75 protein-coding genes, 1 tRNA gene and 1 rRNA gene (1 of these 77 cut by a window edge) are annotated in these 85,935 nt (G+C 72.3%); 43 read left to right on the forward strand and 34 right to left on the reverse strand.

The features are described 5' to 3' along the window. A protein-coding gene (locus AB0F77_RS06330; RefSeq protein ID WP_361942333.1) for an NAD(P)/FAD-dependent oxidoreductase crosses the window boundary here: on the forward strand, positions 1-938 show its 3' portion. It extends 445 nt beyond the left edge of the window; only the last 938 of its 1,383 coding nucleotides appear in the window; the start codon falls outside the window, past its left edge; its stop codon occupies positions 936-938. Between the two features lie 204 nt (positions 939-1,142). Here AB0F77_RS06330 and AB0F77_RS06335 read toward each other — a convergent pair. Beyond that, positions 1,143-1,225: transfer RNA gene (locus tag AB0F77_RS06335), tRNA-Leu, on the reverse strand. A 429-nt stretch (positions 1,226-1,654) separates the two neighbouring features. On the opposite strand from AB0F77_RS06335, the gene AB0F77_RS06340 reads away from it, so the two are divergent. Further along, positions 1,655-2,425, forward strand: coding sequence for an ABC transporter ATP-binding protein (locus AB0F77_RS06340; RefSeq protein WP_361942337.1), 771 nt, complete (start codon positions 1,655-1,657; stop codon positions 2,423-2,425). A 32-nt stretch (positions 2,426-2,457) separates the two neighbouring features. Continuing rightward, positions 2,458-4,986 carry an FtsX-like permease family protein gene (locus AB0F77_RS06345; RefSeq protein ID WP_361942340.1) on the forward strand — a complete coding sequence of 843 codons (2,529 nt, stop codon included), beginning with the start codon at positions 2,458-2,460 and terminating at the stop codon, positions 4,984-4,986. Between the two features lie 76 nt (positions 4,987-5,062). Here AB0F77_RS06345 and AB0F77_RS06350 read toward each other — a convergent pair whose 3' ends face one another. Then, a complete protein-coding gene (locus AB0F77_RS06350; protein WP_361942343.1) occupies positions 5,063-6,349 on the reverse strand; it encodes a cyclopropane-fatty-acyl-phospholipid synthase family protein in 1,287 nt (428 codons plus the stop codon). 311 nt (positions 6,350-6,660) lie between these two features. On the opposite strand from AB0F77_RS06350, the gene AB0F77_RS06355 reads away from it, so the two are divergent. From AB0F77_RS06355 to AB0F77_RS06365, 3 genes are all read left to right on the forward strand, one after another. After that, positions 6,661-7,464: an aminoglycoside phosphotransferase gene (locus AB0F77_RS06355; protein ID WP_361942346.1), complete on the forward strand. Its 804-nt coding sequence runs from the start codon at positions 6,661-6,663 to the stop codon at positions 7,462-7,464. Between the two features lie 48 nt (positions 7,465-7,512). After that, the gene (locus tag AB0F77_RS06360; RefSeq protein ID WP_361942349.1) at positions 7,513-8,703 is read left to right on the forward strand and encodes a 4-hydroxybenzoate 3-monooxygenase; all 1,191 of its coding nucleotides are present in this window, start codon (positions 7,513-7,515) and stop codon (positions 8,701-8,703) included. 164 nt (positions 8,704-8,867) lie between these two features. Next, positions 8,868-9,725 carry a Bax inhibitor-1/YccA family protein gene (locus AB0F77_RS06365; protein ID WP_361942352.1) on the forward strand — a complete coding sequence of 286 codons (858 nt, stop codon included), beginning with the start codon at positions 8,868-8,870 and terminating at the stop codon, positions 9,723-9,725. A gap of 93 nt (positions 9,726-9,818) precedes the next feature. Here AB0F77_RS06365 and AB0F77_RS06370 read toward each other — a convergent pair whose 3' ends face one another. Beyond that, a complete protein-coding gene (locus tag AB0F77_RS06370) occupies positions 9,819-10,049 on the reverse strand; it encodes a DUF4287 domain-containing protein (protein WP_361942355.1) in 231 nt (76 codons plus the stop codon). 99 nt (positions 10,050-10,148) lie between these two features. Here AB0F77_RS06370 and AB0F77_RS06375 point away from each other — a divergent pair, with 99 nt between their 5' ends. Further along, positions 10,149-10,460, forward strand: coding sequence for a hypothetical protein (locus tag AB0F77_RS06375; RefSeq protein WP_361942358.1), 312 nt, complete (start codon positions 10,149-10,151; stop codon positions 10,458-10,460). A gap of 79 nt (positions 10,461-10,539) precedes the next feature. Here the strand turns inward: AB0F77_RS06375 and AB0F77_RS06380 are convergent, their stop codons facing one another. The 3 genes from AB0F77_RS06380 to AB0F77_RS06390 form a co-directional block, all read right to left on the reverse strand. Next, positions 10,540-11,319 (reverse strand): hypothetical protein, encoded by a 780-nt coding sequence (locus AB0F77_RS06380; RefSeq protein ID WP_361942360.1) that lies wholly within the window; start codon positions 11,317-11,319, stop codon positions 10,540-10,542. A gap of 282 nt (positions 11,320-11,601) precedes the next feature. Next, complete coding sequence (locus AB0F77_RS06385) at positions 11,602-12,822, reverse strand: acetyl-CoA C-acetyltransferase (protein ID WP_361942363.1); 1,221 nt, start codon at positions 12,820-12,822, stop codon at positions 11,602-11,604. A gap of 150 nt (positions 12,823-12,972) precedes the next feature. Continuing rightward, positions 12,973-14,016, reverse strand: a complete 1,044-nt coding sequence (locus AB0F77_RS06390) for an SGNH/GDSL hydrolase family protein (protein ID WP_361942366.1) — start codon at positions 14,014-14,016, stop codon at positions 12,973-12,975. A 160-nt stretch (positions 14,017-14,176) separates the two neighbouring features. Here AB0F77_RS06390 and AB0F77_RS06395 point away from each other — a divergent pair, with 160 nt between their 5' ends. After that, positions 14,177-15,568: a cystathionine beta-synthase gene (locus AB0F77_RS06395; protein WP_361942369.1), complete on the forward strand. Its 1,392-nt coding sequence runs from the start codon at positions 14,177-14,179 to the stop codon at positions 15,566-15,568. 440 nt (positions 15,569-16,008) lie between these two features. Here the strand turns inward: AB0F77_RS06395 and AB0F77_RS06400 are convergent, their stop codons facing one another. The 5 genes from AB0F77_RS06400 to AB0F77_RS06420 all read right to left on the reverse strand — a co-directional run bounded on the left by AB0F77_RS06400 (position 16,009) and on the right by AB0F77_RS06420 (position 19,924). Then, complete coding sequence (locus AB0F77_RS06400; RefSeq protein ID WP_361942372.1) at positions 16,009-16,446, reverse strand: hypothetical protein; 438 nt, start codon at positions 16,444-16,446, stop codon at positions 16,009-16,011. Between the two features lie 107 nt (positions 16,447-16,553). Beyond that, positions 16,554-17,486 carry an ABC transporter substrate-binding protein gene (locus AB0F77_RS06405; RefSeq protein ID WP_361942375.1) on the reverse strand — a complete coding sequence of 311 codons (933 nt, stop codon included), beginning with the start codon at positions 17,484-17,486 and terminating at the stop codon, positions 16,554-16,556. Between the two features lie 13 nt (positions 17,487-17,499). Beyond that, positions 17,500-18,162 carry an ABC transporter permease gene (locus AB0F77_RS06410; RefSeq protein WP_361942378.1) on the reverse strand — a complete coding sequence of 221 codons (663 nt, stop codon included), beginning with the start codon at positions 18,160-18,162 and terminating at the stop codon, positions 17,500-17,502. After that, positions 18,162-18,803, reverse strand: a complete 642-nt coding sequence (locus tag AB0F77_RS06415) for an ABC transporter permease (RefSeq protein WP_361942381.1) — start codon at positions 18,801-18,803, stop codon at positions 18,162-18,164. The genes AB0F77_RS06410 and AB0F77_RS06415 overlap by 1 nt, the downstream gene beginning before the upstream one ends. Continuing rightward, entirely contained in the window at positions 18,800-19,924 is a 1,125-nt protein-coding gene (locus tag AB0F77_RS06420; protein ID WP_361942384.1) for an ABC transporter ATP-binding protein, read from the reverse strand. The genes AB0F77_RS06415 and AB0F77_RS06420 overlap by 4 nt, the downstream gene beginning before the upstream one ends. A 141-nt stretch (positions 19,925-20,065) precedes the next feature. Between AB0F77_RS06420 and AB0F77_RS06425 the strand changes: the two genes are divergently transcribed. From AB0F77_RS06425 to AB0F77_RS06435, 3 genes are all read left to right on the forward strand, one after another. After that, positions 20,066-21,574 (forward strand): aromatic amino acid ammonia-lyase, encoded by a 1,509-nt coding sequence (locus AB0F77_RS06425; protein WP_361942387.1) that lies wholly within the window; start codon positions 20,066-20,068, stop codon positions 21,572-21,574. Further along, the gene (locus AB0F77_RS06430) at positions 21,571-22,413 is read left to right on the forward strand and encodes a MurR/RpiR family transcriptional regulator (RefSeq protein ID WP_361942390.1); all 843 of its coding nucleotides are present in this window, start codon (positions 21,571-21,573) and stop codon (positions 22,411-22,413) included. Before AB0F77_RS06425 ends, AB0F77_RS06430 begins: the two co-directional genes overlap by 4 nt. A gap of 90 nt (positions 22,414-22,503) precedes the next feature. Then, entirely contained in the window at positions 22,504-23,088 is a 585-nt protein-coding gene (locus tag AB0F77_RS06435; RefSeq protein WP_361942393.1) for a hypothetical protein, read from the forward strand. Between the two features lie 2 nt (positions 23,089-23,090). Here the strand turns inward: AB0F77_RS06435 and AB0F77_RS06440 are convergent, their stop codons facing one another. The 5 genes from AB0F77_RS06440 to AB0F77_RS06460 all read right to left on the reverse strand — a co-directional run bounded on the left by AB0F77_RS06440 (position 23,091) and on the right by AB0F77_RS06460 (position 26,852). Then, a complete protein-coding gene (locus tag AB0F77_RS06440; RefSeq protein WP_361942396.1) occupies positions 23,091-23,465 on the reverse strand; it encodes a hypothetical protein in 375 nt (124 codons plus the stop codon). 23 nt (positions 23,466-23,488) lie between these two features. Then, positions 23,489-23,986 carry a roadblock/LC7 domain-containing protein gene (locus AB0F77_RS06445; protein WP_361942399.1) on the reverse strand — a complete coding sequence of 166 codons (498 nt, stop codon included), beginning with the start codon at positions 23,984-23,986 and terminating at the stop codon, positions 23,489-23,491. A 31-nt stretch (positions 23,987-24,017) separates the two neighbouring features. Then, positions 24,018-24,917, reverse strand: a complete 900-nt coding sequence (locus AB0F77_RS06450) for a transcriptional regulator (RefSeq protein WP_361942402.1) — start codon at positions 24,915-24,917, stop codon at positions 24,018-24,020. Further along, the gene (locus tag AB0F77_RS06455; RefSeq protein ID WP_361942405.1) at positions 24,914-25,300 is read right to left on the reverse strand and encodes a hypothetical protein; all 387 of its coding nucleotides are present in this window, start codon (positions 25,298-25,300) and stop codon (positions 24,914-24,916) included. The genes AB0F77_RS06450 and AB0F77_RS06455 overlap by 4 nt, the downstream gene beginning before the upstream one ends. A 136-nt stretch (positions 25,301-25,436) precedes the next feature. Further along, on the reverse strand, positions 25,437-26,852 hold the full coding sequence (locus tag AB0F77_RS06460; RefSeq protein WP_361942408.1) for a diaminopimelate decarboxylase: 1,416 nt from the start codon (positions 26,850-26,852) through the stop codon (positions 25,437-25,439). Positions 26,853-26,982: 130 nt separating this feature from the next. Here AB0F77_RS06460 and hutU point away from each other — a divergent pair, with 130 nt between their 5' ends. From hutU to hutI, 4 genes are all read left to right on the forward strand, one after another. Next, the gene (gene hutU, locus AB0F77_RS06465; protein ID WP_361942411.1) at positions 26,983-28,647 is read left to right on the forward strand and encodes a urocanate hydratase; all 1,665 of its coding nucleotides are present in this window, start codon (positions 26,983-26,985) and stop codon (positions 28,645-28,647) included. Positions 28,648-28,727: 80 nt separating this feature from the next. Further along, positions 28,728-29,927, forward strand: a complete 1,200-nt coding sequence (locus AB0F77_RS06470) for an allantoate amidohydrolase (protein ID WP_361942554.1) — start codon at positions 28,728-28,730, stop codon at positions 29,925-29,927. After that, positions 29,924-31,261, forward strand: a complete 1,338-nt coding sequence (locus AB0F77_RS06475; RefSeq protein ID WP_361942414.1) for a formimidoylglutamate deiminase — start codon at positions 29,924-29,926, stop codon at positions 31,259-31,261. Before AB0F77_RS06470 ends, AB0F77_RS06475 begins: the two co-directional genes overlap by 4 nt. Before the next feature lie 26 nt (positions 31,262-31,287). Further along, a complete protein-coding gene (gene hutI, locus AB0F77_RS06480) occupies positions 31,288-32,463 on the forward strand; it encodes an imidazolonepropionase (RefSeq protein WP_361942417.1) in 1,176 nt (391 codons plus the stop codon). 111 nt (positions 32,464-32,574) lie between these two features. Here the strand turns inward: hutI and AB0F77_RS06485 are convergent, their stop codons facing one another. After that, on the reverse strand, positions 32,575-33,450 hold the full coding sequence (locus AB0F77_RS06485) for an RNA polymerase sigma factor SigF (RefSeq protein WP_361942557.1): 876 nt from the start codon (positions 33,448-33,450) through the stop codon (positions 32,575-32,577). Positions 33,451-33,699: 249 nt separating this feature from the next. Here AB0F77_RS06485 and AB0F77_RS06490 point away from each other — a divergent pair, with 249 nt between their 5' ends. Both AB0F77_RS06490 and AB0F77_RS06495 read left to right on the forward strand, forming a co-directional pair. Further along, a complete protein-coding gene (locus AB0F77_RS06490; protein WP_361942420.1) occupies positions 33,700-34,077 on the forward strand; it encodes an STAS domain-containing protein in 378 nt (125 codons plus the stop codon). 182 nt (positions 34,078-34,259) lie between these two features. After that, positions 34,260-34,706 carry an ATP-binding protein gene (locus AB0F77_RS06495; protein WP_361942423.1) on the forward strand — a complete coding sequence of 149 codons (447 nt, stop codon included), beginning with the start codon at positions 34,260-34,262 and terminating at the stop codon, positions 34,704-34,706. 79 nt (positions 34,707-34,785) lie between these two features. Here AB0F77_RS06495 and AB0F77_RS06500 read toward each other — a convergent pair whose 3' ends face one another. Next, positions 34,786-36,282, reverse strand: coding sequence for an oligopeptide:H+ symporter (locus AB0F77_RS06500; RefSeq protein ID WP_361942426.1), 1,497 nt, complete (start codon positions 36,280-36,282; stop codon positions 34,786-34,788). 329 nt (positions 36,283-36,611) lie between these two features. On the opposite strand from AB0F77_RS06500, the gene AB0F77_RS06505 reads away from it, so the two are divergent. Together AB0F77_RS06505 and AB0F77_RS06510 are read left to right on the forward strand one after the other, a co-directional pair. Next, positions 36,612-37,289 carry a response regulator transcription factor gene (locus AB0F77_RS06505; protein WP_235457590.1) on the forward strand — a complete coding sequence of 226 codons (678 nt, stop codon included), beginning with the start codon at positions 36,612-36,614 and terminating at the stop codon, positions 37,287-37,289. A gap of 31 nt (positions 37,290-37,320) precedes the next feature. Beyond that, a complete protein-coding gene (locus tag AB0F77_RS06510) occupies positions 37,321-38,595 on the forward strand; it encodes an ATP-binding protein (RefSeq protein WP_361942429.1) in 1,275 nt (424 codons plus the stop codon). A gap of 59 nt (positions 38,596-38,654) precedes the next feature. Here AB0F77_RS06510 and AB0F77_RS06515 read toward each other — a convergent pair whose 3' ends face one another. Beyond that, positions 38,655-39,161 carry a GtrA family protein gene (locus AB0F77_RS06515; RefSeq protein WP_361942431.1) on the reverse strand — a complete coding sequence of 169 codons (507 nt, stop codon included), beginning with the start codon at positions 39,159-39,161 and terminating at the stop codon, positions 38,655-38,657. 225 nt (positions 39,162-39,386) lie between these two features. Between AB0F77_RS06515 and AB0F77_RS06520 the strand changes: the two genes are divergently transcribed. From AB0F77_RS06520 to AB0F77_RS06530, 3 genes are read left to right on the forward strand one after another with little or no spacing between them, the layout of a single operon-like run. Next, on the forward strand, positions 39,387-40,526 hold the full coding sequence (locus AB0F77_RS06520; RefSeq protein WP_361942434.1) for a 5-(carboxyamino)imidazole ribonucleotide synthase: 1,140 nt from the start codon (positions 39,387-39,389) through the stop codon (positions 40,524-40,526). Between the two features lie 20 nt (positions 40,527-40,546). Then, complete coding sequence (gene purE / locus AB0F77_RS06525; protein ID WP_361942560.1) at positions 40,547-41,044, forward strand: 5-(carboxyamino)imidazole ribonucleotide mutase; 498 nt, start codon at positions 40,547-40,549, stop codon at positions 41,042-41,044. 5 nt (positions 41,045-41,049) lie between these two features. Then, positions 41,050-42,285, forward strand: coding sequence for a dipeptidase (locus AB0F77_RS06530; RefSeq protein WP_361942436.1), 1,236 nt, complete (start codon positions 41,050-41,052; stop codon positions 42,283-42,285). A gap of 6 nt (positions 42,286-42,291) precedes the next feature. Here AB0F77_RS06530 and AB0F77_RS06535 read toward each other — a convergent pair whose 3' ends face one another. Next, a complete protein-coding gene (locus tag AB0F77_RS06535) occupies positions 42,292-42,660 on the reverse strand; it encodes a VOC family protein (protein WP_361942439.1) in 369 nt (122 codons plus the stop codon). A 106-nt stretch (positions 42,661-42,766) separates the two neighbouring features. Between AB0F77_RS06535 and AB0F77_RS06540 the strand changes: the two genes are divergently transcribed. Beyond that, the gene (locus AB0F77_RS06540; RefSeq protein WP_361942442.1) at positions 42,767-43,273 is read left to right on the forward strand and encodes a CGNR zinc finger domain-containing protein; all 507 of its coding nucleotides are present in this window, start codon (positions 42,767-42,769) and stop codon (positions 43,271-43,273) included. Positions 43,274-43,371: 98 nt separating this feature from the next. Here the strand turns inward: AB0F77_RS06540 and AB0F77_RS06545 are convergent, their stop codons facing one another. Then, the gene (locus tag AB0F77_RS06545; RefSeq protein ID WP_361942445.1) at positions 43,372-44,715 is read right to left on the reverse strand and encodes a UDP-glucose/GDP-mannose dehydrogenase family protein; all 1,344 of its coding nucleotides are present in this window, start codon (positions 44,713-44,715) and stop codon (positions 43,372-43,374) included. Between the two features lie 199 nt (positions 44,716-44,914). Between AB0F77_RS06545 and AB0F77_RS06550 the strand changes: the two genes are divergently transcribed. After that, positions 44,915-46,072: an acyl-CoA dehydrogenase gene (locus tag AB0F77_RS06550; protein WP_361942448.1), complete on the forward strand. Its 1,158-nt coding sequence runs from the start codon at positions 44,915-44,917 to the stop codon at positions 46,070-46,072. 136 nt (positions 46,073-46,208) lie between these two features. Further along, positions 46,209-46,571, forward strand: a complete 363-nt coding sequence (locus AB0F77_RS06555; protein ID WP_361942451.1) for a four-helix bundle copper-binding protein — start codon at positions 46,209-46,211, stop codon at positions 46,569-46,571. Positions 46,572-46,652: 81 nt separating this feature from the next. Here AB0F77_RS06555 and AB0F77_RS06560 read toward each other — a convergent pair whose 3' ends face one another. Beyond that, positions 46,653-47,954, reverse strand: a complete 1,302-nt coding sequence (locus AB0F77_RS06560) for an LCP family protein (RefSeq protein WP_361942454.1) — start codon at positions 47,952-47,954, stop codon at positions 46,653-46,655. A gap of 92 nt (positions 47,955-48,046) precedes the next feature. Here AB0F77_RS06560 and AB0F77_RS06565 point away from each other — a divergent pair, with 92 nt between their 5' ends. Beyond that, positions 48,047-48,622 (forward strand): acyl-CoA thioesterase, encoded by a 576-nt coding sequence (locus AB0F77_RS06565; protein WP_361942457.1) that lies wholly within the window; start codon positions 48,047-48,049, stop codon positions 48,620-48,622. Between the two features lie 177 nt (positions 48,623-48,799). Here the strand turns inward: AB0F77_RS06565 and AB0F77_RS06570 are convergent, their stop codons facing one another. Then, positions 48,800-50,293 carry an LCP family protein gene (locus AB0F77_RS06570; RefSeq protein ID WP_361942460.1) on the reverse strand — a complete coding sequence of 498 codons (1,494 nt, stop codon included), beginning with the start codon at positions 50,291-50,293 and terminating at the stop codon, positions 48,800-48,802. A 136-nt stretch (positions 50,294-50,429) separates the two neighbouring features. Here AB0F77_RS06570 and AB0F77_RS06575 point away from each other — a divergent pair, with 136 nt between their 5' ends. Beyond that, entirely contained in the window at positions 50,430-51,458 is a 1,029-nt protein-coding gene (locus AB0F77_RS06575) for a glycosyltransferase family 2 protein (protein ID WP_361942463.1), read from the forward strand. A 72-nt stretch (positions 51,459-51,530) separates the two neighbouring features. Here the strand turns inward: AB0F77_RS06575 and AB0F77_RS06580 are convergent, their stop codons facing one another. From AB0F77_RS06580 to AB0F77_RS06595, 4 genes are all read right to left on the reverse strand, one after another. Continuing rightward, positions 51,531-53,198: an LCP family protein gene (locus AB0F77_RS06580; RefSeq protein WP_361942466.1), complete on the reverse strand. Its 1,668-nt coding sequence runs from the start codon at positions 53,196-53,198 to the stop codon at positions 51,531-51,533. Positions 53,199-53,317: 119 nt separating this feature from the next. Then, positions 53,318-55,099 carry an LCP family protein gene (locus AB0F77_RS06585; protein WP_361942469.1) on the reverse strand — a complete coding sequence of 594 codons (1,782 nt, stop codon included), beginning with the start codon at positions 55,097-55,099 and terminating at the stop codon, positions 53,318-53,320. 230 nt (positions 55,100-55,329) lie between these two features. Beyond that, on the reverse strand, positions 55,330-56,523 hold the full coding sequence (locus tag AB0F77_RS06590) for an LCP family protein (protein ID WP_361942472.1): 1,194 nt from the start codon (positions 56,521-56,523) through the stop codon (positions 55,330-55,332). A 137-nt stretch (positions 56,524-56,660) separates the two neighbouring features. Beyond that, the gene (locus AB0F77_RS06595) at positions 56,661-57,416 is read right to left on the reverse strand and encodes a TIGR03089 family protein (RefSeq protein WP_361942475.1); all 756 of its coding nucleotides are present in this window, start codon (positions 57,414-57,416) and stop codon (positions 56,661-56,663) included. Positions 57,417-57,527: 111 nt separating this feature from the next. On the opposite strand from AB0F77_RS06595, the gene AB0F77_RS06600 reads away from it, so the two are divergent. Next, on the forward strand, positions 57,528-58,844 hold the full coding sequence (locus AB0F77_RS06600) for a peptidoglycan recognition protein (RefSeq protein WP_361942478.1): 1,317 nt from the start codon (positions 57,528-57,530) through the stop codon (positions 58,842-58,844). A 171-nt stretch (positions 58,845-59,015) separates the two neighbouring features. Beyond that, entirely contained in the window at positions 59,016-60,098 is a 1,083-nt protein-coding gene (locus tag AB0F77_RS06605; RefSeq protein ID WP_361942480.1) for an NDP-sugar synthase, read from the forward strand. Between the two features lie 77 nt (positions 60,099-60,175). On the opposite strand, the gene AB0F77_RS06610 is transcribed toward AB0F77_RS06605, so the two are convergent. The 4 genes from AB0F77_RS06610 to AB0F77_RS06625 form a co-directional block, all read right to left on the reverse strand. Then, positions 60,176-61,183, reverse strand: a complete 1,008-nt coding sequence (locus AB0F77_RS06610) for a DNA-3-methyladenine glycosylase 2 family protein (RefSeq protein ID WP_361942483.1) — start codon at positions 61,181-61,183, stop codon at positions 60,176-60,178. A 246-nt stretch (positions 61,184-61,429) separates the two neighbouring features. Continuing rightward, positions 61,430-62,773, reverse strand: coding sequence for a coenzyme F420-0:L-glutamate ligase (locus tag AB0F77_RS06615; RefSeq protein WP_361942486.1), 1,344 nt, complete (start codon positions 62,771-62,773; stop codon positions 61,430-61,432). Then, the gene (gene cofD / locus AB0F77_RS06620) at positions 62,770-63,729 is read right to left on the reverse strand and encodes a 2-phospho-L-lactate transferase (RefSeq protein WP_361942489.1); all 960 of its coding nucleotides are present in this window, start codon (positions 63,727-63,729) and stop codon (positions 62,770-62,772) included. The genes AB0F77_RS06615 and cofD overlap by 4 nt, the downstream gene beginning before the upstream one ends. Positions 63,730-63,764: 35 nt before the next feature. After that, the gene (locus AB0F77_RS06625; protein ID WP_361942491.1) at positions 63,765-64,283 is read right to left on the reverse strand and encodes a cysteine dioxygenase; all 519 of its coding nucleotides are present in this window, start codon (positions 64,281-64,283) and stop codon (positions 63,765-63,767) included. 683 nt (positions 64,284-64,966) lie between these two features. On the opposite strand from AB0F77_RS06625, the gene AB0F77_RS06630 reads away from it, so the two are divergent. From AB0F77_RS06630 to AB0F77_RS06640, 3 genes are all read left to right on the forward strand, one after another. Then, entirely contained in the window at positions 64,967-65,230 is a 264-nt protein-coding gene (locus AB0F77_RS06630) for a WhiB family transcriptional regulator (RefSeq protein WP_003975777.1), read from the forward strand. Positions 65,231-65,428: 198 nt separating this feature from the next. Next, positions 65,429-69,217 carry a glycosyltransferase gene (locus AB0F77_RS06635; RefSeq protein WP_361942494.1) on the forward strand — a complete coding sequence of 1,263 codons (3,789 nt, stop codon included), beginning with the start codon at positions 65,429-65,431 and terminating at the stop codon, positions 69,215-69,217. Beyond that, positions 69,214-70,752 (forward strand): DUF5719 family protein, encoded by a 1,539-nt coding sequence (locus tag AB0F77_RS06640; RefSeq protein ID WP_361942497.1) that lies wholly within the window; start codon positions 69,214-69,216, stop codon positions 70,750-70,752. Before AB0F77_RS06635 ends, AB0F77_RS06640 begins: the two co-directional genes overlap by 4 nt. Before the next feature lie 90 nt (positions 70,753-70,842). Here the strand turns inward: AB0F77_RS06640 and AB0F77_RS06645 are convergent, their stop codons facing one another. Next, on the reverse strand, positions 70,843-71,295 hold the full coding sequence (locus AB0F77_RS06645; protein WP_361942563.1) for a metallopeptidase family protein: 453 nt from the start codon (positions 71,293-71,295) through the stop codon (positions 70,843-70,845). Positions 71,296-71,611: 316 nt separating this feature from the next. On the opposite strand from AB0F77_RS06645, the gene AB0F77_RS06650 reads away from it, so the two are divergent. From AB0F77_RS06650 to AB0F77_RS06680, 7 genes are all read left to right on the forward strand, one after another. Further along, a complete protein-coding gene (locus tag AB0F77_RS06650) occupies positions 71,612-72,034 on the forward strand; it encodes a DUF3499 domain-containing protein (protein WP_361942500.1) in 423 nt (140 codons plus the stop codon). Positions 72,035-72,228: 194 nt separating this feature from the next. Continuing rightward, entirely contained in the window at positions 72,229-73,845 is a 1,617-nt protein-coding gene (locus AB0F77_RS06655) for an L-lactate permease (protein ID WP_361942566.1), read from the forward strand. Positions 73,846-73,984: 139 nt separating this feature from the next. Continuing rightward, on the forward strand, positions 73,985-75,349 hold the full coding sequence (locus AB0F77_RS06660) for a phosphomannomutase/phosphoglucomutase (protein ID WP_361942503.1): 1,365 nt from the start codon (positions 73,985-73,987) through the stop codon (positions 75,347-75,349). 671 nt (positions 75,350-76,020) lie between these two features. Continuing rightward, a complete protein-coding gene (locus AB0F77_RS06665) occupies positions 76,021-76,191 on the forward strand; it encodes a Trm112 family protein (RefSeq protein ID WP_361942506.1) in 171 nt (56 codons plus the stop codon). 86 nt (positions 76,192-76,277) lie between these two features. Further along, a complete protein-coding gene (locus tag AB0F77_RS06670) occupies positions 76,278-77,405 on the forward strand; it encodes an SIS domain-containing protein (protein WP_361942509.1) in 1,128 nt (375 codons plus the stop codon). A gap of 100 nt (positions 77,406-77,505) precedes the next feature. Further along, positions 77,506-78,657 carry a mannose-6-phosphate isomerase, class I gene (gene manA / locus AB0F77_RS06675; RefSeq protein WP_361942512.1) on the forward strand — a complete coding sequence of 384 codons (1,152 nt, stop codon included), beginning with the start codon at positions 77,506-77,508 and terminating at the stop codon, positions 78,655-78,657. 153 nt (positions 78,658-78,810) lie between these two features. Continuing rightward, positions 78,811-79,791 carry a cation diffusion facilitator family transporter gene (locus AB0F77_RS06680; protein WP_361942515.1) on the forward strand — a complete coding sequence of 327 codons (981 nt, stop codon included), beginning with the start codon at positions 78,811-78,813 and terminating at the stop codon, positions 79,789-79,791. 100 nt (positions 79,792-79,891) lie between these two features. Here the strand turns inward: AB0F77_RS06680 and lepB are convergent, their stop codons facing one another. Beyond that, positions 79,892-80,578, reverse strand: a complete 687-nt coding sequence (gene lepB / locus AB0F77_RS06685; protein WP_361942518.1) for a signal peptidase I — start codon at positions 80,576-80,578, stop codon at positions 79,892-79,894. A 364-nt stretch (positions 80,579-80,942) separates the two neighbouring features. Here lepB and ahcY point away from each other — a divergent pair, with 364 nt between their 5' ends. Continuing rightward, on the forward strand, positions 80,943-82,400 hold the full coding sequence (gene ahcY / locus AB0F77_RS06690) for an adenosylhomocysteinase (protein ID WP_361942521.1): 1,458 nt from the start codon (positions 80,943-80,945) through the stop codon (positions 82,398-82,400). A 190-nt stretch (positions 82,401-82,590) separates the two neighbouring features. Next, on the forward strand, positions 82,591-83,205 hold the full coding sequence (locus AB0F77_RS06695; protein ID WP_361942524.1) for a hypothetical protein: 615 nt from the start codon (positions 82,591-82,593) through the stop codon (positions 83,203-83,205). A gap of 19 nt (positions 83,206-83,224) precedes the next feature. On the opposite strand, the gene AB0F77_RS06700 is transcribed toward AB0F77_RS06695, so the two are convergent. Beyond that, positions 83,225-84,169: an RDD family protein gene (locus AB0F77_RS06700; protein WP_361942527.1), complete on the reverse strand. Its 945-nt coding sequence runs from the start codon at positions 84,167-84,169 to the stop codon at positions 83,225-83,227. A gap of 131 nt (positions 84,170-84,300) precedes the next feature. Here AB0F77_RS06700 and AB0F77_RS06705 point away from each other — a divergent pair, with 131 nt between their 5' ends. After that, positions 84,301-85,308, forward strand: a complete 1,008-nt coding sequence (locus AB0F77_RS06705) for a stage II sporulation protein M (RefSeq protein WP_361942530.1) — start codon at positions 84,301-84,303, stop codon at positions 85,306-85,308. Positions 85,309-85,844: 536 nt separating this feature from the next. Beyond that, positions 85,845-85,935 (forward strand): 16S ribosomal RNA (locus AB0F77_RS06710); the annotation flags it as partial.

An 85,935-nucleotide genomic window follows, 5' to 3' on the forward strand; every position in this document is an offset into this window, starting at 1 on the left:
TCGACAAGGCCGACTCCACGACCGACGAGGAGATCCGCCGCAAGGCGCTGACCTTCGTCTTCATCGGTGGTGGCTTCGCGGGTGCGGAGACCATCGGCGAGGTCGAGGACATGGCCCGCGACGCGGCCAAGTACTACAAGAACGTGTCGCGCGAGGACATGCGGTTCGTCCTCGTCGACGCCGCCGACAAGATCCTCCCCGAGGTCGGCCCCAAGCTCGGCCAGTACGGCAAGGAGCACCTGGAGAGCCGGGGCGTGGAGATCTACCTCTCCACCTCCATGGACTCCTGCGTCGGCGGCCACGTGGTGCTGAAGAACGGCCTCGAGGTCGACTCCAACACCATCGTGTGGACCGCGGGCGTCAAGCCGAACCCGGCCCTCGCGCGCTACGGTCTCCCGCTCGGCCCCCGCGGCCACGTGGACACCGCGGCCACCCTTCAGGTCCAGGGCACCGATTACATCTGGGCCGCCGGCGACAACGCCCAGGTCCCGGACGTCATCGGCCGCAAGGCGGGCAACGAGAACGCCTGGTGCCCGCCGAACGCCCAGCACGCGCTGCGCCAGGCCAGGGTGCTCGGCGACAACGTGGTCTCCGGCATGCGGGGCTTCCCGCAGAAGGAGTACGCGCACGCCAACAAGGGCGCGGTGGCCGGCCTCGGCCTCCACAAGGGCGTCGCGATGATCGTCATGGGCAAGATGAAGATCAAGCTCAAGGGACGCCTCGCCTGGTACATGCACCGTGGTTACCACGGTCTGGCCATGCCGACCTGGAACCGCAAGATCCGCATCTTCGCCGACTGGACCCTCGGCATGTTCCTCAAGCGCGAGGTCGTGTCCCTGGGCGCCATGGAGAACCCCCGCGAGGAGTTCTACGAGGCGGCCAAGCCCGCCCCCGTGGCCGCGGCCCCGAAGACCGAGGAGCGGGCCAAGGCCTCCTGACCTCCGGTCCCCGTACGACCTGAAGGACCTCCCGCCATCCGTGGTGCGGGAGGTCCTTCGGCGTTCACACCCCCACCACACCCCTCCGGCCGACGCCACGTCAGACCCGCTGCGGCGCGCGCCGGGGGAGGGGCGGGAGCGGTGTGCGGGGAACAGCGGCGGCGCCTGCCAGGTGACTTCCTGTCAGACGCCGTGTGGCGGTTGTGCCCGGAACCGGACTTGAACCGGTACGCCCGCGAGGGGCAGCGAGGTTTAAGCTCGCCGTGTCTGCATTCCACCATCCGGGCAGGCCATGGGCTCCGCTTTCGAGGCCACGAGCCTATCGGGATACATCTCCCGAACAGCGGGCGGGCGGACCGATGTTGTCTTATTTTATTGATGTCTGAGGGTGCATCAGCCACTGGTACGGGCCATCAGCACTTGCCAATAGCGTTACCTGCGGTGGGCGTCCGCGTACGCGGAATGACGGAATTTCACCGTCCGAACGAGGTGGCTCCACCCGTTCTCGGCCGGGGCGCGAGCGGCGGGGCCGTCATGCCACAGCCGGTCCCTGCTGTCATCCCCAGGTATGACAGCCCGGCTCCCGGTCCGACCGCAGTCGCCCCCGGGAACCGGAACAGCGGCTGACTACACGACCCCGGGCGGCCGGGACGATGGATTCGTCCGGTCCCCTCCAGGACCCACGAACGCCGTCGTCCCGACAGGAGCGCCCTCCCGTGACCACCACACCCACCGTCGACCGGACCACCGCCGTGGCCGCCCGAGCCACGGAACTGTCGAAGATCTACGGGCAGGGAGAGACCCGGGTGGTCGCCCTGGACCAGGTGTCCGTCGACTTCCGGCAGGCCGAGTTCACCGCGATCATGGGCCCCTCCGGGTCCGGCAAGTCCACCCTGATGCACTGCGTCGCCGGCCTCGACACGTTCACCTCGGGATCGGTGCGGATCGGCGACACCGAGCTGGGCTCCCTGAAGGACAAGCAGCTCACCAAGTTGCGCCGGGACAAGATCGGCTTCATCTTCCAGGCGTACAACCTGCTGCCCACGCTGACCGCCCTGGAGAACATCACGCTCCCCATGGACATAGCCGGCCGCAAGGCGGACAAGGAGTGGCTGGACTCCGTGATCCGGATGGTCGGGCTCGCCGACCGGCTCGGCCACCGTCCCGCACAGCTCTCCGGCGGCCAGCAGCAGCGCGTCGCCGTGGCCCGGGCGCTCGCCTCCCGGCCGGAGATCATCTTCGGTGACGAGCCCACCGGCAACCTCGACTCCCGCTCCGGCGCCGAGGTGCTGGGCTTCCTGCGCAACTCCGTGCGCGAACTGGGCCAGACGGTGGTCATGGTGACCCACGACCCGGTGGCCGCGGCCTACGCGGACCGGGTGGTCTTCCTCGCGGACGGCCGGATCGTCGACGAGGTGCACGCCCCCACGGCGGACACGGTGCTCGATCGCATGAAGCGATTCGACGCCAAGGGCCGCACGAGCTGACCGCCGTTCACTCCCGGACCCGAGGCATCCCCATGTTCCGTACCGCACTGCGCACCGTACTCGCGCACAAGGCCCGGCTGCTGATGACCGTGCTCGCCGTGATGCTCGGCGTCGCGTTCGTGTCGGGCACCCTGGTCTTCACCAACAGCATCTCCGAGGCGTACCAGAGGAGTTCGGCGAAGGGCTTCGACCACGTCGACGTCGCCGTACGGCCCAAGTCCCAGAAGTCCGAGGGCGACCGGCTCGGCAGCACACCCGAGCTGACGAGCGCGATGCTCGACACCAGCTCCCGGGTGCCCGGCGCCGAGTCCGCCGTAGGAGTCGTCCAGGGCTTCACCGCGATCGCCGGCAAGGACGGCAAGCTGATCGGCGGTGGCTTCCAGTCCGTCGGCGGCAACTACTCCGGCGACAAGGACCCCCGGTACCCGCTGACGGAGGGCACCGCCCCGCACGGCGAGGGCCAGGTCGCCATCGACTCCGAGACCGCGCGCCGCACCGGGTACGAGGTCGGCGACACCGTCCGCGTCTCCGTCGACGGCCCGGTCCTCACCCCCACCGTCAGCGGGATCTTCACCACCGACGACGGCAATGTCGCCGCGGGCGGCAGCCTCGCCCTGTTCGACACCGCCACCGCGCAGAAGCTGTTCGGCAAGCCGGGCACGTTCGACGAGATCGACGTGACGGCGAAGCCCGGCACCAGCCAGACCGCGCTGCGCGCGCAGCTCGACCGGGCGCTGCCCCGGGGCCTCACCGAGACCACCACGGGCCGGAAACTCGCCGACGACCAGGCCGAGATGATCGCCGCCTCGATGAGCGGCCTCAAGCAGGGGCTGCTGGTCTTCGCCGGCATCGCGCTGTTCGTCGGCACGTTCATCATCGCCAACACCTTCACCATGCTGGTCGCCCAGCGCACCAAGGAACTCGCGCTGCTGCGCGCGGTCGGCGCCACCCGCCGGCAGGTCACCCGCTCGGTGCTGATCGAGGCGTTTGTGGTCGGTGCGGTGGCCGCGGTGACCGGACTGGTCGCAGGCATCGGCATCGGAGCCGGACTCATCTCGCTGATGGGGTCGCTGGGCGCCCGGGTGCCGGACGGCCCGCTGATCGTGTCGCCGGGCACGGTGCTCGCGGCCCTCGTGGTCGGTGTCCTCGTGACGGTGCTCGCCGCCTGGCTGCCGGGCCGCCGGGCCGCGAAGATCCCGCCGGTCGCCGCGATGAGCAGCGTGCACGCCAAGGCGACCACCAGGTCCCTGGTGCTGCGCAACACGCTGGGCGCGCTGTTCTCGGCGGCCGGTGTCGCCGTGATCCTCGCGGCCACCACCATGAGCGGCTCCGACGGCCAGGCCCCCATGGGCTTCGGCGCGGTCCTGCTGATCATCGGCGTGTTCATCCTGACCCCGCTGCTGTCCCGCCCGCTGATCGCGGCCGCCGCCCCGCTGCTGCGCGTGTTCGGTGTCTCGGGCAAGCTGGCCCGCCAGAACTCGGTGCGCAACCCGCGCCGCACGGCCGCGACGGCGTCCGCGCTGATGATCGGCCTGACCCTGATCACCGGCATGACGGTGACGGCGGGCAGCCTCCAGCACTCGATCGACCGGATGGCGTCCGCCGCGCTCCGGGCCGACTACGTGGTGGCGATGGCGAACCGCAACCCGCTCTCCCCGGACGTCGACGCGAAGCTGAAGGACACGCGCGGCGTCACCGCCAGCAGCCCGCTGCGCAACGCCCCCTCCCGCATCGACGGCGAGACGGAGTTCCTGACCGGCGTAGACGGCGCGAGCATCGGTGAGCTGACCGACCTCAAGGTGGACGACGGGTCGTTCACGGTCGCGGGCGACCGGGTCGTGGTGGACCGGGACACCGCCGACTCCCACCACTGGAAGGCCGGTTCGGACTTCACGGTCGCCTACGAGGACGGCCGCAAGCAGACCCTGACGGTCGCCGGGGTCTACGAGGGCAACCAGATGATCCGCGGGATCATGCTCGACAACGCCACCCTCGCCCCGCACCAGAGCGATCCGGCCGACATGCAGGTCATGGTGAAGACGGCCGACGGCGCCTCCGCCGCCACCAAGGACAGGCTGGAGAAGGCGCTCGGCTCCAACCCGGCGATCCTGGTCCAGAGCAAGAAGGACATCTCCGACGCCATCGCGCAGGTGTTCACGCTGATGCTGAACATGCTCTACGGCCTGCTCGCCATGGCGGTGATCGTCGCGGTCCTCGGTGTCGTCAACACCCTGGCCATGTCGGTGTTCGAGCGCTCCCAGGAGATCGGCATGCTCCGCGCGATCGGCCTGGACCGCAAGGCCGTCAAGCGGATGGTCCGGCTGGAGTCCCTGGTGATCTCCCTGTTCGGCGGGGTCCTCGGCATCGGTCTCGGCGTGTTCTTCGGCTGGGCGGCCGGCCGGCTGCTCGGCACCCGGATGGCGACCTACGAACTGGTCGTGCCCTGGGACCGCATGGTGGTCTTCCTCCTCCTGGCGGCGGTGGTCGGCGTCCTCGCGGCGCTGTGGCCGGCCCGCCGCGCGGCCCGGCTGAACATGCTGTCGGCGATCAAGTCCCAGTAGCCGGGGGCGCACCGCGGACCGTACGGCGGAAGGGCCCCGCTCCGATCTCGGAGCGGGGCCCTTTCCGGTGCGCGCCTCAGTGCCAGGTGCGCGGGCGCAGCGGCAGCCCGGAGTCGCCGGAGACCGGCGTGCGGACCGCCAGCACCTGGTTGACGCCGATCCGGTTGTGCTCGAAGGCCAGCGCGGAGGCCGCCATGTACAGGCGCCAGACGCGGGCCCGGCCGGGGCTGGTGAGCCGTACCGCGCGGCCCCAGTCGGCCTCCAGGCGCTCCACCCACCGGCGGAGCGTGAGGGCGTAGTGCTCGCGGATCGACTCCACGTCACGGACCTCGAAGCCGGCCCGTTCCAGCTGGTTGACGGTGGTGCCGACGGGGGCCAGCTCGCCGTCCGGGAAGACGTAGGCGTCGATGAACTCGTCCACGTCGTACGCCGATTCGTCCCGCTGCGGGCGGCGGGCGATCTGGTGGTTGAGCAGCCGTCCGCCGGGCTTCAGCAGGGCGTGCAGATCGCTCGCGTACTCCAGGTACCGCTCGGCGCCGACGTGCTCGGCCATGCCGATCGAGGAGATGGCGTCGTAGGGCCCGTCGACGACGTCCCGGTAGTCCTGGACGCGGATCTCCACCTTGTCCGTCAGACCCTCGTCGGCGACCCGCTTGCGGGCGTAGGCCGCCTGCTCGTGGGAGAGGGTGACACCGACGACGTGCGCCCCGTGCTCGCGGGCGGCGTGGATCGCCATGGAGCCCCAGCCGCAGCCGACGTCGAGCAGCCGCTGCCCGGGGGCCAGGGCCAGCTTGCGGCAGACGAGTTCGAGCTTGTCGCGCTGGGCGGACTCCAGGGTGCCGCCGTCCTCCCAGTAGGCGCAGGAGTACACCATCGACGGGCCGAGGACGATCTCGTAGAAGTCGTTGCCCACGTCGTAGTGGTGGCTGATGGCCTGCTTGTCGCTGCGGCGGGTGTGCAGATGGCGGTGTCTGCGGACCTCCTCGCGGGGCGGGGGCGGCGGGACGGGCGGGCCGGCGAGCTTCAGCAGTTCCCGGCCGGCGGCGCGCACGTCCGGGTCGCGCAGGGCCTGGGCGAGCGTACGGGCGTCCTCGCCGCGCTCCCAGATGTATCCGGAGAGCAGGTCGAGGGCGGTGTAGAGGTCGCCGTCGACGTCGAGCTCGCCGGCGACCCACGCGCGGGCCAGGCCCAGTTCGCCGGGCTTCCACAGCAGCCGGCGCAGGGCCCGCCGGTGCCGTACGACCAGGGCGGGGGCCTCGGGCGGGCCCGCCTGTGAACCGTCCCAGGCGCGGATGCGCACCGGGAGCGGTGCCCCCACCAACTGTTCGAAGAGGCTCTTCAGCCGCAGCGCGGCGTCGGCCATGGCGCACACCTCCGTGACGAGGATTCCGGGTGACACCACGTAAACACGCGCGGGGCCCGGCCACAGTCCCCCATCCGCGTCACAGCTCAGCAAAATAGATGTACGCACCACTCGCCCCATGACTCCCATGGAAGTGCGACAGACCGCCCCACCGACCCGTCCGCGGGTGGCCGGAACTGGTCGGTCCGGGGGCCGACGACCCCTCCGACTAGGGAAAACGCCCTCGCGCCCATGGGGCCGCGACCTACCCTGGGCGCAGGGGCGCGCCCCTGTCGTGACCGACGCTGACTGAGGAACCACGTTTCGTGTCCATGCCGGCCGTACCCTTCGACGAGTTGCCCGCCCCCGTCCGGGAGGCGGTCGAGGCATGTGCGGGGGCCTTCGGGCCGACCCGCGCGGTGGGCGTGGGGGGCGACGGCGGTGCCGTCCTCGTGCTCGGCGCGGACCGCGGGGACGTCCTCGTCAGGGCCGTGCCCGGCCCGGCCGCGACGGCCGCGGACGAGGCCGTCGCGGACCTGCTGCCCGGGGTCTGCCCCCGGGTGTCGTGGCGGGCGCACGCCGACGGGTGGACCGTGCTCGGGTACGCCGGGGTCGGCGGCCGGTGCGCCGACTACTCCTCCGCCGCCGACCTGGTGCTCGTCCTGCGCGCGCTCGCCGAGGTGCAGGGGGCCGCGGCCCCGGGGGCGAACGGCCTCGCCACGGCCGAGGAACACTGGGGTGCGTACGCCGAGCCGGGGGAGGCCGAGCTGTTCCGCGGCGACACGCTGCTGCACGCCGGCTGGGACCCCGGCGACGTGCTGATCGACGACGGGCGGGTCCGCCTCGTCGGATGGGGGCGGGCGCTGCGCGGCGCGGCCTGGATCGACCCCTTCCTGCTCGCCCTGCGGATCATGGCCGCGGGCGAGACCGCGCCGCGCGCGGTGTCCTGGGTGCAGCGCGCCGCCTCCTGGCGGGCCTCCGAGCCCGAGGCCGTCGGCGCGTTCGCGACCGCCGTGGACCGCTACTGGCGGGAGACCGCGGCCGCCGACCCGGCGCCCTGGCGGGCCGCGGCGGCCGTCCACGCCGAGCAGCTGAAGAAGTTCCTCGTCAGTACCCCGTGGGCCGTCCGGCCGTGAGCGGACGACGCCGTTGACAGGCGCCGGGCCCGGTCGGAGACTCGGGCGATGCGTACCACGGTCGGGATCGTCGGAGCGGGCCCCGCGGGGCTGCTGCTCGCGCGGCTGCTGCACCGCGCCGGGATCGAGTCGGTCGTCCTGGAGAGCCGGGACCGCCCCTACGTCGAACAGCGCCAGCGCGCCGGAATCCTGGAACAGGGCACCGTCGACGTGCTGCGCGCGGCCGGGGCGGCCGACCGCCTGGACCGGGAGGGGCTGCGGCACGACGGGATCGAGCTGCGCTTCGACCGCAGGCGCCACCGCGTCGACTTCCCCGGCCGCACCGGCGGCCGGTCCGTCACGGTGTACGCCCAGACGGAGGTGTGCAAGGACCTCATCGCCCTCCAGCTGAAGGAGGGCGGCCCGCTGCTGTTCGGCGCGGAGGCGCTCGCGATCGAGGGCGTCGAGGGCGACCGGCCGCGCGTCCGTTTCCGGCACGAGGGCCGGGAGGACGTCCTGGAGTGCGCGTACGTCGCCGGGTGCGACGGCTTCCACGGGGTCGCCCGCGCCACCGTGCCCGACAGCGTCTCCCAGGTCTTCGAACGCTCGTACCCCTACGCCTGGCTCGGTGTCCTCGCCGACGTCGCCCCCTCCCACGACGAGCTGGTCTACGCCCGCCACGACCGCGGCTTCGCCCTGCTGTCCATGCGCTCGTCCGAGGTCTCCCGCCTCTACCTCCAGGTGCCCGCGGAGACCGACGCGCGGGAGTGGAGCGACACCGCCGTCTGGGACGAGCTGGAACGCCGCTTCGAGACGGCCGACGGCTGGCGGCTGCGGCGCGGGCCCCTCACCCAGAAGTCGGTCACGCCGATGCGCTCGTACGTCCACGAGCCCATGCGGCACGGCCGGCTGTTCCTCGCCGGGGACGCCGCCCACATCGTGCCGCCCACCGGAGCCAAGGGCCTCAACCTGGCCGTCGGCGACGTCGTCACCCTCGCCCGCGCGCTGGTCCACGCCGAGCGGACCGGCTCGCCGGAACTGCTCGATGCCTACTCGGCGACCTGTCTGCGCCGGGTCTGGCAGGCCGAGCGGTTCTCGTACGACATGACGACGATGCTGCACCGCGCGCCCGACGCCACCCCCTTCGACGACCGCCTCCAGCTCGCCCGCCTGGAGCGCATCGCCACCACCCGATCGGCCGAGACCGACCTCGCCGAGGCGTACACCGGATTCCGGTTCGACCAGGTTCCGGATGTGTAGCGGATCGGTCATGGAATGGGGCCGTCCATGGCTGGGAATGAGGCTTCCGCGTAGCGTGTTGCGCACCAGGGCGGGAAAGATCCTCCCCAGGTACTAGGGTCAATCCTTTGCCAGCCCATTACCCTTGAGGCCAAGGCCACGCACGGTGGCCATGGAGGAGTGAAATGAGGAGCAGCAACCCGGTCTTCTCGCGACGGGGGTTCAGCCGCGACAACGGCTACGCGGGCTTCAACACCGCGCCGCAGGCCGGGTACGCACAGGGCAACCCCTACGCGCAGAACCCGTACGCGACGAACCCGTACGCCCAGGACCAGCAGTACGGCGCCCCGCCGCAGGCCCCGGTCACCACCGACCGGATGACGATGGACGACGTCGTCATGCGCTCGGCCACCACGCTCGGTGTGGTCGCCCTCGGCGCGGTCCTCGCCTGGGCCCTGCTTCCGGTCTCGTCCGGCAGCTTCGGGCTGGCGATCGGCTCGGCGCTGGTCGCGATGGTCCTGGCGATCGTGCAGAGCGTCAAGCGCACCCCGTCCCCCGCGCTGATCCTGGGATACGCCGCCTTCGAGGGCATCTTCCTCGGCGTGATCAGCGAGATGTACAACAGCGCGTGGAGCGGCGCCCCGTTCCAGGCCGTGCTCGGCACGATGGCCGTCTCCGGCGCGACCCTCCTGGTCTACCGGGCCGGCTGGATCCGCGTCACCGCGCGGTACGCCCGCATCGGTCTCGCCATCGCGATGGCGTTCATCGTGGTCATGGCGGTCAACCTGCTGCTCGTGGCCTTCGGTGTCGCCGAGGACGGCGGTCTGCGCAGCTTCGGTCCGCTCGGCGCGATCGTGGGCATCATCGCGATCCTGCTCGGCGCCTTCTTCCTGACCCTCGACTTCAAGCAGATCGAGGACGGCATCGCCTACGGCGCTCCCCGCAACGAGGCGTGGCTGGCCGCGTTCGGCCTCACCATGACCCTGGTGTGGATCTACGTGGAGATGCTGCGGCTGGTGGCGATCTTCAGCAGCAGCGACTAGCGGCCGGCGGCCACCGCGGCCGTCGTACGCCCTGTGACGTGGAAGGGCCCCGGGATCCGTCCCGGGGCCCTTTCGTGTTCCGGATGTGCGCGCCTAGAGCAGTTTGCGCGCGGCCCTCCTCAGGTCGTACTCGTGGACGATCGCCTTGGCGTGGCCGTACGCCAGGTTGTACTCGTGGCGCAGCCAGGTGACCTTCTCCTCGAAGCGGAAGAGAGCGGGTCCTTCGTCGACCTCGCGAAGCCAGTCGGAGACTTCACGACCGGTGCAGTGGGGGATGCGGGCGAGCAGGTTGCGATGGGTCTCCTCGGAGAAGACTTGGGACATCGGCGCCTCCGGACGCATTCGAAGCCGGTCCTTCACGTCACCGTGCCTGAGCGTTGGCGTGTTGGCAACAGTCCTGCGGCGACGCGTTACGCTCGCGGCGTGGTTGATACGACGCCCCTGACCCGTGCCGTGGATCACTTCGCCGACCGGTTGCGGGCCGCTCCGCAGAGCCGGCTCCAGCGCAGCGGGGCCGCCGCGGCGCTGGCCCTGGCCAGGGAGATGGCGGTGCGTGCCCAGCGCATCGAGGACCCCTCGGGCGAGCCCCGTGAGATGCCGGAGGCGGGGATGTTCGCCGTGGCGGACCAGATCACGGTCGCCGGGCATGACCTGGCGGTGGTGCTGCGCAGCGAGGCCGAGGTGTTCGATGCCGTCCGTCTCGTCGAGGAGGCGCAGAAGAGGGCGGGGGTCTAGGCGCCGTTCGCGGCCCGCGGTGCGTCGTGGCCGGGCGCGCGGTTCCCCGCGCTCCTTCGGGGGCGCTGTCCCACAGGTCCTACAGGGACGCTATGACGCGGTCCGCCAGGATGTAGACCGTCTCCTCGCCGCACGTGAAGGTGAGGGTGTAGGCGCCCGAGACTCCGGAGCCGCCGAGCAGGACCGGGGTCTCGCCCGCGCGGAGGGCCGCGGCCAGGCGTTCCGCCGTCTCGCGGTGGCCCGGGGTCATGCACAGGGTGGTGCCGTCGGCGAAGACGTAGACGTCGAGGGTGCCGAGCGGGCCCGGCCGCACGTCCGTCAACTCGACGGCGTCGTCGGCCAGTTGCTCCAGCACGGACACGGTACGCTCATGGTCGTTCACGACCGGCGACTGCACCGGTACGAAGTCCGGGTGCGAGGGGTGGCGGCGGCGGGCCGCGGCCAGTTCGGGGGAGTCCCCGGCGAACTCGTCGGCCTCGGTCGCGGCCTCGGCCACCGGCTCCAGCGGCTCGAAGCCCGCGAAGTCGGTCTGGCGGGGCAGGAACGGCTCGTTGTCGAGACCGAGCGGCGTGGGGGCGTCGGAGGCGTCCCGCGCCTCCTGGGCGGCCCAGAACGCGCGGGCCTCGGCCAGTTCACGCTCCCGCTCCTCGGCCAGGGCCTCGGCCACGGCGGCGCGTATCCCCTCCGCATCGGCCGTGGAGCGGGCCGCGGGCAGCAGCGCCCGCATGGTGGCCGCCTGGCTCTCGGCGAGCTGGGTGTGCAGAGCGGCGACCTGTCGGCGCAGCAGCAGGACGGTGCGCAGGACGGCGACGCCCACGGCGCCCGTGGCGGCCGTGGTGAGCAGCAAGGCGATCGGCATGGCGCTCACTGACGTACTCCCGGTTCAAAGTCGACCCCCGACTTCCTACATCAGCTTGAAGGGTGGACTAACCAGCTGTCAGTGCGTAACGTCACGAAACGGACGGGACTTTGGCCCTGGGGATTACCTGTACAACCGCGCTGACCTGCGTAGATATCTCCCGGAAGGGAGATAGGTCACATCCTGGGGGAGATTGGATCACAAATCGGCCCGGCGTTCGAGGATCGCTCGAACGCCGGGCCACCGCATCACGTTGGGTCCCGCGACGGTCACCGAGCGGGCTCAGCTGAGGCGTTCGAGCACCATGGCCATGCCCTGGCCGCCGCCGACGCACATGGTCTCCAGGCCGAACTGCTTGTCATGCCACTGGAGGGAGTTGATCAGTGTGCCGGTGATGCGGGCGCCGGTCATGCCGAAGGGGTGGCCGACCGCGATGGCGCCGCCGTTGACGTTGAGCTTCTCCAGCGGGATGCCCAGCTCGCGGTAGGAGGGGATCACCTGGGCGGCGAACGCCTCGTTGATCTCGACCAGGTCGATGTCGTCGATCGTCAGGCCGGCGCGGCGCAGGGCCTGCCGGGACGCCTCGACCGGGCCCAGGCCCATGATCTCGGGGGACAGGGCGGAGACGCCCGTGGACACGATGCGGGCGAGCGGGGTCAGGCCGAGCTCGCGCGCCTTGGTGTCGGACATGACGACGACGGCCGCCGCTCCGTCGTTCAGGGGGCAGCAGTTGCCGGCGGTGACCAGGCCGTCGGGGCGGAAGACGGGCTTGAGGCCCTGGACGCCCTCCATCGTGACGCCCGGGCGGGGACCGTCGTCCTTGGAGATCACCGTGCCGTCGGGGAGCGTCACCGGGGTGATCTCGCGCTCCCAGAAGCCGTTCTTGACGGCTTCCTCGGCGAGGTTCTGGGAGCGGACGCCGAACTCGTCCATGTCCTGCCGGGTGATGCCCTTCTGGCGTGCCAGGTTCTCGGCCGTCTGGCCCATCGCGATGTAGGCGTCCGGGACGAGGCCGTCCTCGCGCGGGTCGTGCCAGGCGGTGCCCTCCTGCCGGGCGACCGCGGCGGTGCGGGCCTCGGCCTCGGCGAAGAGGGGGTTGTGGGTGTCCGGGAGGCTGTCGGAGTTGCCCTTGGCGAAGCGGGAGACCGTCTCGACGCCCGCGGAGATGAAGACGTCGCCCTCGCCGGCCTTGATGGCGTGCAGGGCCATGCGGCTGGTCTGGAGGGACGAGGAGCAGTAACGGGTGATCGTGCAGCCCGGCAGGTGGTCCATGCCCATCTGTACGGCGACGATCCGGCCGAGGTTGTTGCCCTGCTCGCCGCCGGGCAGGCCGCAGCCGAGCATCAGGTCGTCGATGTCCCCCGGGTCGAGCCCGGGGACCTTGGCGAGGGCGGCCTGGATGATCGTGGCGGTCAGGTCGTCGGGGCGCAGGTCCTTGAGGGAGCCCTTGAAGGCGCGGCCGATGGGGGAACGGGCGGTCGAGACGATCACGGCTTCGGGCATCACGGCTCCAGGGACGTACGGAGAGCGGGCAGGGCCGGTTGGGAAGTTACCCGCACGTAGGCTCCCGGTCACCCGTGCGGGTGTGTGACCCTGACCGCACTTGTCCAAGCGCTTGCTTTGCTCTCCGGGAAGGGTGTGGCAGGCCGGCCCTCACACGCCGGACGGGCTGGAGGGCGCGGACGTCGGCTCCGAGGCGTCCGGCTCCGGCACCCCGCGCCTGCGCCTGCGCTTCAGCAGGGCCCAGGGGCCGCGCGGACCGGTCGGCAGGGCCGCCGTGACCTCGGTGCCGGCCTCCGCCGCCGCCTCGGCCGCCGCCCGTGCCACCGGCAGGAAGCCCTCGCGGCGCGAGGCGTCCGGGCGCTCCTCGTCGGCCGGCCACAGCCCGAGCGCCGCGCACATCGTGGGCAGGACCGCCATCGCGGCCGTGGCGTAGCCCTCCGCCGAGGGGTGGTAGTTGTCGGGGCCGAACAGCTCCCGGGGGTTGGCCGCGAACTCGGGGCCGAGCAGGTCGCCCAGGGACACCGTGCGCCCGCCCTGCTCGATCACGCCGATCGTCTGGGCCGCCGCCAGCTGCCGCGAGGCCCGCCGGGCCAGCCAGCGCAGCGGCTGCTGGACCGGCTCGATCGTGCCCAGGTCGGGGCAGGTGCCGACGACCACCTCGGCGCCGGCGGTGCGCAGCCGCCGTACCGCCGCCGCCAGGTGCCGCACCGAGCGGGTCGGGGGCATCCGGTGGGTGACGTCATTGGCGCCGATCATGATGACGCAGACGTCGGGCACCGGCTCCGCCGCGCACATGACCAGGCCCACCTGGCGGTCCAGGTCGTCGGACTGGGCGCCCGGCAGCGCCACGTTCCGCAGCTCCACCGGCCGCTCCGCGACGGCCGCGAGCCCCGACGCCAGCAGCGCGCCCGGCGTCTGCCCCGAGCGGTGCACCCCCTGGCCCGCGGCCGTGGAGTCGCCGAGCAGGGTCAGCCGCAGGGGCGGGTCGCCCGGGGTGGTGTACTGCCTGCCGTACCGGCCCTCCGCCGTGGGCACCCGCCCGCCGTCCCCGTTGCCCACATGGCGCTTGGCCATCTGCACCTCGGCCAGCAGCAGCCCCACGGCCGCCGCTCCCACCAGTCCGACCCCGCCGCCGCCGTACGCCGCGCCGGCCGCGATCCGCCGGGCCACCCTCGCCCTCGACATGTTCGTCATGCGTCGCCGCCACCTCCTCGTTGCCGTACATCCACTCCTTGCCCCGTACGTGCCGTGCGCCAATCTCAACGGGGAGTGAACGCCCGGCCCCCCGACCCCGGGGGCCTTAGGCTGGCGGAACCACTAGGACCACTTCTTTTGCAAGCGACCGGAGACAACGGTGCGATTCCACGACTCGATGATCAGCCTCGTCGGCAACACCCCGCTGGTGAGGCTCAACAACGTCACCAAGGGCATCCGGGCGACCGTGCTGGCCAAGGTCGAGTACTTCAACCCGGGTGGCTCCGTGAAGGACCGCATCGCCCTGCGCATGATCGAGGCGGCGGAACAGAGCGGCGAGCTGAAGCCCGGTGGCACCATCGTCGAGCCGACCAGTGGGAACACCGGTGTGGGCCTGGCCATCGTGGCCCAGCAGAAGGGGTACAAGTGCATCTTCGTGTGCCCCGACAAGGTGAGCACCGACAAGATCAACGTGCTGCGCGCGTACGGCGCCGAAGTGGTCGTCTGCCCGACCGCCGTGGACCCCGAGCACCCCGACTCGTACTACAACGTCTCCGACCGGCTGGTGCGTGAGACGCCGGGCTCGTGGAAGCCCGACCAGTACTCCAACCCGAACAACCCGCTCTCGCACTATCACTCGACCGGCCCCGAGCTGTGGGAGCAGACCGAGGGGCGGATCACCCACTTCGTGGCGGGCGTGGGCACCGGCGGCACCATCTCCGGCACCGGCCGCTACCTCAAGGAGGCGAGCGAGGGCAGGGTGCGGATCGTCGGCGCCGACCCCGAGGGCTCCGTCTACTCCGGCGGCTCCGGGCGGCCTTACCTGGTCGAGGGCGTGGGCGAGGACTTCTGGCCGACCGCCTACGACCGGAGCGTGGCCGACGAGATCGTGGCCGTGTCCGACAAGGACTCCTTCCAGATGACCCGGCGCCTCGCCAAGGAGGAGGGACTGCTGGTCGGCGGCTCCTGCGGCATGGCCGTGGTCGCCGCGCTGCGCGTCGCCGAGCGGCTCGGCCCCGACGACGTCGTGGTCGTGCTGCTGCCCGACAGCGGCCGCGGTTATCTGAGCAAGATCTTCAACGACGAGTGGATGGCCGACTACGGCTTCCTGGAGGACGAGGGCCCGAGCGCCCGCGTCGCCGACGTGCTCGACGACAAGGCGGACGGCGCGATGCCCTCGCTCGTGCACATGCACCCGGAGGAGACCGTCGGCCAGGCCATCGAGGTGCTGCGCGAGTACGGCGTCTCGCAGATGCCGGTCGTGAAGCCGGGCGCGGGCCACCCGGACGTGATGGCCGCCGAGGTCGTCGGCTCGGTCGTCGAGCGGGAGCTGCTGGACGCGCTGTTCAGCAAGCGGGCCTCGCTGGAGGACCCGCTGGAGAAGCACATGTGCGCTCCGCTGCCCCAGGTCGGCTCCGGCGAGCCGGTCGCGGACCTGATGTCCGTGCTCGGGTCGGCGGACGCGGCGATCGTCCTTGTCGAGGGCAGGCCGACCGGTGTGGTCAGCCGACAGGACCTGCTGGCCTTCCTCGCCAAGGGCGGCAAGCAGTAGGAAACGTCCGGTGAACGGGCCGTGTCGGCGGGGAACTTGCGGTTCTCCCTCAGGGGCGCCGGACTTCGCGGAAGTGGTACGAGCGTGTCACGTGCGCGCAGCACCGGCTTAACACGGCTCCGGCAGATTAGGGGGTGTCGGCAGGGCGGGAGCGGCTCCCCGCCCCGGCCGACGCCGAACGGCGCCAAGGACCTCCGGAGCGGCTCCCGGACCTCCATGGACGCCTAGGACGCGCAAGCCCGGCCCTGACCCGGCCCGCGTCCCTCGCGGGGACCGCCGTCGTCCCGCCCCCCGGCAACGGGGGTGCGGCGGTCCCCGCGCATAATCTTTCCGGCCCCGGCCGGATCCATGCGCCTCGACGCCGGGTCCGTACCCGTGGTGTCCGTACCGGTCGTGCTCCGCCGGTCGTCCCGCGCCGGCCGTGTCCGTGCGAGGGAGTGTCAGTCCTCCCAGCCGGAGCTCTCCGGGGACCTTCCGCGACGGCGGCCGAAGAGGCCCGGGTTGGTGCGGGCCGCCTGGACCACGTTGACGCCGACGATGCCCACCCAGGTCACCAGGAGGCCGGGCAGATGCCCGATGCCGCCGCCGATCGCGGACAGCGGGACCGCCAGGACCAGCGAGACGATGGCGAAGCCGAACCGCTCGCCCCAGGAGTCCGTGGGGCCCGACGAGCGCGGACCGCGGGCCACCTCCATCCGCTGCTCGGCGAGCGTCCTGCGCAGCCGTCGCTCGACCGCGCCGTCGATGCGCCGGTCGATCTTCTCCAGGAACGAGTCGACCAACGCGGACTCGTACTCCTCGCCCAGTTCCCCGCGGGCCCGCAGCGTGGCGTCGAGTTCCTTCTTGAGGTCGGGGTCGCGCGCGTCCATTCCGGTCATGTTCGCCAGGCTAGGGAGGCGCCGGGCCCGCCGCACTGGGGTTAGCCCCCGGGTTGCCCCGGGGGTCCGCATCCGGCGGCCCGGCGGCCGAGTCCGGCCGGTCCCGGCTACTTCACCAGGCCCTTGCGACGGGCGTAGGCGTCCGCCACGTCCTCGGGGTCCTTCTTGTCCTTGTCCACCTGCCGGTTCAGCTCGGTCAGGTCGGCCGTGGTCAGGGTGTTGCCGAGCCGGGCGAGCGCCTTGCGGACCGTGTCGTCGGCCTTGCGGTCGGCGATGAGCGGCACGATGTGCTGGCTCGGGATCAGATGCTTCGGGTCGGCCAGCACCACCCAGCCGTTGGCCTCGATGTCGGTGTCGGTGGTGAAGAGGTTCGCCACGTCGACGTCGCCCTTCTTCAGGGCGCCCTTGACCAGCGGGCCGTCGGAGTCCAGCGACTTGAACTCCTTGAACTCCACGCCGTACACGTCCTTCAGGCCGACCGCGCCGACCTGACGCTTCTTCACCTCGGGCGCGGCGCCGATGACGAGCCTGCCGTTCTGCTTGCGCAGGTCGGCGAGGGAGGCCAGGCCGTACCTGGCCGCGGTCTCGCGGGTGACGACGAAGGCGTCCGAGTCCTCGGCCGCGCCGTACGGCAGCACCTGGAGGCCGGCCGGCAGGGCGAGCGTGAGGGAGTTCTGCATCTCGCCCTGCTCGGTGGGGGTGGCCTTGGGGTCCAGGTAGTTGAGCAGGGCGCCCTGGTACTCGGGCAGCAGGTCGATGTCGCCGCCCCTGAGCGCGGGAATGACGATCTCGCGGGTGCCGAGGTTGGGCCGGACCTTCGTCTTCACGCCCGCCGCCGTGAGGACGGCCGCGTAGAGGTAGCCGAGGATCTGGTTCTCGGTGAAGTTGGCGGTGCCGATGGTGACCCCGCCCTTGCTGGAGCCGCCGCCACCGGAGGCGGAGCCCTGTCCGTCGAGGGAGGTGATGCCGTTCGCGCAGGCGGACAGCGCGGGGACGGAGGCGGCCGCGAACAGGCCGCCGAGGAGGGTGCGTCGATTCATGGGCGTGTGTCCCCTAGGCGGTGCGGTGTCGGAAGAGGAAGCGCTGGAGGCCGCTGAGGGCCAGGTCCAGGACGACGGCGATCACGGCGACCAGGACCGCGCCGCCGAGCACCTGGACCAGGTCGCGCTGCGCGAGGCCGTCGAAGACGTAGCGGCCGAGGCCCCCGAAGGAGACGTACGCGGCGATGGTCGCCGTCGCGACGACCTGGATCAGCGCCAGCCGCAGGCCCGTCATGATCAGGGGGAGCGCGAGGGGCAACTCGACCTGGAACAGCACCTGGTGGCCGCGCATGCCCTGGCCGCGCGCCGCGTCGCGCACGTCCGGGTCGACGGAGGTCATGCCGGCGTAGGTGTTGGTGACGATGGCCGGGACCGCGAGGGCGACCAGCGCGACGTACACCGGCAGCATGGACAGGCCGCCGGCGAGGAAGACCAGGACGACCAGGCCGACGGTGGGCAGGGCGCGGCCGAAGGACGCGAGGTTGATCGCGAGGAAGGCGCCCTTGCCGGTGTGGCCGATCAGCAGGCCGACCGGAAGGCCGATCGCGGCGGCGACCAGCGTGGCCAGCAGGGAGTACTGGAGGTGTTCGGCCACCCGGTGGGCGATGCCGTCGGGGCCGGACCACTGACTTCCGCTGACCAGCCACTTGCCGAGGTCGGAGAAGAGTTCGTACATCAGGCCCGCCTCCTTCGCCACGGGGTGAGGACGTACTGGAGGGCGACCAGCAGGGCGTCCGCGACGACGGCGAGCAGGAGGGTCAGGACCACTCCGGCGATCACCGGGGTCGGGAAGTCGCGCTGGAAGCCGTCGGTGAACAACTGGCCGAGGCCGCCGTCGCCGATGTAGGTCGCGACGGACACCAGGGAGATCGACATCACCGTGGCGATCCGCACGCCCGCCATGATCACGGGGAGCGCGAGCGGGAACTCCACGGTCAGGAGGGTGCGCAGCGGGCGGGTGCCCATCGCCTTCGCGGCCTCCTTGGTGCGGGCCGGGACGGAGTCGAGGCCCTCGACCGTGTTCCGCAGCAGGACGACCAGGGTGTAGACCGTCAGGCCGATCACGGTGGTGGTGCGGGTCAGACCGCTGACCGGCAGCAGCAGGACGAAGATCGCGATGGATGGGATCGTGAACAGGACGTTGGAGACGCCGAGCAGGAAGCCGCGCAGCGGGCGGACCCGATGGGCGAGCACGGCCAGCGGGAGCGAGAACACGAGCCCGAGCAGGACGGCGGTCAGCGCCGCCTCCAGGTGCGAGACCGTGAGCGTGAGCAGGTCACCGGCGTGCTCCGTGACCCAGGACCAGTCGACGGTCATGCGGCGGGCTCCCGGGTGGGGGCGGAGGCGAGCGGAGCGGCGGCCGTGTGGGCCGCGCCCGCGTGCTCGTGGATCAGCTCGCGCGAGGTGACGCCGGTGACGGCACCGTCCTCGTCGACCCGTGCGACGAGGCCGCTGGGCGAGGCGATGGACTCGTCGAGCGCCGAGAGCAGGGAGTCGGTGTCGCGCAGGGCCCGGACGGGCAGCAGCGGCGCGTCGCCGGCCGGGCCGGTCACGGGGCGGTCCGTGTCGAGCCACCCGAGGGGCCGGCCCGTGGCCGAGGTGACGAGCCGCCAGCGGCCGTCGCCGGCGCCGGCCGGGGACTCGTCGGCGCGCAGCGTCGGGGCGGTCGTCTGCGGTACGTCGGTGAGCGGGGTCAGCGACAGCAGCTTCAGGCCGCGTTCCGCGCCGAGGAAGCCGGCCACGAAGTCGTCGGCGGGGCGGGCGAGGAGTTCGGCGGGCGGGGCGCACTGCACGAGGTGGCCGCCGGTGCGGAAGATCGCGATGCGGTCGCCGAGCCGTACCGCCTCGTCGACGTCGTGTGTGACGAAGACGATCGTCTTGTTCAACTCCTTCTGGAGCCGTAGCAGTTCGTCCTGGAGCTGGGTGCGCACGACGGGGTCGACCGCGCCGAAGGGCTCGTCCATGAGCAGCACGGGCGGATCGGCGGCCAGCGCGCGGGCGACGCCGACGCGCTGCTGCTGGCCGCCCGAGAGCTGGTGCGGGTAGCGCCGTCCGGCGTCGGCGGTCAGCCCCACCGTCTCCAGGAGTTCGGCGGCGCGGGCGCGCGCCCTGCGGCGGTTCCAGCCGAGCAGCAGCGGCACGGTGGCGATGTTGTCGAGGACCGTGCGGTGCGGGAAGAGGCCGGCCTGCTGGATGACGTAGCCGATGGAGCGGCGCAGCTCGGCGGCGTCCTGCTCGGTGACGTCGCGCCCGCCGACGTGGATGGTGCCGCTGCTGGGCTCCACCATCCGGTTGATCATCCGCAGGGTGGTCGTCTTGCCGCAGCCGGAGGATCCGACCAGGACGGTCACCCCTCCTTCCGGCATCTCCAGGGAGAGGTCGTGGACCGCCGTCGTGCCGTTGGGGAAACGCTTGTGGACCGCGTCGAACTGGATCATGAGATGTCCCTTGCCCGGCTGTATAACGTCATGCAGAGTTCTTGGTGTCTGAATAGGTTGTCAATGCTCCGGTGTTAATCCGCCGTAACTGATGACCGGGGAACAAGATCGGATGTCCCGATTGAGGGGAGTTTGGGCTTGATGTCGTCTCGGATCGTGGACGCCCGGGGATCTGTACGCGGCGACCTGGTTGTCCTCGACGGGATCGGACTCGGCGTCGGGGACGTCGTACGGCTCGCCGACGGCGCCGCACGCCCCGTGCCCGGGAACGACGCGCTGCGCCGGGCGGAGGAGTCCTGGGACGCCGCCCGGAAGATCGCCGCCACCGGACGGGTGTACGGCCGCTCCACCGGCGTGGGCGCCAACCGCACCGAGGACGTGCCCACCGAGGCCGCCGCCGGGCACGGGCTGCGCCTGCTGCGCAGCCACGCGGGCGCCATCGGCGAGGAACTGCCCGCCCGCCAGGTCCGCGCGATGCTCGCGGTCCGCGCCAACCAGCTCCTCGCCGGGGGAGCCGGACTGCGGCCCAGCGTGGTCACGGCCCTGTGCGAGGCCCTGGAGTCGGGCGCGCACCCCGTCGTCAACGAATTCGGATCGGTCGGCACCGGCGACCTCGCGGCCCTCGCCCAACTGGGCCTCGCCCTCGCCGGCGAACACCCCTGGCGCGGCACCGGCGCCCCCGCCCCGCAGCCCCTCGACAACAACGACGCCCTCGCCCTGATCAGCAGCAACGCCCTCACCCTCGGACAGTCCGCGCTCGCCCTGCACGAGCTGCGCGCCCTCGTCGAGGCCACCCAGGTCGTCGCCGCGCTCTCCCTGCTCGCCGTCGACGGCTCGCACGAGGCGTACGCCGCCCCCGTGCACGCCGCCCGCCCGCACCGCGGCAGCGTCGAGGTCGCCCGGCGCATGCGGGTGCTGATCGGCGCCGCCGACCGGCCCACCCCGCCGCTCGGCCGCATCCAGGACCCCTACGGCTTCCGCTGCCTGCCCCAGATCCACGGACCCGCGCACGACGCCGCCGACGCCCTGGAACAGGTGCTCGCCGTCGAGATCAACGCGGCCGCCGAGAACCCCCTCATCCGCGCCGAGGACCTGGCCGCCTATCACCACGGCGGCTTCTACCAGGCCCAACTGGCCCTCGCCCTCGACCACTTCAGGCTGTCCCTCACCCAGGTCGCACGGCTGTCCACCTCACGGCTCTCCACGCTCAACGAACCCGCCTACACCCGGCTGCGGCCCTTCCTCGCCGACCAGGAGCCCGCCTCCTCCGGCGTGATGATCCTGGAGTACGCCGCCTCGGCCGCCCTCGGTGATCTGCGCGCCTTCTCGGCCCCCGCCTCCCTCGGCCACGCTGTACTCTCCCGGGGCGTCGAGGAACAGGCCAGCTTCGCCTCGCTCGCCGCCCGCCAGACGCTGCGCGCGTGCGCCGCGTACCGGCTGGTGGTGGGCTGTGAACTCGTCGCCGCCGTACGGGCGCTGCGCCAGCGCGACCTCAGGCCCGACCCGGGACTCCCGGCGGGCCGGGCCCTGGAGCTCGCCGAGGCGGTCCTCGACGCGGACCCGGCCGACCGGCCGCTCACGGACGACGTGACGGCCGCCGCCGCACTGCTCGACCGGTTCACCGACATCTGGAGGGGGAGCACGTCATGAGCGTGACCGACAGCCCTGCGACCCGACTGCAGGCGCTCTTCGAGGGGCACCGGCTCACGCCCACCCAGCGGCGCATCGCGCACAGCATGGTGCGGCGCGCCTCCGACGTGCCGTTCCTGTCCAGCGTGGAGCTGGCCGAACTCGCCGGCGTCAGCCAGCCGTCCGTGACCCGCTTCGCGGTCGCCCTCGGCTTCGACGGCTACCCCGCCCTGCGCAAGCACCTGCGCGAGGTCGTGCCGGCCGAGCCCGCGGCGGACGCGGCCTCGTACAACGAGTACCAGCAGGCCGTCGAGGCGGAGATCGAGAACCTGCGGCACCTGGCCGAGGTGCTGGCCGACCCCCGGCCCGTGCGGCGGGCGGGCCGGATGCTGGCCGCCTCCCGCCCGCTGCCCGTGCTCGGCCTGCGCGCCGCCGCCTCCCAGGCCTACGGCTTCTCCTACTTCGCCGCCAAGGTCCACCCGGACGTCCGGCTGCTCGACGAGGGCGGCACGATGATCCACGACCGCATCGACGCCGCCGTGCGCGCCGGGGCCACCGCCCTGCTGTGCTTCGCGCTGCCCCGGCACCCGCGCGAGGTCGTCGACACCCTCGGCTACGCCAAGGAGGCAGGCCTCTTCGTGGTCACCGTCGCCGACTCCGCCTTCGCCCCGGTCGCCAAGGCGTCCGACCTCCTGCTGCCCGCCGCCGTGGGCACCGGCCTCGCCTTCGACACCGCCTGCGCGCCCATGCTCCTCGGCCGGGTCCTGCTGGAGGCCATGTGCGACGACCTCCCCGAGGCCCAGGCCCGTCTGGAGGAGTTCGACGCGCGGGCCGCGGCCCGGGGGCTGTTCGTGGAGTGACCCGCCCGGCCGCTCTCAGGCTCGTCTCACGTTGGTCGCCTAGCCTGCGCCTCCTCGGACGTGGACGCGGATGTGACGCGGGAGGACGGCGTGGCACGAGGAGGACAGGGACTGGCCCGGGTGGCCGTCGTGGTGCGGGCCGGAGCGGGCCCGCTGTGGTGGGCCGGGGTGTTCTCCGCGGGCGTCGGTGTGCTCCCGCCCGGACTGACCGGGCGGCGCATCGGCGTCCTCGCGGGGGCCGCGCTGTTCCTGGTGGCCGCGGCCGTCGTCGCGTACACCCGCAGGCGGCGCTACGACCGGCTGCTGCGCGCGGCCGTCCGGGCCGGCAAGCACGACGTGCTCCAGGACCGGTCCGTCAGCGTGCGCACCTGGCGGCGCGGGCACCGCTGGTGGCTGCTGCTCGCGTGCGCCGCCGCGCTCGGCGTCTCCTTCGCCGTGCCGGCCGCGGGCGGCATGCTGCTCGCCGGGACCGGCGCCGGGCTGCGCCTGAAGGCGGCCTGGCTGGGGCGGCGCGAGCGGGCCGCCGACACCCTGCTGTGGGTGCGCGTCGACTGGCTCGACCGCCGCGGCGGCCGGCCCGCGGGCGAGGCCGTCAAGGCGTACCGCGCCACCGGCGTCGCGGCCGGCGACGCGGCCCCCGGCGGGGCCCGCCGCCGCACCGCCGCACTCGTCTGACCTCAGACCTCCAGATCCTGCTCGATCCTGCGCAGCTGGTGCCGGGCCATCGCCAGGTTGGCGCGGCCCGCGTCCAGCACGAGGTAGAGGAACAGCCCGTTGCCGCCGCGGCTCTTGAGCAGCCGGATCAGGTGGTACTGGTCGCTCAGCGTGATCAGGACGTCCTCGATCTCGCCCTTGAGGCCGAGGTGTTCCATCGTGCGCAGCTTGGCCCGTACGACGTCGGTGTTCCCGGCGGCGGCCACGTTCAGGTCGAAGGTCTTGCTGCCGCCCATCGTGCCCAGCGCCATCCCGCTGGTGTAGTCGACGAGCGCGACGCCGGTGGCGCCCTCGATGGAGGTCAGGGCCTCTTTGAGCGCGGTCTCGGTGTTCGCCATGGGTGAGTCTTCCTCTCGGCTGTTCAACTGTCGGTAGCGGTCCGCGCGTCGGTGGCGGCACCGCGGGGTGTGCGGGTGGGTCTGGTGCGGGCGGCGGGCGGCCGGGCGGCGGCCCGCGCGGGCACCTCGGCGGCCGTGTCCTCGGCGGCGTCGAGCAGCTCCCCGATCCGGGCGCCGAACCGGCGGCCCTCCAGATGCAGCCGGCCGACGTTGATCCGGTCCTCGGCGAGCAGCGTCAGCACCGTGCTGCGGCCCGCCGCGTAGGTCGCGACGTAGCCGCCCGTGCTGTGCAGCAGCAGTTCGCGGAAGCTGCCCTGCGCGGTCGCGTCCGCGATCAGGACCGAGCCGCCGAGCGCGGACGCGGTGAGCGCGGCCAGTCCCTCCGGGTCGACGCCCGGGGTGTCCTGGGCGACGACCAGACCGTCCACCCGGGCCGCGAGCGCACCGGTCAGCCGGGGGAGACGGGTGCGCAGCCGGCGCAGTTCGTCGAGGACGGCGTCCCGTACCGGCTCGGACGGCATCACATCGCTCCTTTCGGCGGGTCGGAGCCGTTCAAAGGGCCTCCAGCGCATCCCTGAGCCTCTTCAGCAGCGCGATGTCGGGGTCGGTGGTCGGGTCTGTCGTCGGGTGGGTGGTCAAGTGGACGGTCGGGTGGACGGCCGGCCGGGCGGGCGGGGCGGTGGTCGAGGGGCCGGCCGGGGGAGGGGACACGGGCGGCGCCGGTCCCGGGACGACGAATCCGGCCGCGGCCAGCCGCCGTACCTCCAGCAGCGTGTGGAACGCCGGACGGCCCAGCTCCCGGGCGATCTCGCGCGCCGTGCGCACACCGTCCATCCGCTCCAGCACGGCCCGCGCGCGGGCCGGGACGGGCGGGGCGGCCACGGGACGGGCCCGCACGAGCGGCCGGGCGTCGGTGGCCGGATCGGGCCAGGCCCGCTCCAGCAGCTCCCGGCGGCGCAGCGTCTCCCGCTCCAGCTCCGCCACCGGGACCGGGCGCGCGGGGGCCGGCGCGAGCGGGTCGCCGTAGCGGAAGCGGCCCGGGGTGCTGCTGGGCGCGAGGGCGAAGTACCCGGCGTCGTACAGCGCGCCCAGCAGGCACATCTCCAGCGCCGCCGTGCCCAGCGCACCCGTCTCGCCCAGCAGCCGGACGGCCCCGGCCGCGCCGCCCGCCCGGTCGGCGGCCCGCCGCCAGGTGTCCGGGTCCAGGGGACCACGGGCGGTCAGGAGCACGTCGAGTCCGGGGGCGTGCGGGCTCTCGGCGTGCACCACGCGGCCCTCGGTCAGGTGCAGCGAGCCGTGCTCGCGGACGAGGACGCCGGTGGCGCGCTCCTCGGCGAGCCGGGCCAGCATCGGGGAGACGGCGCCCAGGGCGCGGGCCCGGGCCCTCGCCTGGTTGGCCGCGCGGTCCCGTACGGGCAGCGGCGGCGGGGAGCCGGTTCCGACCACGGTCATCCCAGCACCAGCCGCCCCGCCATCTCGCCGAGCCGGATGCGGGCGAGGGCCAGGTTGCCGTCCTCGCGGGCCAGCCACAGGTGCAGCAGCACGGTGCTGTCGAAGGGCGTGTCCACGAACCGCAGCAGGTGGTAGCTGTCCCGGTTGCTGACGATCAGGTCCTCGACCGGTGGCCGTCCGTCGTCTCCGCCGGTGGCGAAGGCGACGTGCTCGGCGGCCGTGCGCGCGAGTTCCGCGGCCTCGGCGGCGGCCGTCTCGTGGTCCTCGCCGGGCGCGTCCCCGACCGTGCCCAGGGCCAGCCCGCTGGTCCAGTCCACCAGTGCGGCCCCCCGGGCTCCGGGCAGGCGCATGGCGTCGAGCAGGCACTCGTCGATTCCGGGCACAGTGGCTCCTCTCCTGCCTGGGCGTCCGGCTGAGTGACGTAGAAACTACGCACCGTGTGCGGGGCAGGTGAGCCTTCTGGCATTTTCCGGTGGAACATGCGTCCGGTGGACTAGGGTCGGTCAATTGCGCACGTGTTCAACCCCGTTGAGCGGGTGCGCGCAGGGCGGTGAGCGCGTCGGTGTGCGCCCCGCCGGACTCGGCGACGATCTCCTCGGGCGTCTGCGGTGTGCGCACGGTCGCGAAGGACACGCCCCCGGACCCGTCCGGCGCGAAGCCGTGGACACCCGGCCGGGGCAGGGAGTTGTACGCGTAGTGGTGCGCGAAGAAGTACGCGCCCGTGTCCAGCGCCGCCGCGTGGTCGCCCTGCTCCAGCAGCGGCAGCCGCCGCCCCTCGGCGAGCAGGTCCCCGGCGAAGCAGGCCGGTCCCGCCACGTCCTGCACCACGTCGGGCCCCGGCTTGGGCCGGCCCTTCGTGTCGTAGGCGGCGATCCTGAGCGGCCAGGTCCCCGGCGCGTACACCGTGCGGGTCGCCACCTGCACGCCCGCGTGCGTCACCGCGACCGCCCGCCCGCCGGAGCGCTTGGTGTACTCCACGCGCGCCACCACGGTGCCGTGCTTGGCGAGCAGCGACCGCCCGAACTCGGTCACCAGCCCGTACCGCCCGTCGAACAGCCCCGGCACCGCCTCGCTCAGCAGCCGCGCGTACTGCGCGTACGTCGGGGTCGTCGCGTCCGAGCCGAAGTTCACCGGCAGCCCGCCGCCGATGTCGAGCGTGTCGACCTGCCGCCTGCCCGCGCGCCGGTTGATCTCCTCGGCGAGCCGGTACGTCTCCTCGACGCCCCGGGCGATCACGCACAGCGGCACACCCTGCGAACCGGCGTGCACATGCAGCCGGGTCAGCCACGGCCGGTCGAGATACGCCCGCACCACCCACTCCCTGGCGCCCTCGTCCCCCAGCGCCACCCCGAACTTGGAGGTCGCCGTGGCCGTCGACAGCGCCTCGATGGAACCGGCGCCGACCTGCGGGTTCACCCGGATTCCCAGAGGGGAGCGGTGGTCCGCCGCCCGGTGCAGGGCGTCGAGCCGGTCCAGCTCCTGCGGGTTGTCCACGTGGACGGTGGCCCCCAGCGCCAGCGCCTCCCGCAGCTCGGCCGGTGTCTTGGCGGGCGCGTCCAGCACGATCCGCTCCCCGGGCAGCCCCGCCGCGCGGGCCAGCGCCAGCTCGCCCGGGCTCGCCACCTCCGCGCCGATGCCCTCCTCGTGCAGCAGCCGCACCACCGGCACCAGCGGGCACGCCTTGACCGCGAAGGCGTGCAGCACGGGGGTGCCGGCCGGCAGCACGCGCGCGAACGCCTTCCGCAGCCGGGCGGCGGACTCCCGGATGCCGACGACGTCGAGCAGGCCCACGATCGGACGGTCGGGGCCCAGCAGGCCCTGCTCCACGGCGGCCCGCACCGCCTCGTCCCGGCGCGCCGCCCGTGCGGACGCCTCGGTGCGACCGGCCGCCTCGTCGTCCACGACGTCCCCCGGCCTGTCCGCGCTCGACTCCATGCCTCCAGCGAAGCACCTCCACCGCGCCACCACCGGACGTACGGCGTATTGACTAGCTCTATTCAGCAAGCGAGGATGTGAATAACCGCAGTAAAACAGTCCGTCGGGAGCAACCGCCAGGAGGCAGACCATGTCAGGACCACGGCCCGTACGAGCGCCGCGCGGTACGGAACTGAGCGCCCTGGGATGGCAGCAGGAGGCCGCCCTCCGGATGCTCCAGAACAACCTCGACCCCGAGGTCGCCGAGCACCCCGACAAGCTCGTCGTCTACGGCGGCACCGGCAAGGCCGCCCGCGACTGGCGCTCCTTCGACGCCATGGTCCGCACGCTGCGGACCCTCAAGCAGGACGAGACCATGCTCGTCCAGTCAGGCCGCCCGGTCGGCGTCATGCAGACCCACGAATGGGCCCCGCGCGTCCTCATCGCCAACTCCAACCTCGTCGGCGACTGGGCCAACTGGGAGGAGTTCCGCCGTCTGGAGGCCCTCGGCCTGACCATGTACGGCCAGATGACCGCCGGCTCCTGGATCTACATCGGCACCCAGGGCATCCTCCAGGGCACCTACGAGACCTTCGCCGCCGTCGCCGCGAAGAAGTTCGGCGGCAGCCTCGCCGGGACCATCACCCTCACCGCCGGCCTCGGCGGCATGGGCGGCGCCCAGCCCCTCGCGGTCACCATGAACGACGGCGTCGCCCTCTGCATCGACTGCGACCCGCGCGCCATCGAGCGCCGCATCGAGCACCGGTACCTCGACGTGCGCGCCGACTCGCTGGACCACGCCCTCCACCTGGCCGTCGAGGCGCGCGACGCCCGCAGGCCGCTGTCCATCGGCGTCCTCGGCAACGCCGCCGAACTGGTCCCGCAACTGCTCGCGATGGACGCGCCCGTCGACATCGTCACCGACCAGACCTCCGCCCACGACCCGCTCGCCTATCTGCCGGTCGGCATCGCCTTCGAGGACATGGCGACCGCCGCCGCCAAGGACCCGGCCGGGTTCACCACCCGCGCGCGGGAGTCCATGGCCAGGCACGTCGAGGCCATGGTCGGCTTCCAGGACGCCGGCGCCGAGGTCTTCGACTACGGCAACTCCATCCGCGGCGAGGCCCAACTCGCCGGGTACGAGCGGGCGTTCGCCTTCCCGGGCTTCGTCCCCGCCTACATCAGGCCGCTGTTCAGCGAGGGCAAGGGCCCCTTCCGCTGGGCCGCGCTGTCCGGCGACCCGGCCGACATCGCCAAGACCGACCGGGCCATCCTCGACCTCTTCCCGGAGAACGAGTCGCTGGCCCGCTGGATCAAACTGGCCGGTGAACGCGTCCACTTCCAGGGCCTGCCCGCGCGCATCTGCTGGCTCGGCTACGGCGAGCGCGACAAGGCCGGCGAGCGCTTCAACGACATGGTCGCGAGCGGCGAACTGGCCGCCCCGCTGGCCATCGGCCGCGACCACCTCGACTGCGGCTCCGTCGCCTCCCCCTACCGCGAGACCGAGGCCATGCTCGACGGGTCCGACGCGATCGCCGACTGGCCGCTGCTCAACGCCATGGTCAACGTGGCGTCCGGGGCGTCGTGGGTGTCCATCCACCACGGCGGCGGCGTGGGCATGGGCCGCTCCATCCACGCCGGGCAGGTGACGGTCGCGGACGGCACGAAGCTCGGCGGCGAGAAGATCCGCCGTGTGCTCACCAACGACCCCGGCATGGGCGTCATCCGCCACGTGGACGCCGGCTACGACATCGCCGAGTCGGTCGCCCAGGAGCGGGGCGTGCGGGTGCCCATGCGCGAGGGGGACGACGCGTGACGGTGCGAGCGGACGACGGTCCCGGGCCGGTGCGGGGCGACGGCCCGCCGCCCGGTCCGTCCGCGGACTCCTTCCACACGATGTGGCGGGAGCTGCTGCCCATCGGGCGGGACCGCGGGTCCGGTGGCTACCGGCGGTTCGCCTGGACCGGCGCCGACGGCGAGTGCCGGGCGTGGTTCCGGCAGCAGGCCGAGGCCCGCGGCCTCGCCTACGAGGTCGACCGGAACGGCAACCAGTGGGCCTGGCTCGGGGACCCCGCGCAGGGCGACGCCGTGGTCACCGGGTCCCATCTGGACTCCGTGCCGGACGGCGGGGCCTTCGACGGCCCCCTCGGCGTCGTGTCCTCCTTCGCCGCGCTCGACGAACTGCGCGGCAGGAACGTCCGGTTCACCCGGCCCCTCGCCGTCGTCAACTTCGGCGACGAGGAGGGCGCCCGGTTCGGGCTCGCCTGCGTCGGCTCCCGGCTGACCGCGGGACACCTCACCGTCGAGCAGGCCCACCGGCTCACCGACGGCGACGGGATCACGCTGCCGCGGGCCATGGAGGCCGCGGGACACGACCCCGACGCCATCGGCCCCGACCCCGAACGGCTCGCCCGCATCGGCGCGTTCGTCGAACTCCACGTCGAGCAGGGCCGCGCCCTCGACCTCACCGGCGACCGGGTCGGCGTCGCCAGCGCCATCTGGCCGCACGGCCGCTGGCGGTTCGACTTCCGGGGCGAGGCCAACCACGCCGGCACCACCCGGCTCGTCGACCGCCACGACCCGATGCTGTCCTACGCCGAGACCGTGCTCGCCGCCCGCCGCGAGGCCGGCCTCGCCGGTGCCGTCGCCACCTTCGGCAAGATCTCCGTCGAACCCAACGGAGTCAACGCCGTCCCCTCACTGGTGCGCGGCTGGCTCGACTCCCGCGCCGCCGACCAGAAGACCCTCGACATCGTCGTCGGCGGCATCGAACAGGCGGCCCGCGAATACGCCACCGTCCACGGCGTCGACCTCGACGTCGTCCGCGAGTCGTTCACGCCTGTCGTCGAGTTCGACCACGCCCTGCGCGACGAACTCGTCCGCGTCCTCGGCCGGGACACCGACCTCAGGGTGCCCGTCCTCGGCACCGGGGCCGGACACGACGCCGGCATCCTCTCCGGGAGCGTCCCGACCGCCATGCTGTTCGTGCGCAACCCCACCGGCGTCTCGCACTCCCCGGCCGAGTCCGCGGCCGAGGACGACTGCCTGGCCGGGGTGACCGCGCTCGCCGACGTACTGGAAGGGCTCGCCACGTGACCAAGCGGACGTACTGGCTGGAGCACGCCTGGCTCGGCACCCACGTCGAGCAGGGCGTGGCCCTGGAGACGGACGAGGGCCGGATCACCGCCGTGCGCACCGGCACCCCCGCGCCGCCGCCCGGCGCCGAGGTCCTGCGCGGACTCACCCTGCCGGGCCTCGCGAACGCGCACAGCCACGCCTTCCACCGGGCGCTGCGCGGCACGGTCCAGGTGGGCTCCGGGACCTTCTGGACCTGGCGCGAGGTCATGTACTCCGTCGCCGGCCGGCTGACCCCCGACACCTACCACGCCCTCGCCCGCGCCGTGTACGCGGAGATGGCCCTGGCCGGCGTCACCTCGGTCGGCGAGTTCCACTACCTGCACCACCAGCCCGGCGGTACCCCCTACGCCGACCCCAACACGATGGGCGAGGCCCTGATCGCGGCCGCCGCCGAAGCCGGTGTCCGCATCACCCTCCTCGACACCGCCTATCTGTCCTCCGGCTTCGGACAGCCGCCCACCGCCCATCAGCTCCGCTTCTCCGACGGCGACGCGGACGCCTGGGCCGAACGCTGTGCACTTCTCAAGGAACGGGATCACGCGCGGATCGGGGCGGCCGTCCACTCCGTACGGGCCGTGCCCGCCGACCAGTTGGCCACCGTGGCGCGCTGGGCCGAGGAGCGGCGGGCCCCGCTCCACGTGCACCTGTCCGAGCAGACCGCCGAGAACGACGCCTGCCAGGAGGCCCACGGCCGCACCCCCACCCGGCTCCTCGCCGACCACGGTGTGCTCGGGCCGCGCACCACCGGTGTGCACAACACCCACCTCACCGCCGCCGACATCGACCTGCTCGGGGACTCCGGCACCGGCACCTGCATGTGCCCGACCACCGAGCGGGACCTCGCCGACGGCATCGGACCCGCCGCCGCCCTCCAGCGGGCCGGCTCCCCGCTCTCCCTCGGCTCCGACAGCCACGCCGTCATCGACCTGTTCGAGGAGGCGCGCGCCATGGAGCTGGACGAGCGGCTGCGCACCCGCACCCGGGGCCACTGGACGGCCGCGGCCCTGCTGCGCGCCGCCTCCGCGGACGGTCACGCGGCGCTCGGCTGGGACGAGGCCGGCACGATCGCGCCGGGCGCGCTCGCCGACCTGACGACGATCGCCCTCGACTCGGTCAGGACAGCGGGACCGGAGCCCCGGCTCGGCGCGGAGACCGCCGTATTCGCCGCGTCCGCCGCGGACGTGCGGCACACGGTCGTGGGCGGGCGGCACGTCGTGCGCGACGGGGTCCATCTGCTCGTCCCCGACGTGCCGTCGGCGCTGGCCGGCGCGATCCGAGCCCTGCGCGGCTGAAGCCCACCGCCATCACCGAGGACGCCATGAGCAGCAGCACCGTCATCACGAACATCGCCACACTGGTCACCAACGACTCCTCTCTCGGTGACAACTCCCCGCTCGGACTGGTCCGGGACGCGGCCGTCGTCATCGAGGGCGACCGCGTCGTGTGGACCGGTGAATCCAGCAAAGCACCCGCCACTGACAATCGGGTCGACGCGGCCGGCCGGGCGGTGCTGCCGGGCTTCGTCGACTCCCACTCCCACCTGGTCTTCGCGGGCGACCGCACACAGGAGTTCAACGCCCGTATGTCGGGCCGCCCCTACAGCGCGGGCGGCATCCGCACCACGGTCGCGGCGACCCGGGCGGCGAGCGACGCGGACCTGTCGGCGAACGTCGCCCGCTATCTGCGGGAGGCCCTGCGCCAGGGCACGACCACCTTCGAGACCAAGTCGGGCTACGGCCTGACGGTCGCCGACGAGGCCCGCGCCCTGCGCATCGCCGCCGAGCACACCGACGAGGTCACCTTCCTCGGCGCCCACGTCGTCCCCCCGGAGTTCGCCGACGACCCGGCGGGCTACGTCGCCCTGGTCACCGGCGAGATGCTCGACGCCTGCGCGCCCCACGCCCGCTGGATCGACGTCTTCTGCGAGGAGGGCGCCTTCGACGGGGACCAGGCCCGCGCGATCCTCACGGCGGGCCGGGCGAAGGGCCTGCACCCGCGCATCCACGCCAACCAGCTCTCGTACGGCCCCGGTGTCCAGCTGGCGGTCGAGCTCGACGCGGCAAGCGCCGACCACTGCACCCACCTCACGGACGCGGACGTGGACGCGCTCGCGAGCGGCGGCACGGTCGCCACGCTGCTGCCCGGCGCGGAGTTCTCCACCCGCGCCCGGTGGCCGGACGCGCGCCGGCTGCTGGACGCGGGCGTGACGGTGGCCCTGTCCACGGACTGCAACCCGGGCTCGTCCTTCACCTCCTCCGTCCCCTTCTGCGTCGCGCTCGCGGTGCGGGACATGGGGATGACCCCGGACGAGGCGGTGTGGTCGGCGACGGCGGGCGGCGCGGCGGCCCTGCGCCGCACCGACGTGGGCCGGCTCGTGCCCGGCGCCCTGGCCGACCTGACCCTGCTGGACGCGCCGAGCCATGTCCACCTGGCCTACCGGCCGGGCGTGCCGCTGGTGAGCGGCGTGTGGCGGCGGGGCGTACGCGTGGTCTGACCCGCGTGCTCCCGGCCTGGTCCCACCGGGGCCCGCGGGACGTACGGACACGGCAGCGGCCCGGCGCGAGTGCGCCGGGCCGCCTCCCACGTCACCCTGGGGAGCCGGAGGTCACTCCTCCAGCGTCAGGCCCCTGCGCAGTCGCACCAGCGTGCGGGACAGCAGCCGTGACACGTGCATCTGGGAGATGCCCAGTTCCTCGCCGATCTCGGACTGGGTCATGCCCGCCACGAAGCGCAGCGAGAGGATCCGCCGGTCGCGGGCGGGGAGTTCGGCGATCAGCGGTTTCAACGACTCGACGTACTCGATGCCTTCGATCCCGTGGTCCTCGTACCCGATGCGGTCCGCGAGGGCGCCCTCGGAGTCGTCCTCCTCGGGCTGGGCGTCCAGCGAGGCGGCGGTGTACGCGTTCGAGGCGGCCATGCCCTCGACGACCTCGTCCCTGGACAGGCCGAGGCGCTCGGCGAGTTCGGGCACGGTCGGGGCGCGGTCCAGCTTCTGGGCCAGCTCGTCCCCGGCCTTGGCGAGGTCGAGGCGCAGCTCCTGGAGCCTGCGCGGCACCCGCACCGACCACGAGGTGTCGCGGAAGAACCGCTTGATCTCGCCGATGATGGTGGGCATCGCGAACGTGGGGAACTCGACCCCGCGGGACAGCTCGAAGCGGTCGATCGCCTTGATCAGGCCGATCGTGCCGACCTGGACGATGTCCTCCATCGGCTCGCTGCGGGAGCGGAAGCGGGAGGCGGCGAACTTGACGAGCGCCAGGTTGAGCTCGACGAGGGTGTTGCGCACGTACGAGTACTCGTAGGTGCCTTCCTCCAGCGACTCCAGCCGCTCGAAGAGCGTCTTGGACAACGCCCGCGCGTCGACGGCGTCGACCTCGTCGTACGGGGGGATCTCGGGAAGCCCCTCGATGGGATCCAGTTGTTCCGGTGGGGGTGTCGACGTCGCGTGGGGGGTAGGCGATGCGTCGAGCCGGGGTGACATGGTGTCCTCCATCGTTCTCGGCATATGGCTGCCGAAGCCGTGCGTGCACTGCGGTGTGCGGCGCCTCCAAAGCCGGCCGTGTCGGTGTACGTGTCCTACTAGCCCTACCCGTTTCACCGAGCCCTCCGCAAGTGCGTTCTGTGAGCATATGCCCGATTATGTGCGTTTGTTCGGGTGTCGGAGTGCGTGTGGAGGGCGTAGTGTTCGAGGGCATTCAGTCAGCAGCCACGACCTCGGGAGAGAGACGGCATGGACCGCGGGACAGTCGGCAGCGCACAGTCGGGCCGGCTTCTGGTGGAGGTGCGCCAAGAGGGCACCAGCGCCGTTGTGACACCGGCGGGTGAGCTCGATCACCACACCGCCGACCTATTGCGTGAGCCCCTCGACGACCTGCTGGCCAAGGGCTTCGCGCGGCTCGTCGTGGACTGTTCACGGCTGGAGTTCTGCGACTCCACGGGGCTGAACGTGCTCCTGGGGGCCCGCCTGCGGGCCGAGGCCGCGGGGGGAGGCGTCCACCTCGCGGGAATGCTCCCGGTCGTGGCCCGCGTGTTCGAGATCACAGGGGCCGGAGCGGTCTTCACCGTCCACGACTCCGTCGAGGCGGCCCTGGCCGGCGAAAGCGGCTGATCGGGTCCCGCGGCGGTCGAAGGGGTGTTCCGTGGGACAGGCCGGGCAGGAGAGATCCAGAGCCCGTCGCCCACAGGGCCCCGGGCGGACCACGAACGACCTGCGTACGACGTACGTATTGAACCTGTACCGAGTACTGACTACTGAATCGCGAACCGGCGAATCGGTGAGGTGAAGCGCTGATGAGCACCGAGGGGGCGACGGCCGTGCCGTCGGAGGGCCGGCAGGTCCGCAGGCTGCGCCTCGACGGCGAGAGCGGTGTCGTGCCGCTCGCACGCGACTACGCCCGTCAGGCGCTGTACGCGTGGGGCTGGCTGCCCGCGGCGTCCGCCGACCGGCGGGCCGCCGCCGAGGACGTACTGCTCGTCGTCTCCGAACTGGTCACCAACGCCTGCCTGCACGCCGACGGGCCCGACGAGCTGTTCCTCTCCTGCGACAACAAGGTCATCCGGATCGAGGTCTCCGACCGCGGCAGCGGTCAGCCGGCCCCCCGCACCCCCCATCGCTCCGGCCGCCCCGGCGGCCACGGCATGTTCATCGTCCAGCGCCTCTGCCTGGACTGGGGGGTCGTGCGCACCCCGGGAGTCGCCGGCAAGAAGGTCTGGGCCGAACTCGGCGCCCCGGCGTAGCGCCGTGGCGACCGCCCGCCCACCGCCTCCCGGGACCGGGGACGACGGGCGTGCGGTGGCCACGGCGACGGCGGGAGCGTCAGCTCACGTCGCCCATGAGCCGCTTGACCTTGGCGCGGTACATCCAGACCGCGACACCCGCGAGCACGGCGAGCACGGCCTCCAGGGTCACGATGCCCGTCGTGTTGAGGTCGACGCCGGCGACACCGAGCAGACCGGTCGTGGCGTCACCGGCGGTGACGGCCAGGAACCAGACGCCCATCATCTGCGAGGCGTACTTCGCGGGCGCCATCTTCGTGGTCACCGACAGGCCGACGGGGGAGAGCAGCAGCTCACCGACGGTCTGCACGAAGTAGATCGCCACCAGCCACAGCGCCGCCGCCTTGTGGCCGCCGTCCGCGATCGCCAGCGGGGCGAGGAACAGGAAGAAGGACGCGCCGACCAGGACCAGGCCCAGGGCGAACTTCGTCGCCGTGCCCGGCTCCCTGCCGCGCCGGTTCAGCGCGAGCCACAGCGAGGCGAACACCGGCGCGAACGCCATGATCATGACCGGGTTGACCGACTGGTACCAGGAGACCGGGAAGCCCCAGCCGAACACGCTGTTCTTCGCCGACTCGTCCGCGAAGATCGACAGGGTCGAGCCGCCCTGGTCGTAGATCATCCAGAACACGGCCGCCGCGACGAAGAACCAGACGTACGCCGACATGCGCGACTGCTCGCCGCGGTCCAGGTCCTTGTCCCGCTTGATCCGGGCGAGCACCACGACCGGGATGACCAGGCCGGCCACGATGATCGGGACCATCACCCAGTTCAGGGTGTAGGCGCCGGAGAAGCCCACGATCGCGTAGAAGACCACCGCGACGGCCGCCCACAGCGCCGCCTTGCGCAGCGTGGCCGCCTTCTCCGCCGCCGACAGCGGGGTCGGTACGACGTTGGAGGCCGGGCTCAGATGGCGCGTGCCGAGCAGGAACTGCCCGAGCCCCACCGCCATGCCCAGCGCGGCGAGCGCGAAGCCGAGGTGCCAGTCGACGTTCTGGCCGACGGTGCCGATCACCAGCGGCGCGGCGAAGGCGCCGACGTTGATGCCGATGTAGAAGAGGGTGAAGCCGCCGTCGCGGCGCGGGTCCTCGGGGCCGTCGTAGAGGTGGCCGACCATCGTCGAGATGTTGGCCTTCAGCAGCCCGGAGCCGATCGCGACCAGGCCGAGGCCCGCGTAGAACGTGCCGGCGCTCGGCAGTGCCAGGGTGAGGTGGCCGAGCATGATGACCGCGCCGGCCACGGCGACCGTCTTGCGGGGGCCGAGCACCCGGTCCGCGAACCAGCCGCCCGGCAGGGCGAGCAGGTACACGAGGGAGAGGTACACCGAGTAGATCGCCGTGGCGGTCGCCGCGTCGAGGTGCAGCCCGCCCGGGGCCACCAGGTACAGGGGGAGCAGGGCCCGCATGCCGTAGTAGGAGAAGCGCTCCCACATCTCGGTCATGAAGAGCGTGGCCAGGCCGCGGGGGTGGCCGAAGAAGGTCTTCTCGGACCCGGGGGTGCCCGGGTGGACCGAGTCCTTCGTCAGGCTGGTCGCCATGGTCGTTCCTTGCTGTCGGGACGCGCGGCTGAGCGTTGCGCGCCCGTGGGGGGAGTCCGCCCGCACACGAAAAGGACCTTCAGCGACAGATCCCGCCGAAGGTCCCCTATGTGCTACAGGCGTTCAGCTCACCATACGGCAGGACACTGACCGATATGGAAGGACTTGAGACAGGGATCACAGGTGTCCGGGGAACCGCAGTGACTGTTTCGAAGGTCCCACCACCCTCTCACCTGTCGCACGGAGGTTCGTCCCGCTGTGCCCGAAGGTAAGAATCCCGGCGGGCGATCACACCCCAGCTCCGTGCGCGGGCGGTCTACCATCACCTCATGACCCGTGTACTGCTCGCCGAGGACGACGCGTCCATCTCGGAGCCGCTGGCCCGCGCCCTGCGCCGGGAAGGTTACGAGGTCGAGGTGCGCGAGGACGGACCCACCGCGCTCGACGCAGGAATGCAGGGCGGGGTCGATCTGGTCGTGCTGGACCTGGGCCTGCCCGGCATGGACGGCCTGGAGGTCGCCCGCCGACTGCGCGCCGAGGGCCACACCGTGCCCATCCTCATCCTGACCGCGCGCGCCGACGAGGTGGACACCGTCGTCGGCCTCGACGCGGGCGCCGACGACTACGTCACCAAGCCCTTCCGGCTCGCCGAACTGCTCGCCCGGGTCCGGGCCCTGCTGCGGCGCGGCGCCGCCGAGCCCCAGCAGCCCCCGGCCACGCACGGCGTGCGCATCGACGTCGAGTCGCACCGCGCGTGGATGGGCGAGGAGGAGCTCCAGCTCACCGCCAAGGAGTTCGACCTGCTGCGGGTGCTGGTGCGCGACGCGGGCCGGGTCGTCACCCGCGACCAGCTGATGCGCGAGGTCTGGGACACCACGTGGTGGTCGTCCACCAAGACCCTGGACATGCACATCTCCTGGCTGCGCAAGAAGCTCGGTGACGACGCGGCGAACCCCCGCTACATCGCGACGGTGCGCGGCGTGGGCTTCCGGTTCGAGAAGAGCTGAGCCCCCTCGGGGCTCGTGCGGGTGACAGCTCATGCGCCGACGACTGATCCAGTCCACCCTCGCCGTCGTACTCGTCGTGATCGCCGTGTTCGGTGTGTCGCTGGTCATCGTCGAGACCCGCACCATCAGCAACAGCGCACAGGAGCGCGTCGACTCCGAGGCCCTGCGGCTCGCCAGCATCGTCGACAGCCGGCTGCTGGGCGCGGAGAACGTGTCCGCGGAGATACTCGGCAACCAGGTCGCCAGGGAGCAGTACGCCGTCATCCGCATCCCCGGTCAGGAGCCCATCGAGCTGGGCACCCGGCCGGAGGGCGAGGTGATCCACTCCAGCGCCCGCGGCGAGGAGGGCGAGGAGGTCACCGTCCAGGAGCCGCGCTCCTCGGTGACCCGCGAGGTCGGCCGCACCCTGCTGATCATCGGCGCCGTGGCGCTGCTCGCGGTGATCGCCGCGGTGCTGCTCGCCGTGCGCCAGGCCAACCGGCTCGCCTCCCCGCTGACCGACCTCGCGGAGACCGCCGAACGCCTCGGCTCGGGCGACCCGCGCCCCCGGCACAAGCGGTACGGCGTGCCCGAGCTGGACCGGGTCGCCGACGTCCTGGACCGCTCCGCCGAGCGCATCGCGCGGATGCTCACCGCCGAGCGCCGGCTGGCCGCCGACGCCTCCCACCAGCTGCGCACCCCGCTCACCGCCCTGTCGATGCGCCTGGAGGAGATCACCCTCACCGACGATCCCGACACGGTGAAGGAGGAGGCGAACGTCGCGCTGACGCAGGTGGAGCGGCTGACGGACGTGGTCGAGCGGCTGCTGACCAACGCCCGCGACCCGCGCACCGGCTCCGCCGTCGCCTTCGACCTCGACGAGGTCATCCAGCAGCAGCTCGCCGAGTGGCGCCCGGCCTACCGCAGCGCGGGGCGCGCGATCGTCTCCTCGGGCAAGCGGCACCTCCAGGCGGTGGGCACACCGGGGGCGGTGGCCCAGGTGCTGGCGGCACTGATCGAGAACTCGCTGATGCACGGCGGCGGCACGGTCGCGCTGCGCACCCGGGTCACCGGCAACCAGTCCGTGGTCGAGGTCACCGACGAGGGGCCCGGCGTCCCGGCCGACCTCGGCGCGCGGATCTTCGAGCGTGCCATCAGCGGCCGCAACTCGACGGGCATCGGCCTCGCCGTCGCCCGTGACCTGGCGGAGGCCGACGGGGGACGCCTGGAACTGCTCCAGGCCCAGCCCCCGGTGTTCGGCCTGTTCCTCTCGCGCACCCCGCCGCCCCGCAAGCCGGAGGACGAGCCGGAGCCGATGGTCCGCTGACGCGGTCGTGTCGAAGCGGTCCGCCGGGGGCCCGCGGGCGAGGTGTGGCGACCGGAAGGTCAGGCGCGCTGGCGGGCCTCACGCGCCGCCGCCTGCTGCTGCGGCGCGAGGAACGGCTCGGCGGACCCGGCGGCCTCGGGCCGGGGGAGCGCCTTGAAGACCCAGGAGCGGTACGACCAGAAGCGGAACAGGGTCGCGACACCGATGCCGAGGAACTTGAAGACGTTGCTCTGCAGCGGGCTGTCCCAGCCGAAGCCGTAGGTCGCCGTGTACAGCACGCCGTTCTCGATCACCAGGCCGACCACGCTGAACAGCAGGAACAGCGTGAGCTCCCGGGTACGGCCGCTCTTGTCGCGGTCCCGGTAGGTGAAGTAGCGGAACCCGATGTAGTTGAAGACGATCGCCAGGACGGTCGCGATCACACTGGCCCGGACGACCTGGAGGTCGGTCACGTGCCGCATCAGGTTGAAGACGCCGAGGTTGACGAGGAGGCCGGCACCGCCGACGGCGCCGAACTTCGCGACCTCGTGCGTGAGCCGTTGCAGCCCCGAGGAACCACGTTCCATGGTTGGGCAGTCCCCCGTTCGTGAGTGTTCGCCGACCCAGTCATGCTAACCACCGGACCTAGGGCACGCCTCTGGACGAGCTCAAGAGTCGGACATGAGTCGTGAAGAGGACGGCTAAAGGGCCACTGGAGGGTGAAAGCGGGACAGGAGCAGGTGAAAGGGAAGGTAAGAGCCACCGCGGGGCGCGGAATCAGGCCGTGGTGGCGCGGCGGATACCCTGGGGGCGTGACGTTCCCGGTAGTCGGCATGGTCGGCGGGGGTCAGCTCGCTCGTATGACACACGAGGCGGGCATCCCGTTGGGCATCAGGTTCAAGCTTCTCAGTGACACCCCCCAGGACTCGGCGGCGCAGGTCGTGAGCGAGGTCGTCGTCGGCGACCATCGCGACCTCGACACGCTGCGGGCCTTCGCGCGGGGCTGCGACGTGATCACCTTCGATCACGAACACGTACCCACCGAGCACCTCCGTGCCCTGGAGGCGGACGGCATCCCGGTCCGCCCGGGGCCGGACGCCCTGGTGCACGCCCAGGACAAGGGCGTGATGCGCGCGCGGCTCACGGCGATCGGTGTGCCCTGCCCGCGGCACCGCATCGTCTCCGACCCGGAGGACGTGATCCGCTTCGCGGCCGAGGGCGAGGGGTTCCCGGTCGTCCTCAAGACCGTCCGCGGCGGCTACGACGGCAAGGGCGTGTGGGTCGTGGAGTCCGCGGAGGAGGCCGCCGACCCGTTCCGCGCGGGCGTCCCGGTGCTCGCCGAGGAGAAGGTCGACTACGTCCGCGAGCTGGCCGCCAACGTCGTCCGCTCCCCGCACGGCCAGGCGGTCGCCTACCCGGTGGTCGAGTCCCGGCAGGTCAACGGCGTCTGCGACACCGTGATCGCGCCCGCACCCGGCCTCGACGAGGACCTCGCGATGCACGCCGAGGAGATGGCGCTGCGCATAGCCAAGGAACTCGGTGTCGTCGGCCACCTCGCCGTGGAGCTGTTCGAGACCCGCGACGGCCGCGTCCTCGTCAACGAGCTCGCGATGCGCCCCCACAACTCGGGCCACTGGAGCCAGGACGGCGCGATCACCAGCCAGTTCGCCAACCACGTCCGCGCCGTCCTCGACCTCCCGCTCGGCGACCCGCGCCCGCGCGCGAAGTGGACCGTCATGGTGAACGTGCTCGGCGGCGACTACCCGGACATGTACTCGGCGTATCTGCACTGCATGGCCCGCGACCCCCAGCTCAAGATCCACATGTACGGCAAGGACGTGAAGCCCGGCCGCAAGGTCGGCCATGTCAACACCTACGGCGACGACCTGGACGACGTCCTCGAACGCGCACGTCACGCTGCCGGTTACCTGAGAGGCACGATCACCGAATGAGCCCTGTTGTTGGCATCGTCATGGGGTCCGACTCCGACTGGCCCGTGATGGAGGCCGCCGCCCAGGCCCTCGACGAGTTCGAGATCGCCTACGAGGTCGACGTCGTCTCCGCGCACCGCATGCCGCGCGAGATGATCGCGTACGGCGAGCAGGCCGCCGGACGCGGACTGAAGGCGATCATCGCCGGGGCGGGCGGCGCCGCGCACCTGCCCGGCATGCTCGCCTCCGTGACCCCGCTGCCGGTGATCGGGGTGCCCGTGCCGCTGAAGTACCTCGACGGCATGGACTCGCTGCTGTCGATCGTGCAGATGCCGGCCGGTGTCCCCGTCGCCACGGTCTCCGTGGGCGGTGCCCGCAACGCCGGTCTGCTCGCGGCCCGCATCCTCGCCGCGCACGACGAGGAACTGCTCGCCCGCATGCGCGAGTTCCAGCAGGAGCTGAACGACCAGGCCACCGAGAAGGGGCGGCGGCTGCGCTCCAAGGTGGAGGGGTCGAACGGCTTCGGCTTCGGGAAGTGACGGGTATGACCACTTCACCGAACCGGCCGACCCCGCCGCCCCCGTCGTTGTCGCCGTCCTCGCTCGACGAGGCCCGGGAGCTGCTGCGCGAGTTCCCCGTCGTCGACGGGCACAACGACCTCCCGTGGGCGCTGCGCGAACAGGTCGCCTACGACCTGGACGCGCGTGACATCGCAGGCCACCAGCACGCCCATCTGCACACCGACATCCCGCGGCTGCGCGCGGGCGGCGTCGGCGCGCAGTACTGGTCGGTCTACGTCCGCTCGGACCTGCCCGACCCCGTCCCGGCGACCCTCGAACAGATCGACTGCGTACGGCGGCTGATCGACCGTCACCCGGGCGACCTGCGGGCCGCGCTGACCGCCGCCGACATGGAGGCGGCGCGCGCGGAGGGCCGTATCGCCTCGCTCATGGGCGCGGAGGGCGGGCACTCCATCGCGAACTCCCTCGGCACCCTGCGCGGTCTGTACGAGCTGGGCGTGCGCTACATGACGCTCACCCACAACGACAACGTCGCCTGGGCGGACTCGGCGACCGACGAGCCCGGGGTCGGCGGTCTGTCGGCGTTCGGCCGCGAGGTCGTGCGGGAGATGAACCGCCTCGGCATGCTCGTCGACCTCTCGCACGTGGCGGCGACGACGATGCGCGACGCGCTCGACACCTCCACGGCGCCGGTGATCTTCTCGCACTCCTCGTCGCGCGCGGTGTGCGACCACCCGCGCAACGTCCCCGACGACGTGCTGGAGCGGCTGCCCGCCAACGGCGGCATGGCGATGGTGACGTTCGTGCCCAAGTTCGTGCTCCAGGCGGCCGTCGACTGGACGGCCGCCGCCGACGAGAACATGCGCGCGCACGGCTTCCACCCCCTCGACGGCACCGCCGAGGCGATGAAGGCGCACCGCGCCTTCGAGGAGGAGCACCCGCGCCCGGTGGCCACCGTGTCCATGGTCGCCGACCACCTCGACCACATGCGCGAGGTCGCCGGCATCGACCACCTCGGCATCGGCGGCGACTACGACGGGACGCCCTTCACCCCGGAGGGCCTGGAGGACGTCTCCGCCTACCCCAACCTCGTCGCGGAACTCCTCGACCGCGGCTGGTCCCGGCCCGACCTCGCCAAACTGACCTGGCAGAACGCGGTACGGGTGCTGGGCGCGGCGGAGGACGTCGCCCGTGATCTGAGGACGACCACGTCCCCGTCCCACGCGACCCTGGAGTCCCTGGAGTCCCTGGACGGCTGAGCGGCCTCAGGGCTGTTCGATCCGGCACAGGCAGAACGGGTGCCCGGCCGGGTCCGCGTACACGCGCCAGGAGCGGGAGCGGTCCTGGGTCTCCAGGGGCTTCGCGCCCAGGGCCAGGACCTCCTCCTCCGCCGTGTCCAGGTCCGGCACGTCCAGGTCCAGGTGGAACTGCTGGGAGCCGTCGGACGAGGGCCAGCGGGGCGGTACGTACCCGGGGGACGCCTGGAAGGAGAGCGTCTGGCCGTCGGACAGCTTCAGGTCGATCCAGTCGTCGTTCTCCTCCGTCGTGCCGCCCACCACGGCGGCGTAGAAGGCGGCGAGCGCGCGGGGGTCGGGACAGTCCAGGACGACGGCACCGAGTCGAGCGAGAGCCATGACTCCTCCTTGAGCGGCTGGTGTTACCCATGACGGTGTTACCCATAGCGGCTTACAGGTGGTAACCGTTACTCCATGGTCCCGTACAGGAGGTAACGTCGCAAGCATGAGTGAGCGAGCGCCCGCGCCGGGCGGGCTGGCCCTCGTCGAGGCCCTGGTGAACACCCTCGACATCGAGACGGGCGACGACACGCTCGGCACCGAGGAGGGACGGGCGCGGTTCGGGCTCACGCGGGACGAGGTGCCGTACGCCCGGGAACTGCGCGAGTCGCTGCGGGTGACGCTGCTCGCCCACGCGGGGCATCCGCCCCACCGCGCGGTGACCCCGCTGGGGCGGCTCCTGTCGGACGCCCCGCTGTACGTGACCGTGGACCAGGACGACGGCACGGCGGCGCTCGCCCCCGCGGAGGACGCCCCCCTGGTCTCCCGGGTCGCCGCGGCCGTCGCCGGCGCGCTGGTCGAGGGCACCTGGCAGCGGCTGAAGGCGTGCGAGTCGGTGACCTGCCACTGGGCGTACTACGACCGCAGTCCCGCGGGCCGGGGCCGCTGGTGCTCCATGGAGGTGTGCGGGGCCCGCGCGAAGATGCGCCGCTACCGGGCCAAGGAACGGTAAGGCGGACCTGACGGGCACTCGGATTGGTGCAGAATGCGACCAGGCACCGGTTCGGCCGACTGAGCCTCGGCCGAACCGGTGTCACCCCGGCCGGAGGGTCACGCCGTGGGGCGGCCCATCGCCCGGTAGGTCCAGCCCGCGCGGCGCCAGGTCCGGGGGTCCAGGGCGTTGCGGCCGTCCAGGATGATCCGCGCGGCCACCGCCTCGCCCAGCGCCGCCGGGTCCAGCTCGCGGAACTCCGGCCACTCGGTGAGGTGCAGCACCACGTCGGCGCCCCGGACCGCGTCGAGCGCCGTGCGGGCGTAGCCGAGGGTCGGGAAGACCCGGCGGGCGTTGTCCATGCCCTTGGGGTCGTACACCGTGACCTGGCCGCCCTGGAGGTGTATCTGACCGGCCACGTTCAGCGCGGGCGAGTCACGGACGTCGTCCGAGTCGGGCTTGAAGGCGGCGCCGAGGACCGCGACCCGCTTCCCCAGGAACGAGCCCCCGCCCAGCGCCTCCCGGGCCATCTCCACCATCTGGCCGCGCCGGCGCATGTTGATGGAGTCGATCTCGCGCAGGAACGTCAGCGCCTGGTCCGCGCCCAGCTCGCCCGCCCGCGCCATGAACGCCCGGATGTCCTTGGGCAGACAGCCGCCGCCGAAGCCGATCCCGGCCCGCAGGAACTTCGGGCCGATCCGGTCGTCGTGCCCGAGCGCCTCCGCGAGCTTCGCGACGTCGCCGCCCGCGGCCTCGCACAGCTCCGCCATCGCGTTGATGAAGGAGATCTTCGTGGCGAGGAACGAGTTCGCCGAGGTCTTCACCAGCTCGGCGGTCGGGAAGTCGGTCACCACGAACGGCGTGCCCTCGGCGACCGGCGTCGCGTACACCTCGCGCAGCAGCTTCTCCGCCCGCTCGCCGCGCACGCCGACCACGATCCGGTCCGGGTGCAGCGTGTCCTCGACGGCGAAGCCCTCGCGCAGGAACTCCGGGTTCCAGGCCAGCTCGGCGTCGGCCCCGGCGGGCGCGTTCTCGGCCAGGTAGGCGGCCAGCCGGTCGGCCGAGCCGACGGGCACCGTGGACTTGCCGACGACCAGCGCGGGCCCGGTCAGATGCGGGGCGAGCGAGGCGATCGCGGCGTCGACGTACGACATGTCCGCCGCGTACTCGCCGTGCTTCTGCGGGGTGTTGACGCACACGAAGTGCACGTCGCCGAAGGCCGCGACCTCGGCGAAGTCCATGGTGAACCGCAGCCGGCCCGACGAGCCGTCCAGCCCGGCCACGTGCCGGCGCAGCAGTTCCTCCAGCCCCGGTTCGTACATCGGGACCTCGCCGCGCTTCAGCATCTCGACCTTCTCCGGCACGACGTCCAGGCCGAGCACCTCGAACCCCAGCTCGGCCATGGCCGCGGCGTGCGTCGCGCCGAGGTAGCCGGTGCCGATCACAGTGATCTTGAGGCTCATGGGTAGCTCCAGAAGGGGACGTCGGGAGGTCGAGGCCGAGCATAGCCGGGGTGTGGATCAACCCCTCGGCGGGCAACTTCCCCGCTGTCGTCAAGCTCACGTAGGCGTCCCGCGGACGGCCCCCTAAAATTTGAGTTACTTAACGGTAATTAGCGTCATGCTGCGTCAGTATCACTGCGTCTTTGGAGCGTGAGAGACCTTGGCCGGATCGGCTGACTTCGACCTGTACCGCCCCGCCGAGGAGCACGACATGCTCCGCGACGTCGTCCGCTCGCTGGCGGAGACGAAGATCGCGCCGTACGCCGCCGCGGTGGACGAGGAGGCCCGCTTCCCGAAGGAGGCCCTCGACGCCCTGGTCGCGAACGACCTGCACGCCGTGCACGTGCCGGAGGAGTACGGCGGCGCGGGCGCCGACGCGCTCGCCACCGTCATCGTGATCGAGGAGGTGGCCCGCGCCTGCGTGTCCTCCTCCCTCATCCCGGCCGTGAACAAGCTGGGCTCCCTGCCGGTGATCCTCTCCGGCTCCGAGGACCTGAAGAAGAAGTACCTCGGCCCGCTGGCCAAGGGCGACGCGATGTTCTCGTACTGCCTGTCCGAGCCGGAGGCGGGCTCCGACGCGGCCGGCATGCGGACCAGGGCCGTGCGCGACGGCGACCACTACGTCCTCAACGGCGTCAAGCGCTGGATCACCAACGCGGGCGTCTCCGAGTACTACACGGTGATGGCCGTCACCGACCCCGAGAAGCGCTCCCGCGGCATCAGCGCCTTCGTCGTCGAGAAGTCGGACCCGGGCGTCTCCTTCGGCGCCCCGGAGAAGAAGCTCGGCATCAAGGGCTCCCCGACCCGCGAGGTCTACTTCGACGAGGTCCGCATCCCCGCCGACCGCATGATCGGCGCCGAGGGCACCGGCTTCGCCACGGCGATGCGCACCCTCGACCACACCCGCATCACCATCGCCGCCCAGGCGCTCGGTGTCGCCCAGGGCGCCTTCGACTACGCCAAGGGCTACGTCCAGGAGCGCAAGCAGTTCGGCAAGCCCATCGCCGACTTCCAGGGCATCCAGTTCATGCTCGCCGACATGGCCATGAAGATCGAGGCCGCCCGCCAGCTGACCTACACGGCCGCCGCCAAGTCCGAGCGCGGCGACAGCGACCTCACCTTCCAGGGCGCGGCGGCCAAGTGCTTCGCCTCCGACGTGGCCATGGAGGTCACCACGGACGCCGTCCAGCTCCTCGGCGGCTACGGCTACACCCGCGACTACCCGGTGGAGCGCATGATGCGCGACGCCAAGATCACCCAGATCTACGAGGGCACCAACCAGGTGCAGCGCATCGTCATGGCCCGCAACCTGCCGTAGTCGGCGGCCGGGTCCACCGGAAGGCGTCCCGCGGGGCGCCTTCCGTGTTTCCCGGATGGCAGGGCCGGGCGGCCGGGCGTAGGACGGAACCACACGGGGTCCGCCCCGGATCCCTCTCCCTCGTCCTGGAGGAGCCATGACCCAGCCCGGAACCATGAGCGCCATGAGCAAGGAGATGCAGGACTGCGTGGAGGCGTGCATGGCCTGCCACAGCACCTGCGAGGAGACCATGAGCGCCTGCATGTCCATGGGCGGCCAGGCCCAGATGCAGATCATGCGCGCGCTCATCGACTGCTCCGAGATGACCCGGATGTGCGCCGACATGATGATGCGCCGCTCACCCCTGTCGGCCGAGATGTGCGCGATGTGCGCCAGGGCGTGCGACATGTGCGCGGAGGCGTGTATGGCCCTGCCCGACGATCCCCAGCTGATGCGCTGCGCCGAGTCCTGTCGCCGCTGCGCCGAGATGTGCCGGACGACGGCGGGCGCCCGGATGTGACGTCCCTCCCCGCACACGCCCGGGGGCACCCCTTCGCGGAGTGCCCCCGGGCGGTCGGGCCGAGCGGCCCCGCGGTCGCCGTCAGTTGCCGGTGACCGTGACCTTCTCGTCGTTGTTCAGCTCGTTCACCAGCGTCTTGACCTTGGCCTTGTCCCACAGGAGGTTGCCGCCGCTGGAGCCCGAGACGGGCATGTTCAGCGACGTGCCGTCACCGCCGTTGACGCCCTTCATCGCCCAGAACATCGACGCCAGGCTCCACAGGCTCATGTCCTTGTCGACGGTCAGCGAGTCGAGGCCCGCGCCCATCGTCGGATAGAACTTGAACGGGTTGAGCACCGTGGACGGCGTCGCCACCTGGTGGGCCAGCGCGGCCAGGAACTTCTGCTGGTTCTTCGTGCGCTGGAGGTCGGAGGCGGCGAAGGCGTGCCGGGTGCGGACGAACGCGAGGGCCTCCTCGCCGTTCAGGGTCTGCTTGCCCGCCTTGAAGTCGGCGCCCGAGTACTTGTCCTTGAAGCCCTTGTCGATGTCGATCTCGACACCGCCGACCGCGTCCACGATGTTCGCGAAGCCGGCGAAGCCGATCTCCACGTAGTGGTCGATGTGCAGTCCGGTGTTGAACTCGACGGTCCGCACCAGGAGGGTCGGGCCGTCCTCCGCGTAGGCGGCGTTCAGCTTGGTGTGCCGGCCGGTCGCCGGGTACGTCTTGCCCGACGCCGAGCCCTTGTACGAGGGGATCTCCACGTCCGAGTCGCGCGGCAGCGAGATCAGCGTGTCGCCGTTGCCGCCGACGTGCAGGATCATCATGGAGTCGGTGCGCTGGCCCTCGGCGGAGCCGGTGTGCAGTTTCTTCTTCTCCTCGGCCGACATGCCCTTGCGGCTGTCGGAGCCGACGATCAGGTAGTTGGTGCCGTCGCCGGCCTCGGGACGGTCGATGACCTTGGACAGGTCGACGTCCCGGTGCAGCTTGGAGTCGGCCCAGAAGTAGGTGGCCACGGAGGTGACGACCAGCACGGTGACCACGGTGATCGCGGTCAGCTTGATCCGCCGGCGCCAGTTCGGCGCGGGCCGCCCGTACTCGGGTCCGCCGCCGTGTCCGCCCGAGCCGCCGCCGGGGGCGCCGTAGACCTGGCCGGTGTTGTACCCGCTGTCGTAACCGCCCTGGCCGCCGTCGTGTCCCGGCTGCTGCGGCACTCCGCCGTACGGCGGCGCGGACGGGCCGGGGCCGTAGCCGCCCTGCCCGTGTCCGCCCTGTCCCGGCGCGGGCGCCGGGCCGCGCGGTATCTGTCGCATCACGCGGGCGCCCTCGGGCTGCGCGCTGCCGCTGCCGCGGCCGTAGCCGTTGCCGCGGTTGTGGTCGGACCATCCCTCGGGCCAATCATTCATGCCGCCCAGTGTGCCGGGGAGGGCCAGGCCCGTTACAAGGGTCGTCGGAAAATAAGAGCGGTGCTGTTGCCAAGCTGACACAAAATTCCCGGATGTTGCTTCGGCATAAGGTGGAGGCCATGACAGACCAGGACCCGACCGCAGAGTCCGACATCCCGGGCAGGCCCACGTCCGCCTCGCGGACCACGCTCAGCCACATCATGACCCACAACGACACCAACCTCCTCGGCACGGTGCACGGTGGCGTGATCATGAAGCTCGTGGACGACGCGGCGGGCGCGGTGGCCGGCCGGCACAGCGGCGGGCCCGCCGTGACCGCCTCGATGGACGAGATGGCGTTTCTGGAGCCGGTCCGCGTGGGTGACCTGGTCCATGTGAAGGCGCAGGTCAACTGGACCGGCCGGACCTCCATGGAGATCGGCGTGCGGGTCCTCGCCGAACGCTGGAACGAGTCGGCCCCCGCCACCCAGGTCGGCTCCGCGTACCTGGTCTTCGCGGCCGTGGACGCCGACGGCAACCCCCGCCGGGTCCCGCCGGTCCTGCCCGAGACGGAACGCGACGAGCGCCGCTACCAGGAGGCCCAGATCCGCCGCACCCACCGGCTGGCCCGCCGCCGCGCCATCCGGGAACTCCGCGAGAAACGAGCGGCGGAGGGCCTGGAGGACTGACGGCCGCGCCGGCCCCCGCCCCGGTCGGGCCGCGGACGCTCGTCCGGACCCGCGGGGCACGGGCCCGTGCCGGGCCGAGAGCGCGGCACGGGCCCGTGCCGGGCCGAGAGCGCCCGCCATGTGCCGCGCGCCCCTCGTCCCGGGCGGGAGGTCGTCTTCCGGCCGGCCCCCGGAGGGCTACGCCTCGTTGCGGCACACCGCGTCGTCGCCGTGCAGGACGCCGTTCGCGTCCTGGGTCTGGTCCTCCGTGCGGACCCTGCGGACCGTGTTCGCGTCCGTGCCCGTGATCACCTTGAGGACCGGGCCCTGGCCGGGGACCGCGCGCGCTTCGCTGCCCGGCAGGGCCGCCTCCAGGGACGTGGCCGAACGGTCCCAGCGGGGGTCGTAGAGGACCAGCGTGCGCCGCACGTCGTGCTCCTTCGCCGTCACCGGCTTCCGGGTCGTGGCGAAGCCGGTCGCCGCCAGCGCCGCGTCCACCCGCTGGGCGAGCCCCGCCGTGTCCGTGCCGTTCTCCACCCGCACCCGGATCGACGACGGCGGCACGTCCACCGTCACGGCCGGCGGCCGCGGCGGACGGTTGGCGGCCAGCGGCCGGTCGTCGCGCAGCGCCTGGAACAGCCGCGCCGACTTCGCGCCGTCCCACTTCAGCGTCGAGCCGACGCCCTTGACGGCGTATCCCATCCGCCCGATCGGAACGGTCGTGAACTCCGACGACGAGGGCGAGAAGTTCCGCATCGCCCGCCCCAGGTCGAGCAACTCGTCCGTGCCGAAGCCCTCGTCCGCCCGCACCGACCCGAGCACCGACCGCGTCACGTCCCGGAACCGCATCGGGTTCAGCAGCATCCCGGACGAGGTCGCCCGGTCGATCAGCGCCGCCATGAACCGCTGCTGCCGCTTCATCCGCCCCAGGTCGCTCGCCCCGTCGACGTGCCGCGCCCGGACGTACTGCAGTGCCTGCCCGCCCATCAGCGTGTGCGCCCCCGCCGGCAGGTCAAGACCGGTGTACGAGTCCTTCATGGGCGCCGCCGTGCAGATCCGCACGCCGCCGAGCACGTCCACCGTCTTCATGAAGCTGGTGAAGTCGACCTCCAGATAGTGGTCGATCTTCACATGGGTCATGTTCTCGACCGTCCGCACGGTCAGCTGCGGCCCGCCCTCCGCGTACGCCGCGTTGATCTTGAGGGGATGCGGCGCGTGCCGCTTCCCGGTGGTCCCGTCGACGTGCTCGGGCACCTCCGCGTACGAGTCCCGCGGCAGGCTCACCACACTGGCCCGCTCCCGGTCCTCCGAGATGTGCACGATCATGAGCGTGTCCGTGCAGTGGCACGGCGCCCCGCCCAGCCGGTACCGGCGCCGCTCCTGCTCGCTGATCCGGTCCCGGCCGTCCGTGCCGACCAGCAGCACGTTCATGCCGTGCCCCGCCTCCGGCCGGTTCTTCATGTCCCTGAACGGGTCGACCCGCGCGATGTCCGCGTCCAGGCTCGTCACCACCGCGTGCCCGATCCCGGCCGAGGCCAGCACCACCACCGACAGCGTGGTCGCCGCCCGCATGGCCCAGCGCGGCCGGGTGCGCCGTACGGGCGCCGGCCGCGGCCGCCGTGCGGGCCGCGGCTCGGGCGGCCGGGGCGGGCGCGGCGGCCGTGCGGGGGAGCGGGGCGGCGTGGCGGGCATGGAAACCTCCGCGGGGCAGGGGCCCCTGGGCCGTACGTGGGATCGTGAGCACCGTAGGCCCATACGATCTCCAGCCCGCGGCGGCGACCCGGCGGCGCGCACCGGTGTCCCCCGTTCGCGGTAACGTGAGCCCTCTATGAACGCCAACTCCGACGTGCGGCGGCCCGCCGTTTCCGTGATCATGCCGGTCCTCGACGAGGAGCGGCACCTGCGCGGGGCCGTCCAAGCGATCCTCGCGCAGGAGTACGCCGGCGAGATGGAGGTCGTCATCGCCCTCGGTCCGTCCACGGACCGCACGGACGAGATCGCCGCCGAACTCGTGGCCGAAGACCCCCGCGTGCACACCGTCCCCAACCCGACCGGCCGCACGCCCGCCGCGCTCAACGCCGCGATCAAGGCGTCCCGGCACCCGATCGTCGTCCGTGTCGACGGCCACGGCATGCTCTCCCCGAACTACATCGCCACCGCCGTACGGCTCCTGGAGGAGACCGGCGCGCAGAACGTCGGCGGCGTCATGCACGCCGAGGGCGAGAACGACTGGGAGCACGCCGTCGCCGCCGCGATGACCTCGAAGATCGGCGTGGGCAACGCGGCCTTCCACACGGGCGGCGCCGCGGGCTCGGCCGAGACGGTCTACCTGGGTGTCTTCCGGCGCGAGGCGCTGGAGCAACAGGGCGGCTACAACGAGGAGTTCATCCGCGCCCAGGACTGGGAGCTGAACTTCCGCATCCGTGAGGCCGGCGGCCTGATCTGGTTCTCGCCGGAGCTGCGGGTGTCGTACCGGCCGCGCCCGAGCGTGCGCGCCCTCGCCAAGCAGTACAAGGACTACGGCCGTTGGCGGCACGTCGTCGCCCGCTACCACGAGGGCTCCATCAACCTCCGCTACCTCGCCCCGCCGACCGCCGTGTGCGCGATCGCCGCGGGTGTCGTCGTCGGCGCGGCCGTGACCCCGTGGGCCCTCCTCGTCCCGGGCGGCTACCTCGTGGCGATCGCCGCGGGCTCGTTCCCGGCCGGCCGTGGCCTACCCCTGAAGGCCCGCCTCCGGATACCGGTCGCCCTCGCCACGATGCACATGTCCTGGGGCTGGGGCTTCCTGACGAGCCCCAGGTCCCTGGCGAAGAAGGTCATCGCCTCCCGGCGCCCGGCGGTGCCGAGCGCGCACTGAGCGCGGAGCGTCAAGGGGAGGGGGCCCCACCCTTGCGGGTGGGGCCCCCTCCCCTTGGGCTCTCTCGGCTCGCTACCACTGGTAGGGCTTGTAGACGTCCATGCACTGGCCCTCGTCCGCGCCGTTCAGGGCGTCCGCGTTGCTCGGCAGGTCACCGGCCTTCGGCGGGGACTGCTTCGGATAGGCCGTGCCCGTGCGCCAGTCGGCGCCCACGGCGACCGTCACGCCCGAGACGTCGGTCGACTGCTTCACCGAGGCGAGCGGGATGCCAAGCGACCTGGCGACGGCCTCGGCGTCGCCCTTCAGGTCCGCGCTCGGGTAGCGCACGACCGTCCGGTCCTCCGAGAGTCCCGCCGTCCGGTCGGCCTGCGCCCGGGTGTAGCCCTGTCGGCCCAGCGCCCGCGCGATCGTGTTAGCCCGGCCCGGGACCGGCGCCTCGGTGGACGTACGGGTGGCGTTGCTCACCAGCACACCCAGCCGGTCCGGCGCGGTCGTGGGGGCCTGGCTCCGCTCCGGCTGCGCCGTCTTCGTCGCGTCCGCCTCCTTCGCGTCGTCCGTGCCGTTCTTGTCGAACGACACGTCGTCGCGGAGCATCTGCCACATCTTCTCGGCGTTGGCGCCGTCCGGCACGACGTGGTTGGCGTCCAGCGGGTCCTTGACGTTCGGCATCGTCGTCATCGTGATGCGGTCCGTCGGCACCGACTTGAGCTCCATCGCCAGGTCGTACAGCTTCTTGACCGTGCCGATCTCCTCGGAGACCTGGAGCGACCTGGTCGCCGCCTCCGCCAGGCCCGTCAGCCGGGGGGTGTCCGTGAAGACGTTCTGCGCCTTCAGCGTGCGGATCATCGAGTTCAGGTACATGTGCTGGGCCCGGGCCCGCATCAGGTCGCTGCCCCAGGCGTGCCGGGTGCGCAGCCACTGGAGGGCCTGCTTGCCCACCACCTTCTGCGTGCCCGCCCTCAGCTTCAGGCCCGAACCGCCGGGCACCGACGCCGTCGGCCGGTCCCACACGTTCTGGTTCACGCACACGTCGACACCGCCGATGGCGTCGGCCATGTCCACCACACCCGCGAAGTCGATGGTCATCCAGTGGTCGATGTAGACACCGGTGAGGTTCTCCCAGGTGGAGAGGGTGCATCCGGCCCCGCCGCGGGCCAGCGACTCGTTGATGATCGTATTGGTCGCCGGGTACGTCTTCCCGCTCTCCGGGTCCGTGCACTTGGGGATGTCGACGCGGGTGTCGCGCGGGATGCTCACCATGGCCGCGCTCTTGCGGTCGGCGGACAGGTGGATGAGCATCTGCACGTCGCCGAGCGGCGGGTTGCCGCGGTTGGCCCTGCTGCCGCCGAGCTTCACGTTCTCGTCGGAGTTACGGCTGTCCGAGCCGATGAGCAGGATGTTCAGCGGGGTCTGGCCGGCCGCGTTGGGCTTCGCCCTCTCCGCCTTGGAGTCGCCGGTGCTGCGCCGCCCCTTGTGGATGTTGTCGTTGAGGTGCTGGTAGTAGAGGTAGCCGGCTCCCGCCGTGCCGAGTATCACGACCGCCAGTACCGTCGCCGACCAGCGCAGCACCCGCCGTCTGCGCCGTCTCCGGTCGCCCTTGGAGCCGCCGTCGCCCGCTCCGCCCTCGCCCGCTCCGTCCCCGCCCTCGCCGCGGTCGTCGGCCGTCTCCCGGCCCCGCCCCGCGTGCGACGACGTGTCGTCGACCGCGAGCGCGTCCCCCCGCACATCGCTCTGCGTCAATTCCTCGCCCTCCCCACCCTGCTGCGCCACACACGGGCCCCTCCCGCGTCCGGTTAGACGCGCGAGGGGCCCGCGGGGTTACCTGTGAAAGTCCTACAAATGTGCGACGACCGCTTGTGCTACGACGCGCACTGGGCCTTGTCGGCCGTGGACTTGTTGTCGTCGCTTATCTCCGGCGCCTTCGTCGGCGCGGTCAGGCGCACCCCGGCCCCCTTGAAGTCCTTGCCGAGGGTCAGTGTCATCGCGGGCAGGCCCTGCGAGTTCGTCACGCTCTTGCCCGGCTTCAGCGCCGACCCCGGCAGACCCATGACGGCGGCCAGCTTGCGAGCCTGGTCCGCCTGGTCGGGAGCGTACTCCAGCGTGGTCTTGTCGAGCTCCGCGGGCGCGTTGCCGGCGTTCTCCGACTTGGTGATGCCCTCGTCGTTCTGGAGCCACCCGAGGGTCTCCTGCGCGCCGCCGGACACACCGCTGCCGTTGAGGATCCGCACCCGCACGTCGGCGGCGTCGGACTGGGGGCCCTTGAGCCGCGCGGCCTGGGCGTCCTTGGCGGCCTTCTCCTTCTTCTTGACGTCGGTGAAGGAGACGTCGTTCTTGATCGCGTCGAAGACCGGCGGGGCGGTCGGGCCGACGATCACCGTCTTGTGGACGACACCGTCGGCCGGGTTGTCCACCACCGGCACCGTGAGGAACGTGATGTTCTTCGGCGGCACCTTCTTCAACTCCAGGGCCACGTCCTTGAGTGTGCTGACGCTGCCGATGCCCTTGTCGACGGTGAGCGCCTTGGTGGCGGCCTCGGCCAGCTTCACGAGCTTGGCCGGGTCGGTCAGGGTGTCGCCGGAGGACATCTTGCGCATCAGGGAGCCCATGAACTGCTGCTGCACCTTGATGCGGTCCAGGTCGCCCTGGTTGCCGAAGCTGTGCCGGGTACGGACGAACGCCAGCGCCTGCTCGCCCTCGACCGTGGACTCTCCGGCGGGCAGCTTCAGGTGCGAGTCCTTGTCGTTGACGGCGTGCGCCAGGCACACCTTCACACCGCCCACGGCCGTCGTCAGCGTCTTGACCGCGTTGAAGTCCACCATCATGAAGTGGTCGGGTTCTATCCCGGTCACTTCCTTCACCGTGCGCATGGTGCACCCGGGGTCGCGGCCGTCCTGGCCGAGGCTGGTGTTGAAGCGCTGCTGCGAGGTCCCCGGGATGACCTCCTCGGAGCCGTCGGGCTGCTTCGTCTGGCAGTCCGGGATGTCGACGACCAGGTCGCGCGGGATACTCAGCGCGGTGGCGTTCGACCGGTCCTTCGCGACGTGCAGCAGGATGTTGGTGTCGGCGTGCCCGACGCTGCCCTTGTCGCCGTACCCCTCGTTGCCCGCACCCGTGCGCTTGTCGGTGCCGATGATGAGGATGTTGAAGGCCTCGTCCTTGCTGAAGCCCTTCGCGCCCGCGCTTCCGATGTCCGTCGTGCTGACGTTGCCCTCTAGGTGCTTGAGGTAGAGGTAACCGCCGGCCGAGACCGCGACCAGCACGAAGGCCATCGTGCCGCCGGTCCAGAGCAGCACCTTCTTCGCCTTCGACTTCTGCTTGACCGGCGCCCGCCTGCCGCGGCGCCCCGGCGGCGGCTCGGGTTCACCGCGCCGCCTGCGCTGCGCCGGGACCTCCCGGCCCTGCGCCGCGGCGTCCCGGCCCGTCTCCCGGCTCGCTTCCCGGTCCGTCTCACGTCCGGGCGCGGCGGTGCGACCCCGGGGATTTCCCCCGGAGTTCCGCGGTCCCGAACGACGAGGTCCCGGAACCGGCGATTGCGGTGCGGAAGGAGCCAGTCGCAGTTCGTATTCGCCGGTGTTCGGATTGAGCACCCACTGGTCTGCGGGATCGATGTTGTCCGCCCGCCCACGGCCTTGCGCGTCCACGGTTGTCCAAATCCTCCGTCGGGGCCACGCGGCGCCTTCCCCCTCCAGGCGCTCGGTTCACTGTCAAACAGTGCACGGCCCCAGGACGGACCTCGTGGCATGGTGCACCGGGTCGCTCACACTATCCGTCAAGTTCATCGTCAAACGACGGTGGTGACAAATTCCACGTCCATACATCGGGCAATCCGCCGCATATTCCTGAAGAGAAGTACCCGAGCTTGGGATCGGCTTTACCGGCAGCCGTCATCGGCGGCCGTGTAGCCCCGGAACGAGGGCGACGCGGACGGATCGTCCTTGCGCCCCGAATTGCCGCTGCCCGTGTCCGATTGCCCACGGGCCGTATTCGTGACGGTGACGGGCCCGTCGGTCCGCAGCAGTGCGAAGAGCTTCTCCGCCTCGGGCTCCACGAGCTGGTCCCGGTTCGCGTTGTAGACGTACGACTCCCGCGGCACCGTCAGGAACTGCACCCGGGCCGTGGGGACGTTCCGCAGTCCTCGGACGAGTTGGTACAGACCGCGCAGACTGGCCAGCTCCGGGTCGGTGGTCAGCGACGAGGTGGCCGCGTCCAGCACCGGGTACAGTTTCGCCGGGTTCAGCAGGACGTCGTCGCCGCGGACCTTGTTGACGAGCGCGCCGAGGAACCGCTGCTGCCGCTCCATGCGGTCGGTGTCGCTGCCGTTGCCGAGCGACTTGCGGGCGCGCACGTACCCGAGGGCCTGCTCGCCGTCGAGCGTGACCCGGCCCGCGGGCAGCTTCAGCTTGGCGGCCTTGTCGTCGATCGGCTTCGCCAGGCACACGTCGACCCCGTTCACCGCGTCGACCATCGCCTTGAAGCCGCTGAAGTCGACGACCACGTGGTGGTCGACACGGATGTCGGTCAGTTTCTCGACCGTGCGGATGGTGCAGGCCGAACCGCCCATCTGGAAGGCGTAGTTGAACATCGCGAAGGTCGGCTCGCTGCGGCTGCCGTCGGGCCGCCGGCAGCTCGGCACGTCGACCATCAGATCGCGGGGCAGCGAGACGGCGGTGGCGCTGCGCCGGTCGGCGGCCAGGTGCAGCAGGATCGTGGTGTCGGACCGCTCGGTGCCCGAGTCCTTGCCGTACTTGCGGTTGCCGTCGCCCGCGCGCGAGTCGGAACCGATCAGCAGGATGTTCTGCGCGCCGTGCACCAGCGCGGTGGGCCGCTCGCGCTCGTAGCGGGCGAGTTCCCTCGCGGCCGCCTCGTCGGCGGTGATGTTGCCGTTGAGCTTCGCGTAGACGGCCCACCCGGCGCCCGCGGCCACCACGAGGAGTGCCCCGGTCCCGAGCGCCGTCCCGCGTATCCACCTCCGCCGTCGCCGTCGTGCGAGCCCGTCGCCGGTGGCGGAGGCCCCCGTACCCGGGATGTCGGTCACGAGCCGCACCCCCAAGCCGTACGAGCGCATCGTCCTTGCACCTACGACGATGACCCGGAACGAACCGGGGGGCGGCCGGTACTACTCCATACGGGTGACAGTCCGGCCTTCACCGGGGCATCCCGGGCGACCGCACCCGACGACGCACGGCGTCCGGCGGTCCCCGGTCACCGCCGCACCGAACTCACCCGCTCGCTCTCGATCCGCTTGGCGAGCCCGTCCTCGTCCAACTGCTCCAGGTTCCGGCACAGCACGACGGACCCCCCGACCGCGAGCGGCGCGAACAGCCCCGCGCTCAGCCCCTCCCACGTGTCGTACGCCAGCCCCGACAGCAGCCGGGACCCGGGCCCGGTCAGATCCAGCGCCGGCGCGTCCGCGCGCGCCCGCTCCACGACCTCCGCCCCCGTGTACTCCGCCCCGGCGACGATCAGCGCGGGCGCCTCAGGATCGACGGGCGCGTACGGAGCGAAGCGGTCCCCGTGCCCCGGGACGGCCACGGCGTAGTCGGTGTAACCCTCCGGCGGGGTCGGGAAGCGCCGGCCGAGCGGCGCCAGCGACAGCGCGTACCGCTCCCCGCCGCACCCGAGCCCCGCGTCCAACGAACCCGGCCCGGCCACGACGAAGTCCGCGCGCGCGGGATCGCCCGCCACGTCCGCGACCACACCCACCGACGAGCACGCCAGCAGCCACACGGCCGTCTGCCAGTGCGCGGGCAGCAGCAGCGCGAGCCGGTCGCCGGGTCCGGCGGACATCTCGTCCTGGAGGAGGTTCGCCGTCTTGGCCACCCAATTGGCGAAGGTGGCGACGGACAGTTCGACGCGTTCGCCCGTGGCGTCGTCGTAGAAGGTCACCAGGGGGCGGCCGGGATCCGCGGCGAGCGCGGAACGCAGCAGGTCGGCGGGGGTGCGATCGGTGGCGTTCACCCGCGCAAGCGTACGCCGGGCCGGGCCCGCGCACCGGGCGTCCGGGCCACCGGTTCGGCGGAACGGCGCCCGACGGGCCGTCAAGTCCCCGATGGACAGATATGTCTGATCATGTCGAAGATCGGAAACATGCGTGGATTCGGATACCTCACCGCCTCGATCGGTGTCACGTGCGCGGCCGCCCTGGCCCTGCCCCCGGCCCTGCCCGCGGCCGCCGCGCCCGCCGGGTCGGCACCGGCCGCGGACCGGGCCACGAGCGGCGGACGGACCGCCGCGGCGGCCCCCGCCGGCAGCACCCGGTCCCTGCCCCTCGTCCCCCTCACCCGTGACCGCGTCCTCGGCACCGCCCCCCAACAGGGCCTGTACCGGGCGGACGTACGCCACTTCTCACTCGTCGGCGTCGTCTGGGACGACCCCACCACCGAACTGCACGGCCGGGTCCAGGTCCGCACCCGCGACGCCGCCACCGGCACCTGGTCCGGCTGGCAGGACGTCGAGACCCACAACGCCGACCACGGCGCCGACCCCGGCACCCGGGAGAGCACCTCCGGCCGGGTGCGCGGCGCCACCGCCCCGCTGTGGGTGGGGGATTCCGACGGCGTCGACGTCCGGGTCCGCGCCGACACCGGACGGAGCGCCGCCGACGGCCGCACCGCCCCCGCCCGGGCCACGCTGCCCTCGGGGCTGCGCCTGGAACTCGTCGCCCCCGGCGCCGAACCCCCGCGCGCCGCCGCCGTCCCGGCCCTGAACAAGAAGGACACCGAACGCGAACTGCTCACCGCGCGGGCCGGCGAACCGCCCGCGGCCGAGCGGGCGAAGCCGTACGTGGGACCGCGCCCGCGCATCGTGACCCGGAAGGGCTGGGGCGCGGACGAGAAGCTGCGCGAGCGGGGCTTCTCGTACACCCAGTCGGTCAAGGCGGCGTTCGTGCACCACACGGCGTCGGGCAACAAGTACACCTGTGCACAGGCCCCGTCGGTCATCCGCAGTATCTACCGCTACCACGTCAAGAGCATGGGCTGGCGGGACATCGGCTACAACTTCCTCGTCGACAAGTGCGGAAACATCTACGAGGGCCGGGCCGGTGGCGTGACCAAGGCCGTCATGGGCGCCCACACCCTCGGGTTCAACTCGAACAGCATGGGCATCGCGGTGATCGGCTCCTTCGGCTCGTCCAAGCCGCCCGCCGCCGCGGTCACCGCCGTCGCCAAGCTCACCGCCTGGAAACTCGGCCTCTTCGGCGCCAATCCGAAGGGACAGACATACCTGAAGTCCGGCGGTGGCAATCTCTACCCAAAGGGGAAGAACGTACGACTGAACGTGATCTCCGGCCATCGGGACGGGTTCGCCACGGAGTGCCCGGGCAAGCAGCTGTACTCCAAGCTCGGGTCGGCCCGTTCCACCGCCGCGCGCTACCAGGGGCGCTGAGGCAGAGGGTCGCGTTCATCGCCGTCGGGGGGCGGTCGGGGGAACCGTACGCGGAATCCGCGTGACTTCACGGGACACCGCGCGGCCAACGAGGGCACCGTCGCACGGTCTGCATACACTGGCCGGCCGAAAGACAGTTCGGCCGGTCCCGTCAGGAAGCAGAGACGACAGGTGACAGAAGCGATCCTCCTGGTCGGCGGCAAAGGCACCCGGCTGCGTCCGCTCACGGTGTACACGCCCAAGCCCATGGTCCGGGCGGCCGGGGTCCCGTTCCTCACCCATCAACTGGCCCGCGCGAGAGCGGCGGGCGTCGACCACATCGTCCTCGCCACGAGCTACCTCGCCGAGGTTTTCGAGCCCTGCTTCGGCGACGGCGCCGCGCTCGGCCTCCACATCGAGTACGTCACGGAAGAAGAGCCCCTCGGCACCGGCGGCGCCATCCGCAACGCCGCCGCGCACCTCCACTCCGGGCCCGACGACCCCGTCCTGGTCTTCAACGGCGACATCCTGACAGGGCTGGACATCGGGGCACTCGTGGACACCCACGAGTCGACGGGCGCGGACGTCTCCCTCCACCTGACCCAGGTCACCGACCCCCGTGCCTACGGGCTGGTCCCCACCGACGGCACGGGCCGGGTCCTCGCCTTCCTGGAGAAGCCGCAGACCCCCGAGGAGATCGTCACCGACCAGATCAACGCGGGGGCCTACGTCTTCCGCCGTTCGGTGATCGACACCATCCCGGTGGGCCGCCCGGTGTCGGTGGAGCGCGAGACCTTCCCCGACCTCCTCGCGGCCGGCGCCCATCTCCAGGGCATGGTCGACTCCACCTACTGGCTCGACCTCGGCACCCCGGCGGCGTTCGTGCGCGGCTCGGCGGACCTCGTCCTCGGCCGCGCCCCCTCCCCGGCCGTCCCCGGCCGCTGCGGCGACCGCCTGGTCCTCCCCACGGCGCGCGTCGCCCCCGACGCCAAGCTGACGGGCGGCACGGTGGTGGGCGAGGGCGCGTTCGTGGCGGGCGGCGCACGGGTCTTCGGCAGCACGATCCTGCCCGGCGCCGTCATCGAGCCCGGCGCGGTCGTCACCGACTCCCTGATCGGCACCCGCGCCCGCGTCGGCGAACGCTCGGTCCTCACCGGCACCGTCATCGGCGACGGCGCGGTCGTCGGCCCCGACAACGAACTCCGCGAGGGTGCCAGGATCTGGTGCGACGCCCAGATCCCCAGAGGCGCGGTGAGATTCTCCTCGGACCTGTGACCACCCGTTTCCCGGCAGCCAGGGGCGAGCGCCGCCGACACCAACTCTCAGCTGCGCTCCTCCATCCAGGGAACCGGCTACAACCTGCCGATGTCCCCGCGGGGCATCCTCGGTGCGCGCCGTGCGGGGGTCCTGCCGCTCAGGAGGATCAACCGCGCCGCCCGGTGCCGCTGCCCCGCGTACGGCTCCAGCAGCGACAGCATCACCGCGTCGTCGGCGTACCGGTCCCCCGCGAGCGCCCACCCCACGATCCCCGGCAGATGCAGATCCCCCACGGTCACCGCGTCCGCCGCCCCGTGGCTGCGCTGCACGGTCTCCGCCGACGTCCACGGCCCCACGCCCGGCACCACCTCCAACCGCGCCCGCGCCTCCGTCTCCGGCATCCCCACCGCCTGCTCCAGCCGCGCGGCGACCCGCACGGCCCGCAGGACGGTCGACGCCCGCTTGTCGTCCACCCCCGCCCTGTGCCACTCCCACGACGGGATCAGCGCCCACGTCCGGGGCTCCGGCATGACCCACATCCGCCCGCCGACCACCCCGGAGGGCCCCGGCGCCGGCTCCCCGAACTTCCGTACGAGCAACCGCCACGCCCGGTACGCCTCGTCCGTCGTGACCTTCTGTTCCAGGACCGACGGGATCAACGACTCCAGCACCAGCCCGGTCCGCGTCAGCCGCAGCCCCGGCCGCCGGTGCCGCGCGAGCGCCACGACCCGGTGCCGGGGAGCGAACACGTCGGGATCGTCCGCGGCCCCCATCAGCTCGGGCAGGCCGTCGAGCAGCCACTCGGCCCCCGGCCCCCACGCCTCGCCGCGCACCTCACCGCCGTACATCGACACCCGCAGCGTCCCGGGTCCGGCCGGGGTCCGGCTGGCCCGCCACACGGAGCCGTCCGGCAGCGCGCGGAACGTCGGATCGGCGGGACCGCGCCGCAACGGCCCGAGCACCAGCCCGAGATCGAGCGGTCCGCGCGGCGCCCACGTCCGCACCCGCCCCGCGCCGGTCTGCCTCGGCACCCCGGCGGGTACGGCGACCTCCCCGCCGCGCACGGTCGTGCGGGTGGGCCGCGGAGCGAAACGTCCTGCCACGGGTGAGTCCCCTGAGTCGCCGGAATGGTCCTACGAGACTAAGCGCACGAACGGGGTCCCCCGCGATGCGACGACGCCCCGAGCGGGAGCGCCCCGAAGGTGCGCGGGGAACTGCGCGAGCGACCACGATGCACGGTCACTCGGCAACGCACACGAACTCCCGCGGCGCACCCCGGCCCAACCCGCGACGCACCCGCGGACGAAGGCGGAGCACACGACATCGCGGCCGACCCGGCGAAGCGCCCCTCACCGCACTTCGGTGAACGCCTCCGCCTCCCGCGCGGGCCGGGGCCGGGGCGCCTCGGCCGGATGCCCGACCGCCACCGCGCCCATCGGGTCCCAACCGGCCGGCAGGTCCAGCACCTCGCGCACCACGTCCCGGCAGAACATCGTGGACGACACCCACGCGGAGCCCAGCCGCTCCCCGGCGAGCGCGACCAGGAAGTTCTGCACGCCCGCGCCCGCCGCGACCACGAACATCTCCCGCTCGGCCGCGTCCCGCCGCGCGTCGCCGTAGGTGTGCGAACCCTCCATGACGAGGCACGGCACCACCAGGTAGGGCGCGTTGCGCAGCACGTCCCCGCGCCGCACCCGTTTGGCGACGGACTCCTCCGACTTGCCGTCCCGCCGCAGATCGGCGATCCAGGCGTCCCGCATCGCGTCCAACAGCCGGGTGCGCGCCCCGGGCGACTCCAGCAGCACGAACCGCCACGGCGTCGTGTGGTGCGGTGCCGGAGCGGTCACCGCGGCGGCCACCGCCCGCCGCACCGCGCCGGGGTCGACGGGCTCGTCGGTGAAGGACCGCACGGTGCGCCGCTGCGTCACCGCCTCCCGCACCGCCTCGGAGGTGCCCAGCCGGAACATGTCGTCCCGCGCGGCGCGCACCATCGCCCGCGCCCCCGGCTCCCCGTCCCCGGCCACCACGTGCCCCAGACCGCGCACCACGGCGACCGGCAGCCCGGCGGCCTTGCCCTTCACCAGGTCGCCCGCGGCGGCCAGTTCGTCGGCCGTCGCGACGACGGTGGCGCTCAGCGGATTGCCGTGGGCGTCCGTGCCCCCGCGCAGGTCGTCCAGGACGCGCACGCCCGCCGCGCCGATCGCGACGTCGGTGAGCCCCGCGCGCCAGGGACGCCCGAAGGTGTCGGTGACGACGACACCGACGTCCACGCCGAGCGTGTCGCGCAGCCCGTCGCGGATCGCCCGCGCGGACGCGTCCGGGTCCTCGGGCAGCAGCAGCACCGTCCCCGCCGGGGTGTTGGAGGCGTCGACCCCGGCGGCCGCCATCACCAGGCCCTGCCGGTTCTCCACGATCCGCAGCGGCCCGCGCCGCGCCACGACCCGCACGGTCTCCGCGTCGATCGCGGCCTCCCGGTCGTCCGCCGCGACGATCCGCCCCTCGGCCTTGGAGACGATCTTGGACGTCACCAGCACGACGTCCCCGTCCACGAGCCCCGGTTCGCCCGCGGCTATCACCTTGGCGAGGTCGTCCCCCCGCTGCACCTCGGGAATCCCCCCGACGGCCCACACCCGGTACGAGCCACCCGCACGCCCGCCCGTGTCCCCGGAACCCGGGCCCGGCACACCGCTCACGCCCCCCGCACCTCCTCCGCCAGCGTCAGGGCCTCCTGGGCCATCCGGGCCGCCGCGTCCAGGTCCGTCATCATCAGCGGCACCGCGCGGCAGCGGATACCCGCCGCCTCGACCCGCTCGACCGTACCCGCGTCCACGGTGTCGACCAGCCAGCCGTCCAGCAGCCCCGAGCCGTAGTGCTCGGCCACCGCCGCCGCCGTGGACTCCACGCCCACCGCCGCGAGCACCTTGTCGGCCATCCCGCGCACGGGCGCGTCCCCGACGATGGGGGACAGGCCCACCACCGGCACCCCGGCCTCGGCGATCGCCTCCCGGATGCCGGGCACCGCCAGGATCGTGCCCACGGACACCACGGGGTTGGACGGCGGGAACAGGATCACGTCCGCCTCGGCGATCGCCTCCAGGACACCCGGCGCCGGCTTCGACTGCTCGGCCCCCACGGGCACGACCGCCTCGGCCGGCACGGACGCCCGCAGCCGCACCCAGTACTCCTGGAAGTGCACCGCCCTGCGCTCGCCGTCGACCTCGACCGCCACATGTGTCTCCACGCGGTCGTCGGTCATCGGGATCAGCCGCACACCCGGCTTCCAGCGCTCGCACAGCGCCTCGGTCACCGCGCTCAGCGGATATCCCGCGCCCAGCATCTGCGTCCGCACGATGTGTGTGGCGAAGTCCCGGTCGCCGAGCCCGAACCACTCGGGCCCGACACCGTACGCCGCGAGCTCCTCCTTGAGGTGGAAGGTCTCGTCGGCCCGACCCCAGCCCTGCTCCTCGTTGATGCCGCCGCCGAGCGTGTACATCACCGTGTCGAGGTCCGGGCAGACCTTCAGCCCGAAGAGGTGGATGTCGTCGCCGGTGTTGCCGATGACCGTGACGTCCGCGTCCGGCGCGGTCTTCTTCAGACCGCGCAGGAACCGGGCACCACCGATGCCGCCTGCCAGAACCACAATGCGCATGGGGACAAGTCTGGCAGGCAGGTCCGACAGACGTGTCAGGCAGTCACCGGTCGGGCCTCGCAGGGGGTGCCGCCGAGCGCACGAGGGCGGGACGGCGGGAGCATCGGCATCTCGGTCAGGCCCGGGTGGTAGACGTGCAGGCTGACCGCGGGTTCCAGCGCGTCGTTGACCACCTCGTGCACATACCCGGGTGCGAACACCCGTTGTGCGCCCGGTGCCAGCGCACGCGTCCCGCGCGCGGTCCGTTCCGTCAACACGCCCTCCAGGACGGTCAGCACTCCGGAGGACCCCCCGTGGCCGTGCGCCCCGCTGCCCTGCCCGGGCAGCCAGGACAGCAGCCACACCTCGTAGCCGGGGCCGGTGCGCAGCCGGTGGTACCAGCGGGTGGTGGCGTCGTACTCCACGAGGTGCGCCCACCGGTCGCGGTCGGCGGCGACCGAGCGGGCCAGGCCGGCGAACTCGGCGACGGTGGCGGGATGCTCGCGCGGGGGCTGGAGCAGATGCGGGACTTCGAGGATGTCGCCGGCGATCTGGAGGTCGTTGTCGCTGTTCATGGGGTGCGGTGGTCCTCGGCGGGAGAGTGCGGGCTGGCTGGGTGTCAGGTGCCGGCCGCCCGGATCGCGGACGGGAGGGTGGCCCCGGACGAGGGGAGTGGGAAACAGCAGCAGCCGAGTCGGGATGGACTCAGGGACAGCCGGAGCGCGTTGGGCTCAACAGCTGGAACAGCGGCGACAGCTACAGCGAGCGCGGGCAGCACCGTGGGACCCGGCGGTGCGGGTCGGGGTGGATGCCAAGTTCGCGAGCATGCCCACTAGGACATCGGTTCACACCTTCACTGTCAACTCGAAGCCCGGATCGTGGGATGTGTTTCACCTCATTCGGTTCATCTGGAAGGCGAAAGGTTTGCTCACCCGTTTGCCGGGACACATGGCGCACAACCGGACGGACGAGCCTCGCGGAACGCGATCGAACTCGTGAGCGTCTTCCTCCGTAGAGGTGTCCGGGAGGGCATCCGTGGGAGTCGGGCACCCTGTGCGGCCGCTTCTGCGCGTCAAGGTTTATGGCGATTTGAACACTTTCCGCTCGGCCTTGGTTCCGCAGAGTGAATAAGGGGCCCAATAGCAGATCTCGGCTTGACTCGCCCGGAGCAGCACACTTGTAATTTCACTCGTGTCGTTCAGCCGGGAAACGGTGACGGCCGCAACACGGGGACGCGAAAGACGGACGAGGGGCGCACATGACCGAGCTGGTGCAGCAACTGCTGGTCGACGACGCGGACGAGGAGCTCGGCTGGCAGGAACGCGCGCTCTGCGCCCAGACCGACCCCGAGTCCTTCTTCCCCGAGAAGGGCGGCTCGACGAGAGAGGCCAAGAAGGTCTGCCTCGCGTGCGAGGTCCGCTCCGAGTGCCTCGAATACGCCCTCGCCAACGACGAGCGCTTCGGCATCTGGGGCGGTCTGTCCGAGCGGGAACGCCGCCGGCTGAAGAAGGCGGCCGTCTGATTCCGCCGGGCCGGCGTCCGAACGGCACGGAACCTTCACGTACACACGACAAGAACGGCCCGTCGCATGTGGGTTGTCCACAGGCGGCGGGCCGCGGTCATGCCCAGCCGATAGTGTGGTCGCTCGTCCGAGACGCCCCGTGCTCCCCCGTGGGCACAGGCGTCCACCGCAGTCCACCGAACCGGGGCCCGTACCTCGATGTCCGTGCAGAGCCATCCGGCAGCGTCCCAATCCACCGCTGCCACACCTGAGTTCCCGCGTCACGTGGTGACCGCGGTCCTCGTCACGCACGACGGCGACCGCTGGCTGTCCGACGCGCTCGCCGGTCTGCTCCACCAGGAGCGCCCGGTGCAGTACGCCGTGGCGGCAGACACCGGCAGCGCGGACGACTCCGCGCGGCTGGTCACCGACGCGCTCGGCGACGACCACGTGCTGCACCTCGCCCGGCGCACCGGCTTCGGCCAGGCCGTCGAGGAGGCCAACCGCCTCGCCCCCGTCCTCACCCCGGAGGACCTGCCGTACCTCAAGCGCCCCAGCGGCTGGGACCCCGTCACACGCACCTGGCGCGACGACGCCTACGACATGCCGGAGCTGCCGCACGGCGAGCCGGTCCAGTGGCTCTGGCTGCTGCACGACGACTGCGCCCCGGAACCCGACGCGCTCGCCCAGCTGCTGCGCGTCGTGGACAACGAACTCGAGCTCGGCCGTGACGACGTGGCGGTGGTCGGCCCCAAGCTGCGCGGCTGGTACGACCGCCGGCAGCTGCTGGAGGTCGGCGTCTCCATCGCCAACTCCGGCCGCCGCTGGACCGGCCTGGACCGCCGCGAGCAGGACCAGGGCCAGCACGACCACGTCGGCCCCGTGCTGTCCGTCTCCACCGCCGGCATGCTGATCCGCCGCGACGTCTTCGAGGAACTGGGCGGCTTCGACCGCCGCCTGCCCCTCATGCGCGACGACGTCGACCTGTGCTGGCGCGCGCACGCCGCCGGCCACCGCGTCCTCGTCGCCCCCGAGGCCGTCGTACGGCACGCGGAGGCCGCCTCCCGCGAGCGCCGCACCGTCGACTGCGTGGGCCGCACCGCGGCCTCCCCGCACAAGGTCGACAAGGCCGGCGCCGTCTACACCCTGCTCGTCAACACGCGCACCGCGGCGCTGCCCTGGGTGCTGCTGCGCCTCGTGCTCGGCACGGTCCTGCGCACCCTCGCCTATCTGGTCGGCAAGGTTCCCGGACAGGCCCTCGACGAGATCCGCGGCCTGCTGGGCACCCTGCTGCGGCCCGAGCGGATCATCGCCGGACGGCGCGACCGGGGCCGCCCGGTCATCGACAAGGACGAGCTGCGACCGCTGTTCCCGCCGCCCGGCGCGACCGTGCGGGCCACCGTCGAACAGGTCGCGGGCGACTTCCTCGGCGGCTCCGACCCCGAGCTCTCCTCCGCGGGCCGGCACGGCGGCGCCGTGGAGTCCGGACCGGGCGGCGACGACGCCGACTTCCTGGAGATCGAGCAGTTCGCCCGCCTCAAGCGCATCGCCCGCAAGCCCGGACCTCTGCTCTTCCTGGTCCTGCTGCTGGTCTCGCTGGCCGCCTGCCGCGGACTCCTCGGCGGCGGCGCGCTCTCGGGCGGCGCCCTGCTGCCCGCCCCGGCCGACTCCGGCGAACTCTGGTCGCGCTACCTGGACGCCTGGCACCCGGTGGGCGCGGGCGGCACCCCGTCCGCGCCGCCCTACCTCGCGATCGTCGCGATGCTCTCCTCCCTGCTGTTCGGCTCGACCGGACTCGCGGTCACCGTCCTGCTGGTCGGCTCGGTCCCGCTGGCCGGGTTCACGGCGTACTTCGCCTCCCGCCCCCTCGTCACCTCGCGCCTGCTGCGCGCGTGGGCGGCCGTCGTCTACGCCTTCCTGCCCGCCGCCACCGGCGCCCTCGCGGGCGGACACATCGACACGGCCGTCCTCGCGGTGCTGCTGCCGCTGATCGCGCGCGCCGCCGTCGCCGCGAGCGGCCTCGCCAACCCGCCGGACGTCCGCGGCAGCTGGCGTGCCACCTGGGCGTACGCGCTGCTGCTGACGATCACCACCGCCTTCACGCCCGTCGTGTGGCCGGTCGCGCTGATCCTCGGTGTCGGCGTGCTCGTCGTGCGCCGCGGCGACATCGTCGCCTACGCCCCGCGCTTCCTGGCCCAGGTGGGCAGCCCGCTGCTGATCCTGGCGCCCTGGTCCCTGTCGCTGCTTCCCTTCGGCTTCTTCACCCAGGCCGGACTGGACTACGGCTTCTCGGCGGCCTCCGCCGTCGACCTGCTCGGCGCGAGCCCCGGCGGCCCGGGCACGGTGCACGGGATCATGCTCATCGGTATCGTCCTGGCCGCGCTCGCCGCACTGCTGCGCGGTGAGCGCCAGGCCGCGGTCCGCACCGCCTGGGCGGTCGCCCTGGTCGGCCTCGTCCTCGCCGTCCTGTCCAACAAGTCCGCCTGGGCCGGCCCCGCCACCCTCGTCTACGGCATCGCGCTGCTGGCCGCCGCCGCGCTCGGCGCCGACGGGGCCCGCGCGCGGGTGGCCGAGCAGAGCTTCGGCTGGCGCCAGCCGGTGGCCGCGCTGATCGCCCTGGCCTCGGCCGTGGGGCCCCTGCTCGTCGCCGCCGGCTGGATGATCGGCGGCGCCGACGGGCCCGTGGAGCGCCGCGACCCGGTGCAGGTGCCCGCGTTCGTCGCCGAGGAGAGCGGCACCCGCGACCAGGCCCGCACGCTGGTCCTCGACAGCGACTCCGAGGCCCTGGTCCGCTACAGCCTGGTGCGCGGCTCGGGCGCCCGCATGGGTGACGCCGAACTGGCCGCGGCCGACGGCGGCAACACCAGGCTGGACAAGGTCGTCGCCAACCTCGTGGCCGGTTCCGGCGCCGACCAGGCGAGCCAACTCGGCGGCTTCGCCGTGCGCTACGTCCTGGTGCACAAGGGAGCGCCCCGACAGGTCAGCCGCGTCCTGGACGCCACGCCCGGCCTGTCCCGGCTGAGCCAGCAGGACGGCAGCGGGCTGTGGCGGGTCGACCAGCAGGTCTCCCGCGCGGCCATCGTCCCCGCGGGCTCGGGCACCCGGGAGGCCGTCGCCGCGGGCCCGGTCGACATCCACACCACGATCCCCTCCGGCGGCGAGGGCCGGGTGCTGCGTCTCGCCGACACCGCCGCCGAGGGCTGGACCGCCACCCTGGACGGCAAGCCGCTCACCCCCACCACGGTCGACGGCTGGGCCCAGGGCTTCGAACTCCCCGCCTCCGGCGGCCGGCTGGACGTCACCTACGACGACCCGTTCGGCCACACCGCCTGGCTGTGGACCCAGGGCTCGCTCGCCGTCGTCCTGGTCGTGATGGCCCTGCCGGGCCGCCGCCGCGACGTCGACGACGACCTGCCCGACGAGGAGGCCGCGCTCGCCGAGGCCGCCGCGGGCGAGGGCCGCCGCGCCCGCCGCCTGCGCGCCCAGGCGGAAGCCGAGGCGGAGGCCGAAGCCGGGAACGGTGCCGAGTACCACGGGGCTGAATACGAGGAGGCCGCCGAGGCCGCCGAGCCGGTCGCGTACGACCCCGGCACCCAGCCTGCCGCGGAGGAGGCCCCGGCCACCGTCCCGCACCAGCAGGGCTACGACGAGTGGGACCCCGCCTCCTATCCGAACGCCGAGTACGGCGGTTACGCCGAGCAGTACGAGGGCGCCGGTCAGTACCAGGGGGCGTACGACCAGCAGGCGTACCAGGCGGACCCGTACCAGAACGGCCGGCAGGACGCCCAGTACCAGGAGGGCGGCCAGTACCAGGACGCCCAGTTCCAGGAGGGCGGTCAGTACCAGGAAGGCCAGTTCCAGGAAGGCCAGTACGACCCGTACGGGTACGGCGGCGGGCAGGGCTACGACCCGACGTACCAGCAGGGCTACGACCCGGCCTACGACCAGGGTCGGCCCCCCCACCCCCACGGCACCGGCAATGAGCGCCCCGACGGGAGCCAGCAGTGAACCGCACGACCCTGTCCCTGATCGCCGGCACGGCCGCGCTGGCCGCCGTCACCGGATTCGCCGTGCTGAGCACACCCGACGCGTCCGGCACCGACACGGCGACGGCCGCCGCCCGGCTGCCCGTGGAGCGCACGAGCCTGCTGTGCCCGGCGCCCAGCCTGTCCGACATCGCGGAGACGTCGTACACGTCGTTCACCCCGGTCACCCAGGGCGCGGCGGGCTCGGGCAAGGCCCAGCTCCTGGCCGCCACCGAGCAGACCGCGGACGGCTCGGGCGACTCCGGCTCGGACGACTCGGGTTCGGGCGACTCCGGTTCGGACGACGGCGCCGGGAAGAAGGAGGCCAAGCCCGTCCTCACCCCCGAGGACCCCGGCACCCCGGCCACCGGTGACACCTCCGGCGGCGAGGAGCCCGCGCTCGTGGGCACGGCCGACGGCAAGTTCGCGCCGGGCTGGACCGTGCAGGAGACCACCGAGGTCGCCGCCGGCACCGGGCGCGGTCTCCAGGGCGTCACCTGCACCGCCCCGGACACGGAGTTCTGGTTCCCCGGCGCCAGCACGGCCACCGAGCGCACCGACTACGTGCACCTGACCAACCCCGACGACGCCGCCGCGGTCGTCGACGTCGAGCTGTACGGCAAGGACGGCGCGATCAAATCGGAGTCGGGGGAGGGCATCACGGTGCAGCCGCACGCCAGTGAGCCCGTCCTGCTGTCCACGCTCACCGACGAGCGGCAGAGCGACCTGACGGTCCACGTCACCGTCCGCAGCGGCCGGGTCGGCGCGGCCGTGCAGGCCCTGGACGACAAGCTGGGCGGCGACTGGCTGCCCGCGTCCGCAGACGCGGCGAGCAGCCTGGTGCTGCCCGGCATCCCGAAGGACGCCACGTCGGTCCGGCTGATCGCGTTCACCCCGGGCGACCAGGACGCCGACCTGAAGCTGCGGCTGGCCTCCCCGAGCGGTTCCTTCACCCCGGCGGGCAACGAGACGCTGCACGTGAAGGGGGGCATGACGACCGCGGTCGACCTCGGTGACGTCACGCGCGGCGAGGCGGGCTCCCTGCTGCTGACCCAGGCCGACGGGTCCGTCCCGGTCGTGGCAGCCCTGCGTGTGATGCGCGGCAAGGGCGACGGTCAGGAGACGGCGTTCATCCCGGCGACGGCCCCGGTGGACACCCGCGCGACGTCCGCCGACAACAGCGACAAGGGCACCACGCTCACCCTCACGGCTCCGAAGGGCGCCGCGAAGGTCAAGGTCACGGCGTCGGCGGGCAGCGAGGGCGGCACGGCGGCGTCGAAGACCTTCACGATCAGGGCGGGCACGGCACAGAACGTCGACGCTCCGGTGCCGAGCGGTGTGAAGGGCACGTACGCGCTGACGGTCGAGCCCCTGTCCGGCGGTCCGGTCTACGCGGCCCGCACCCTGGCCGCGACCGAGTCCGGCGTGGCCGGCTTCACGATCCAGACGCTCCCGGACGACCGGGGCACGGTGTCGGTGCCACGGGCCGAGCAGGACCTGGGCGTGCTCCAGAAGTAGCTCCAGAAGTAGTTCCGCAAGGAGCTTTGCCCGGCGGTGCCGGGAGCAGCCGTTCGGCCGGTGCACATCCCTGTGCACCGGCCGAACGGCTCAGTCCTCCCCGTAGCGGGGGTCCACCGTCTCCGGGGTCAGTCCCAGCAGCTCCGCGACCTGCTCGACGACGACGTCGTGCACCAGTGCCGCCCGCTCGTCGCGCCCCTTGGTGCGGATCTCCACGGGCCGCCGGTAGACGACCACCCGGGCCCGGTGCCCGTCGCGCGCGGGCGCGGTCCCGCCGAGCGGTACCGCCTCGTCGCTCCAGGCGTCCCCCGGGCGGCTCTCCAGCCGGGGCACCTCCAGCACCAGGAAGTCGATCTCGGCGAGCTGGGGCCAGCGCCGCTCCAGCCGTTCCACGGAGTCCTGCACCAGGTCCGCGAACGCCTCGGCGCGGGACGCCGCGAGCGGAACCTGCGGCGGCGCGATCGGCCCGCGCATGCCCCTGCCGTGGCGGTCGCGACGGCGGGGCCCGGGGCCTGCGGCTCGGGGCGGTACACGGTTGTCCATCACTGGTGAAGCGTAGTCCTCGCGGGGTCCGCCCGCTCCGTCCCGCGCGGCGTCCCGCGCCCCCGCCGCGACCCGCCGTGCGGCATCCGGCCACCCCGCGCGGCGTGTCCGATGATGACCATTCAAGCCAAGGTTCGGCTCGTTTCCGTATCTCTCCAAGACCGCCACCCACAAGACAATTGACGGTGTTTGTACCGACTCATGAACGGAAGTGACCCGTCCGGGATCGTCGCCCGGAGGGGTCCGCCCAGGTCAGAAGGTCGCCTTCGGGGCGGTATGTGACGCGTCGCACAACACGACACGGTGGGGTGACCAGGTGGAGAGTCGTCGCGGCCCGCTCAAGAGTGCGGTACCGTCCAACATCGTGAGCCCTGTACGTCGTTGTTCGCGAACCGCCTGCGGCCGACCCGCCGTCGCGACGCTGACGTACGTCTACGCCGACTCGACCGCGGTCCTCGGCCCGCTCGCCACCTACGCCGAACCCCACTGCTACGACCTGTGCGCCGAGCACTCCGAGCGGCTGACCGCCCCGCGCGGCTGGGAGGTCGTCCGGCTCCTCGACGGCTCCGCCCCGGCCCGCCCGAGCGGTGACGACCTGGAGGCGCTGGCCAACGCCGTGCGCGAGGCGGCGCGCCCGCAGGAGCGGGCGGCCGGCGCGGGTGGCGGGGCACGTACGGCGGACCCGATGGAGGTCGCCCGCAGGGGTCACCTCCGAGTGCTGCGCTCGCCGGACAACTGACCCGCCGCCGATCTCGCGACCGACCCGCCGACCGGGTCGTCGGGCGTCCTTCCGCTTCCCCGCGCCCGGTTTTCCTCGCCCCCTTGTTCATCCGGATGGCGCACGCTTCTTGACGCGCGCTTGTCGCGGACACGACCATTCCGCTAGCCGGAACGAGAAATCGCTTTCGCATGACGGAATCCGGGGAGGCGCCCGTGTACGTCCAGAAGCTGGAACCGCTCGCCGATTCGCTCGGTCTGTCCGCCCTCGTCGCAGCCCTGCCCCTCGTCATCGTCCTGATCCTGCTCGGCGGCGTCCGCCTCAAGGCGCACCTCGCGGGCCTGATCGGCCTCCTCTCGGCCGTTCTCGTCGCCTGGCTCGCCTACGGCATGCCGCTCGACCAGACGCTTTCCAGCGCCGCCCAAGGGGCCGCCTTCGGCCTCTTCCCCATCCTGTGGATCGTCGTCAACGCCCTGTGGGTGTACCGGATGACCGTCCGCACCCGGCACTTCGACATCCTGCGCCGCTCCTTCGGACGGCTCTCCGACGACCCGCGCATCCAGGCCCTCGTGGTCGCCTTCTGCTTCGGCGCCCTGCTGGAGGCCCTGGCCGGCTTCGGCGCCCCCGTCGCCATCTGCTCCGTGATGCTGGTCGCCCTCGGCTTCGACCCGGTGCGCGCCGCCGTGGTCTCCCTCGTCGCCAACACCGCGCCCGTCGCCTTCGGCGCCATGGGCACCCCGGTCGTCACCCTCGCCCAGGTCACCGGCCTGCCCCTCGACTCCGTCGCCTCCGTGGTCGGCCGGCAGACCCCGCTGCTCGCCCTCGTCGTGCCGCTCGTCCTCGTCGGGCTCGTCGACGGGCGGCGCGGACTGCGCGAGACCTGGGTGCCCGCCCTGGTGTGCGGAGTCGCCTTCGCCGTCGCCCAGTTCGCCGCCTCCAACTACGTCTCCGCGCAACTCGCCGACATCGCCGCCTCCCTGGCCGGCGCCGGCGCCCTGGTCGCCGTGCCCCACGCGCGGGTGCCCGCCGCCGAGGCCGTCCGCGCGTCCGTGCTCACCGGGGACCGCAGCGCCGACCTCGACGAACACGACCCGCGCCCCGAGGTCCTGCGCGCCTACACCCCGTACGCCCTCATCGTCGTGATCTTCTCCGTCGCCCAGATCCCCGCGGTCAAGGACTGGCTCGCGCGCACCACGCAGACCTACGACTGGCCCTTCCTGGACGTCGCAGGACCGGACGGGGACCCCGTCGGCGGCAATGTGTTCAGCTGGCCGATCGTCTCCACCGGCGGCACCCTCGTCCTGATCGCCGGCGTGCTCACCGCCGTCGTCCTCGGCGTCCACGCGCGCGTGGCGGTGCGCGAATGGGCCGCCACCGTCGTGGAACTGCGGTTCGCGATCCTCACCGTGACGTCCGTGCTGGCCCTCGCCTACGTCATGAACCTCTCCGGACAGGCCGCCACGATCGGGGCCTTCGTGGCCGCCGCGGGAGCCGGGCTCGCCTTCCTGTCGCCCGTGCTCGGCTGGTTCGGCGTGGCCGTCTCCGGCTCCGACACCTCGGCCAACGCCCTGTTCGGCGCCCTCCAGGTCAGCGCCGCCCGCGAGTCGGGGCTCTCACCCGAACTCCTCGCCGCCGCCAACAGCTCCGGCGGCGTGCTCGGCAAGATGATCTCCCCGCAGAACCTCACCATCGCCTGCGCCGCGGTCGGGCTCGCCGGACGCGAGGGCGACCTGCTGCGCAAGGTGCTCCCCTGGAGCCTCGGACTGCTGCTCGTCATGTGCCTGATCGTCGTCGGACAGAGCTCCCCCGTACTGGACTGGATGCTTCCCTGACCCCCCGGCTTCGCCGACCTCACCGGCCTCCCCGCCCACGTCTGGAAGTCCGCCTGGATCCACGCCGAGTGCACGGGCCACCCGCCCCGCGCGGACGGTAGCTTGTGCTGACCCAGAGGACCTTCAGGAGGTTTCGGCCGTGGCTGCTGATCTGTCGCAGATCGTCAAGGCGTACGACGTACGCGGAGTGGTCCCGGACCAGTGGGACGAGGCGCTGGCCGAACTCTTCGGCGCGGCGTTCGTCCAGGTGACCGGTGCCGGGGCGATCGTCGTCGGCCACGACATGCGGCCGTCTTCGCCCGCCCTGTCCGGCGCCTTCGCGCGCGGCGCGACCGCGCGCGGGGCCGACGTCACCGAGATCGGCCTGTGCTCCACCGACCAGCTCTACTACGCCTCCGGCGCCCTCGGCCTTCCCGGCGCCATGTTCACGGCCTCGCACAACCCGGCGCGGTACAACGGCATCAAGCTGTGCCGCGCCGGGGCCGCGCCCGTCGGGCAGGACACCGGGCTCGCCGAGATCCGCGAACTGGTCGAGGGCTGGCTGGAGTCGGGCGCCCCCGAACCGGTCGCCGCGCCGGGAACCACCGCGCGGCGCGACACGTTGGAGGACTACGCGGCGTACCTCCGCTCCCTCGTCGACCTGACCTCGGTCCGCCCCCTGAAGGTCGTCGTCGACGCGGGCAACGGCATGGGCGGCCACACGGTGCCCACCGTGTTCGCCGGTCTGCCGCTGACCCTGGTCCCGATGTACTTCGAGCTGGACGGCACGTTCCCCAACCACGAGGCCAACCCGCTCGACCCCGCCAACCTCGTCGACCTCCAGCACCGTGTCCGCGAGGAGGGCGCCGACCTCGGCCTCGCCTTCGACGGCGACGCCGACCGCTGCTTCGTCGTCGACGAGCACGGCGACCCCGTGTCCCCGTCCGCGGTCACCGCCCTGGTGGCCGCCCGCGAGCTGGCCAGGAACGGCGGCCGGGGCACGGTCATCCACAACCTCATCACCTCCTGGTCCGTCCCCGAGGTCGTCCGCGAGCATGGCGGCACGCCGGTCCGCACCCGCGTGGGCCACTCCTTCATCAAGGCGGAGATGGCGAGCACCGGCGCGATCTTCGGCGGCGAGCACTCCGCGCACTACTACTTCAAGGACTTCTGGAACGCCGACACCGGCATGCTCGCCGCGCTGCACGTCCTCGCGGCCCTCGGCGGCCAGGACGGCCCGCTGTCGGCCCTGGTCGCCGAGTACGACCGGTACGTCGGCTCGGGCGAGATCAACTCCACGGTCGCCGACCAGCGGGGCCGCCTCGCCGCCGTGCGCTCCGCCTACGAGGGCATGGCGGGCGTCACCCTGGACGACCTCGACGGGCTCACGGTGACCAGCGCCGACTGGTGGTTCAACGTCCGCCCCTCCAACACGGAACCCCTCCTCCGCCTCAACACGGAGGCCCGCGACGAACCGACGATGACCAAGCTCCGCGACGAGCTTCTGACCCTCATCAGATCCTGAGCCTCGGCCCCGCCGGGCAGGGCGGCCGTCGTACGGGCCAGGCCACCGGGTTCCGCGGCGCCGGGCAACCATCCCGGTGCCTACCGACAGGTCCCGCCCGCCCGGACGGTCGTCGTCCGGGCTTGACCACTGGGTTTGCCGCACCGGGCCCGGCCACCGGCTCCCGCCGGGCAGGGCCTGTCCGAGGCGCCACACAACCGGGGCACGACCGCTGACCGTGCGGCCCACCGGCCGAGGCTCGGCGCGGAGGCGCTTGCGTGTGCGAGACCAGACTCGATCGGGTCCGCGTGTGTGGGCCGCGTGACCGGATCGGCAGGGCTGTGCCGGTGGTCGGTCTGGGCGAGGCCGGTATGGACGGCCTGGCCCGGTCATTCGCCGGAACCTGGTGGTGGCGCGGTCGGGCTGCCCGGGCGGGGCCCCGGTTCCGCGGCGCGTCGGACACGGCCCCGTCGCGATCGTGCCCCCGCTCGGCCGCAACGTCCCCGATTCGTCCGGACGTCGCACGTGAGGGGGACGGCGGTGGCGGCGTCAGCAGGTCATCGCGTGTTCGCCCGGCCCGGCCCGCCGCCACGGGCCGGTTGCGAGGGCGCCCGCCCCCGCACGGTGGCCCCCTGCGGCGGTACCCTGACCAGGCACATCCGTCCACGCAACCCCGCCCGAAGGGACACCCCATGCCGCTCGAAGCCGGACTTCTGGAGATCCTCGCCTGCCCGGCCTGCCACGCGCCCCTCAAGGAGCAGGAAGACGAGCTGATCTGCACCGGCCAGGACTGCGGTCTGGCGTACCCGGTCCGCGACGGCATCCCCGTCCTCCTGGTCGACGAGGCCCGCCGCCCCGCCTGACCCGGCGCCCCCGGGACCCCGTCCCGGACACCCGCGCGGACGAGACGAGCCGCCCCAAGGACCCCGGCCATCGGAGGCTGTCGCCCATGCTCGACGAATCGCTGCTCGACACCCCGGAGGGCCTCGCCGAGGCCGACCGCCGCGGCCTCCTGCGAGGCGCCGCCGAAGCCGGCGCCCGGGTCCGCACCGCCGCGCGGCAGGCCGCCGAGGCCGGTGTGAACGACCTCAAACCGGACGGCCGCCCCCGCGCCGTCCTGATCGCGGGCCCCGGCGCCTCCGCCACCCACGCGGCCGACCTCCTCGGCTCGCTCGCAGGCCCCGGCAGCCCCGTCATCCGGCTCGCCGCCACCGGCGTCGCCCCCGCCGCGGGCGCCCTGCGCTGGGAGCTGCCCGGCTGGGCCGGCTCCGTCGACCTGCTGCTGATCGCCACCCCGGACGGCACCGAACCCAGCCTGTCCCTGCTCGCCGAACAGTCGTACCGCCGCGGCTGCTCGGTCGTCGCCGTGGCACCCGCCGGCACCCCCCTCGCCGAGGCCGTCGAGGGCGCCCACGGCCTGTTCCTGCCCATGGCCACCGCCCCCTACGACCACGAGGAACCCCTCGCCGCGTCCTCCCCGGGCGTCCTGTGGGCCCTGCTGACCCCGCTGCTCGCGCTCCTCGACCGCGTCGGCCTGGTCATCGCCCCTGCCGAGGCCCTGGAGAAGGTCGCCGACCGGCTCGACCAGGTCGCCGAGCGCTGCGGCCCGGCCATCGTCACCTACAGCAACCCCGCCAAGACCCTCGCCGCCGAGCTCGCCGACGCGCTCCCGGTGATCTGGACCGAGGGCCCCTCCGCCGGACCGGCGGGCCGCCGCTTCTCCGCCGCCCTCGCCGAACTCGCCGGCCGCCCCGCCCTCGTCGAGGAACTCCCCGAGGCCCTCGCCGCGCACACCGCCCTGCTCGCCGGACCGCTCGCCGCCAGCGCCGACCCGGACGACTTCTTCCGCGACCGCGTCGACGAGCCCGCGGCGCTGCACGCGCGCGTGGTGCTGCTCCGCGACCGCCCGCTCGGCGGCCTCACCGCCGCCCCCGCCGCCCGCGACCTGGCGCTCACCCACGACACGCCGATCAGCGAGCTGGAGCCCGAGGACGGCGACGACCTGGAGACCCTCGCGGAGCTGATCGCCACGACGGATTTCGCCGCCGTTTACCTCGCGCTCGCCTCCGGGGCCTGATCTTGTCGACGACGATGACGCCCTGACCGCCGTACCCGGAGCGCCCCCTGCCGTACGCAACCCGGCGTACGTGCGAATGAAGACAGGCAGAGAGAACTCGATGGACCGCCTCGACAACACCGTCCGCCCCTACGCCTGGGGATCCCCCACGGCCATCCCGAAGCTCCTCGGCGTCGAGCCGACCGGCGAACCGCAGGCGGAGATGTGGATGGGCGCCCACCCCGGCGCCCCCTCGCGCACCGCGCGCGGGACCCTCGTCGACGTCATAGACGCGGCCCCGGAGAAGGAGCTGGGCCCCGAGGCCGTCGCCAGGTTCGGCCCCCGCCTGCCCTTCCTGCTGAAGATCCTCGCCGCAGGCGCCCCGCTCTCCCTCCAGGTCCACCCCGACCTGGAGCAGGCCAGGGACGGCTACGCCGACGAGGAGCGGCGCGGCATCCCCCTGGACGCCCCGCACCGCAACTACAAGGACGCCAACCACAAGCCCGAACTCATCTGCGCGCTGACCGAGTTCGACGGCCTGTGCGGCTTCCGCGACCCGCTCGCCGCCGCCGGCCTGCTCGACGGGCTCGGCGTCGACTCCCTCAAGCCGTACGTCGACCTCCTGCACGCCCACCCCGAGGAGGCGGCCCTGCGCGAGGTCCTCACCGCGATCCTCACCGCCGACCGCGAGGAGCTGGCCCACACGGTCACCCTGGCCACCGCGGCCTGCACCCGCCTCGGCGGCGACTACGAGCCCTACGCCGACATCGCCCACCACTACCCGGGCGACCCCGGCGTCATCGCCGCCATGCTCCTCAACCACGTCCGGCTCCAGCCCGGCGAGGCCCTGTTCCTCGGCGCCGGTATCCCGCACGCCTACCTGAACGGCCTCGGCGTCGAGATCATGGCCAACTCCGACAACGTCCTGCGCTGCGGCCTCACCCCGAAGCACGTCGACGTCCCCGAACTCCTGCGCATCGTCCGCTTCGAGCCGAGCGACCCGGGAATCCTGCGCCCCGAGGCGTCCCCGGACGGCGAGGAGGTCTACGAGACGCCGATCGACGAGTTCCGCCTGTCCCGGTACGTCCTGCCCGAGGGCGCCGCCGCCCGCGACCTCAGCCTCCCCACCCCGCAGATCCTGCTGTGCACGGCCGGTTCCGTCCGCGCGGGCGAGCACGAGCTGGCCCCCGGGCAGTCCGTCTTCGTCCCGGCGGGGGAGAAGGCCGAGGCGTCCGGGGCGGGCACCCTGTTCCGGGCCACTGTGATCATCTGACCGGGCTTGTGGACACCTGCCGCACCCCCGCCGGAACGGGCTGCAACAATGGCCCACCGGCAAAGGGCGGGCAAAGGCGGCGGGTGTCGAGGACTGACCCGGCCCGGACGGCGTAGACGTACACAGGCGTAGGCGAAGGGACAACGCGGACACATGAGCGCGTCAGGCGGCACCAGGGCGATCGTGGCGGCACTCGGCGCCAACCTCGCCATCGCGGTTTCGAAGTTCGTGGCGTTCGCGTTCAGCGGCTCGTCCTCGATGCTCGCCGAGGGCGTGCACTCGCTCGCCGACTCGGGCAACCAGTTCCTGCTGCTGATCGGCGGCAAGAAGGCCCAGCGCGAGGCGACCCCGCAACACCCCTTCGGCTACGGCCGCGAGCGCTACATCTACGCCTTCCTCGTCTCGATCGTCCTCTTCTCGGTCGGCGGCATGTTCGCCATCTACGAGGGCTACGAGAAGATCAGCCACCCGCACGAGGTGGAGCACTGGTACTGGCCGGTCGGCGTCCTCGTCTTCGCGATCATCGCCGAGGGCTTCTCCTTCCGCACGGCCATCAAGGAGTCCAACGAACTGCGCGGCAAGCTCTCCTGGTCGCAGTTCGTCCGCCGGGCCAAGGCACCCGAGCTGCCGGTCGTCCTCCTGGAGGACTTCGGCGCACTCATCGGTCTGGTCCTCGCCCTCGTCGGCGTCGGCTTGGCGCTGATCACCGGGGACGGCGTCTGGGACGGCATCGGCACGGTCTGTATCGGTGTCCTGCTCGTCTGCATCGCCCTCGTCCTCGCCGCCGAGACCAAGTCGCTGCTGCTCGGCGAGGCCGCAGGCATCGAGGAGGTCAGGAAGATCGAGGCCGCGACCGTCGACGGCGACACCGTCACCGGCATCATCCACATGCGCACCCTCCACCTCGGCCCCGAGGAACTGCTGGTCGCCGCCAAGGTCGCCGTCCAGCACGACGACTCGGCCGCCGACGTCGCGAACGCCATCAACGCCGCCGAGGCCCGCATCCGTGAGGCCGTCCCGATCGCCCGCGTGATCTACCTCGAACCCGACATCTACAGCGAGGCCGAGGCCGCCAAGGGCGCCGACCCGGAGGCCACCCCCGGCGGCCCCGCCCAGCACACCGCCGGGCACTGAGCACCACGGCACCACGCCGAACGACCACGGGGCCCGCCGGACGTCCTCCGGCGGGCCCCGTCGGCTTCCCGACCGCCCATGGACGGTCGCGCCGCCCTGCTCAGACGGGCGGCCGCACCGGCCAGGGCGACGGCGGCGCCTGCACCGCCCCGCGTCGCCGCACCACCAGCGCCGCGATCCCCAGCCCGACACCAGTCAGCACCAGCAGACTTCCCACCAGCACCCCGAAGCCCAGCAGGGCCACGGGCGCCGTGGCGTCCTTCGTCACCCGCCCCCGCACGGCGCCCACTGGGACCGTCCCGCCGTGGTCCGAGGCGAAGAACCGTGAGTCCATCGCGTCGGACCGGTGATCACCCAGCAGGAACAGCCGCCCCTCGGGCACCCGCACGTCGTACGGCCGGCCCAGACCGTCGGCGTCCCCACCGCTCACATACGGCTCCCGCACCGGCTTCCCGTTCACGGTGATCCGCTTCTCGGAGCCCACCCGGGCGTAGCACGCCACCCGGTCGCCGCCCACCCCGACGACCCGCTGCATCAGAACACCCTCCGCCGAGTAGCGCTCGGGCGCCGAGAAGACCACCACGTCCCCCCTCCGCACCTCGTCGCCGCTCACCTTCTCCCACACAATCCGGTCACCCGGCTCGTACGTCGGAGACATGCTCTGGCTCGAAACGGTCGACGCCCCGTATACGTCCTTCGTGTACACCACCCCGCCGATCGCCACGACCACCCCCAGCAGTCCCACGACCACGGCCGCGACCGCGAGTCCTCGCCCCTTGCCGGCCATTGCTTTCCTCCCCGTGCGGTCCCTCCGCGGCGCGGAGGACAGTCCCCGGACATGAACCGCCGCGGCAAAAGTCCTGCTCGACCATGGTCCTGGACGCCATCACGCCCCGTGTTCGGCGTGATCTGTTCGCAGATGGACTGGGGACGCCGGTGCCGTCCGGTGTAGCTTGGGAGCGAGCCAGACGTCGCTGCTGATGGCGGTCGGGCGGTCCCACCGCGGATCGGCCGAGGGAGAGAGGGCCTCCGACGGACTGCGCTGCGCGCACCTGGGCATGCCTGTGTCCTCCTTTCGGGCACCCCTATGTCCGTCGCTGCGCAGACCAGCCGTACCCACCTCGAACCCAACCCCCGAGGAGCAGCTCGTTATGACGACTGTCGACAGCCGACAGGACTTCAAGGTCGCCGATCTCTCGCTGGCCGAATTCGGCCGCAAGGAGATCACCCTCGCCGAGCACGAGATGCCCGGCCTCATGTCGATCCGCAAGGAGTACGCCGAGGCCCAGCCCCTCGCCGGCGCCCGCGTCACCGGCTCCCTGCACATGACCGTGCAGACCGCCGTCCTCATCGAGACCCTCGTCGCCCTCGGCGCCCGGGTCCGCTGGGCCTCCTGCAACATCTTCTCCACCCAGGACCACGCGGCCGCCGCCATCGCCGTCGGCCCGGACGGAACGCCCGACAACCCGCAGGGCATCCCGGTCTTCGCCTGGAAGGGCGAGACCCTGGACGAGTACTGGTGGTGCACCGAGCAGGCGCTGACCTGGCCGGACAGCCCCACCGGCGGCCCGAACATGATCCTCGACGACGGCGGCGACGCCACCCTCCTCGTCCACAAGGGCGTCGAGTACGAGAAGGACGGCAAGGTCCCCGGCCTGGAGACCGCCGAGTCCGACGAGCACCGCGTCATCCTCCAGCTGCTGCACCGCACCCTGGGCGAGAACCCCCAGAAGTGGACCCAGCTCGCCTCCGAGATCCGCGGTGTCACCGAGGAGACCACGACCGGCGTCCACCGCCTGTACGAGATGCAGCGCGACGGCGTCCTCCTCTTCCCGGCGATCAACGTCAACGACGCCGTCACCAAGTCGAAGTTCGACAACAAGTACGGCTGCCGCCACTCCCTCATCGACGGCATCAACCGCGCCACCGACGTCCTGATCGGCGGCAAGACCGCCGTCGTCTGCGGCTACGGCGACGTCGGCAAGGGCTGCGCCGAGTCCCTGCGCGGCCAGGGCGCCCGAGTGATCGTCACCGAGATCGACCCGATCTGCGCCCTCCAGGCGGCCATGGACGGCTACCAGGTCGCGACCCTCGACGACGTCATCGGCCAGGCCGACATCTTCGTCACCACGACCGGCAACCGGGACATCATCATGGCCTCCGACATGGCCAAGATGAAGCACCAGGCCATCGTCGGCAACATCGGCCACTTCGACAACGAGATCGACATGGCCGGCCTCGCCAAGGTCCCCGGCATCGTCAAGGACGAGGTCAAGCCCCAGGTCCACACCTGGACCTTTCCGGACGGCAAGAAGATCATCGTGCTGTCCGAGGGCCGCCTGCTGAACCTGGGCAACGCCACCGGCCACCCGTCGTTCGTGATGTCCAACTCCTTCGCGGACCAGACCCTGGCCCAGATCGAGCTGTTCACCAAGCCCGACGAGTACCCCACCGGCGTGTACACGCTGCCCAAGCACCTCGACGAGAAGGTCGCCCGCCTCCACCTCGACGCGCTCGGCGTGAAGCTGACCACGCTGCGCCCGGAGCAGGCCGCGTACATCGGCGTGGAGGTCGACGGCCCGTACAAGTCGGACCACTACCGCTACTGAGTCCGCACACCCGCCTACCAGGAAGCGCGTCGGTGCACCGACGCGCCGCCCGGCGGCAGGACCTCCGAGACAGGCCCCCGCACCCCCGTGGCGGGGGCCTGCCCCTTTGGCCGACCGGCCGTCACACCGGTCGCGGCGGTCCGTCCGTCGCGACGACCGGACCACCAGCCCGTCAAGACCCAGGACCCCCATGCCCCGCGGCCGTTATTCGCTCCACGATCCGCACGATCACACCCCCTTCGCCGACGAGCACTTCCACTGCGCCCCCGGCCCGTCCGGCTGGCGCTACGTCTCCCAGCTGACCACCCCCTCGGGCGACCCCTACGGCTCCGTCGACCTCGCCCTCGACGAACTCGGCCGCCCCATCCGCCTCGAACTCCACGCCGGGGGCTGGCAGGTGCGCGGCGCCGCCCTCGACGGCGTCACCTGGGTCCGTACCGACCCCACCGGCACCGAGGCCACCGAAGGCAATGTGCGCGCCCACGCCTTCACCGGCTCGTCCCCCGCGTTCCTCGTCGCCACCGCCCGTCTCCTGCGCCTCACCCCTTCCGCCGCCGCGACCCGCGTACGCCTCGTCACCTTCACCGACCCCGTGCTCGCCCCCCGCACGGTGGACCAGTCCTGGGCACTGGTGAACAGCGAAGCACACGCCACTGACAACGCCCCCCTCGCCGTGGACGAATACCAGGTCACAGCCCTGGACACGGGGGAAAGGCACACCGTCCACATCGCCGGCGACGTGGTCCTCTCGGCGCCCGGCATCGAGCTGGAGGACCTGGAATCACCGCCGTCGGTCTTCGGCTGACGGCACGGGCGCCCCGCGGCTAGGCGGGCGGCACGAACCCGGTGCGGGGCCGCTCGACCGGCGCACCGTCCTGCGGAACCGGCCGCGACACGGGTGGAGCCGCCGGCGCCTCGGGCGGAACGTAGGTGCCGGGAACCCCGGGCGCGGCCGACCCCGCGGAAGCAGCGGCAGAGGGAGAAGCAGAACCGGCGGGACCGGACGGTGGGACCGCGCCGCCGTCCCCGAACGCCCTGCGGGCGTCACGCGCCTGCCGCTCCTGCACGACCGCCGCCAGATACGCGGCCGGCGGCACACCCGGCACCACCGGAGCCCCGGTGCGTGCCGCCAGCTCCGACGCCAGCCGCTCCGCCATGGCCCAGGAGACCTGCGGATCGAGCTGGTGCATCCGTATCAGGTACTGCCGGACCTCCAGCCACAGACCGTCGGGCACCGCCGACAGATCGAGCGCGGCGAACTGCCCCGTGAGCCACGGCGGCGGAGGCGGCACGAACTCGGCCTGCCCGACGGGCACCCGCTCCCGCACGACCAGCGTGCCCGCGAAGACGTCACCGATCCGCCGCCCACGCGCGGACACGAACGAGGCGATACAGGCGACGGTCCCGAACGTCATCAGGATCTCCACGACACCGACCGCCCCGCGCACGAGCGCGTGCCGGAACCGGATCGGTCCACCGTCGTCCCGCACCACCCGCAGCCCGAGCGCCAGCTTCCCCAGCGACCGCCCATGGCTGAGCGTCTCCACCGCGATCGGCGCACCCACCAGCACCAGCAGGAACGTCGCGATCGACAGCGCCAGCTGCGCGGCCTCGTCCAGCGACGCCGTCGCCGCCGCCAGTCCCAAGGACACGACGACATAGACGAACATCGCCGCGATCAGGTCGAGCAGCACCGCCAGCGCCCTGCTGGGCAGCCTCGCGGGGCGCAGTTCGAGCGCCACCGCCTCCCCCGTCACCAGCTCACTCACGAGCGTCGTCCTTCCCCTGGTCTGCCCCGAGAACCGCAAGTCTGCCAAGCTGAGGGAGCATCGCGCCCCAGTAGGACAAGCTGACAGTCTCGACGAGCAGTCGACGACCGGCCGAGGAGCAGGCACACCCGATGGACCTGGACGTCTTCGTCTCCGCCCACCGAGCCGAGTGGGACCGCCTCGACGCCCTGCTGCGCCGCCGCGGTCGACTCACCGGAGCGGAGGCCGACGAACTCGTCAGCCTTTACCAGCGCACGGCCACCCATCTCTCGCTCCTCCAGTCCAGCGCCCCCGACCCGCACCTGACGGGCCGCCTCAGCCGGCTCGTGGCCCGCGCGCGGGCCACGGTGACGGGCACCCGCCGCGCCTCATGGCGCGACGTGACGCGCTTCCTGGGACGGGGTTTCCCCGCCGCCGTGTACCGGGCCCGCCGCTGGTGGGTGCCGACGGCCCTGCTGTCCACCGCCGTGGGCGCCCTCATCGGCTGGTGGATCGGTACGCACCCGGAAGTGCAGTCCGCCATAGGGGCGCCCAACCAATTGCGGCAGATGACCCGCCCCGGCGGTGAGTACGAGACGTACTACTCCAGTCATCCCGCGGCCTCCTTCGCGGCTCAGGTGTGGACCAACAACGCCCAGGCCGCCGCGATGTGCCTGGTCCTGGGGGTCTTCCTGGGTCTCCCGGTCCTCTGGATCCTCTTCCAGAACATGCTCAACCTCGGTGTCGGCTTCGGACTGATGTCGTCGGCCGGCCGGCTCGACACCTTCCTCGGCCTGGTCCTCCCGCACGGGCTGCTCGAACTCACCGCGGTCTTCGTCGCCGCCGGTACGGGGATGCGCCTCGGCTGGACCGTGATCGACCCGGGCCCACGGACCCGCCGCACCGCCCTCGCCGAGGAGGGGAGGGCGGCCGTCGGCATGGCCATCGGACTGGCGCTGGTCCTGTTCGTGTCGGGCGCGATCGAAGGCTTCGTCACCCCGTCGGGCCTGCCCACCTGGGCGCGCATCGGAATCGGCATCGCCGCCGAGCTGGCCTTCCTGACCTACGTGTTCGTCCTCGGCGGCCGTGCCGCGCGGGAGGGCGAGACGGGTGACCTTGAGGCATCCGAGCGGAGTTCGGCCGTCCCGACGGCCGCCTGATGTGCAAGTGGCCCCGGTGAGCTGCTAGTCTCCTCTTCGCCCCACAGGAGCCGTTGACACGGAGCGTGTGGGGAGGTAGATTCAAACAGTTGCCCAGGAACCGGATGGTTCATAGGGCGGGTCGTTTGAATCCATCTGCTTCTCGTGAAGTCACTTTACCGAGAAGCGCACTCCCGATTACTCAGGAATGAGCGGCCGGTCAGAACGGCCCGGAACTTCTGATAAAGTCGGAACCGCCGGAAAGGGAAACGCGAGAGCGGGAACCTGGAAAGCACCGAGGAAATCGGATCGGAAAAAGATCTGATAGAGTCGGAAACACCGAAGGGAAGCGCCCGGAGGAAAGCCCGGAAGGGTGAGTACGAAGGAAGCGTCCGTTCCTTGAGAACTCAACAGCGTGCCAAAAGTCAACGCCAGATATGTTGATACCCCGTCTCCAGCTTTCTCGGCTGGGACGTGGTTCCTTTGAAGAAAAATTACAGCGAGGACGCTGTGGACGGCCGGATCATTCCTCCGGCTGTCCCGCTCCCGTGAAAGCATTCACGGAGAGTTTGATCCTGGCTCAGGACGAACGCTGGCGGCGTGCTTAACACATGCAAGTCGAACGATGAACCACTTCGGTGGGGATTA

The organism is Streptomyces sp. NPDC026672 (assembly GCF_040638185.1).
GTDB lineage: Bacteria > Actinomycetota > Actinomycetes > Streptomycetales > Streptomycetaceae > Streptomyces.

Bases quoted from the DNA above. Each gene is read 5' to 3' on its own strand.
- AB0F77_RS06345 (WP_361942340.1), top strand. From the start codon at position 2,458: ATGTTCCGTACCGCACTGCGCACCGTACTCGCGCACAAGGCCCGGCTG.
- AB0F77_RS06350 (WP_361942343.1), bottom strand. From the start codon at position 6,349: ATGGCCGACGCCGCGCTGCGGCTGAAGAGCCTCTTCGAACAGTTGGTG.
- AB0F77_RS06355 (WP_361942346.1), top strand. From the start codon at position 6,661: ATGCCGGCCGTACCCTTCGACGAGTTGCCCGCCCCCGTCCGGGAGGCG.
- AB0F77_RS06360 (WP_361942349.1), top strand. From the start codon at position 7,513: ATGCGTACCACGGTCGGGATCGTCGGAGCGGGCCCCGCGGGGCTGCTG.
- AB0F77_RS06365 (WP_361942352.1), top strand. From the start codon at position 8,868: ATGAGGAGCAGCAACCCGGTCTTCTCGCGACGGGGGTTCAGCCGCGAC.
- AB0F77_RS06370 (WP_361942355.1), bottom strand. From the start codon at position 10,049: ATGTCCCAAGTCTTCTCCGAGGAGACCCATCGCAACCTGCTCGCCCGC.
- AB0F77_RS06380 (WP_361942360.1), bottom strand. From the start codon at position 11,319: ATGCCGATCGCCTTGCTGCTCACCACGGCCGCCACGGGCGCCGTGGGC.
- AB0F77_RS06385 (WP_361942363.1), bottom strand. From the start codon at position 12,822: ATGCCCGAAGCCGTGATCGTCTCGACCGCCCGTTCCCCCATCGGCCGC.
- AB0F77_RS06390 (WP_361942366.1), bottom strand. From the start codon at position 14,016: ATGACGAACATGTCGAGGGCGAGGGTGGCCCGGCGGATCGCGGCCGGC.
- AB0F77_RS06400 (WP_361942372.1), bottom strand. From the start codon at position 16,446: ATGACCGGAATGGACGCGCGCGACCCCGACCTCAAGAAGGAACTCGAC.
- AB0F77_RS06405 (WP_361942375.1), bottom strand. From the start codon at position 17,486: ATGAATCGACGCACCCTCCTCGGCGGCCTGTTCGCGGCCGCCTCCGTC.
- AB0F77_RS06410 (WP_361942378.1), bottom strand. From the start codon at position 18,162: ATGTACGAACTCTTCTCCGACCTCGGCAAGTGGCTGGTCAGCGGAAGT.
- AB0F77_RS06415 (WP_361942381.1), bottom strand. From the start codon at position 18,803: ATGACCGTCGACTGGTCCTGGGTCACGGAGCACGCCGGTGACCTGCTC.
- AB0F77_RS06420 (WP_361942384.1), bottom strand. From the start codon at position 19,924: ATGATCCAGTTCGACGCGGTCCACAAGCGTTTCCCCAACGGCACGACG.
- AB0F77_RS06425 (WP_361942387.1), top strand. From the start codon at position 20,066: ATGTCGTCTCGGATCGTGGACGCCCGGGGATCTGTACGCGGCGACCTG.
- AB0F77_RS06430 (WP_361942390.1), top strand. From the start codon at position 21,571: ATGAGCGTGACCGACAGCCCTGCGACCCGACTGCAGGCGCTCTTCGAG.
- AB0F77_RS06440 (WP_361942396.1), bottom strand. From the start codon at position 23,465: ATGGCGAACACCGAGACCGCGCTCAAAGAGGCCCTGACCTCCATCGAG.
- AB0F77_RS06445 (WP_361942399.1), bottom strand. From the start codon at position 23,986: ATGCCGTCCGAGCCGGTACGGGACGCCGTCCTCGACGAACTGCGCCGG.
- AB0F77_RS06450 (WP_361942402.1), bottom strand. From the start codon at position 24,917: ATGACCGTGGTCGGAACCGGCTCCCCGCCGCCGCTGCCCGTACGGGAC.
- AB0F77_RS06460 (WP_361942408.1), bottom strand. From the start codon at position 26,852: ATGGAGTCGAGCGCGGACAGGCCGGGGGACGTCGTGGACGACGAGGCG.
- hutU (WP_361942411.1), top strand. From the start codon at position 26,983: ATGTCAGGACCACGGCCCGTACGAGCGCCGCGCGGTACGGAACTGAGC.
- AB0F77_RS06470 (WP_361942554.1), top strand. From the start codon at position 28,728: ATGTGGCGGGAGCTGCTGCCCATCGGGCGGGACCGCGGGTCCGGTGGC.
- hutI (WP_361942417.1), top strand. From the start codon at position 31,288: ATGAGCAGCAGCACCGTCATCACGAACATCGCCACACTGGTCACCAAC.
- AB0F77_RS06485 (WP_361942557.1), bottom strand. From the start codon at position 33,450: ATGTCACCCCGGCTCGACGCATCGCCTACCCCCCACGCGACGTCGACA.
- AB0F77_RS06490 (WP_361942420.1), top strand. From the start codon at position 33,700: ATGGACCGCGGGACAGTCGGCAGCGCACAGTCGGGCCGGCTTCTGGTG.
- AB0F77_RS06495 (WP_361942423.1), top strand. From the start codon at position 34,260: ATGAGCACCGAGGGGGCGACGGCCGTGCCGTCGGAGGGCCGGCAGGTC.
- AB0F77_RS06500 (WP_361942426.1), bottom strand. From the start codon at position 36,282: ATGGCGACCAGCCTGACGAAGGACTCGGTCCACCCGGGCACCCCCGGG.
- AB0F77_RS06505 (WP_235457590.1), top strand. From the start codon at position 36,612: ATGACCCGTGTACTGCTCGCCGAGGACGACGCGTCCATCTCGGAGCCG.
- AB0F77_RS06510 (WP_361942429.1), top strand. From the start codon at position 37,321: ATGCGCCGACGACTGATCCAGTCCACCCTCGCCGTCGTACTCGTCGTG.
- AB0F77_RS06515 (WP_361942431.1), bottom strand. From the start codon at position 39,161: ATGGAACGTGGTTCCTCGGGGCTGCAACGGCTCACGCACGAGGTCGCG.
- purE (WP_361942560.1), top strand. From the start codon at position 40,547: ATGGGGTCCGACTCCGACTGGCCCGTGATGGAGGCCGCCGCCCAGGCC.
- AB0F77_RS06530 (WP_361942436.1), top strand. From the start codon at position 41,050: ATGACCACTTCACCGAACCGGCCGACCCCGCCGCCCCCGTCGTTGTCG.
- AB0F77_RS06535 (WP_361942439.1), bottom strand. From the start codon at position 42,660: ATGGCTCTCGCTCGACTCGGTGCCGTCGTCCTGGACTGTCCCGACCCC.
- AB0F77_RS06540 (WP_361942442.1), top strand. From the start codon at position 42,767: ATGAGTGAGCGAGCGCCCGCGCCGGGCGGGCTGGCCCTCGTCGAGGCC.
- AB0F77_RS06545 (WP_361942445.1), bottom strand. From the start codon at position 44,715: ATGAGCCTCAAGATCACTGTGATCGGCACCGGCTACCTCGGCGCGACG.
- AB0F77_RS06555 (WP_361942451.1), top strand. From the start codon at position 46,209: ATGACCCAGCCCGGAACCATGAGCGCCATGAGCAAGGAGATGCAGGAC.
- AB0F77_RS06560 (WP_361942454.1), bottom strand. From the start codon at position 47,954: ATGAATGATTGGCCCGAGGGATGGTCCGACCACAACCGCGGCAACGGC.
- AB0F77_RS06565 (WP_361942457.1), top strand. From the start codon at position 48,047: ATGTTGCTTCGGCATAAGGTGGAGGCCATGACAGACCAGGACCCGACC.
- AB0F77_RS06570 (WP_361942460.1), bottom strand. From the start codon at position 50,293: ATGCCCGCCACGCCGCCCCGCTCCCCCGCACGGCCGCCGCGCCCGCCC.
- AB0F77_RS06575 (WP_361942463.1), top strand. From the start codon at position 50,430: ATGAACGCCAACTCCGACGTGCGGCGGCCCGCCGTTTCCGTGATCATG.
- AB0F77_RS06590 (WP_361942472.1), bottom strand. From the start codon at position 56,523: ATGCGCTCGTACGGCTTGGGGGTGCGGCTCGTGACCGACATCCCGGGT.
- AB0F77_RS06600 (WP_361942478.1), top strand. From the start codon at position 57,528: ATGTCGAAGATCGGAAACATGCGTGGATTCGGATACCTCACCGCCTCG.
- cofD (WP_361942489.1), bottom strand. From the start codon at position 63,729: ATGCGCATTGTGGTTCTGGCAGGCGGCATCGGTGGTGCCCGGTTCCTG.
- AB0F77_RS06625 (WP_361942491.1), bottom strand. From the start codon at position 64,283: ATGAACAGCGACAACGACCTCCAGATCGCCGGCGACATCCTCGAAGTC.
- AB0F77_RS06630 (WP_003975777.1), top strand. From the start codon at position 64,967: ATGACCGAGCTGGTGCAGCAACTGCTGGTCGACGACGCGGACGAGGAG.
- AB0F77_RS06635 (WP_361942494.1), top strand. From the start codon at position 65,429: ATGTCCGTGCAGAGCCATCCGGCAGCGTCCCAATCCACCGCTGCCACA.
- AB0F77_RS06645 (WP_361942563.1), bottom strand. From the start codon at position 71,295: ATGGACAACCGTGTACCGCCCCGAGCCGCAGGCCCCGGGCCCCGCCGT.
- AB0F77_RS06665 (WP_361942506.1), top strand. From the start codon at position 76,021: ATGCCGCTCGAAGCCGGACTTCTGGAGATCCTCGCCTGCCCGGCCTGC.
- AB0F77_RS06670 (WP_361942509.1), top strand. From the start codon at position 76,278: ATGCTCGACGAATCGCTGCTCGACACCCCGGAGGGCCTCGCCGAGGCC.
- manA (WP_361942512.1), top strand. From the start codon at position 77,506: ATGGACCGCCTCGACAACACCGTCCGCCCCTACGCCTGGGGATCCCCC.
- AB0F77_RS06680 (WP_361942515.1), top strand. From the start codon at position 78,811: ATGAGCGCGTCAGGCGGCACCAGGGCGATCGTGGCGGCACTCGGCGCC.
- lepB (WP_361942518.1), bottom strand. From the start codon at position 80,578: ATGGCCGGCAAGGGGCGAGGACTCGCGGTCGCGGCCGTGGTCGTGGGA.
- ahcY (WP_361942521.1), top strand. From the start codon at position 80,943: ATGACGACTGTCGACAGCCGACAGGACTTCAAGGTCGCCGATCTCTCG.
- AB0F77_RS06695 (WP_361942524.1), top strand. From the start codon at position 82,591: ATGCCCCGCGGCCGTTATTCGCTCCACGATCCGCACGATCACACCCCC.
- AB0F77_RS06705 (WP_361942530.1), top strand. From the start codon at position 84,301: ATGGACCTGGACGTCTTCGTCTCCGCCCACCGAGCCGAGTGGGACCGC.